The sequence below is a fragment of the Romboutsia lituseburensis DSM 797 genome (assembly GCF_900103615.1).
In the GTDB taxonomy this organism is placed as follows: domain Bacteria; phylum Bacillota; class Clostridia; order Peptostreptococcales; family Peptostreptococcaceae; genus Romboutsia_F; species Romboutsia_F lituseburensis.
In genome coordinates, this window is record NZ_FNGW01000004.1 from 230,686 (window position 1) to 346,028 (window position 115,343).

Below are 115,343 nucleotides of genomic sequence, written 5' to 3' on the forward strand. Positions count from 1 at the left end.
TAAATGCTTATATATATGACTCGGTGGCAGTTGATGAACTAACTGATGTTGCTAGATTATCAGGAATTAAAGGTATGGATAGAACAAGTTTAAGCCATGCTCTTAACTCTAGAGCAATGGCAATAAAGTTTGCTAAAAATAATAATAAAAAATATAGCGATTTAAATTTAATAGTAGCGCACCTAGGTGGAGGTATAACTGTAAGTGTTCATGAAAAAGGAAGAATGGTAGATATAGTTTCAGATGATGAAGGTTCATTTTCACCAGAAAGAGCAGGAAGAGTTCCTTGTAAAAAATTAATAGATAATTGTTTTTCAGGTAAGTATACTCACAAAGAAATGTTAAAAATGATAAGAGGCAAAGGTGGGATAGTTTCTTATTTAAATACAGTTGATTTAAGAGAAGTAGAGTCTATGATAAATGATGGCAATGAAGATGCTAAATTAGTACATGAGGCTATGGCTTATCAAGTTTCAAAATCAATAGGAGAATTAGCAACTGTTGTTGAAGGAAAAGTAGATGCAATTGTTATAACAGGAGGAATAGCACATTCTAAAGTTATGACTAATAATATTAAGAAAAGAGTAGAATTCATATCTCATGTTGAAATAATGCCAGGAGAAAATGAACTAGAATCATTATCATTTGGAGCTTTAAGGGTATTAACAGGAGAAGAAAACGCAAGAGAATATAGTGAAGAAGTACTAGCTAATGCCTAAATATTAGCAAAAATATTATAATGTTTTAGATGAACTAAAAATAATGAGTTGTATATTAAGATAAATACAACTCATTATTTTTATTATTAAGCAATATTTAAAACTTATAAACTAAATTAGTCGTTACATATAAATGTTTCACAAGTAGCGTTTTGTGCATTTATTTTAACGCTAGGAGCTTTACAGCATTCATTTTCATTGTAATTACATTTATAAGCTTGACAAGATATACCACTTGTTTTAGTGCAAGTACATCCTTCACTACCACAGTTTGTCATTCCAGAAGAAGCTCTATCTTGGAATGATGCACAATTAGTAGCAGATGTAGATGTAGCACTAGCTCCAGTAACACTTATACCACCAGCATAACACATACTAGAATTATTATGAACACAATTAGTTGCAGAACAACTTAAATTACCATTTGACATATTAATATACCTCCTAATGATGTTTTCTAATTTAGTATGTGAAAATAGAATAATTTTATGTAGTAAATTAGAAATGCTATTATTTAGAAATACATTTTTCGCAAGCTACAATAACATCATCAAGATTTTCTCTGCCTAGATTTTTATTACCATGAATAACTTCTAGGTTTTCTTTAGATCCACAAATAGAGCAAGTATAGTTATTATTTTTTAATGCTTGTTCTTTAAAGATTTTCCAGTGAGTAGATTTTAAGTAAGTATCAAATTTCACTCTAACGCAAGCTTCTAAAAATTCTAAGTATAATCTATTTAAATCATCATCTGTTAAATCACAGTACTCTGGCTCAAAAAAACTACAGCGTTGATTTGTTGTAGGTAATGCATCTAACATAACGCATTTTATATTATACTCAAAATCATCTGTAGGCCCATCTAATGAAAGATGAGTGCAAAAAGAGCAACATTCTTTAGGTAAATTTTCTATAAGTTCTTCAATATTATTATTCATAAGTAACCTCCCAAAATTATATCAAAATTTAATTGGATTGACTTTTGTATAAAACTAAAAATCAAAGATAAAATTAGTCTTTTATAATAGATATTAAAAAAAGTAGACAAGTATTCTATAAATAAAGGATTTTAACAAAAAATAAAGTATTTATTTATAGATAAGATGAAAAAAGTTAGGATGAGATTATGCAAACTTATAATTTTTCTAAAATAAAAAATGATGTTGAAGAAGAATTAAAAATTAGGAAGATAGAAAATGAAAAAAAATATTTTAAGCATATTGAGATATACAAAAATAAATTTCTTATAAAAACGGAAAATATAAATGGAAAAAGTACGTTAGATTATAATGATATGTACCACATTGAAGATGGAAGTAAGATACCAATAAAAAAAATAAATAGTAAAAGCATTGGAGAATTCAAAGACGAGTATAATATTAAAATTTTAAAGCTAAGAAACATAGAATTTAAATATAATATGTTTAGTAATTGTAAATTTAAAAATATAGAATTTTATAATTGTGTATTTTATGGTAATACATTTTCAACATGTAAATTTAATGATGTTAAATTTATTGATTGTAATTTTTATAATACCAAAGAATGTATATCGGTATTTGATAGAAAAAGTATATTAGTTAATTGCGAGTTTAAAAAATGCAATGTAGAAAAAGGCATATTTGAATCAATAACTTTAAAAAATGTTAAATTTGAGCGTACATCTTTAAAAGAATGTATATTTAATAATGTATATTTCAATAAAATAATTATTAATGATTGTGATATGAGATCATGCAAGATAATAAATCCTGATATAAAAGAACTTGAATTTGAAGATAATTATTTATCAAAGTTTGATGAGTATACTTTTATTGATAAAATAATAATAGATAAGAAATATAAAAAAAATTATAATTATGCATTTAAAGTGTATAAAAATATTGCATCTAAATTTGAGTCGAACGGATTATTAAATATAGCAGGAGAGTATTATTATATATCGAAGTGTATGGAACATAAGTCGCTAAGTGGATTAAGTAAAGCTAAGTCATCTATATTTTGGCTACTTTGTGGCTATGGAGAAAGACCTACCTTTGCTCTTATAACATCTTTAGAAATAGTGTTATTTTTTGCAGTAGTATATATGATAACGGGATTAAGTGTTGGAGAATATGTTATAAATTATAAAGAATTAATTTTTCAAGGATTACCATTAGAAAATTTAAACACTGATTTTATGCAGTCATTATATTTTAGCATAGTAACATTTACAACTGTAGGGTATGGTGATATAACCCCTATTGATTTAAGTATATTATTATCCGGAATAGAAATGCTTTTAGGTGTTACTATGGTAGGTGTATGGACAGCTACATTGGCTAGAAAAATTACGAGATAAAATGAAATTAAATTTTATTTATAGAAAATAATAGATGATAATTACTATTAATTATCATCTATTATTGAAAATATAATAATTTAATCTTGATCTATGAAAAATCTTTTATACCATACTAAAAATACATAAATTGTATATATTTTTCTTGCATTATTTTCTTTATTATTATAGTGATTATCTAATAAATTGATTAGCGATTGTGTATTAAAGAACTCAGATGCATATTTACTAATAAATGATTCCTTGACGATATTATAATATTTTTCTTCTTTTAACCAGAATCTTATTGGAACAGGGAATCCTTTCTTTTCACGTTTAGCCCATTCCTCAGGAAGAGTATTGATAGCGGCCTCTCTCAATGCCAGCTTTGTAGTTTTATTATTTATCTTATGTATAGTAGGAATTGATTCTCCAACTTTCATAACTTCTTTATCTAAAAATGGAACTCTTAACTCTAATGAGTGAGCCATACTCATTTTATCCGCTTTTAATAATATGTCTCCTTGAAGCCATAATTTTAAGTCTAGATATTGCTTTTTAGTTATATCATCTTGATTTTTAACTTTAGCATATATAGGTCCTGTTATTTCTTTTACCGATTTAGAATTTTGATATTTGATATTAAGTATATTACAAGCCTCATCTTCTTCAAATATTAGAGCTTGTCCGATAAAATAATCCTCTACTGCGCTACCGCCTTTTATAAGAGTAGTTCTTCCCTTAAATTGTGGAAGTTTCTTTGATATATTAGCGATTGATTTTCTGAATATGAAAGGTAACTTTTTATATTTTTTTAGAATTTTATCATCAGTATACCACTCATACCCACCAAATATCTCATCAGCTCCTTCGCCAGATAATACGACAGTTACATGTTCTCTTGCAAGTTCAGATAAAAAATATAGAGGTAAGGATGATGGATTAGACTGAGGTTCATCCATATAATACTGTATGTCTGAGATATTCTCAAAGCATTCATCAGCAGTTATTATTTTTTGTATATTTTCTATATTTAAAGAGTTTGATAATTCTTTGGCAAGATTTGACTCATTAAATCTATCTTGTTTAAATCCTACTGAAAATGACTTTTCAGGCAATAGATTCGCTGTTATATAACTAGAATCTACTCCTCCTGATAAAAATGAACCTACAGGAACTTCGCTCTCCTTATGAAGTTTAATAGACTCATGCATAATATTTTCTATAGAGTCAATGCTTTGACTTAATGACATATCTTGTTGGTTAAAATTTATATCCCAATATTGAGTAGTAGATAAATTTCCATTTTTAAACGTAAGGAAATGACCTGGTTGTAATTTAAATACACCCTTGAAAAATGTTTCTTCTAATACAGAATATTGAAATGTCAAATAAGGCTTCAAAGCATTTTCATTAAGTTCTTTCTTAAAATTAGGGTGTTTTAAAAAACTTTTTATCTCTGAACCAAATATTAATCCATTATCATCACTTAAATAGTAATAAAATGGTTTAATACCAAAATGATCTCTTGCTGCAAAAATATTTTTATTTGAAATATCATATATTACGAAAGCGAACATCCCTCTTAGCTTATGAACCATATTTTCTTTGTATTCTTCATAGCAGTGAATTAATACTTCACTATCTGTATTTGTTTTAAAAATATGGCCTTTATTTGTCAATTCTTCTCTTAATTCTTTATAGTTATATATTTCACCGTTAAATACTAGGGCTAAGCTATTATCTTCATTGAATAGTGGCTGAAGCCCATTATTTACACCTATTATACTTAATCTTCTAAACCCTAGAGCTATATTATCATTTATAAATTCGCCAACTTGGTCAGGTCCTCTATGAATTATAGTATCAAGCATCTCATTAAGTATTTCTTTTTTATTTGAAGTATTATCTAAAAATCCTGTAAATCCACACATTGTTATTTTGCTCCTTTTTTAATACACTCTATAAGGTATTAAAATTCTATTTATTATTTAAATTTTATTTATAGAATTAGTATAATAGTAAGTTGTTTTAAAATTTTATTAAACTTGTAAAATTTTTGTAAAATAAGTAAGTTTTTGTAGAAAAAAAGCATCTTTATATAATTTTTAATTATATAAAGATGCTTTTTTATGCATATATACAAACCAAGATTATATTATATGCTAGATAATACTATTTATTTAATATAAATTTATCTATAACGTGAGCAACACCATGCTCATTGTTAGTTTTAGTTATATAGTTTGCGATATCCTTTATACTATCACGAGCATTCCCCATAGCAACTCCAAGTCCTGCTAATTTTATCATATGTTGATCATTTTCTTCATCACCAACAGCTATAGTTTGTTCTATTGGTAAGTCGATACTTTCACATAAAGCTTTTAAAGCAGTTCCTTTATTGGCTTTTTTGTTTAAAAATTCTAAGAAGAAAGGTGCTGATCTAACAACAGTATATTTATCGAAAAGTTCTTTAGGAAGAACATTTAAAATTTCTTCTAATCTTTCAGGTTCATCGATAATCATTATTTTACAGAATGTTATATCATCATTTATTTCATTTTCAGGCATATAAACGATTGGTATTTGATTTAACTCAGATTCTAATACAGTGTATTTACTTGGTTCTTCAAATGGAGTTATTACATTTGTTGGTGTATTTATATGAACTTTAGTATTAAGATCTTTAACAACTTTAAATATTGTTTTAAAATCATCATAACTCATTTCTATATTAGAAATAACTTTTTCACTTTTTACTTCTTGAACTACTGCTCCATTAAAGCAAATAACATAATCACCATCATCAGTAAGATTTAATTCTTTTAAAAGAGGTGTTACCCCAGGTAAAGGTCTACCTGTTGATAGTACAACTTTTGCACCATTTTTTTTAGCCTCTTGAATAGAGTTAAATACATTTGATGTTATTTTTTTATCAGTGTTTAACAAAGTTCCATCGATATCTAAAGCGATTAATTTATACATATTACCCTCCCAATAATTAAAATATAAGACAGATATAATTATATCAATATCTATAAAATTAATAAACTAAAATAAAATTTGTTAAAATAATATAAAATATATTATATTATTTTGAAAATTAATAAAAACTTAACAATATGTAATATATGGTATAATATTTATATCGATTTAAATCTAATAATTTAAAATCTAATTAGATTTATTTGATGTAATAATAAATTAAGATAAGGAGATATGTTCATGAAATTTTCAGAATTTAAATATGAAAGACCAAACTATGAAGAAAATAAAATACAGATAAATAAATTAATAGAGAAAATAAATAATGCATCTACATATAAGGAGCAAAGAGAATACATAGATAACCTTAATAAAATTAGAAATGATATAGAAACAATGTCAACTATATGCTCAATAAGAACTAGCATTAATACACAAGATGTATTTTATGAAAAAGAAACTGAATATTGGGATGAATATTCTCCTTTATATGAAGACATAAATTCGTACTTTTATAAAGCAATTATAAATTCAAAGTTTAAAAAAGAAATAGAAAATGACTTTGGAATACAATTTGTTAAAATAGCTGAGTTTTCTATAAAATCTTTTTCAAAAGATATAATAAAAGAATTACAAGATGAAAATAAACTTTGCTCAGAATATACTAAGTTGTTAGCTTCTGCAAAAATAAACTTTGAAGGAAAAGAAAGAAATCTATCAGGACTTGGGAAGTTTATGCTATCAAAGGATAGAGAAATGAGAACAAGAGCTTCTAAAGCTTATTATGGATTCTTTAAAGAGAATGAAGACAAATTTGATGATATATTTGAAAAATTAATAAATATAAGACACACTATAGCAAAGAAATTAGGCTTTAATAACTTTGTAGAACTAGGTTATATAAGAATGATGAGAACTGATTATAATGCTGAAATGGTTAAAAACTTTAGAGAGCAAGTATTAAAATATATAGTACCAGTTGCAAGTGACTTATATAAAAGGCAAGCTGAAAGGTTAGGTCTGGAAAAACTAACTTATGTAGATGAAAACTTTGAGTTTTTAAGTGGAAATGCAACACCAAAAGGTAACCCAGAATATATAATGGAAAATGGAAAAAAAATGTACTCTGAATTATCTAAAGAAACTAAAGAATTTTTTGACTTTATGTTAGAAAATGAGCTTATGGATTTAGTTACTAAAAAAGGAAAAGCAGCAGGTGGATATTGTACATATATACCAAATTATAAATCACCTTTTATATTTTCTAATTTTAATCAAACATCAGATGATATAGATGTTTTAACTCATGAAGCAGGTCATGCTTTCCAATTATATATGTCTACATGGATTAATATGCCAGAGATAAATTTCCCCACATATGAAAGTTGTGAAATACATTCAATGAGTATGGAATTTATAACATGGCCTTGGATGGATTTATTCTTTAAGGAAGATACTGAAAAATATAAATTTACACATTTATCAGCAGCTATTAAATTTATTCCTTATGGAATAGTAGTAGATGAATTCCAACATCGAATATATGAAAATCCAAATATGAGCAAAGAAGAGCGAAAAAATGTTTGGAGAGAACTTGAAAATAAATATCTACCTCATAAGGACTATGAAGATTGTGATTTCCTAGAAAGAGGAGGATGGTGGTTTAAGCAAGGCCATATATTTAAAAATCCTTTTTATTATATAGATTATACTTTAGCTCAAATATGTTCTTTACAATTCTGGAAAAAGATGCAAAAGAATAAAGTTGATGGATGGGATGACTATTTAAATATATGTAAAGTTGGAGGAACTAAATCTTTCTTAGAAATAGTTGAAATAGGAAACTTAAAATCACCATTTAAAGATGGATGCGTAGAAAGTGTAATAGATATAATAAAATCTTGGTTAGAAGAAGTTGATGATAAAGCTCTTTAAAATAAAAAATCACATCTATAAAGCCATTGCATAGATAGCTTTATCAGATACCAAAATATTAAGGATTGTACAAAAATTATTTTATTTTAATTTGAGTACAATCCTTTTTAATGATATTATTTTTTACATTAGAGATCAATATTATAGGGGGAATAAAATGAAAAATGTAATGATAGTTGAAGATGATACAATTCTTAATAATGGTATATGTTTTAACTTACAAGTAGAGGGAATTAATGTTATACCAGCATACAGTTTAAAAGAAGCTGAAAAAAATTTAAAACAAGAAAAAATAGATTTGATAATATTAGATGTAAATCTTCCAGATGGGAATGGATTTGATTTTTGCAAATATATAAGGCTAGAATCTAAAATAGCAATATTATTTTTGACTGCATGTGACATGGAAGAGGATGTAGTAAATGGATTTAAAATAGGTGCAGATGACTATATAACAAAACCGTTTAGTATAAATATATTAATACAGAGAGTTAAAGCATTACTTAGAAGATGTAGTTTAGAAAATGATGACAACATATTAACTGAAGGGGAATTCAAAATAGACTTAGATAAAATGATAATATCAAAAAATGATAAACATCTAATATTATCACCTATAGAATATAAAATACTAAAAAAACTAATACAATGTAAAGGTGAAATAGTAACAAGACAAGCTTTGATAGATGAAATATGGGATAAAGAAAGTGAATATATAGAAGAGCATGCATTAACAGTAAATATAAACAGACTAAGAGGTAAAGTTGATGAAAAATATTCTAAACATAAATACATAAAAACTGTATATGGAATGGGGTATATGTGGCTTGGTGATAAAAATGAAAAATGCTAAAGATATAAAACACAATTATTATATTACTTTTTCTGTTATATATTTTCTATTATCAATTTCATGTTTGCTACTTATAAATCATCAAACAAATAATATAGTAAACAAATATCCAGGTGCTACTAATGATATAATGAAGATTAAATTTTTAAGTTTAATTTTTATTAGTTTTATTTTTTTTATATCATTATATTTTGTATATAAAGTAAGAAAAGACATTGTTAATTTTAGTGAAAATATTATTTATAATATAGATCAGTTTATATCAGGAAATAAAAATATGAAATTTGATTTAAATAAAGATGATTTACTATCTAAGGTACAAAATAAATTAAAGTATATGATAGAAGTTATGGAAGATAAAAATGAAAAATACTTACAAGAAAAAGAAAGTATAAAAACTTTAATCTCAGATATATCACATCAAATTAAAACTCCCATAGCTAATATATCAATGTACAACGAAACACTAATATGTAGAGAAATTGATAAAGAAAATCAAATTTTATTTTTAAAAAATATGCAATTACAAGTTAATAAACTAGAATGGTTAGTTAAATCTTTGATAAAAATGTCTAGACTAGAAAATGGAATTATTAATTTAAATATGATTAAGTCAAGGATTACAGATACAATTTTAAATGCATTAAGCAGCATACATTTAAAAGCTGAAGAAAAAAATATTTCTATAGAACTAGATATAGACGAAAAGTTAGAGCTATATCATGATAAAAAATGGACTACAGAAGCATTTTTTAATATTATTGAAAATGCAGTTAAGTATACAGATAAAGGTGGCCATATAAATATAAGTATGGTTAAAATGGATTTTTTTACTAGGGTTACTATAAGTGACAATGGAATTGGAATAAATGAAAATGAAATAAATCATATATTTAAAAGATTTTATAGAAGTCCAGAAGTTAATGCTATAGAGGGGATAGGTATAGGTCTATATCTAGTAAGGGAGATTATAAATAAACAAGGTGGTTATATAAAAGTAGAATCTCAAATGGATATTGGTACTAAATTTAACATATATTTAAAAAATTAAATTATGAAATAAATATGAATAGTGTAGATATTGTTATGCTTAATAATTTTATCTACACTATTTTATTTAAATATCTCAAAACTGTGATAATTTTTAGGTGAAATATAACAGGACTGTGAGATTTAAAATAACTTTTCTATGATATTATTTAATTATTCGATAGATAAAATTAAAATATATTCACGTTTAAGTGAAAATGTTAATTACTAAAATATACTAAGGGGTTATAAATAATGAAAATATTAGAAACTAAAAATTTAAAAAAATATTATGGAAAAGATGAAAATTTAGTAAAAGCATTAGATGGAATAAATATAAGGGTAGATAAAGGAGAATTTGTTGCTATAGTAGGTACATCAGGGAGTGGAAAAAGTACATTGCTTCATATGTTAGGGGGACTTGATAGAGCAAGTGAAGGTAAAGTAATAGTAGAAAATAATGATATATTTAATATGAATGATGAAGAACTTACTATTTTTAGAAGACGTAATGTTGGGTTTATATTTCAAAATTATAATTTAGTACCAATATTAAATGTATATGAAAATATAGTATTACCAATAGAACTTGATGGATGTAAAATAGATACGCAATATGTAAATGAAATAATAGATATATTAGGGTTAAATAAAAAAGTAGATGCCCTACCAAATAATTTATCAGGAGGGCAACAGCAAAGAGTTGCAATAGCAAGAGCTTTAGCTACAAAACCATCTATAATTTTAGCTGATGAGCCAACGGGTAATCTAGACAGCAAGACAGAACAAGATGTTTTAGGTTTATTAAAAGTTACGAGTAGTAAGTTTAATCAAACAATAATTATGATAACTCATAATGAACAATTAGCTCAGATGGCAGATAGAATTATAAGAATTGAAGATGGAAAAGTGGTAGATAGAGGTGAAAGCCATGCTACGAAATAATAATCAAGAAATTATAAAAAAATTAAGTACTAGAAATTTTAAAGTAAACAAGATTAGAAACTTAGTATCTATAATTGCAATAGTACTAACAACAGTTTTATTCACTTCATTATTTACAGTAGGATATAGTATGTTAGATGCATTTAATAATTATAAAATGATGCAATATGGAATGAGTACACATGTACAAATACAAGATGTAAATGATGAACAAATTAAAAAAATAAAAAATAATGAGTTAGTAGACTCAAAAAGCATAGGTATAGTAAAGAATATATATAGTGCAATAAATCCAGAATTTTCAACTCAGACAGTTAATGTTACTGTGTATGATAAGCAAAGCATAGAAAATACTGGAACAGTAGAAATGATAGAAGGTTCTTTGCCAAAGTCTAAAGACGAAATAGTAATGCCTACAAAGGTTCTTGATATGTTAAAGTTACCATATAAAGTTGGAACAGAAGTAAATATTACAATACCAGAGTTAAAAGATAAAAAGTTAACGGGTAAATCAGAAAGCTATAAGTTTAGATTAAGTGGATACTATAAATATAAAACTACAACATCATTGCCTCTTCATGATATATATGTAAGTGAAGCATTTTATGATGAATATAAGCAAAATAAAGAAGTAGATGCTATGTGTGTAACTTTTAATTTTATAAAAAGCAAAGATTTAGAAGGTCAACTTTCACAAGTCCTAAGTGATATTCAACCTTATTCAGGTAAAGCAACTATAAATCCAGTATTTTTAGATTCGCAAGCAAACAACATTAGTGAAATGATAAATAACGTACTCCCAATATTGCTAATGGCAGCATTAATACTTTTAAGTGGGTATTTATTAATATACAATATTTTTTATATATCAGTAGTTAAAGATATAAATCATTATGGACTATTAAAGACTATAGGAACATCTCCTAAACAGATTAAGAAGCTAATAATAAAGCAAGCAAACAAAATATGTTTAATAGCTATACCAATAGGCTTGGCTTTAGGATATACTTTAGGAAAAATATTTATACCTATGGTTGGCTCAATGATGGACGGATTGAAGATAACTTCTTTTAAAACATTTAGTCCAGTAATATTTGTGTTTGCAACAGTATTTTCTTATATAACTGTAAGAATATCATGCAATAAACCTGCAAAAATAGCTAGCAATGTATCTCCAGTCGATGCGGTTAGATATAATGATAGAAGTACAAATGTTAAACGAAAACTTAAAAAGGGTAAATCAGGATCTAAACTCTATAAAATGGCATTTACAAATATATTTATAAATAAACGAAAAGCATATTTGGTTTTAATATCAATGTCTTTAAGTTGTATAATATTTTTAGCTGTTTCAACTATAATAACTAGCTCTAATCCAGAAAGAGCAGCTGATGGTATATTGATAGGAGATGTAGAAATAGAGCATGGATTAGCTCAATATGCAAAATACGAAGAAAAGAAAGTCTTACCTATAGACAATCAATTAATAAAAGATATTCAAAATATAAAAGAAGTTAAAAGTGTAGAAAAAATATATAAAGATTCAGGGCGTGTAATATATGAAGGGGATTTAAAAGAAGAAATATTAACACAAAAAATAGAAGAAAAACATAAAAAAGATTTTTTTGATGGTAAAGATCCAAGAGAAGTAGCGAAAGAGCAAAACTCTATAAGTTTAGATTTAACAGGAGTATCTTCTGGTAGTACAATGAAAAATATGATAGATAATAGTGAATTGGAGTTTTGGGGTAAAGCTAATGTAATACAAGGTAATTTAGATATAGATAAATTTAACAAAGGTGGATATATAATACTTGTTGGACACAAATATAGTAAAATCAAAGTCGGAGATAAAATTGATTTTAAGTATTTAAATAAATTCTTTGAAAAAGATGGTTATACTGAAAATCAATTTGAAGTAATGGCAATAATTGATGGAGCTGAAAACTTTAATTTATCTATGTATGTAAATGAAAATGATTTTAAAAAAGTAGTTGAAAAACCATATATCCAAAAATTGATTGTAGATACAACTGATAAAAACAAAGTTGCAAAAGAAGTAAAAAATCTAAATGGAAAGTATAATAATCCTTACACTCAAGTAAATTCAAAACAAATGTATATAAATGAGGCAAGAAAGTTTCAGTCTAGTTTAAACATTATAGGAATGAGTGCAGTATTTATAATAGGATTAATAGGTGTATTAAACTTTGTAAATACTATGATAACTAGTATAATATCTAGGAAAACAGAATTTGCAATGATGGAAGCTATAGGAATGACTAAAAAGCAACTTAAAAAGATGCTATTATTAGAAGGATTATACTATGGTGTTATTATAACCTTTGTAAATATTACAATTGGTAGCTTATCTACATTATTAGGATATAATATTATGCAACTTAGATTCTCTACATATACATATCCAGTAGGGGCATTAATAACTTGTACAATAGCACTATTTTCAGTATGTTTAATCGTTCCTTTAGCTGTATATAGTAGTGTTAATAAAGATAGCATTATTGACAGAATTAGAGTAACTGAATAAAAATTTAAAATAAATATGACTATAAAAAACATCCTTAGAAATAGGATGTTTTTTATTTTACAAAATTTGTAATATTAATTTATTGTATTATAATAAAAAATGTTGAAAAATATAAAACCTTTTTTTAATAGAGTTCGTTATATAAGTGAAAGGGGGAATAAATTTGGCACAAAGTGATGAAAGTCTAATCAATGAAATACTAAAGGGAAATGAAAGTGCAATGGAAATACTAGTGAAAAGATATTATGATCTTGTACATAGTTTCATTTATAGAAATACATCAGATTATAATCTAGCATATGATTTGACCCAAGAGGTATTTATAAAAGTTATAAAAAACATAAATAAATTTAGTAATGACAAAGGTAATTTTAAAAATTGGGTCTTAAAAATTGCTGTAAATACAAATAAAGACTATTTCAAAAGTCCTATATATAAACATAGAAAAGAAATGCAAGATATAGATAATCATGAAATAAAAGATGATAAAAATGTTATAGATATTATATCTAAAAAAGAAGATGCTAATAAAATAAAAGAAGCTATTCATAAATTACCTAATCTTCAAAGAGAAGCAATACTTTTAAAATATTATGAAGACTTAAAAGTTAGAGAAATAAGTAGTGTAACAGGAGAAAATGAAAATACCATAAAATCAAGATTATTTAATGGTGTTAAAAATTTAAAAAAAATGCTTGGAGGTGATTCAAATGAAGAAATTTCAGGGAGAAGACTACACTCTAAACTATGATGATTTAAATGATATTGAATTTGATAATTTGATAGATGAAGATTTAAAAGAAATAGAATTATTTTTAGATAGCTACATGGTTAAAAAAGTAGATGATGAGAAAATCGAAAATACTATTGATGTACTCAGAGAATATATACCAAAACAAGCTGAAGAAGGCATTGCAATAAAATTAAAGCAAAGTTTAATAGGGAACATAAAATCAATAATTAACTTAGTCCAATTTAATATAAGTTTAGTGAGCAAAAGTTATTGGATATTATCACTAGTACTAATACTTTTAGGTGTAATAGCAACAAAGAAATTTAATTTTAATATATATTCTAGTGCCATAATAATGTCTCCAATACCAATTTTACTTGGAATTTTTGAGTTAATTAAAGGGAAAGAAGAAAATGTATGGGAGTTAGAATTGAGTTATAAGTATTCATTGAAAGAGACACTTTTATGCAAGATAGTAATTATATTGATTTTTTCTATATTAATAAGTTTGATAATGACTGTAACTTTATACAATACCAATTGTGAAATAAGTTTATTAAAAATGATTAAGTTATCATTAATACCTATGTTTGTAACATCAGCTATTTCATTAGTTATAGTTTCTTTATATAGAAATAGTAATAGCATTGGCGTATGTGTAGCGATATGGATGATTCAAGCTGCGACGATAGATGAAAAAACTATTGAAAATATATTAACTATAGATAATTTAACAATAATATTTACGTTAATTGTTTCAATAATTTTAACTATTTATGCATCAAAGCTATTTTATAAAATGTCTGTAAATTATACAGATTATAAAAATTGTGATTTTTAGGAGGGGGATATAAATGGAATTAAGTATAAATGGGGTAAGTAAAAAATTTAAAGATAAGTTGGCTGTAAATGATTTTACTGTAACATTAAACAATGGAATATATGGTCTTTTAGGACTTAATGGAGCAGGGAAGACTACTCTTATGAGAATATTAGCAGATGTTTCAAATCCAAGTTCGGGACAAATATTAGTTAATGGTAAAAATAAAAATGAGTTAGGTTCAGATTATAGAGACTTAATAGGGTATTTACCTCAAGATATAGGTTTTTATAAAAATTTTAGTGCAGAGAAATTTTTACTATATATAAGTGCATTAAAAGGAATAGAAAAAGAAGAAGCTAAAATAAAGATTGATGACATACTAAAGTTTGTTAATTTAGACGAACATAGAAAAAAGAAAATTGGTAAGTTTTCAGGAGGTATGAAGCAAAGGCTCGGTATAGCACAGGCTCTTTTAAATGATCCGAAAATACTTATATTAGATGAACCAACGGCAGGACTAGACCCTAATGAAAGAATAAGATTTAAAAATTTAATAGCTAATATATCAAAAAATAAAATAGTAATCTTATCAACTCATATAATTTCAGATGTTGAATTTATTGCAAATGAAGTACTAGTTATGAAAGCAGGAGTCCTAGTAGAAAAACTAACTCCAAATCAGATGGTAGATAAAATAAAAGGCAAAGTACATAGTATAAAGATTAAAGAACATAAGCTACCTGAAATACAAAATAAATTTAAAATATCTAATATATCAAGAGAAAAAGAAAATATTATAGTCAGGGTAGTAGGGGATGAAAAATTTGAAGATTTAGGATTTGAATATAAAGAAGAACATCCGAATTTAGAAGATGTATTTTTATATTACTTTGATGAAAATAAAATTTTTTAAGGGGATGAATAAACATGATAGAATTAATTAAATTTGAAATAGGAAAAATTTTTTCAAAAAAAGTAGTGTGGGTATTACTTTTAGCAGTATTATGGTCTATGGGTTCTTCAATTTATAGAGATGCAAGGGTATTGAAATTTAATAATATAAAAAATAAAGAACAGGTTCAACAAATTGTGGCTCCTTATGAAGGAGAAGTTTTAACAAAGGAACGAATAAAGATAAGAGAAGATTATGAAAAAAAACTTAGAAAAAAAGATAATCTTTCACCTGAAGAATTTGTACTTAGCAGTATATTAAATTTTGATTACACTTTAGATATTGATCCAGATTATGTAATTGGAGATAAAGAATATAAAAAAAGTGAACTTAAAAAAGATCTAGATAAATTGAAGCAAGAAGGTAAAACTGATACATTTACATATAAAAATATGGAATACATATATAACCTAATAGATAAAAAAGAAGCTCAAACATATCATTATAAGATGGAATGGAATTATGGTGCTGATTTCCAAAGAATGGCTCCATTTTTATCAATATTAGTTATAGTAGGAATTGCAACTATATTTAGTAGTGATTATCAAAATAATACTGCGTCATTAGTATTAAGCTCGAAGTTTGGAAAAAATAAACTTATAATTTCTAAGATATTATCATCATTAGTTTTTAGCACAATAATATTTGCTTTTGTGAATTGCGTATTTTTAAGCTATATTGCACTTGATAAATTTAAAGGTTGGAATCAAGCTTTAAATAGCTTAAAATATCTTGAAGCAACCCCATATAATATTACAGTAATACAATATTATATTAGAGGATTAATGTTTAGTTTTATAGGAATTATTTTATTTACACTACTAGTAATGCTTATATCTTTATTAGTAAAAAACAATATACTATCAATGCTAATATCTTTAGGAATATACTCTGCTCCAGTTTTTATATCTTCATTTATGCCAACGAAACAACTTGCAATAATATTTAGACAATTAAATTTAGAGGAGCTTATAAGTGTAGAAGCATTATTCCGCAATACAGACACCTATAATATTTTTGGAACTCCAGTGCTATATGCTAATTTACTTGTAACTATATCTGTAATACTTATACCAATAGTCGCTTATACGATTATACATTTTGGAAAAAAACAGGCAATATAATTTAAATATGTTAATAAAATAAAAAGTAGCTTCATACGAAGTTACTTTTTTTTACGTAACTAGATTACATAGGTATGTCAATACATTTGTGAAAGTAAAAAATGACATTTTGAGCAACAGACGAAGCCGTGGGCAACAGAAAGTGTAGCGCCCACGCAGTAGCTTAAGCGAAGCGACTTTTTTATTTATAAAAAAATCTAAATCATAATATAAAAGGTAATAAAACTAAATTAATGTTAAAAAATAAACAAATACTAAAATAAATTTATAATTTTGCTTAAAAAATGAAAAATTGGCTCGAAAAAAAGAAGAAAGTTTTTTTAAAAAGTTGTTGAAAGTATTATAGAAAGTTTATATACTTATCTTATAAAAGATAGAAAATATAAATAAAAATTAAATATCCGAGTGAAGGATATGGGAGACTACTTTTATAAGTGACCGAAGGGACAAGTTTAATTAAGTACCCAACTTAATTAAATGAAATTCTCAGGTACAAACACCATATCTAGACGGACCTCTGAAAAAAATATTAACAGGGAGCACAAATTGGGAATTTGTTTTCTCTGTTTTTTTATGCAAAAAATATACAATTGTGAAAGTGAGAGAATGTCATGATAATTGTTACTAATAACCCAATTGTTAAATCACAAATTACAGATAAAGAAATAGTGCATAAAGATATAACATACATAGAAGTATTAAAAGAGTGCAGAGATCTAGTTCATAAGGGGTATGAAATTTTATCTCATCCTCTTTACGGAAGCGTAAAGCCAAATGAAACACCATATCGAAGTATAATAATGAAAAAGGGAACTAATCTAGATACAAATTCATTAAATTTAATAGAAGAAGCAATAGTTACATCAAGTAAATTCCAAAATAATAAAAAAACTCCAAATTGGCCAAACAAAGTTATAGAAGATTTTAGAGTCATTGATTTAGATATTTTACAAAATACCTTGCAAAGAATTCAATACTTATAAAATTATAATTAAATTTAAATAAATGTTAGATTTAATTACAATTGAATATATTTACATTTTATTTGAATTAATACAGCATTAAGTTTATACATATTTATATAACAAAATTTTTATATAATGAAAAAATTATATTATATAAATATCAATAATATATTGTAGTGTATATTAATTTAAATATAAAAGGGGGAAAATGAATGGAAAATATATATGATTTAATTGTAATAGGTTCAGGACCAGCAGGACTTTCTTCAGGTCTTTATGGAGCTAGAGCTAAGCTTAAGACTCTTATAATAGAAAAAGGGAAAACAGGAGGTCAAATAGTTACAACGCATGATGTAGCAAACTATCCAGGATCTATACAAGATGCAAGTGGACCTAAGCTAATAGCAAGAATGGTTGAACAATGCAAAGGCTTTGGAGCTGAAATGGTAAAAGACAATATAGTAGATGCTGATTTAGATTCTGACATAAAAGTATTAAAGGGAGAAAAGGGAGAATATAGAGGAAAAGCAGTAGTTATAGCGACAGGATGTACTCCTAGAAAGCTTGGAGCGCCAGGGGAAAAAGAGTTAACAGGAAAAGGTGTATCTTATTGTGCTACTTGTGATGGAGATTTCTTCACTGACTTAGAAGTATTTGCAGTGGGTGGAGGAAATAGTGCAGTTGAAGAAGGAATGTTCTTAACTAAATTTGCAAGAAAAGTAACTATTGTTCAAATGGAAGATAAATTAACTTGCGCAAGATCTATAGAAGAAAAAGCTAAAGAAAATCCTAAGATGAACTTCATGTTCAATACAACTATAAAAGAAATAATAGGGGATGGAATAGTAGAGAAAGTTGTATTTGAAAACAGATTAACTGGGGAGATTACTGAATATGAAGCAGATGAAGAAGATGGAACAATGGGTGTATTTGTATTCATAGGATTAATACCTCAAACAGAAATATTTAAAGATAAAATAGATACAGATAGAATTGGATACATAATAACTGATGAAGACATGAAAACAAATATAGAAGGTGTTTTTGCAGCTGGAGATTGCAGAGTTAAAACTCTAAGACAAGTAGTAACAGCAACTAGTGATGGAGCTGTAGCTACTATAAATGCAGAAAAATATTTAGAAAGTAAAGATTGGAATTTAGTTGATTCAACTATTTAAAGAAATCTAAATTTAATATAGTTATTAAAATTAAATTAAGATAATAGATATGTATAAACACTATAATTATAAATTCAATAATTTAGTGGATATACTAAATATTTATAGAATTAAGGGGGATTTAAGTATGATAGCTTTAGACAAGAATACTTTTGAAGAAGAAGTTTTAAAACATGAAGGTGTAGTAGTTGTAGATTTCTGGAGTGAAGGATGCGAACCTTGTAAAGCATTACTTCCAGAAGTAGAAGAATTAGCAACTCAATATGCTGATAATTTTAAATTCTGCAAGCTAGATACAACTAAAGCAAGAAGATTAGCTATAAAAGAAAAGGTATTAGGACTTCCAACTATAGCTATATATAAAGATGGGGCTAAAATAGATGAAGTTACTAAAGATGATGCAACAAAAACTAATATAGAAGAAATGATAAAAAAATATATATAGTTAATGATTAATTTGCTATAAATTTGAGTATATCTCAAATTTCTATAGATGATTTACAACTAGCTTGCATTTAAAGAAGCTAGTTGTAAAGAATGATTTGTTAAAAAATTAATAAATAGAAATTAGGGGGTGCACGTATGCGTCTTGAGTTAGGGAAAATCTTTATAAATGACGTTCAATTTGGTGAAGTAACAGAAGTTAAAGATGGCGTTTTATACGTTAATAAAGAAGAGATGCTTAAAGAAATTGGTGGAGATGAGCACATAAAATCTATAGATATAGATTTAGTTCATCCAGGGGAAAGTGTAAGAATAACACCTGTAAAAGATGTTATAGAGCCAAGGGTTAAAGTTGAAGGTAATGGTGGTATATTCCCTGGTATAATATCTAAAGTTGAAACTGTAGGTAGCGGAAAAACTCATGCTCTTTCTGGTTGTGCAGTTGTGACTACAGGTAAGATAGTTGGTTTCCAAGAAGGTATAATAGATATGATGGGTCCTGGTGCTGATTATTGCCCTTTCTCAAAACTACACAACATAGTAGTTATAGCAGAACCAGTGGATGGATTAAAACAACATGATCATGAAAAAGCTGTTAGAATGATAGGATTTAAAGCGGCTACGTATTTAGGAGAAGCAGGTAGAAATGTAGAACCTAATGAAGTTAAAGTTTATGAAACTAAACCATTATTAGAATCAATAGCAGAGTATCCAGAACTTCCTAAAGTAGGATATGTATATATGCTTCAAACTCAAGGATTACTTCATGATACATATGTGTATGGAGTTGATGCAAAGCAAATAGTTCCAACATTACTTTACCCAACTGAGCTTATGGATGGAGCAATAGTTAGTGGAAACTGTGTTTCTGCATGTGACAAAAACCCTTCATATGTTCATATAAATAACTCTGTAGTAGAAGATTTATACGAGCAACATGGAAAAGAGATAAACTTTGTGGGTGTAATTGCAACTAATGAAAACGTATACCTTGCAGATAAAGAAAGATCTTCTAACTGGACTGCAAAATTATGTAAATACTTAGGATTAGATGCAGTTATAATATCACAAGAAGGTTTCGGAAATCCAGATACAGATCTTATAATGAACTGTAAAAAAATAGAAATGGAAGATATAAAAACAGTTATAGTAACTGATGAATATGCAGGACGTGATGGAGGTTCTCAATCTCTTGCAGATGCTGATGTTAGAGCTAATGCAGTTGTTACAGGTGGAAATGCAAATGAAGTAGTAGTTTTACCTAAGATGGATAAAATAATAGGTCATATAGAAGTTGTAGATGTTATAGCAGGTGGATTTGCTGGAAGTTTAAGAGAAGATGGAAGTATAGAAGCAGAAATACAAGTTATAACTGGTGCTACAAATGAAACAGGATTTGGAAAATTATCTACAGTTACTTATTAGTATCTATATGAATTAAAAATATATTAAAATATTTAAAATACAAAAATTTAAAGGGGGATAATTATGAGCATACTTGCTAATAAAAAGGTCCTTATAATAGGTGACCGTGATGGTATACCAGGACCTGCCATAGAAGAATGTGTAAAAACCGTAGAAGGAGCAGAAGTAATATTTTCTTCAACAGAATGTTTTGTCTGAACGGCTGCTGGGGCTATGGACTTAGAAAACCAAAAAAGAGTTAAAGAAGCTTGCGAAAAGCATGGCGCTGAAAACTTAGTGGTTTTATTAGGTGCATCTGAAGCCGAAGCTGCAGGTCTTGCAGCAGAGACAGTAACAGCAGGAGATCCAACATTTGCAGGTCCACTTGCTGGAGTTGAATTAGGTCTTAGAGTTTATCATGTTGTAGAAGAAGAAATGAAAGCAGAGTTTGACGATGCTGTTTATGATGAACAAATAAGTATGATGGAAATGGTACTTGAAGTAGATGAAATAGTAGAAGAAATGACTAGCATGAGAGATCAATTCTGTAAGTTTAATGCTTAATTAAACAAAAGGGGTGAAATGTATGGGAAAACTAAGAGTAGTTCATTATATAAATCAATTCTTTGCTGGAATTGGTGGAGAAGAAAAAGCTGACACTAAACCACATATAGCAGAGAAATTACCGCCAATAAGTTTACAACTTAATAAGTTGCTAGGTGAAGATATGGAGGTAGTTGGGACAGTTGTATGTGGAGATACATACTTCAATGAAAACTTAGAAACTGCAAGTAAAGAAGTATTAGATATGATAAAAGGATTTGATCCAGAGTTTTTCATAGCAGGTCCTGCATTTAATGCTGGTAGATATGGAGTAGCAGCTGGAGCTATAACTAAAGTAGTTAAAGAAAACTTAGATATACCATGCTTTACAGGGATGTATATAGAAAATCCAGGTGCAGATATGTTTAAAAAGGATGTTTATATAATGGAAACATCTGACTCTGCTGCAGGGATGAGAAAAGCACTTCCTAAAATGGCTAAGTTTGCACAGAAACTAGCTAATGGTGAAAAATTAGGTTCTCCTAAAGAAGAAGGATATATTGAGCAAGGATTAAGAGTTAACTTCTTCCATAAAGATAGAGGATCAAAAAGAGCTGTTGATATGCTTATAAAGAAAATAAAAGGAGAAGAATTTGTTACTGAGTACCCAATGCCAGTATTTGATAGAGTAAATCCAGCTAAAGCATTAAAAGATTTATCAAATGCTAAAATTGCACTTGTAACTTCAGGTGGTATAGTACCAAAAGGAAATCCTGATAGAATAGAATCTTCTTCAGCATCTAAGTATGGTGAATATTCATTATCGGGGTTTGATAATTTAACTGAAGATTCACATGAAACAGCACATGGTGGATATGATCCAGTATATGCTAATTTAGATGCAGATAGAGTTTTACCAGTTGATGTACTTAGAGATATGGTAAAAGAAGGTTTAATAGGAGAATTACATGAATTATATTATGCAACTGTTGGTAATGGTACAGCTGTTGCAAATGCAAAGAAATATGCAAATGAAATAGGTAATAAATTAAAAGATGCAGGTGTAGAAGCTGTTATCTTAACTTCTACATGAGGCACTTGTACTCGTTGCGGTGCAACGATGGTAAAAGAAATAGAAAGAGTTATGGAAGTTCCTGTAGTTCATATGTGTACAGTAGTTCCTATATCTTTAACAGTTGGAGCAAATAGAATAGTTCCTACAATAGCAATACCACATCCACTTGGAAACCCTGCTCTTGATGAAAGAGAAGAAAAAGCATTAAGAAGAGGATTAGTAGAAAAAGCGTTAGTTGCTTTAACTACAGAAGTAGATGATCAAACTGTATTTGAAAACCCAGATACATCTTCATTAAAACCTAGAGCAATGGCATAAAAAGTCGCTTAGCTTAAGCCACTGCGTGGGCGCTACACTTTCTGTGGCCAACGATTTCGTCCGTTGCTTAAAATTAAATATTTAAATAAATATATATAGCAAATAGATGGACTTAATTGTCCATCTATTTGTGAAAATATATGATAATCACCAGCACCTCTTAATTTCGGTGCTGAATACGTATGTAAAATTTATTGGGGGTGCGCTTATGTCTTATCCAGTTTTAAAAGGTGCAAGTTACGTACTTATTCATACTCCAGATATGATAGTACAAAATGGTAGTACATGTAATGTTGAAAGAGCTACAAATCCAGATTCTGAATTTCTAAAAGAGATAAATAATAATATAAGAAACTACGAAGATGTAGTAAACTATATGCCAAATCAAGTATACATAGGCAATAATAGACCTGAAGAATTAAAAAATATGTCAATGCCTTGGTGCAATGAAAAAGTAGAAGGAAATAGATTTGGAAAATTAGGGGAAATAATGCCTCAAGATGAATTTATAGCTTTAATGCAAATATGCGATGCATTTGATTTAGTAAAATTATGCCAAGAATTTATAAATGAAGTAAAACCTAAATTAGAAAATAACTACCCTGAGTTAGCTCAATTTATAGCTAAATTAAAGGGTGATAATATAGAAGAAGGCTTAGAATTAGTAAACAACCATATAGCAGAAGGTCTGTATCATGAAGGTAAGATGGTCGGATATGTTAAAAGAGCTCATGATGTAGATGTTAATTTAAATGCCCATACAATGTTTGAAAATTTAGTAGTTAAAGCATCGGGAGTTTTATCAGCAATACATCTATTAAGAAGTAGTAAAATAAATCCATTAGATATTGACTATGTTATAGAGTGTTCAGAAGAGGCGTGCGGAGATATAAATCAAAGAGGTGGAGGAAACTTTGCCAAATCTATAGCTGAAATTGCCGGTTATAATAATGCTACAGGGTCAGACACAAGAGGATTCTGTGCAGCTCCTACACATGCGCTAATTCAAGCAGCAGCTCTTGTTAAATCAGGTATTTATAAAAATGTAGTAGTTGTAGCGGGTGGAGCTAGTGCAAAACTAGGAATGAATGCTAAAGACCATATTAAAAAAGGTCTTCCAGTTTTAGAAGATGTGGTAGGAGGATTTGCAGTATTAGTATCTGAAAATGATGGTATAAATCCAATAATTAGAACTGATCTAGTTGGAAAACATAATGTTGGAACTGGTTCATCTCCTCAGGCTGTTATGACTGCACTTATAACAAGTGGATTAGATAGAGCTAATCTAAAAATAACAGACGTAGATGTATTCTCTGTTGAAATGCAAAATCCTGATATAACAAAACCAGCTGGTGCAGGAGATGTTCCTGAAGCTAACTACAAAATGATAGGTGCTCTTGCTGTTAAGCGTGGAGATTTAGAAAAGAAAGAATTAAAAGAATTTGTAGCTAATAAAGGACTTCCAGGATGGGCACCGACTCAAGGTCATATACCATCAGGTGTTCCATATGTAGGTTTCTGTATAGATGATTTAACTACAGGAGATAAAAATAGAGCTATGATAGTAGGTAAAGGTAGCTTATTCTTAGGAAGAATGACTAATTTATTTGATGGGGTATCATTTATAGTTGAAAGAAATAATGGAGTAGAAGAAGAATCTAGTGGAGTATCTAAGGAAGAGGTTAAAAAGATTATAGCAGAGGCTCTTAGAAAACTAGCATTAGATATGATAGAAGAATAGGGGGGAAGTACTATGTCTAAGAAAATAATAGGGCAAACTCTCCTAGAGGTAGCTAATGCAATAGAAAGTGGAGAATTTGGTAAAAAAATAAAAATAGGATTAACTACTTTAGGAAGTGAACATGGAGTAGATAATTTAGTAAATGGAGCTAATTTAGCAAAATCTAATTTGTTTGATATAGTTTTGATAGGACCTAAAGTTGATACTGAGCTTGAAATAATAGAAGTTAATTGTGAAAAAGATATGCATAATAAAATGGAAGAGTTATTAGATAGTGGATATATAGATGCTTGTGTTACTATGCATTATAATTTTCCAATAGGAGTATCTACAGTAGGTAGAGTAGTAACACCTGGAAAAGGAAAAGAAATGATACTAGCTACGACTACAGGAACAAGCGCTACAAATAGGATAGAGTCAATGGTTAGAAATGCTATATATGGAGTAGCAACAGCAAAAAGTATAGGTATAAAAAAACCTAAGGTTGGAATTCTTAATGTAGATGGAGCGAGACAAGTTGAGAAATGTTTAAAAGAATTAAAAGAAAATGGATATGATTTAGAATTTGCGGAGTCAATAAGAGCAGATGGTGGAAGTGTGATGAGAGGTAATGACTTATTAGCAGGAGCACCAGATGTTATGGTTACGGATACATTAAGCGGAAATATATTTATGAAGGTATTTTCTTCATTTACAACAGGTGGAGATTATGAATCTAGTGGGTATGGATATGGACCTGGTGTAGGAGAAGATTATAATAGAAAAATACTTATATTATCAAGAGCATCTGGAACACCAGTTGTAGCAAATGCTTTAAAATATGCTTATGATGTAGCTAAAGGAAATGTAAGTGAAATAGCTAAAAATGAGTTTAAGGTTGCTAAAAAAGCTAAATTTGATGAAATTATATCAAGTACAACAAAAAAAGAAGCAAAGACTAGTGAAGAAGTTAAATGTCCTGAAAAAGAAGTAGTTACGACTCAAATATCAGGAATAGATATAATGGATTTAGAGGAGGCAGTTAAAGATCTATGGAAAAATAATGTATATGCTGAAAGTGGTATGGGATGTACAGGACCTATAGTATTAGTAAATGAATCTAAAGGTGAAATTGCTGTTAATATTTTATTAAAAGCTGGATATACAGCTAAGTAATAAAAAAGTCGCTTCGCTCCTGTCGCCAACGACTTTGTCCGTTGCTCAAAATGACTAGATATGAATTTATCTAGTCATTTTTTACGCAATAGACGAAATGATGGCACTATAAAGGAGTAGCTCTCATAGAACTGATTAAATTAATCTGATTTTTTAGAGACAATAAATAAGAAAATTAAAAGAATCAATCAATAGAATTAGCTAAATATCATATATATAAATAAAGACTTTTATTAGGTGATTAAAATGAATAAAAAATTACATGTTACAATATGGTCAACTATAATTATTTTTTTAGTGTCTTTAAATATATATGTATACAATAATAGTTTAAAAGTTTCAAAATATGTGGATGAAAGTAATTCACATACTGAAAGTATAGTCCTTATTGATAAATTTAGGACAGACATTAATGTTATGGCTCAAGTTAATAAATTATATCTTTTAACTGGAAAAAACGAGTATAAGATTGAGTATGATGAAACTTTAAAAAGAGTATATAAAACAATAAATGATTTAGAAGCATCTGGCAGTATAAGTAATGATGATAAAAGTGACTTAATTAAAGCATTAGAAGAATATTCTCATATAAATATGGAGACTATGAGCTCTAATATAATAAATAAGATAGATGCAAATGTTGAAAATGAAATACTAAAATCAAATGAAGCGCAGTTAAGTGTATTTAAGGAACTTGATAAATCTGTGGAACAAACTAATAAAACTGTAAGAGAAAAGAATAATGTAATTGAATCTATATTAAAAAATCAAAAAGGGAATGTACAATTTGCAAGCACTATAATAACCGCTATAGCATCAGGTATATTTTATTACATTAAAAAAAATCCAGCAAAGGTAGGTAAACAGGTAGGAGAAATTATTGACTGTATAACTAATATAGAAGGTGAAAAAAAAGTTGATTTAAATAAGACTGAAGAAAAACAAGAAAGTATTTATTTAAAAAATTCAACAAAAGATGAATTATATGAAGAGATAAAAGAAATCGAAAAGAAATATGATGATGTTAAAGAATGTATAAATAATATAATAAAATATGAAAAAGTTATTAGTTATTGTGATTTAATGTATAGCCAAACTATTAAAATGGAAGAAAAAATAGATAAGAGTAATGAAATAATGAATGAAATTTATATTTATTTAAATCAATTAAAGATAAATCTAAGAGAATGCAAAGATTGTAAAGATGAGATAAAACTAGATTTGCTAAGAGAAATTCAAGAAAAGTTTGTAGAGTTAAAAATAGTTTTTGAATCAATACCTATATACAATGATGTTATAAAAGAAGCTATGCAAGAAGTGATAAATTATAAAATTTAAAAAAATAAGCCATCTTATAAAATAAGGTGGCTTGTTATATTATACATATTGAATATTTAAAAATATACTACACATCATAATTATATATTAAAAGTATAAAGGAGTAATACTATGAAAAAAATTCTAACAAAGGCTATTACACTTGCTATAGCTGTAGTATGTATGTCAGGATGTTTTATATTAAAAGCTAATGCACTTCCTTATTATGATTTAAAATTTGAAGAAAATTCAAGAAATATTGTAACTGGAGAATTTGAGAAAATAGGCGATGATTTAAGTTTACAAAAGGAAAGCAAGATGACTATGAACATTAAAAAATCGTATAAGCCTAAAACTAGTGTAGAATTAAATAAAGACGAATTAGATGCAATAAGTCAAGTATTAGGATCTAAATGGCAAGATGTTGTTTTAATCGATAAAAAAGAAGATGTAAAAATAAAGAAAAAAAAGAATACATATTTATATATAAGACCTGTCTATAAGGAAGTCAAAGGAATTTTAGTACAAGACTACCAATCATGGAGTCAGAAAAAAGAGATTACTATTTTAATACCTATAGATATAGAATATAAAGTAACAACAAATTAATATTTTTATATAAATTACATTAAAATATCAATATATATAAAGTATTTATTGAATAAAATAAAAGTATAATATATAATTAGAAGAAATAATTAATATATTTACCTGTATATTTTTGAAAATAAGGTTCAAATGTTTCTACCAGGCTACCGTAAATGGCTTGACTACAGGAGTTTAAAAATAGTATCAATAGATAAATACTATCTTAATGCTATACTTTTATTTTGACTTATAAACTCCTGTCTTATTATAGACAGGAGTTTTTTTAGACTCCTATTTTGATTCAAAACAATATAAAGGATTAATAATATAAATACTAAAACTTTGGAGGAGATTTAAGATGAAATTATTACAAGAAAAAATATTAAATGATGGTCGTGTATCCGGAAATGATATATTAAAAGTAGATAACTTTTTAAATCATCAATTAGATATAGCATTTTTAAATGAGATAGGTAAAGAGTTCAAAAATAGATTTGCAAATGAAAAAATAGATAAAATACTAACAATAGAAGCTTCTGGTATAGCTATAGCATCTATAGCATCTCAACATTTTGGAAATGTTCCTGTTGTATTTGCTAAAAAAGTTGAATCTAAAAATTTAGATAAAGAAGTTTATGAGACAAAGGTATATTCATTTACAAAAGGAAAAGAATATAGTGTAAAAGTATCTAAAAGATACTTACATGAAGGAGAAAACATACTAATACTAGATGATTTCTTAGCAAATGGTAGAGCGGCACTAGGTCTTAAAGATTTAGTAGATCAAGCTAATGCAAATGTTGCAGGTATAGGTATAGTTATAGAAAAAGGATTCCAAGAAGGTAGATCACTTTTAGAAAAAGAAGGTGTAAAGCTAGAATCATTAGCTATACTTAAGTCGATCGAAAATGGAGTAATAACTTTTAAATAATTTTATTAAATAAAATATAAAACAGATGGAGAGTGACTAATTTTTCACAATTCATCTGTTTTTATATTTAAAAAACTTATAATAAGAAATTATTGAAAGTATAATAGGGACAAAAGTTATATCAATGGGTTTATAATAATAAATAGATATATTTATAAAAATATAAGGTAATATATAAAATAAATATAAGTTAAATTTTATTTTGTATATTAGTTAGATAAAAAACTAACAAGAAAAAAATTCCATAATATGATATAGTTATTTGTGTAGAAAATGTAAGTATTAAACACATTTTTAGAATATTTAATAAACATAGGTTAATACTAATAATTGTTAAATATTAATGAATATTATATAGTACATATAAATTTAAACTAGGAGGGTTTATAAAATGAGATTTTTTATAGACACAGCAAACATAGAAGAAATAAAAGAAGCTAACGATTTAGGTGTTATTTGTGGAGTTACTACAAACCCATCATTAATAGCTAAAGAAGGAAGAGACTTTATAGAAGTAGTTAAAGAAATAACTGATATAGTTGATGGACCAATAAGTGCTGAAGTAATAAGTTTAAATGCTGAAGGTATGGTAGCTGAAGCTGAAAAGTTAGTTAAAATACATAAAAACATAGTTATAAAATTACCTATGACAGAAGAAGGATTAAAAGCTACTAAAATATTATCACAAAGAGGAATAAAAACTAATGTTACATTAATATTTAGTTCAGTTCAAGCTCTTTTAGCAGCTAGAGCAGGAGCAACTTATGTAAGTCCTTTTGTTGGAAGATTAGATGATATAGGACAAAATGGAATGGATTTAATAGCAGAAGTAGTTGAAATATTTAATGCTAATAACATAGAAACTCAAATAATAGTTGCAAGTGTTAGAAATCCAATACACGTATCTCAAGCTGCTACAATAGGTGCAGATATAGCAACTGTACCTTTAAAAGTTATAAAGCAAATGACTAAACATCCTTTAACTGATAAAGGTATAGAAAACTTTATAAAAGACTGGGAAGGCGCTTCATTAAAATTATAATAAATCTACCAATTATGTTATGATACTCACAAGCTATTTTAAATTTTATTTAAAATAGCTTGTTTTTTTATGGTTAAAGTTAACATATTAGATAATTATAAGATTAACTGATATAATATCTAATGATTATGTATAATTGGAGGGGTTATATTGGAAAAGATTATTATAATAGAGGATGATGAAAAAATAAGATCAGAGTTAAAAAATTTTTTAGTTAATTATAATTATGAAGTTGTAGTGATGACAGAGTTTGAAAATATAGTGACAGATACATTGAATGAAAAACCGCATATAGTACTTTTAGATATTAACTTACCTATATATGATGGATATTATATATGCAGAGAAATTAGAAAAAAATCTGAAGTTCCGATAATAGTAGTTACTAGCAGGGATACAGATATGGATGAGCTTATGAGTATGAATTTAGGCGCTGATGATTTTATAACAAAACCTTACAATACTCAAATACTTCTTGCACATATAAGTTCAATATTAAAACGAACGTATAAAAAAAGTGTATCAGAAGTTATTAACTATAAAAAATTAGAATTAGATCTATCTAAAAATAGTATATGTTTTGATAATAAGGAATTAGAGTTAACTAAAAATGAATTTAAAATACTTAATTGTTTAATGAAAAAGCAAGGTAGGATAGTATCTCGTGGAGATCTGATGGATTATTTATGGGACTTAGATGTATTTATAGATGACAATACATTAACTGTTAATATAAATAGACTTAGAAAAAAATTAGAAACTGTAAATTGCAAAGATTATATACAAACAAGAAGGGGGATAGGCTATATAATGCCATAAATATGAATATAAAAGATTATTTTAAAGATATACAAATATCTATAATTTTAAGATTATTATTTATAATGTTTTTGATTTATATATTGAATCTACTACAAGTAGATAAAATAACTATATATTTTATATTGATTTTATGGATTATATTAAACAGCATTGAATTTATATATGATTATATCAAAAGAGCTAACTATTATAGAGAGGTTTTAAATATTTTAGAAGGATTAGATAAAAAATACTTATTACCTGTTTTAATACAGAGACCAAAGTTTATTGATGGTAAAATGCTTTATGATGTTTTAAGTATAACGGATAAATCTATGAATGAAGAAGTGAATAAATATGTATTTTCTCAAGAAGAATATAAAGAATATATAGAAATGTGGGTTCATGAAATAAAGACGCCTATATCATCAAGTAAATTAGTAATAGAGAATAATAAAAATGAACAGACATTAAGTATCTTAGAAGAAATAGAAAAAATAGAAAATTTCATTGAACAAGTTTTATATTATTCAAAAAGTAATGAACTTGAAAAAGACTATATAATAAGAAAAACAAGCTTAAGAAAATGCATAAACAATGTAATAAAAAGAAATAAGAAGATAATAAGGGAAAACAAGATTTCAATAGAAATAGATGATTTTGAAAGTCTTATTTATTGTGATAGTAAGTGGCTAGAGTTTATATTAAATCAAATAATAATCAATTCCATTAAATATATAGGTAATTATAAAACGAATAGAAAACTTGAAAAAATAGGTGGGAAAATAAAGATATATATTAAGGAAAATATTAATAATATAGAGCTATACATAAATGACAATGGGGTTGGTATAGATGAAAAAGACTTACACAAGGTATTTGAGAAAGGTTTTACAGGAACGAATGGAAGAAAATTTAAAAAATCTACAGGAATGGGGTTATATATTTCTAAAAAGTTATGTAGCAAAATGTATTTAGGTATTGATATAAATTCTAAAATAAATGAATACACAACTGTCAAAATAACATTCCCACAAAATAATATGACTGAAGTATAGTAAAACTTACATTTATGTAAGTTTGGTGTAAGTTTAAGTTATTAAAAGAAACCTCTAATTTATATACACTATAAGTATAAAGTAATCAGGGAGGTAAAATATGAACACAGTATTACAAGTAAAAAATATAGAAAAATATTATGGTAATAAAAAAAATCTTACCAAAGCAATAAATAATATCTCTTTTGAAGTAGATAAGGGTGAGTTTGTTGGTATTATGGGTCCTAGTGGGAGTGGTAAGACAACTTTATTGAATTGTATATCTACAATAGATAATGTAACAACAGGGAGTATAAAAATAGATGAAAAAGACATTACTAAATTAAAAAGAAAAAGTATAGAAAAGTTTAGACGTGAAAATTTAGGGTTTATATTTCAAGATTTTAATTTATTAGATACGTTAACGGTATATGAAAATATATCATTAGCATTATCTGTTATAGGAGTAAAAGGTTCAGATATAGATAAAAAGGTTAAAGAAGTTTCAAATAAATTAAACATATCTGATATATTAAATAAATTTCCTTATGAAATATCTGGAGGCCAAAAACAGAGGGTAGCATCAGCTAGGGCGATAATAACTAATCCGTCGCTTATACTTGCAGATGAACCAACAGGAGCATTAGATTCTAAGTCTGCAAGAATCCTTCTTGAAAGCTTAGAGGATTTAAATGAAAGTTTAAAATCAACCATAATTATGGTAACACATGATGCATTTACTGCAAGCTATTGTAAAAGGATTTTGTTTATAAAAGATGGTAAAATTTTTAATGAACTTATAAGAGGAAATGATGATAGAAAAGAATTCTTTAAAAGAATAATAGAAGTAGTTACACTTCTTGGAGGTGACACTGAAAATGTTATTTAAGTTATCTTCTAGAAATGTAAGAAGGAGTATGAAAGACTATAGCATATATTTTTTAACTTTAGTAATAGGGGTCTGTATATTTTACATATTTAATTCACTAGAATCTCAAACAGCAATGATAGAACTAACACAAAGCAAAAGAGCACAAGCTAAGTTACTCACTGAGATTATGTCTTATGTATCAATATTTGTATCATTTATCTTAGGGTTTTTAATTATGTACGCAAACAACTTTATTATAAAGCGAAGAAGTAAAGAATTTGGAATTTATATGACATTAGGAATTAGCAGAAATAAAATATCATATATGTTATTTTTTGAAACTTTGCTAATAGGAATTGTATCATTAGTAGTGGGGTTATTTGTAGGTGTATTATTATCACAAGGATTGGCTAGTGTAACAGCTAAGATGTTTGAATCTGATATGAGTAAGTATAAATTTATATTTTCTAAAGATGCTTGTTTAAAAACAGCTTTATATTTTAGTATAATGTTTATTGTTGTAATTTTATTAAATTTTGCAATAGTATCTAGATATAAATTAATAAATCTAATAAATAATGAAAAACGTAGTGAGAAATTAAAAGGAAGCAATTTAACTATATCGGCAGTATTATTTGTTTTATCAATAATATGCTTATTTACTGCTTATAAGTCAACTTTGGGGGAACAATTAATATACTCTGATGGAGGAATAAATTGCACTTATATAGCCTTAGGCATCTTAGGAACACTTCTATTTTTCAGAGCATTAGCAGGATTTTTAATAATAGTTATTCAAAATAGTAAAAATTATTATCTTAGAAATTTAAATACATTCACACTAAGACAACTAAATAGCAAAATAAATACTCACTATGTATCTATGAGTGTAATATGTATAATGCTATTTATAGCAGTAGGAATGACATCAGCAGGATTAGGAACAAAGAAATCTTTAAAAGAATCCATACAATTTAAAACTCCTTTCGATGTATCTTTTGAAGCTAGAAAAGGAGTAAATGGAAATTTAAGCGAACTGTTAAAACAAAATGGTTTTGATTTAAACCAATATAGCAAAGAGTTGGTTGATTATAACTTATATATAGGAGATATAACATTTGGAGAAATGTTTAAAAATAGCTTGGGTGAAATTTCGAAACAACAATTTGATTTTATAAAAGATAGAAATGTAGAAGTATTAAAACTATCAGATTATAACAAGCTAAATAAAATAAAAGGCAAAGATACTATTGTTTTAAAAGACAATGAAGTTTTATTATTAAGTGATGTAGGGCCGATGAAAGAAGCAATAAAAGAATATCTATCTAAATATAAAACTTTAAATCTTAATAATAAAGAATTTAATTTAAAAAAATACAGTGAATATGAAGCTATATATACTTCACCTCAGAGTATGAATATGTTGACATTAATAGTTAATGATAAACATACTGAAGGATTAAAAGTATCTAAAAATTATTTAAGTTTGAATTTAACAGGGGATGAAGCTGTAGCTGAAGAAAAAATATTACAGCAATTTGATGACCTACAAAGTGACTCTGAGACAATTCAAGGTCTTGATATATATACATATGGAAAAATAGATTCTTATGATAGTAGTATAGGAACTGCAAATATGTTTTTATATATTGGTATTTATGTAGGCATGGTATTTTTAATAGCTGGTGCAGCGGTACTTGCACTTAGTCAATTATCAGGAGCTAATGAAAGTTTAAGTAGATATAAAATTTTAAGAAAACTCGGTGTAAGCTCTAATATGATAAATAAATCAATATTTATTCAAGTACTAATGTATTTTTGCTTACCTATAATATTAGCATTAGTGCATAGTATATTTGGAATAAAAGTAGCTAATGATTTTGTTAAAATATTTGGTGATATTAATCCAGTAAAAAATAATATTCTTACAATTGGTTCTATTCTAGTGATATATGGAATTTACTTTGTAATAACATATAATAGCTATAAGAGAATTGTTAATAGTCAGTCATAAATTAAAAGTTATAAATAGAAAAAAGTATTATTAATTCTTATTGAATAATAATACTTTTTTCTATTTAAGCTCCTATTTCACTATTTTGAGTAAACTCTCTATAATACATAGATTTATCTAATTCACCTTCTTTATTACTTACTACTAAAGTACAAGCACAGTCACCCATAACATTAACTGTAGTTCTTGCCATATCTAGTAGTCTATCAACACCCATTATAAGTCCGATACCTTCTAGTGGTAGTCCAACAGAAGTTAAGACCATAGATAAAGTAATCATACCTACACCAGGAACACCAGCAGTACCAACAGAAGCTAAAGTAGCAGTTAAAATTATTGTAAGGAATGAATTTATACCTAGATCAATTCCGTAAAGTTGAGCTATAAATATACAAGCTACACCTTGCATTATAGCAGTACCATCCATATTAATTGTAGCACCTAATGGAAGTGTAAAAGAAGCTACTGAATTATCAACTCCTAGTTCCTCCATGCTTTCGATAGTTAAAGGCAGAGCTGCATTACTTGAAGCTGTAGAGAAAGTCACAGCTGCTACACCCGCAAATTTTTTGAAAAATGGCTTTAATTTAAGTCCAGTAAATATCTTAACCATACCAGAGTACACAATAACTACTTGTAAAACCAATGCTAAAGAAACAGCAAACATATATTTAAGTAATGAGAAAATAGCATCAAATCCTGTAGTAGCAAAAGTATTAGCTATTAAAGCAAACACTCCATATGGAGCTACTAACATTATTATACTTACCATTTTCATACAAACTTCATTAGCAGACTCAAAAAGCTTTCTCAATGGATCAGCTTTTTTACCAACTACACTCATAGATACACCAAGCAGTAAAGAGAACATTATAATTTGTAACATTTCCCCACTTGCTAATGATTGAATAGGGTTTGTAGGAATTATACTTAAAATAACCTCAACTAAAGGTTTACTTTCACCTATAGTAGGCGCTTGAGTTATTAAATTTGACATATCAAGACCAACGCCAGGATTTATTAGTTTACCAACACCTAATGCTAAAGAGATAGCAATAGCAGTAGTAGCTAAGTAAAAACAGAAAGTTCGAATTCCTATTCTACCAAGTTTTTTTACATCCCCCATAGAAGATGATCCACATACCAACGATATAAATACCAGTGGAACAACTAGCATCTTTATAGAATTTATAAAGCCGCTACCCATTACTTTTAAAACTCCATCTAAAAGTATGGTATTTTTGATAGTTCCATCAGGTACACCTTTAAGAATTAAACCTAAAACGGCTCCTAAGAGTATACCTATAAAAATTTTACTAGTAAGTCCTAATTTTTTTTTCATCAAATCACCCCATAATTAAATTTTTGTCTAATAATATAAAAAATATATGTTTTATAATAACAGGGAGATTATTTAAATGCAAGTTAAAAAAAATTAACTTCAAAAATTGAAAAAATAAAACAAATCAATATTATGCAATTAAAGTATGTCTAGCTTAAATAAACAACGTATAAATAAGTTAAATACTTATAATATGAACTATTAAATGGTTATTTGTAATTATAAAATAAAGCGATGATTTATACGTTTGGATGTCTGAAAAATGAATAAAAAAAAATGAAAAAGTCATAAATTAATAAATAGAAGTAAAAAATATACAAAAGGTTACACGGCTGTAACTTAGTTAACGAATTTGTAATCTAAAGTAACAGCCGTGTAACTGTTATATGTAAATTAATTATGATAATATTAAATCATAGAAAAGAGACAAACCAAATTCAATAAACTAAAAACAAAATAGTGATTGAAGAAACAAGTTAGTTGAATTTTTACATATAATCATAATAGTAGAGGATGGGATGAAAATGAAAAGAGCAATAACAGCATTATCAATATTATGTGGAGGATTATTATTTGTAAATCCAGTGGCAAATATATTTGCACAAGGTACTAATACTAATCAAGTTATAGAACAAGCTCAAACTACTGAAAACAGCACTAATAAAGAAATAACTAACCAACCGATAGTAAAAGCAAATGAAACAGTAGCAAAAGAACAAAAAGAAGAAGTTAAGTCTAAAAATATAGAAACAAACAATAATGTTGTAAATAAAGTAAACAAAATAGAAACAACTCAAAAACAAGAAAATGTAAAAGATGAAGTTAAAATAGATAAAGTAGAAAAAGAAGAACCTAAAGAAGAAAACAAAGATGTTGTAAAAGAAGAAAACAATACTCAAGTTAAAGATGAACAACAAGATGTAGAAAAAGAACAAGTTACTACAGAAGAACCTAAAAAAGAAGAACCTAAAGATGAAAGCAATGTAGAAGTTATAAATGTATTAAACAAAGAACAAGCTCAAGAAGTATTAAAAATGTATAAAAAAGATGTACAATTTACATATGAAGGTGATGAAAACAACTTCCAAGCATTAAGCCAAAGAGGATTAAGCGGATACGTATTCTTCCCAGACTATGATACTGATCTAGGATTCTTTGTTGACAAAAATACAGCTAGCATATACTACTTCCACCCAAGTGGATATCTTGAATTAGCTTTATAAAATAAGTTTTTTAAAACCTATCTCATATTTGAGGTAGGTTTTTTTACGTGCAACAGATGAAGTCGTTGATTATATGAAGTGTAGTGATTACGCAGTTACTTAAGTGAAGCGGATTTTTTTATTGAGAAAATAGTATTTTTAATATATAAAGCATCAGTGTATGTATCCGTATAAATAAAGAGACAAACTATTTGAGGTGATAAAAAATGATTGATAAGTTACAATTATTAGAAATGACATCTAAATTATCATTTGGAGGATCAAATAATTGTAGTTGTAATAACTCTTCTAACAACAATGCATTTGATATGATAATGATAAGTTTATTAAAAGCTATAGCGCAAACGAATGAGGGCACAAATATAAGTTATGCCAATACAAATATACAAAATAATAATTCGAGTAATAATAATTCGAATTTAACATTAGAAACACCAAATAGTATTCAAAATACAAATAAAGTACAGTCAACAAATAAAAACCAAGACGTAAATCAAAGGATAGATAATGCAGTAGGTATAGCATCTAAAAAATATGGAGTAGATGAAAACTTGATAAGAGCAATTATAAAAGTTGAATCTAATTTTAATCCTAATTGTGTATCTAGGGCAGGTGCAAAAGGGTTAATGCAACTTATGCCAGAAAACTGTAGGGATTTAGGTGTGAAAGACCCATTAAATATAGAAGAAAATATAGATGGTGGGACTAGGCATATAAAAGAATACTTAGATAAATATAATGGAGATGTGGAAATGGCATTAATGGCCTATAATGGTGGTCCAACTAGAATGGCTAGAAGAGGTGTAAAATCTATAAATGATATTTACAAAATGCCAAAAGAAACTCAAAATTATGTTCCAAAAGTAATGAAGTATTATAAGGGTATATAAATATAAAAATTAGCTTTATTAAAGCTAATTTTTATATTATTTTTAGCATAACTAATAACTTGTCTTTTAATGTTTTAAATCTTTTTTCTGAAACTGGAATAATTTTTGAATTTATAATGACAGAACTTCTTGTTAGTTTATTTATTCTTTTTATATTTATTATAAAATTATCATGGCATCTAAAAAATGTTGATGGGCATAGTTTTCTTTCTAGCTGATCAATAGTGTATCCTGTTTCTACACATTTATTAGATGTATAAATTAAACAGTGATTTCCACGAGATTCTATAAATGAAATAGAGCGAGTGGAGACTCCTGATAAAACTACTAATGGTTTATCTACATTTTCAGAATTCTTAAATTGAAAAATATTATTTAAAGACTTATTATTTTTTGATTTAGAGTTTTTTAAATCATTAAGACAGCTAGAAACTTCATCTTCAAAAGATTCATATTTTAAAGGCATTAAAATATATCTAAAATCTTTCAAACAAAATCCATTCAACATAAAGTCCATTATTTCAGGGATAAATATTATTTGCGAATTTTTATAAATTGACTTAAATTTATTGTGTATAGAGTGAACAGATTGTTCACTATTTAAATTAATCTTTAAAAATAATATATCTAAATTTTTAGGTGGAGAATATACTAGGTGATCAAAAGAACTATATTTAGATAATTTGTACTTTAAGTGATTAGATGATGAAAAATCCTTCAAAAAACTACTTAATATATCTGCTTGTTTTGAATCATTGCAACAAATGCTTATATTAATCATAAAAATTCTCCTTAAAATAAAAAATTCTCTTTGCTTAAGACACTACGTGGGTTCTAAATTTAATCTGGCCAACGAATTCGTCCGTTGTTTAAATATTAAATATTAAAATAGTTAACTAAGTAACAATTCTTCAATAGATTAAAATATCCTCTCTAAAGAATATTCCATACTAAGAGTATTGATTCAATAAAAATTTTATATTCAGATTTAAAACTAAAATACTAATAAAATGTAACTTTTAAATAGCTCAAAAGGCTAAAGAAATTAAAATAGTATACGTACAATTTTAGTAATGAATTATAAAATCCTAAAAGTGAAATATAAATACATTTATTTAGATATACGTGTATTTAGAAAGTACGGGGAGAATGAGCGATGCAAGAAGGTAAAATGAAATTAAACCAAAGAATTAACCCTTATAGTAGGTGGGATATGCCTGGTGCAATTGAAAAGGTTAAAATGTACTTGAATAAACGAGATAAATTTACAGGTCTTTATAATAGAAATTATTTTTTCTATTGTTTAGGTCAAAAGAAAAATGGAACGTTTATAAAAATTAAATTTATGGGGATTAATTTTATAAACTTAAATTCAGGTATAAAAACTGGTGATGAAATTATACAACATATATCAAAAACATTAAAAAATATAAGGGCGAATTGTATAGCATCTAGGTTGTCTGGAACTAAATTTGGGTTGTACACTGAAGAAACAGAAATAAATTATATAAGACAAATAATAGAAGAGATTATTACTATTACTAATAGTATTAGTAATAATAGTGACAATATAAAAGTATCGGCTAGTATTGGAGCTGTTATTTACAATAATAACGACTTTAGCATAAAAGATGCATCTAACAAACTAGAAATATCACTTTCGAATTGCATTAGAAAAGGAAATAACAAATATGAAATATACAATGAAAAATATGAACCACATATAAATATTGAAAGTATAGAAAAATCAATAGAAAGTGGAGAAATAACATTGTACTATCAACCGAAAGTAGATGTTAAAAGTAAAAAAATAAAAGGGGTAGAAGCTTTAATTAGATGGTTTGATGAGGAATATGGATACATAACACCTAACAAGTTGATAGGATTTGCTGAAAATACTGGATACATAAGCTCTTTAGGTAGATGGATAATAAGAAAAGCATGTGAAGAAATAAAAGAATTAAATGATACATTAGATCAAAGGATAGACTTGTCTGTAAACATATCACCTTATCAATTAGAAGATGAAAAATTTTTAAATGATATAAAAGATATAGTTAAAGAAATTGGATTTGATCAGGAATTACTAAAACTTGAAATTACTGAAAATGAAAATATGGAATCTATAGATAAAATTCACCAAATATTTAGAGAAATAAAAAGTACAGGAATCAAAGTATCTATAGATGATTTTGGAAAAGGATACAACTCAATTGACTATATAAAAAATTATAACGTGGACGAAATTAAAATTGATAAATCGCTTGTAGAATACCTAGAAAATAATCCGTTATTTATAAAGAGTTTAATAAATATGATTCATACAACAAATGCATATGTAGTTGCAGAAGGAGTAGAGAGAAAAGTAGAATATGATTTTTTAGAAAGAATGGGATGTGATTTTATACAAGGATACTATTGCTATAAACCTATGTCATTTAACAGCCTGTTAGAGATAATTAAAAAAGATACAATATAATGTAGCTAATAAAGAATCATTTAAAAAAACTTAAGTAAGAAAAGAAATAACCGTATGATATAATAGAGGATAAAACAATATATCAACATTATAGAGGTTTAATATGAAAGTAGGAAATGTAGGACTTAATACAGGTTTGAATATAGAAAGTAAAGGCAACAAGAATAGATCGGATTTTAGTGAAAGTTTTAATCAAGCAAACAAAGCCAAAACAAAAGAAGAACTAGAATCATACATGAAAGAGATTAAGTCAATAGGTGAAAGATTAGTAGCAACTCAAAACTATACAGATGTTATAAAATACAAACAAGTAATTAAAGGATATTTAAAATCTGTTGTAGATTATGTGTATAGCTTAAATCAAAATACTAGCTTTTGGGATGGTAATTATTTTACAACTGTAAAAACAGTAAATGAAAAGTTAGATGAAATGACAAGAGAATTAATGTATGAACAAAAAGAAAATATAGATATGGCATCTAAAATAGATGAAATTAACGGACTTTTATTAGATATATATATGTAAGGAGGCAGATTATGAACGACAATAATATAATAACAACTGACAGTGTGATATATGAAGCTCAATTTGAACAATTAGTTGAGGGAGAAAAAGTACCTTTAAATGCTTTAAATGACATAATGGAAGCACAAATGGATATAGAGGTACTAATGGGAGAAACTAAGGAAAAAATAGGAAAAATAGTTAATTATAAAGTGGGAGATATAATTAAGTTAGATAAACACCTAGAAGAAACTTTAGATATAAGTGTAAATGGAAAAGTAATTGCTAGTGGAGAAAGTATAATAATTGACAATAGACTAGGAATTAGACTATCTAAAATTAAAAAAGAAGAGGATGGGATGTAATACTCAAATTTTTAAGGAGGGATAATATGAATATAAATAAAGTTAATTTTGCAAATGTGAATAATGTATATAAAATAAATAAACAAGAAAATAAACAAGAAACTACTCAACAATCTGTATCAAAAAGCACAAAGGATACAGTAGAAATATCAGACTTAGGCAAATACTTAAATAAAGTAAATACTAGTAAAGAAGAGATAAACATGGATAAAGTTAATGATATAAAAGCAAGAATAGAGAATGGGACATATAAAGTAGATTCAAAAGATTTAGCAAAAAAAATAATACAACATATGAAGGGGGATATATAATTGAGCCCAGAGTTAAAAGTGGTAATATTTGAAGAAAGAAAATTATTAAAAAATTTATTAACTATGTTAGATGAACAATATGATTTGATTATAAATAAAGAAGTCATGAAGTTAGATAAAATCGCAAAAGACTTAGATGAAATCGCAAAGGATTTAGCTAGAATAGAAATCAAGAGAAGAAACATAATGGGTAGTGATACTAGCATGCAAGAAACTATAAAAGTTTGCGATGATGAAAATATAAAACAAGCCTATGAAGAGATAAAATCTACTTTAAAAATGGTAGAAATGCAAAAAGAAGCTAATGCAACCCTTATAAAACAAAGGTTGTTTTTTACTACAAAAATGATAAATGCAATAAAACCAAATAAAGGTGCAGGTACATATAATGCTTATGGACAAGTAGGAAAATAAATATAGGAGGAATATTATGGCGGGATTATTAGGAACATTACATTCAGCAGGTTCAGGAATGAGAGTAAGTCAAACCTCAATCCAAACTGCTTCTCATAATATAAATAATATGAATACTCCTGGGTATTCAAGACAAAGAGTAGAGCAAAAAGCAAGTAGCGCATATAGTTATCCAGGATACAACAGCAAGTTAGGGGCTGGACAGTTAGGAACAGGTGTTGAAGCTACGGATGTTATAAGAATGAGAAATACTTTTTACGATTTTCAATTTAGAAGTGAATCTCATAACTATGGTGAGATAGGTGTTAAATATGAACACTACACAAATATGGAAAAAATATTTAATGAACCATCAGACACATCTATATCTGCATCAATTGCAAACTTCTTTAGTAGTTGGCAAGAACTTTCTAAAAATCCTACGGATGTAGCGTCTAAAGATATAGTTGTTCAAAATAGTAAATACTTAGCGGATAAGATAAGTAATATAAAAGAAAAATTAGATAGTTTATCATCTCAAGCAGACAAAAAACTTAATGATGATGTTAAAGAAATAAATGATATGCTTAATCAATTAAAAGAATTAGATAAGCAAATTAAAATTGTTCAAGGTAGTGGTAAGTCTCCTAATGACTTAATGGATGAAAGAGATAAAATACTTGATGATTTAAGCTTTAAAATGAATTTAGGAAATGATGATATAAAAGAAGCTTTTGAGGGTGGTCTATCAAAAGTTGAAATAACTGAAACTGGTGGAAAAAAACAATTAACTCTAACATATGGAGATCCTGCTAAAACTAAAGATATACCAGCTGATAAAATATCAGGAGAAATAAAAGGTTCTTTAGAGATGATAGACAAGGTTAAAGAATATTCAAATAGTTTAACTGAGCTAGCAAAAGGAGTAGCAAAAGGAGTTAATAATGTTTTAAATGGAAGAGATATAAATGATACTACAGATTTACCTGATGATAAAAAATTATTTATAGTAGATGATAAAAATAATCCTATAATAAAAGTTAATCAAGACCTATTAGATAACCCTAGAGATTTAAATATAACAACTGAAATAGCTAATCAAATGTATCATTTAAAAGATAAAAAAATAAAAATAGGGAATCCAGAAGAAGAAACAACTATAGATAAATTCTATAATAACGTAATACAAAAATTAGGTAATGAGACACAAGAAGTAATAAGGAATGAAAAAAATCAAAGTAAAATACTTAAAGAAATAGATAATTTAAGACTAAATGTATCAGGAGTATCGTTAGATGAAGAAATGGTAAGCTTGATACAATTCCAACATGCATATAATGCAAGTGCAAAAGTAATATCTACAATAGATTCTTTATTAGATGTAGTAATAAATGGTCTAAAAAGATAATTAGGAGGAAAATATGAGAATAACTAATACTTCAATGACAAGAAATCACATGTACGATACACAACAAAATTTAACAAGAATGAACAAAATAAGTGAACAATTAGATTCGGGAAAAGTTATAAATAGAGTATCTGATGATCCACATAAAGCTATAAGGATAATGAATTTAAATAATGAAATACGTTACACTGAAAAATATAACTATAATGTAGATGAAGTAGTAGGATGGATGGAAACCACAGACGGATCTTTAGATCATTTTGGAAATATACTTAACGATATAAAAAAGAATATACTAGAAGTTGGTAATGGCGTATACAACGATGAAGAACTTAAAGCTATTCAATCTGAAATGAATGAAAAAATAAAAGATCTTGGTAATGTACTTAATACAACCTATGCAGGTAAGTATATGTATGGAGGTACTAATGTAGATGAACCGCCAATAAATGTTTTAGTAGATGATGAAACTGGAGTGGTAACATTACAATTAAATCCTAATTCTAATACAGATAATTTAAAAGCTGATATATCTGATGGAATAAATATAGACTATAATTTATCAGCAGGTGAAATCTTTACGCAAGAACATCTAGATGCAATAAATAGCTTATCGGCTACAATGAATGCTATGATAACTGGTGAAAAAGTACAAGTAAAATCGGATGGGACATTAGAAAAAAATCCAGATGGTACAACTAAAAAGGCAACTGTGGATAAAGTAAAAGAAAGAGAATTGTTAAACTCAAATATAAAAGGTAAAATTGATAATTTATCTAACCATGCACTAGATGAAAGAACTTCACTTGGAGTTAGAGCTAGTACAGCTGAAAAAGTTAGAGAACTTAATGACGAGAATATACTAAATATGAAAGGTGTATTATCGTTAGATCAGGATGTTGATCATGTTGAAAAATTTATAGAGTTAAAATCAGCAGAATTAGTATATCAAGCATCTATACAAGTAGGAGCTAAATTAATACAACCTACAATATTAGATTATATGAGATAGCCAGGAGGTAATTATGGAAATAATATTTGAAAAAGGAATTCCTGGTTTTGAGGAATACAAATACTTTAGGCTAAGCAATATAGAAGGTAATGAAAATTTTAAGACGATTACTTCTAAAGAGAACTTAAATGTTGGATTTGTATCTATATCACCATTTGAAGTGAAAAAAGATTATGAAATAAACTTAAGTGATGAAATAATAAATGAACTAAATATAGAAAAGCCAGAAGATGTATTGGTGTTAAATATAATAACGCTAGGAAAAACTTTAGAAACTAGTACAGTTAATTTAAAAGCTCCATTAATAATAAATATAAAAAATAATAAAGGTAAACAATTAATATTGCAAGATGATAAATACAAAATAAAAGAACCTTTAAAATAGGAGTGAAAAAATGTTAGTAATTACTAGAAAAAAAGGAGAATCTCTATTAATAGGGGATGATATAGAAATAAAAATAGTAAAAGTAGATGATGGAAGTGTCAAAATCGCAATAGATGCTCCGAAAGAAAAAACTATACTTAGAAAAGAAGTATATGAAAAAGTAAAATATGAAAATTCAAATGCTATAACAAAAGCAGATGATATTTTAAAGTTATTTAAGTAAGTAAAAGTGAGGGAGAAAGTTATGTATACGGCAAACCCATACAATGCATATAAACAAAATTCAGTAAACATGGCATCTAAGGAACAATTATTATTAATGCTATTAGACGGAGCTGTTAAATATACAAAAGTAGCTAGAATTGCTATAGTAGAAAAAAATATGGCTAGAGCACATGAGGAATTAATTAGAGTTCAAGATATATTTTTAGAACTTATGATAACTATGGATAAAAGTTCAGGGAACCATATGGAAGACTTGTATAATGTATATGAATTTATAAAAAACGAACTAATTAAAGCCAATATAAAAAAAGATGTGAAAATTATAGACAACATACTTCCTGTAATAGAAGATGTAAGAGATATGTGGCATGAAGTAGATAAAAAAATAAAAACTGGAAAATAGGGGGAATATTATGTCAAGTGTAAGCGGTATAAGATTACCAGGCCTAGCAACTGGTATGGATACAGATTCTACGATAAAAGAAATGCTTAAGGGTGAGCAAAATAAAATCGATAAGGTAAAACAAAAAGAACAAACTATAAAATGGCAACAAGAAATATATAGAGAAGTTATAAAAGATATACAAACACTTAATGATAAGTACTTTTCGTTAACATCTAAAGATTCTATAGTAAGCTCTGGATCATGGAATACTTTAACTGTTTCAAGTTCTAATTCAAATATAATAACAGCGACTGGAAGTGCTGGTGCAAATCCTGTAAATTATAAATTTGAAGTAAATAAGCTTGCAAGTGCAGGCAAAGGCAGTTCATCGACTGCTACTAATGGAAAAACAATAAAAAAAGAGAGTAGTTTAGAAGACTTAGGTTTAGCTGGAGAAACTATATTTAAAATTAAATATGGAGATGGAGAAGGCGAAATATCGAAATCCATAACTATTAGAACTGAGCCTGTCATGGAAAAAGTGCTAGTTGATAAAGTAGATGTAGATGGGAATCCAGTAAAAGATGCAGATGGAAATATAATCAAAGAGGAAAAAGAAGTTGTAAAAGAAGCTGCAGATACAATAGACAGTTTGATGAAAAAAATAAATGATGCAACTAATGGTGAAGTTAAAGCATCATATAGCGAAATGACAGGCACATTTACTCTAGAAGGTAAAAAGACTGGCTCTAGTAATGGTTTTATGATTGTTGGAGATGATGGTAAAACAACTAGTAGTTCATTAGATTTTTTAAATTTAAGTGGTAAAGATTTAAATGGAAAATTTACAGGAACGGATTCTGATATTAAAATCTATGGAAGTGACGGAAATGAAATTAAAGATGCTCCAATTGATAAAAACTCAAATTCATTTACGATAGATGGTATAACTTATAATTTACATTCTGCTAAGCCTGGTGAAGTAGTAGAATTAACTTCAAAACAAGATGTACAACCTGTAATAGATAATATGAAGGCTTTTGTTGAAGATTATAACAAATTGATGGATAAGATGTATAATCTTGTAACTCAAAAAACTAATAAAGATTATTCTCCATTAACTGAAGCTCAAAAAGAAGACATGAGTGAAGCAGAAATTGAAAGATGGGAAAAGAAAGCTAAAGAAGGGTTACTTAGAAATGACCAAGAAATGAGAAAATTCATTGATGACATGACAAATTCAATATTTGGAGACAATATGCAAGCATTGAATGAAATGGGACTTACATCTCATGAAGATTACAACAAAAAAGGTCAAATATCATTAAATGAAGATAAGTTTAGAAAATCTTTAGAAACTAATGCAGATAAAGTATATGATATGTTTGCAAAAGGTAGCTCTAGTGTGATGGAAAAAATGAAAAGCACCATAAAAGGTTATGTAGGAAATTCATCTTCTATCTTTGCGAAAAAAGCAGGAATAGAAAAAACTGCATCTGTAGCTAATAATTTTTATTCTGAACAATTAAAAAGACAAGCGGAAACTTTAAAAACACTTCAAAGAAAAATGGGTGATAAAGAAAATGCTTTATATAAAAAATTTAGTGCGTTAGAAGCTAGCATGAATAAGTTAAATTCTCAAATGAGCTACTTTATGCAAGGTTAATTTAGGTGGATATTAAAAATATGAATAATGTAAAAATATATAAAAATATATCACTAGAAATAATAAAGCTGTTTGAAGATGATAAATTAGAAGAATTAGAAAAGTTACTAAATAAAAGAGATAAAATTTTAAAAGAAGAAATTAATAATAGAGAATTCAAAAAAATGTTAATAGATGATGGTATATTGGATATAGATTTAACTATTAAAAAGCTTATAAGTGAGAATATAATAGAAGTTAAACAAGAAATAAGAGAACACAATTTATCCAAAAAAGCTAGTGGTTCATACATGTACACTACAAAACAAAAAATAAATATTTTTAATGTAAAAGTATAAAGTACTGAAACATATAACCGTAAAATAATATTATAAGTTACACTTATAATATTATTTTTTTATTATTTTAAAATAATAAAAAAATAATAAAAAAATAATAAAAAAACATAAAGTATTGTAAAGTATAACCGTAAAATAATATTGTAAGTGATACTTGGCCAAGTATTTCTAAATAAATAATGAAAAATTAGACAAGGATGTCGAAAAAAACTAAGGAGAGTATAAAAATGAGAATAAACACTAATATCAATGCTATGATAGCAACTAACCAAATGTCAAAAAACACTGCATTAGCAGGAAACTCTATGGAAAAATTATCTTCAGGATTAAGAATAACTAAAGCTGGAGATGATGCAGCAGGATTAGCTATATCTGAAAAGATGAGATCTCAAATAAGAGGTATGGAACAAGCTGATAGAAACGTACAAGATGGTATATCTATGGTACAAACTGCAGAAGGTGCTTTAGAAGAAGCAGGAAATATAGTTCAAAGAATGAGAGAATTAGGACTACAAGCAGGAAATACAACATTAGAAACTGCTGATAGAGATAAAATAAAAGTAGAATTAGATCAATTAACAAAAGAAATAGGTAAGATAGCTTCAGATACTAAGTTTAACAATACTACAGTATTTAGTGCTAATACAGTAACAATACAAGCAGGAGCTAATAGTGAGACAAGAACATTCTCAGTAGGAGCTTTAGCTACTACAGTAACTTCAGATGTATCTGATGCTGCTAAAGCAGCTGCAGTAGTTACAGCAGCAACTACTGACTTAGCAACTATAAATGAATCAAGAGCTAAATTAGGGGCAGTACAAAATAGATTAGAGTACACTTCTTCAAATTTAACTACATCAACTGAAAACTTATCTGCAGCAGAATCAAGAATAAGAGACGTAGATGTTGCTAAGGAAATGGTTAAGTTATCTAAATTAAATATATTAAATCAAGCATCACAAGCAATGGTTGCTCAAGCTAAGCAACAACCAGAGTCTGTAGCTCAATTATTAAGATAATTTTATTAAAGTTTTAAAACTAAGGAGTAAAGCATATGCTTTACTCTTTAATTTTAACTTTAATAATAGTGAAAGGGAAAAAATATGTTGCTAAGCATTGTATTAATGATAAAAAATGAAGAAAAATTTTTAGGAAAAACACTAAAAGCATTAGATAAGATAAGAACTAAAATTAATACTGAATTAATAATATTAGATACTGGATCTACAGATAAAAGTGTAGAAATAGCTAAGTTGTATACAGAAAAAATTTATTTTGAAAAATGGAATGATAATTTTGCTGAAATGAGAAATAAATCGATAAGTTATGCCAAAGGCGATTGGATACTTATCTTAGATGCAGATGAAGAACTACTAGAATGCGAAAGAATGATTGATTTTTTTAAATCACAATTATATAAAGAATATAATTGTGCATCAGTAGAATTAAAAAATATAAATTCAGAAGATGGTAATTCTTATAGTAAATCTTTAAATTTAAGATTATTTAAAAATAAAGACTTTAGATATGAGGGTGCTATACATGAGCAACCTATGTACAAAGATCCTGTATATAAAAATATAGCTGTATTTAATCATTATGGATACTTGTATGTAGATGAAGACTTTAAGTATAAAAAACTTAAAAGAAATGAAAAAATTCTATTAAAAGAAATGAAAAAAAACTCTAATAATTCATATATAAATTTTCAGTTAGGTAAAAACTTCATGGCTATGAATAAAAAAGAAGAAGCATTATATTACATGGAAAAAGCTATGAAATTATATCGCAAATGTGAATGTATACCAGAGTATGCTTACTCAAATTTGGCAAGGTTTTATATTGATCTGAAGCAGTTTGATGAATGCGAAAAGGTATGCATAGAATATTTACAAAAAAAAGATGATAAAAATATAGATATATATTATTTTTTAGCGGTTAGTCAAGGTTTCCTATATAAACATGAAGAAAGTATAGATAATTACAAAAAATACATATATTTAGTAGAAAACTATCAGATATCTACACAAGCCAATAGTATATATGCTGATGGAATTACTATAGGATTAAAAAAATATGCTGAAATTAGTATAATTAAAAATTATTATTATATGAAAAAATATCAAGATGTAGTTGAAGCATCTAAAAAAATAGATTTTAAAGAGTTAAAAGATATATATGATGTTTTATTTAAGAGTTTATATAAAACAAATAAAATAAAAGAAATATCGAGAATATACAATGAAAATTTAACATCTATAGTAGATACAAAATACATAGAGTCTAGTTTGGAATGTATGTTATTAACAATAACAGAAACAGACAAAATAAAACTCTATAAAGAATTATCATCTATAGATAATAATTATGGCTTATTAAATAGAATAAGATTGGAAGAGAAGTTTACAAAGAAATTGTTAAAAGAAGTGTTATTAGAAGGAAAGCAATCATATTATGGTGACATTATTTATTATGCTATTAATAATAACATAGACATATTAGAGTTATTGGAAAATATAAATTATTCGCATATGCAAGAGTATTTTAATTATATAGTTCAGTATAAACCAGATTGTATATTAAAATTATATGATTATTTATTAAAAGCACCTAACACATTGAAATTATATAAATTAAATATACTTAGCTGCTTATCTAAAGTTTTATTTATGAATGGTAATTTTCATGGAGAACAATATGAAAATTTATTTTATATGTATACAACATATAGATATAGTTTTATAAGACAAATATATAATTACAATTTATCAAATGAGAATATTATGTATTTATTAAAAGATAAAGATGATGAGTTTGTAGTTAGAGTTAATGTAGTTCAAAGACTAAAAGATAAAGACCCATTAAATTATATAAAAGAAATAAAAAAATTAATTTTAGACAATAAAGAATATAAAAAAGCTATAGAAATATTAATTGATAAGTTTGGTAAAGTCATTAATGAAAATGGAGAAATTAGAAAACTTAAACAACAGTATAAGTCTCTTATAGAAAAAAATATAAACAGAGGGAATATGAATGAAGCATTAATAATGATAAATCAATATGAAGAAATTTATGATGAAGACCCTGAAATATTAAATATGAAATCTATTTTATATCTATTAGATAATAATTATGTAGAGGCGGAAATGATATTAAAAAAATCATTTTTATTAGATTGTGTAAATATTAATACAATTTTTAATCTTGCATATATAAAAGAAATTTTAGATGATAAAGATGAAACAATTAAATTTTTGACTTATATAAAAAATATTTGTGACGAAGAAGATATATTAAGAGATGTAGACGATAAATTGAAATCACTAAATATCCATTAGTAAGTATAGGTTGTATAAAATTAATAAAATATATTATTATATATAAGTATAAATTTGTAGAATATTGATATTTATATTTTAGTGAAGTTTATAAGTATATAAATAAAATAAAAAAGAAAGGATTGTGTCAAAACTGAAAAATATAAAAATGTGATGGAATATATGCTGATTAAATAAAGATTGTAGTAATAAATTTAAAAGTAATTACTATCTAAATTTATTTAAAAAGTATATCTGAAATTAAACTTAAAATATTGTATATTGTTTTGATGGCAAAGGAATAGCTATGAGTGAATATAAATTTGTATTTGATTTAGACTCAACATTAACGAAACAAGAAATTTTACCTGAAATATCAAAATACATTGGAGCTCATGAAAGTATTAGTAAAATAACTGAAGAAACTATGTTAGGAAATCTATCATTTGAAGAGAGTTTCTCAAAAAGAGTTGAAATATTAAAAGATGTACCTATAAGTAAGGTTCGAGAAATAATAGATAATATTGAATTAAATAATGAACTGATTAAATTTATATCTCAAAATATAAATAGGTGTATTATCATAACTGGAAATTTAGATATTTGGATTAATGAACTTATGAAAAAACTAAATATGAGTGATAAATATTATTCATCAATAGCAAATTATGATGGTGAACAAGTGAAATTTATTGAAAAAATAATAAAAAAAGAAGATGTATTAAATGAAATACAGTCACCTGTAGTTGCAATTGGAGATGGAAGTAATGATACCAAGATGATAGAGTATGCAGATATTGGTATTGGATTTGGTGGAGTTAGACCTATAGCACCAAGCGTGCTAGAAGTTTGTGATTATGCATTTTATGAGGAGGAAAAGTTATGTCAGTTTCTAAAACGATTGTTATAAATTGTGCAGGCAGGGGAACTAGATTGGGATTGAATAGAAATAAAGCGTTAATTGACATTGACGGAAAGCCTTTGATTATAAGACAACTTGAATGTATGGATAAGTTTGATGATATACGTGTTGTTGTAGGATATCAAGCTCAAGATGTTATTAATACTGTTTGTTCATATCGAAAGGATGTAGTTTTTGTATTTAATCATGCCTATAAGGAAACAAGAACAGCAGCAAGCCTTTCTCTAGGCAAAAAATATCCTAATGAGATGGTAATATCTGTAGATGGTGATGTGGTATTAAATCCTGAAACATTTGAAAAATTCGTTTTAAATGATGAGGAAGCTATAGGGGTTTGTTTACCTTATACAAAAGAACCTGTTTATGTAAAAACGGAGTTTTTTAATAATGAAGAATATGCTGTTAAATTTTCTAGAGAAGAAGGAAAGTATGAGTGGACAGGATTATTAAAGATATTATCAAGTAGAATGAATAGTGGTAATGACCATGTGTACAAATTAATTACACCAAATTTACCTTTGAAAGTAATAAATGTTAATCTTAAAGAAATTGATAATATGGAAGAATATGAAAATGCCGTAAAGTGGTATAAAAATAATTATAAATAAAGTATAAATTATTTAAGTGAAAATTATTATTTATATTAACTTAATGATATAAGGAGATTAACTATGGAAATAAAAAAGACTAGAATATATGGAGATATTGTAGAAATAAATAAAAAAGAAGTAAAATCATTTTGGAACAAAAGAGCTCAAAAATATACAGATGATAATCCTTACAATGCAGTAAAATGCAATGATAATAATCCTGAATATGTACATACTCTAGAAGAATATGAAAGAAACTATATAATTCCGCAGATTAAAATAGATAGTAATTCTAAAGTATTAGATATTGGATGTGGAATTGGTAGGTTAGCAGATGTTATAGTACCACAAAGCAAATACTATCTAGGAACAGATTTTGCAGAAGAATTACTGAAAATAGCAAAAAATAGGATAAACCCAAGCTATAATTTTGATTTTGAAGTATGTGATTTCATTAATATTAGCAAAAATGAGTGTGTTCAAAAAAACAAATTATTTAATAAAGTGATTTTAGCTGGAGTCACTATGTATATTAATGATCAAGAATTGAAAACTTGTTTAGAAAATTTACTAGAAATTATAGATAAAAATGCAACTATATATATATCAAGTCCTATTGCAATAGACGAAAGATTAACTTTAGAAGGATTTTATTCGGAAAATCTAAACAGTGAATATAATGTTATATATAGAACTGTTAATGAATATTTAAACACTTTTAAAGTACTTATTGAACATGGATTTAAGGTTACTAAAAATGAACACTTTTTAAATGATATGAAGCAGTATCCTGAAACTGAGAGACATTATTTTATTTTAGAAAGATGAGAGTTTTTAAAATTAATATAAAGAAAATGGTGGAGTTATATGGAAATGAATAAAAATCAGCAAGTTATAGAAATACTAGAAACTTTACTAGAAGCCATATTATATATAAAGAATAATAAAAATTCAGAATATGAATTTATGAGTGAAATATCATTACAAGGAATTTGTTCAGTTATAGAAGAATTGGAAAAGTCTAAAAAATGTATTGAAAGTATTAAAAACGTAGCTAGAGATATACATAACAATATTTTAAATATACATCTAAATAAAAATTTAAATATTGAATCGATATGTGATACCATTATGTATGATTTGAGAAAAGTAATAGAATATATAAAAGTTAGATTAAATCATAAAAAACAAATTGTATTTATGCCTTATAATGCATTTATGTGGAATAGCCTGGAGAGTGTATGGAAAGCTGCAGTAGAGGATGATTCGTGTGAATGTTATGTTGTTCCTATACCCTATTATAAATTAATTTCAAAGGATAATAATACTTTTGATAGTATATTTAATTACGAAGGAGATTTATTACCTGACTATGTACCTATAATCGACTATAGAGTATTTAATTTAGAAGATATTAGACCTGATATTATATATATTCATAATCAGTATGATGAATGTAATAATGCAACTAGAGTTATGGAACAATATTATTCCTATAATTTAAAAAAATATACTAATATGTTAATTTATATACCATATGGCATTTCAGGAACTTATCCTATTTCATTTTATCTAAAGTTTTACTCATTTATAGCTACAAGAAATTTTGATAAAGTTATAGTTCAATCTCCTGCATTTGAGATAATTGGGGAACAAAGTGGGATACCAAAAGAAAGACTTCTTGCAATGGGGTCTCCTAAATTTGATGCTTTAATTAATTCCCTTAAAGAAATCGATGATGAAGATTTATATGATAATAAATTTAAGGATAAAATAACTTTATTATGGACAACAAATTTAATGAAAATAATAAATGGTAGGCATAAGGTTTTAGATGAAATAGAAGAAGTATTTAAACTTATAAAAAATAATACTAAATATGGATTAATTTACAGACCTCATCCATTGGAATTAGAGTATGTAAAATCTCAAGCTCCGGAATGCATAGATAGATATATTTCTATTCTTAATTCGGTAAAGGATGAAAGTAATATTATTATTGATAAAACACCTAACTATTACAATGCATTTAAGGTATCTGATGCATTAATAACGGATAGGTCTTCAGTACTAATAGAATATATGGCAACAGAAAAGCCTGTTTTAATATATGACATAGGATTGGAGGAAGAATTATATAATTCAAAAGTATTTGATATATTTTCAAATTATATAGTAGGAAAAGAAGATATGTCATTAGAAAAGTTTATGTCTATGCTAGAAAATGGTCATGATGATAAAAAATATAAAAGGTTAGAATCTTTAAAATATACATTAAGTAATAGAGATGGAAGTTGTGGAAATAAAATACACAATTCTATAAAAAAAGAATTAATATCTACTTATATCTAGAATTATGAATTATAATTTTAAAATTTTAATTATAAAAAAGTATATATAATTGATTTTTGCAAGATATAATAAGAATGAACTCTATCAGGCAACTACTGAATAAGAAATTTAGGGTTGCCTTAAATTTTATATTAATTTAGTAAAATTACAAATTATGGGGGGGGGGCAATATCATAAATATACGATATAAATTATAAATTAAATTATTAGGAGGATAAATATGAATATAGATAAAAATAAAATTTATCAAGTGACCCTATATGCAAACATAAGTCCTAAATTATTACAACCAAATAATCAGCCTATCAAAGATAAAACATTAAAAAAAGATCAAAAAATATCTAACAATACAAATGACAGAATAAAGATGAAATCAAAAGTAATAAATAGTGATCAAAGACGATTACAGGATAAAATGACACTAATTCAATCCCAAGAAGTGCATGTAGAAGAATTAGAGAAAACTTTAAACTATGCAAAATCGAAATATCATCAAGAAAACAATAATTTAAATAAAGAATCTAGAAATATAAAAATTAAAATAAAGCAGTTAACTAAAAAAGCAAAAGAATTAGAAAATAAATCTGAGATTAATGAAAATCAAAAAGAGCAGTATATAGAAGATAAAGAAAAAATCATATCATTAATAAATGATACACTTAATAAGATAAAAAAAGTAAAGCAAAATCTTTCTCATCAAAAAACAAAACTTATATCATTAGAAGAATTTCTCAAAAAAAGTGAATCAAAATTAGAAAATACTAAAGAGCAAATAGATTATATAAAAGAAGAAATAATATTAAACCCTTTAGATTTTATATTTATAGAGGGTGATATGGAAACTGGTTTAATTGTAAATATATTGATTTAAAGTATTTAAATAAAAACTAACTTTATTTTATAAAGTTAATTATAGTATATAAATTAAAAAACATACCATAAATTTAGACAAAAATATTTTTAGATACAGTATAAGAAAAAATACATGAAAATATAAGAAAATCAGCAGAAAACCTTGATAAAAGTCGAAATATATTATACTATAGTAGTAGGAAAAAAATTACACTATAGTGTAAACAAATAAGTGTAAATAATATGATTAAAATAAAAATTTAATAGGCAAACCTAGAGAAATCTAGTGACGCAAAACTATAGGGGCTAAGGTTAAAAAACTATGCCAGCCAGCTGCCGAAGGGTTAATAAACTTTTTGTTATCATTGTTGATAAAAAATTTACTCTCTTTGTAAGGGTATTTTTTTATGCAAAAATATAAAAATAAAATTATAAAATCAAAAATCTTTATAAAATTTTACTTTTGATAAAAACGTTCATGAAAAAAATTAAAATACGTCGAAAAAAATGTCGAAAAAAAACGAACGAAAAATGTCAGAAATATCGTAAAATGTAGAATACACTTTTAAAAAAGTGTATAATGTTGTATATAGTAAAAAAATGTAAATGAACGGTGTTACTAAATTTTATAGACATATAACAGTAAAGATTAGGATTGGATTTTATAACTTTGTTTAATTTGTATTTAGATTTAGCAATGTTAAAAATTACTAAGTAATTCAAACTACTCTTTTGGGTAGTTTTTTTAATTAGATTTAATAAAAAAGGAGGTTGATTATGAACATATATGGGTTAATGAAAATGGGCTTAGATGCAACTGAGCTAAGAAGTAAAACTATTGCAAATAATATTGCAAATATAAATACACCAGGATACAAAAGAAAGTATGTTACTTTTGAAGATACTTTAAAAGGCAAAATTGACGAGGCTAAGATAGAAGTTAAAACAGATGAAGGATCTATAATGAGAGAAGATAAGAATAATGTTGATTTAGAAAATGAAAAAGTTAATCAAGCTGCTACAACTCTCCAATATAATGCCTTAGTTAGTTTAACTAATACAAAAATAGCAATGACAAAGAGTGTAATATCAGGGAGGTAATTAAATGAGTGTTTTTAGCGGTATGAGAATTAGCGCAAGCGGTTTATCAGCTGAAAGAATGAGAATGGATGTTATATCATCCAATGTAGCTAATGCAAAAACCACGAGAACAGAAGAAGGTGGAGCATATAAACGTAAAGTAGCTAGTTTTGAGGAAAATTATGATGAAAAGTTAGGCATGCTAGGGGTTAAAACAGTATCTATAGAAGATGATAAATCTCCTCTTAGAAGACTATATGAACCTAACCATCCAGATGCAGATGAACAAGGTTACGTAGAGTACCCTAACGTAGATTTGTTAGTTGAGATGTCAGAGTTAATATCTGCATCTAGAGCTTATGAATCTAATATAGACACATTAAATGCTCAGAAAAGTATGATATCTAAAGCTTTAGAAATAGGAAGATAATTTTAAAGAGGTGATTATATGCAAGCTATAAATAGCATTGGGATGAATTCAGATATATTTGCAAATAGCATAAAGAATAATCCTATAACTACTGAAAAAACAGTAGATGAAAAAAGTTCTAAATTAAAATTCGATGATGTTATAAAAGATGCTGTAAATAAAGTGAATGATAGTCAAGTCAATGCAAATAACAGTATAGAAAGCCTTATAAAAGGCGAGGACATAACGATGCATGATGTTATGTTATCTGTACAAGAATCCCAAATGTCAATGCAACTTATGCTAGAAGTTAGAAATAAATTATTTGAGGCTTATCAAGAGCTTAATAGAGTACAATTGTAATCTATTAACAAGGAGTAAATAGATGAATGTAAAAGAAATTACACAAAATACAAAAGATTTTATAACAACTAAAGCAGGTCAATTTAAAGAACTTAAAAAAACTAAAAAAATCGCAATAATAATTGGTGTTATAGCTGTTATCTTAGCAGGTGGATTTGGAATAAAATATGCTAATGATAGCAAATATAAGGTACTTTTCTCAGGATTAGATACAAATGATGCAGCAGCTATTACAAAAGAACTTGAAAGTAAAAAAGTTGAAACAAAAATAGAAGGGAATAGCATTTATGTTCCTAAAGATCAAGTTGATAAGTTAAGACTTGAATTATCTAATAATATTAAAAATGGATCATCTGGTTTTGAAATAATGGATGAAGGTTCATCTTTTGGACTTACAGATGAAGAATTCCAAATAAAAAAACAAAGAATGATTCAAGGTGAAATTGAAAAAACAATAAAAACTTTCCCGCAAGTGGAAGATGCAAGAGTACATATAAATAAGGGTGAAGAATCTGTATTTGCTAAAGAAAATGTTCCTGGATCAGCTGCAGTATCTATAAGTTTAAAACCAGGAGCGTCTTTAGAACCAAATCAAATAAGATCTATAATGTCATTGGTTTCAGCAAGCAATATGAATATACCTAAGCAAAATGTTGAAGTCATAGATCAAAATATGAACTTATTATCAGAAGGACTATTTGATGAAGATGGGAAAATAAATTCTTCAAAATCAAATGGTATAGAGACTGCAAGAAAAGCAGAAAGAGAACTAAATAAAGATTTAGAACGATCTATAGTTGGTTTACTTGAACCTATATTTGGAGAAGGAAAAGTTAAAGCAACTGTAAATTCTGATTTGAATTTTGATAGTAATGAAAAAACAGAAATAAAAATAGATCCGGAAAAAGTAATCGTAAAAGAATCAAAAAGTGAAAATAAATCTACTGAACAAGGAAATACTGGTGGAGCTGTAGATAATAATATGAACAATGCAGGTAACAACCAAAAGGGAACGGTAGAAAGTAAAGAACAAAACACTGAGTATGAAGTTGGTAAAACAGAAACAAAAACAATAAAAGCTCAAGGTGAAGTAAATAGAATAACAGCATCTGTTGCTATAGATGGTAAATTGGATGCAGGAGCTACTAAAAATGTAAAAGACATGGTTTCTAATACTATAGGTATGGATAAAGGTAGAGGGGACGATGTTGCAGTTGTAGCTATGGACTTTGGTGAATTTAATGGTGCAAATGATGCCAAGGTTGAAGATGAAGGAGTTGTTAAAGTGTTAAAAACAACAGGCTACATAGTAGGCATATTATTATTACTAATAGTTATTGCACTAATAGCGATGTATGTAATTAAGAAGAGAGATGCGGCTAATTTAGATGAAGACTTCGATGAAGATGCTGAAATTGATCTAATTAATAAGAAGTTAGAAGAAATGGAAAAAAATAGAATTTCTGAAGGCGATGAAGAAGATGAAAATATAACTCTTGAAGAAGAAGTTAAAATTTACGCTTCAGAAAATCCAGAACAAGTAACAGAGTTAATTAATAAGTGGTTAAATGATTAGAAGGTGGTAGTTTATTTTGGAAAAAGAAATTGCAAAAGCAGGAAATGCCTTTGATTTAGGAGATATTCCTAAAGTTAGAAAAGTTACTGGTGCAAGAAAAGCTGCTGTACTTTTAATGACATTAGGAACTGATGTGGCAGCAGGTATAGTTAAAAACTTACCTGATAAAAAATACAAAAAATAGGTGTGGAGATAGCTAATATCCACACCGTAAATGCAAGAGAGAGAAGAGAAATTCTTCAAGAATTTATAGAATTAAACAAAGGAAAAGATTTTGTATTAGAAGGTGGATTAGACTTTGCTCAAACTTTACTTAATGGAGCTTTAGGTAATCAAAGAGCAAATAAACTTCTTGAAGGTATAAAATATGATACATGTACTAAAATGTTTATGGCAGCTAGAAAAGCTGAGCCAGAACAAATATTATCTTGTATCCAAGGAGAAAGTTCACAGACTATAGCTATAATACTTTCTCATATTCAGCCAGATAAAGCAGCTCAAATTTTAAGTGAGTTGCCAGATAAAATAAAAAATGAAGTTTCTTTAAAAATAGGTGGGACCTCTTCTGTGTCACCAAATATCATAAAAGCTATAGATGAAGCTGTAACAACTAAACTTTCTAAGTTAGGTCAAAGAGAACTTGAAAGTTCAGGCGGTATAGAAAGCTTAATTGATATATTAAGTAATGTGGATAGAAAAACAGAAAAGAGCATTATTAAGTTTATTGAAGAAAATAATGAAGATTTAGCTGAGGAAATCAAAGCTAATATGTTCATATTTGATGATATTGTTAGGCTTGAAAATGCAGCTATACAAAGAATTCTTAAAGAAGTTAATGTTAAAGATATTGCATATGCTCTTAAGGGAGCGTCTAAAGAAGTTGCAAATACTATATTTAAAAATCAATCTCAAAGAGCAGCGCAAGCACTTAGAGAAGAAATTGAGTTATTAGGTAAGACTAAGATATCTCAAGTTGAAGAAGCTCAACAAAATATAGTAAATGTTATAAGAAGACTTGAAGATGCTGGAGAAATAACATTATCTAGAGGATCAGACGATGAATTCATTGTGTAGTAACATTATAAAATCTGAAAATATTCAGATAAAAGGAAAAAAGCTCATAAGACATAGTACTATAAATAATCCACAAGCAGAAGAAGAAATCATAAAGCAAGAGCAGATTGAGGCTCAAATGCAAATGCAAGCTCAATTAGAAGAGGAGCTTGCAAGAAAAAGAGAAGAGATGCAACTTAAATTAGAAGAAGCTCAGACTAAATATGATGAAATTTTAACAAAAGCTAAAGAAGAAAGTGAAATAATTTTACAAAATGCACAAGAAGAAGCTTTAAATATAGAAAAGAAAGCATATGAAGAAGGACATAGCCAAGGCTTAAAAAATGGTTATGAAGATGGATACAAAGAAGCGTACGAAGAAAATATTGAAAAAGCAAAATTTGAAGCAGCTCAAATAATAGACAATGCTAATAAGGTGTTATTTGAAGTTAACAACACAGTTTCAGATTATATGAAAGAAAACAAGAAAAATATATTAGGTCTAAGTGTAAGTATAGCAGAGCAAGTTTTAAGAGAAAAGTTTGAAGATGTAAACTCTATGGATAGTTTAATAACAAGTGTTATAGAAGAGTATGAACTTAAAGAAAACTTTGTAGTTAAAGCAAATCCATTATATAAAGAAAGTTTAGATGAACAAATTTTAACTCTTAAAGAAAGCTATAAAGTAAGCGGCGATGTATTTGTTTTAGCTGATGAATCTGTAGAACAAGGAAATGCAGTTATTGATAATGTAAATGGAAGATTAATCGTTGGAATTGATCATGTAATAGAAAAGATAAAAGAGGAGTTACTATGATTAACTTAGATTTTGAAAAAATAACTAAAAGAGTTAAAGATATACCTTCTGTAATGTGTGAAGGTAAAGTAACTAAAATTATAGGTCTAACAGTAGAGGTTGAAGGTATAAAAGCATTTGTAGGGGAGTTATGTACAGTGTATAACAATCTTAATAATCCTATAAATTGTGAAGTCGTTGGATTTAGAGATGATGCAGTTATATTAATGCCTTTAGGAGAACTTGCAGGTATAGGCCCTGGATGTAGAGTTGTTGCTCAAGGTATACCTCTAAGTGTTAGATGTAGTGATGAACTTTTAGGTAAAATATTAGATGGTCTAGGCAATCCAATAGATGAAAGTAGCATATTATCAGGAGAAAGATACAGTTTGTTTAACGAACCACCAGATCCTATGAGAAGACCTAGAATAACTAACATAATGCCTACAGGAATAAGAGCTATTGATGGATTTTTAACTTGTGGCGAAGGTCAAAGGATAGGTATATTTGCAGGGAGTGGTGTTGGTAAAAGTACAACACTTGGTATGATGGCAAGAACAGCTGAAGCAGATGTCAATGTAATAGCCCTTATAGGAGAACGTGGAAGAGAAGTTCTTGATTTTATAGAAAGAGACTTAGGTGAAGAAGGTATGAGAAAGTCAGTTGTAGTTTGTGCTACTTCTGATAAATCACCTTTAGTTAGATTAAAAGGAGCATTAACAGCTACATCTATTGCTGAGTACTTTAGAGATCAAGGTAAAAAAGTATTACTTATGATGGACTCTGTAACAAGATTTGCTATGGCTCAAAGAGAAGTTGGACTAGCTATAGGTGAGCCGCCAGCTCAAAAAGGTTATACTCCATCAGTATTTGCAATGTTACCTAAACTAATGGAAAGAACAGGAATGTCAGATAAAGGTTCTATAACAGCTTTCTATACAGTGCTTGTTGATGGTGATGATTTCAATGAACCAATAGCAGATACGGTAAGAGGTATACTTGATGGACATATAGTATTGTCAAGACAACTAGCTCATAAAAATCACTACCCAGCTATTGATATATTAAATAGTGTAAGTAGACTTATGAAAGAAATCGGTGAAGAAGAACATAACAAAGCAGCATCTTATGCTAGAGATATACTTGCAACATTTAAAGAAGCAGAAGACCTAATAAATATTGGAGCATATGAAAGTGGCTCTAATAAAAATATAGATAATGCTATTAAGTATATAGATACTGTAAATGGATACTTAAAGCAGGGAGTGAATGAAAGTACTCCATTTGATGTTAGTAAAGAACTATTAATAAATATGTTTGACTAAAGGAGATTGACGTAAGTGAGTAGATTTAAGTTTAAACTACAAAAGTTATTAGATATAAAGATAAAAGATGAAGAGGAAAGTAAATTAAGATATACTCAGGCTCAAAATCAAAAAAAAATTATAGAAAACAATTTAAGAAATTTAGAAATGAATTATAAAAAATACTCAGATATAAGTAAGGCTCAGGATGTAGTTACTCAAAAGATAACAATTAATTATTTATCATCACTTACGCAATCTATAAAAGTGACTAACGAGCAACTTGAAAAAGAAGAAGTAAAAGTAGCTAAGGCTAAAGAAGATTTTATAGAAAAACAAATAAAGAGGAAATCATTAGAGACTCTTAAGGAAAATGAAATGCTTAGACTAAAAAAAGAAGAAGAAAGAATAGAACAAATAACAAATGATGAATTTGCATTATATGCATATATCAGAAATAATGCAAGTGCATAATAAAAGGATGAAATAAGATGGATATGAATTTGAATATTTCAATGCAAATTATGAATAATTTTCAGGGAAGTGCAAATGGCAGTACATCTTCATCAAGTAAAGATCAATTTGAAGGACTTTTAAATGCTTTAAAAACCAATGTTGAAGATTCTGAATTAACACTAAACACTAATGATAATACAGAAGATGTGGATTACACTTTAATTCAGCAGTTGATGAATTTACTTCAACAAATAGGTCAAATAGATGAGTCGGGCAAACTTAATTTACTTGATAAAGATACGGATGTAAAATTAGATAATTTAGTTGATTTTGTTAAAAATCAAAATATCAATCAATTACAAAGTAATGATATAGATAATCTGCTTGAATCATTAGTTAAATCTGGGGAAATGAAATTAACTAGCCCTGAAAATTTAAATGAAGAAGTTTTAAATAAGATTAAAGAGATATTAAATAGTAAAAGTTCAAATAAAGGGACTTTAGATAATGTAAAGTCTAATAATAATGTCTTGGACTCTTTAAATGAAGAAAATAAAGTTCAAGACACTAACAAAAGCTTAGATATTGATTTTACACAAATTAATAAAAAACAAGAACAGAATTCTTATGAACAATTAGACATTATGACTTTAAATACTAAATCAAACATAATAAAAACAACTGAATCAGATAAAGACTTAAATACATTAGAAGATATATTAGGAGAAAAAAATAATAATCAGTTTATGCTTTCTCCTGGAGTACAGACAACATCTACAACTAATGAAAATACAGAAGTAATAACTAATCCTCCTGTTAAAGAAATAAGACAAGAATTTATAGGTGATGATGTTGTAAAAACTGTTAGATACCTTAAAGCAAATGGCCTAGAGGAAATTAACATAAAAATAAGCCCTAGAGAATTAGGTGAAATGACTATAAAACTTATAAAGCATGCAGAAGAAACTAAAGTTGCGATAACTATAAGTAAAGATGATGTGTTTGATTTAGTTAATAAAAATGTAGGGGATATAGTTAAACATTTAAATGACTTAAATATAAAAGTTAAAGAAGTATCTGTAGATATAAAAAATGACAATCAAAAGTTTTTCTCAGATAACTTAAATCAAGAGTTTGAAAGAAAAAATCATCAAAATCAAAAAAGAAGAAATAAAAATATAAATAATATAATTGAAGATATAGAAGATTCTATTGAAAGTAGATTAGATGAAGATAATCTAAATATTTTAATTTAAAGAGAGGCTAATGATAATATGTCAAGTATAAATACTAGGACAAATTTAAATACACAAACTTCAACACAAGAAGTAAAACAACCTAAAAGCGCTAGCAAAACAGAAAATGGGACTCCGATTATTGAGCAAGGAAAAGAAAATGATAAAGATTTATTTCTAAAGCTACTTGTTGCCCAGATGCAAAATCAAGACCCATTTAGTCCTCAAGACCCAACTCAATATGTCACTCAGCTTGCACAGTTCAATAGCCTAGAGCAAATGATGTCAATGAATGATAGTTTAGAGGAGCTTATGGGAGCAGCAGATGCAATTTTTATAAATTCTGCTATGGGATCAGCAACAGCATTAATAGGAAAAAATATAGAAGCATATGCACCAGTTGAAGAGGGGATGGAAAACTCTGAAGAAGAACCTAAAAAAATGACTGGTAAGGTTGAAAGCACTCATATAAAAAATGGTGTTATTTATATTAATGTCAGAGATGATAAAACTGGTGAATTAGTAGAAGTATCATATGGAGCGTTATTAAAAGTAAGTAATGAAAAAATAGAGCCAGAACCAGAACCAAAACCAGAGCCAGAAACAGATGAAAATACAAAAAATAAGGGAGAGTAATAGTTTATGTTAAGATCGATGTATTCAGGAATAAGTGGTATGAAGGCAAATCAAACAAAAATGGACGTTGTAGGTAACAATGTTGCTAACGTAGGTACAACAGCATATAAAAAGACAGCAGCAAGATTTTCAGATGCATTATATCAAAATGCAATATATGCAAGTCAACCAGGTGGTGGAATAGGTGGGGTTAACCCAGGTCAAGTTGGTATAGGGACTAAAGTAAGTGGTATATTTAAGAATATGGTGCAAGGAGCTATACAACCAACAGGTAGACCAACAGACTTAGCTATAGATGGAGATGGTTTCTTCAAAGTTAAGCTTTCAGAAAATAATTATGCATATACAAGAGACGGATCATTTAGTTTAGATGCGGATGGAAAGTTAGTTACATCAGATGGGTATTATGTTGTTGGGGTTGATGATAAACCTATAGAAATACCTAAAGCTGTAGATAAAGATGGAAATCCAGTTGCTCCTGGAACAAAAGATTCTAAAAGAGTATTACAATTTAACATATCTAAAGAAGGAAAAATATCTTATCTTTTAGAAGATGGAACTAAAATGCCAGTTTTAAATGATGATGGAACAATAAAAGTGGGAACTCAGCAAATATTAAACGTAGCAGTATTTAAAAATCCAGAAGGATTAGAAGCTCTAGGAGGAAACCTTTATAAAGTTTCTGCGAACTCTGGAGACCCAATAAAGACAGAAGTAATGGGTAAAATTAACCAAGGTGCTATAGAAATGTCAAATGTTGACTTATCAGAAGAATTTACAGAAATGATAGTAACAACAAGAGCATTCCAAGCTGCAAGTAAGGTTATAACAACAAGTGATGAGTTGTTACAGGAAATAGTAAACCTTAAGAGATAGTAGAGGAGGAGTAAAATGAAAAAGCAAGATATTTTAACTCCGATAGGATTAATATTAGTATTCGGAGTAGTTTTATATGGTATTTCACAAGGAAAAACAGGCATTAGACCATTTGTTGATCCGGCCTCATTAGCAATAACAATAGGTGGATCTTTTGCTGCAGTACTTATAACATTTTCACTTGATGATATAAAACAAGTACCAAAAGCAGTAAAAATAAGCATAACATCTAATAATGTATATAAGATGGACTTAGTAGATCAATTTAAGGAAATATCAAGAATAGTAAGAAAAGATGGCGTTTTAGCAATAGAGCAAGATGTTTCAGAGATGGAAGACCCATTTTTAAAAAAAGGTTTAGAATTAGTTATAGATGGAATAGAACCAGAAAATGTAAAGGAAATATTAGAGACGGAGTTAGCATCAAAAGAATCTATGTATGAACAAGGATCTAAGTTCTTTAAAATATGGGGCTCTTATGCCCCAGCATTTGGTATGATAGGGACTTTAATAGGATTAATACAGATGCTTGTAGACATGGGATCTCCTGATGATATAGCATCAGGTATGTCAGTTGCCCTTATAACTACATTTTATGGAGCATTATTTGCAAATGGGATATTTAATCCAATAGGATATAACATACAAGGTAAAGGTGAAAAAGAAGTAGAAGCTTTAGAAATGATGATATCAGGAATTATGAGTATTCAAAATGGTGATAGTACAAGAACAATAGAAGAAAAATTAGTAACTTTCTTAAATGCAAAAGAAAGAAAAGCGTATTATACAAGAGATGGAAATGAGGATAGTGTAAATGCCGCGTAGGAAGAAAAAAGGTGATGATGTAAATACTAATGGTTGGATGGACACCTATGCTGACACTATAACACTACTTCTTACATTTTTCATATTATTGTATTCCATATCTGCTGTAGATAGTGAAAAATTAAAACAACTAAATCATGCCCTAAAGTCATCATTAAAAGGAACTACTGAAGTAAGTGAAGTTAAAGATATAAAGGATTTAGAAGTTAAAACAAAAGACCCTAAATCTGGAAATACAGAATATGAAGATTTAGCAAAAAAATTAAATAATACAATAGAAAAAAATGGATTGACTAAGGTTATCAAGCTAAGAAAAGAAGATAGAGGAATTGTTCTTCAGCTTGATGAGACAATACTTTTCGAACCAGGGAAAGCAGATTTAAAAGAAAATAATAAAGAAGTACTCGAAACAATAACTACTATAATAAATGAACATGACAATGATGTACTTATAGAAGGTCATACAGATAATGTGCCTATGAATAATAAAGAATTTGCATCTAACTGGGAATTATCAGCAGCAAGAGCTCTTAGTGCTGTAACATATTTTGTTCATGATAAACAGATTGATCCTATGAGATTTTCTGTTAAAGGATACGGAGAGTATAAACCTTTAGTACCTAATGATACACCAGAAAATAGAGCTATAAATAGAAGAATTGATATATTAATGGTGGAACAAAAAGTTAAAGGTGATAAAGGCAATAAAGATACACAAGCGAATCAAAAACAAAGTAATCAAACAAAGATTGAAAGATAGTAAAAGTAGGAGATGCCATGGATAATGTATTGCAATATATAATAAACTTAATAGTATTTGTGCCTATTATTATTGTTTTGATAGTGGCTTCAATTAAATTAAGTAAGGCAAATTTTTCTAATATAGGAAATAATAAATACACAAAAGTTCTAGAAAGAACTAATTTAAGTAAAGATACTGATGTGTTTGTTTTAAAAATAGGTGATGAAGGCTGTGTTTTAGTATCATCACCTTCAAAGGTAGAAAAAATTAAAGAATTAAGCAAAGAAGAGATTGAGAATATACAGGATTTAAAACAAGAATCTAAAGTAGATATAGCTAATTTAAATTTAAGCAAATCTAGATTAAAAAAATCTAACACAAATACCATTAATACAGATAACTTAAATTTAAATGAGTTTAAATTAAATAAATTAAATTTAAAGGGGAAGAGATATGGAAGACTTCGCTAAATTTATGGCAAATAATCAACAAGAATTTACTCCTTTAATAAAGTTATTTATAGTTTTAACGTTTTTAATGTTGTTACCTACTGTTATTTTTATGATGACAAGTTTTGTAAGAATAATTATTACGTTTTCGTTTATAAAGTCAGCCTTGGGTGCTCAACAATCTATTCCAAATCAAATATTGATAGGAGTAGCTATAGCACTAACAATTTTTATAATGGCGCCGACCGTAAATGATATTAATAATAATGCGATAAAGCCTTATATAGAAGAAGAAATTGGATTTGAACAGATGATAGAAAAAGCTCAAGTACCTGTTAGGAAATTTTTATTAAATCAAACTAGAGATGAAGATATAAAGCTATTTGCAGAAAGCTCAAGGCTAGATAAAGATGAATTAACTAGAGAAAATATACCACTTTATGTATTAGCACCAGCATTTGCTATAAGTGAACTTAAGACAGCTTTCCAAATAGGATTTTTAATATATCTACCATTTTTATTAATAGACATAGTAGTATCAAGTACTTTAATGTCCATGGGTATGTTTATGCTTCCTCCAGCTATGATTTCTTTACCATTTAAATTATTACTATTTATAATGGTTGATGGATGGAATCTATTAATTAAATCTTTACTTTTAAGCTTTACGTAGCAAGGAGATAAAATTATGACTGAAAATATGGTAATGAGCATAGTAAAAGAAGCATTATATACAAGTTTATTAGTAGGAGGACCAATACTTATTTTATCTTTAGTAGTTGGATTACTGGTAAGTATATTTCAAGCAACAACTCAAATACAAGAGCAGACATTAACATTTGTTCCAAAACTAATAGTAATAGCTATAACTTTAGTTGTAGGTGGAAACTGGATGTTACAAGAAATTGTAAAATTTACAAATAAAATTATGACTATGATAGCTTTTATAAAGGGGTAATGTAAGTGATAGTACTTGTATTTATTAGATTAATAACATTTTTCGCTTCTATAAATGTTATATTCCCAAATGGGACTCCAAAAATGTTTAAAGTATGCTTTACTTTGTTTATGTCTTTAATAATATCATACGGTATAGATATAGACATAAATATTGCTACAGTACCAGATTTAATTAATTGCGCAGCAATGGAAACTATCACTGGATTAGTTTTGGGATATATAACCAGCATATGTTTTACTAGCTTGCAAATAGCAGGTAGTTTAATAGATCAGCAATTAGGATTAGCTATGGCAAATATATATGATCCTAATACTAAAGAACAATCTACTTTAATGAAAAATGTTATGTACTGGATGGGAATAATAATATTTTTTAATATGAATGGCCATCACATGCTGATTAAAGGCATACAACATAGCTTTGAATTAGTTGGAATAGGAGAGTCTATCCTTACAAATAACTTTAGCTATGTAATAAATGTATTTATACAATACTTTGTAATAGGATTTAAAATAGCAGTTCCTATAATGTTATCTCTTATTATTACTGACTTAATAATGGGACTTATTTCAAGAAGTGTACCTCAATTAAATGTAATGATTGTAGGAATGCCATTAAAACTTTTAGTAGGAATTGTATTTTTTATAATAGCATTGCCGTTTATGATAACAGAAATGCATAACTTATTTAACAAAATACCATCAATTTTAGATGGAACATTACTTAGCATGAACAATGACATGCTGACCACCACATTAGGGCCTGTAGGTATAATATTATCTGCAGGAGGTGACAAGACAGAAGAACCTACTGCTAAGAAGAAAAAAGATGCAAGAAAGCAAGGTAATGTTGCACAAAGTAAGGAAGTAACAACGGCAATAACTCTTATAGCAATATTATTTATCGTTTATACGATGTCTGATTTTATAATAGTAGAATTAAAAAACTTCATTGTAAATATGTTTAGTTTAGATTTAGGAACGAATATAAATTATAATACGCTAAATGTTTTAATTATGAAGACTATGACCTCTTTTATGATAATATTTTTACCTATGGGATTAATTATAATGATATTTGGAGTTATAGGAAACTTAATACAAACAGGGTTAATGTTTAGTGGAGAAGGATTAAAACCTAAGTTATCAAAATTAAATCCGATAAATGGATTTAAAAATATGTTTTCTATGAAAGCAATAGGCAACTTAGTTAAAAGTATTGCTATTATATCAGTACTTTTATATATAGGTTATTCGTTTATGAATAAAAATTTTGAAGGAATTATGAAAAGTGGGGATATTTATCTCCCATACCTTATGGAAACTGTAATAGATTTAATAAAAAGTTTATTATCGAGTATAGTATTGGCTGTAGTAGTTATATCAGTTTTTGACTATGCATACCAAAAATATACACACAAAAAAGAGTTAAAAATGACTAAACAAGAGGTCAAAGAAGAGTTTAAACAAATGGAGGGTGACCCTCATATTAAAGGGAAAATAAAACAAAAGCAAAGACAGATGGCTACTCAAAGGATGATGCAAGCAGTACCTTCAGCAACAGTAATTGTAACTAACCCAACTCATATATCTATAGCGATTAAATATGAGCAAGGAAAAGATGCAACACCAGTCGTAGTTGCTAAAGGGGCGGATTTAGTTGCTTTTAAAATAAGAGAGATAGCTAAAGAACATGATATACCAATTATAGAAAATAAACCGCTAGCAAGGCTTATATACAAAGAGGTTGAGATAGATCAAGAAATACCGGAGCAAATGTATCAAGCAGTAGCTGAAGTATTAGTGGCTGTTTATAAAATTAAAAATAAATACAAATAGTTATAAAAAGAGGTTATAGATGGAAAAGTTAAGTTTCAAGAAAAGATTTGATATATTCGTTGGGTTTGGTATCTTAGGAATCGTATTAATGATTATAATACCACTTCCACCATTTTTACTAGATGTTATGTTAGCAATAAATATAGCATTTTCAGTATTAATATTATTACTTACTCTTTTTTCAACTAATATACTACAACTATCAATATTTCCTACTATATTGCTTGTTACAACCTTATTTAGACTAGGTCTAAATATATCATCAACAAGACTTATACTAGGTCAAGGATATGCGGGTAACGTAATAGAATCCTTTGGTAGTTTCGTTGTTGGTGGAAATTACGTGGTCGGGGTAATAATATTCTTAATTATAATAATTGTTCAGTTTGTAGTTATAACAAACGGTTCAAGTAGAGTATCTGAAGTATCAGCTAGATTTACATTAGATGCTATGCCAGGTAAACAAATGAGTATAGATGCTGATTTAAATGCTGGTATGATGGATGAGAAAACAGCAAGAAAGAAAAGAAGAGAATTACAACAAGAAGCAGACTTTTACGGAGCGATGGATGGTGCATCTAAATTCGTAAAAGGGGATGCTATAGCAGGTATAATAGTTACAACTATAAATGTACTTGGAGGTATAGTAATAGGTGTAGTAATGCTAGATATGAGTTTTTCTGAATCAGTTCAAACTTATATAAGACTTACAATAGGGGATGGACTAGTAAGTCAGATACCAGCCTTATTAATATCTACTTCAGCAGGTATATTAGTAACTAGAGCTGATAGTGACGAAAACTTTGGTAGTTTATTAGGAAAACAGTTAATATCTGTGCCAACTGCAATAGCAATGACAGGTGTAGTTTTAATTGTTTTAGGACTTTTACCAGGTCTTCCTAAATTATCATTTTTCACTTTAGGGATAGCAGCAATAGCGATATCATTCTTATTAAATAAAGAAGAGAAAGAAAAAGCCCTTGAAGAAATAGAAAGTGCTCAATATCAAGAAGAGGATGTTGAACCTAGTATAGATACTGCTGAGGACGTCTCATCTCTTATAAATGTTGAACCTATAGAAGTTGAAATTGGATATGGATTAATACCTCTTGCAGATGAATCTAATGGTGGAGATTTACTTCAAAGAATTGTATCTGTAAGAAGACAGTGTGCAATTGATATGGGTATTTTAGTTCAACCGATAAGAATTAGAGATAATTTACAATTAAATCCTAATCAGTATAGTATAAAAATAAAAGGTAATGTGGTCGCTATATATGACCTTATGCCTACTATGTTATTATGCATGAATCCTATGGGAATGAGTATAGACATAGAAGGTATACAAACTAAAGAACCTACTTTCGGACTTGATGCTTTATGGATAAATAAAGATAAAGCTGAAGAAGCTGAATTATATGGACTAACAGTAGTAGATCCTACAACTATATTAGTAACACACTTATTAGAAATAATTAAATCAAAGTCTCATGAACTTATAGGTAGACAAGAAGTTAAAGCTATAATTGATGCAACTAAAGAAAGATATAGTGCAGTAGTAGAAGAACTAATACCAGATTTAATGACTTTAGGTGAAGTTCAAAAAGTATTCCAAAATCTTTTAAGAGAAAAAATTGCTATAAAAGATAGAGTTACAATACTTGAAACACTAGCTGATCATTCAAGAAATACTAAAGATATAGAACTTTTAACTGAGTATGTAAGAATGGCCATGAGCAGAAGTATTTGTTCTGAGCTAGTTGATGAAAGTAATTCAATAACAGTAGCAACTTTATCTATGGAAGTTGAAAATCTAATAGGTAACAATCTACAAAAATCTGTCAATGGAACATATCCTGCAGTAGATCCAGATACAACTAATAAAATATTTACAAATATACAAAGTATGACTGAAAATATAAACTTTAACAATAATAGGCCGATATTATTAGTATCTCCAAAAATAAGGGCACCATTCAGAAAATTAGTTGAGATGGTATTCCCTCATGTAACGATACTGTCACTTAATGAAGTACCAAGTGATATTCAAATAAAAGCTCAAGGTGTAATCAATATATAACAAGGGGGTTGAAGATATTGACGGTATATGAACAAGAAGAACTTATAATGAGCAATATGCCTCTTGTTAAGCATATTGCATCTAAATACCACACTAATAAGATAGGTATGGAGTATGAGGATTTGGTAAGCTATGGTGTAATGGGTCTTATAGATGCAAGCAATAAATTTGATGAAAATAGAGGTGTTAAATTCTCTACATATGCATCTATAAGAATTTCATCTTATATAATAGATGAAATAAGAAAGCATTCACCTGTTTCTAGAACTTATGTAAGTAGAATAAAAGAATATAATAAATCTGTTGAAAGTCTACAAAATAAGTTTTTTAGAGAACCTAGCTTAGATGAAGTATCAAAGCATATGGGAATATCGAAAAAAGAAGTAAATGATATAAAATCGAAATTGCTAAATTTAAACAATGCATCTTTAGATAATGTGATTTTTGATGATGAAAATGAAGTGAAGCTTATAGATACAATTAAAGAAAGTGAAGCTCTTTCTCCAAGTACTATAATAGAAAATGAAGAACTTCAAGAGATTATGGCAAAAGCTATAGAGACATTAAAAGAAAAAGATAGGCTAGTATTATCACTTTATTACTATGAGGAACTTACATTAAAAGAAATAGGTGCAGTGCTTGGCGTTTCAGAATCAAGGGTGTCTCAATTAAATAGCAGAGCAATTGCTAACCTAAGATTAGCAATGAAGAAGTTAAAATACATAGATTAAGGGAGGATAGGTTATGTTAAGAGGTTTATATTCGTCTGTATCTTCAATGTTAACATTACAAGCTAGACAAGGTGTTATAACAAATAACTTGGCAAATGTAAATACATCAGGTTATAAGCAAGAAACTCTAACATCAAAAAGTTTTGATGAAGTTATGTTATACAATAAGGATAAATATATAAATGGAGTTGGGCATCAACAATATTTAGGAGATTTAAGTTTTGGTGTAAGAATAGATGAAACTGTAACAAGTCATCAACAAGGCGTACATAAAGAAACTGGCAATAATACAGATTTTGCATTAGAAGGCAAGGGATTTTTCCAAGTTATGGATGGAAATAATAATCCTTTTTACACTAGAGATGGATCATTCAAGGTAAATACTCAAGGTTATTTAGTTACAAATGCAGGACATTATGTCACAGGTATAAATAATGCAACAGGAGCTACAGAGCCTATATATGTTGGAACTGATAAAGTTACTGTTACACCAGATAATAAAATAAATATCAATGGTGTAGATAAGTATACTTTTAATGTAGTTGATTTTGAAAACTATGATAAGCTTATAAAAAGAGGAGATAACTTATACTCTGGAGAAGCTGGATTTAAATCTAATAATTATAGAGTAAAACAAGGATATCTAGAAACATCTAATGTTGATTATATAAATGAAACAGCATTACTAATGGAAACTGTTAAGGAGTTTGAAGCTAATCAAAAAGTTATACAAACTATAGACTCGACTCTTAGCAAAATAGCAAATGAAATAGGCACAGTAAGATAAGGGGAGAAAAAATAATGTATAATATAATGCATACTAGCAAAACTGGGATGAGTGCTAATCAAAATAAAATAGATATAATATCTAATAATATAGTAAACTCTCAAACAACAGGCTATAAAAAATTAGACATAGAATTTTTAGATTTATATACAGAAACCTTAGATAGACCATCATATCCAAATAACTCTAAAGACTCTGTAATGGGAACTGGAGTAAAAACATCTCAAGCTACTAGAAATTTTATGCAAGGATCATTAAAAAATACAGGCATAGATACTAATTTAGCTATTGATGGAGAAGGATTTTTTAAAGTAATGACACCAGATGGTACTCAGAAATATACTAGAAATGGTGAATTTGTTTTAGATGGAAATGGACGTTTAGTGGATGACTATGGTAATATCCTAGAGGTTAAATATGATAATGGAATGCCTCCTCAAGGTGCAGATCTATCTAATGGTGAATTAAGTATTAATAAAGCAGGAGAAGTATTTTTAGATAAACAAAAAGTAGGTAAAATAGATTTATATATGCCACAAGGAGATAATGACTTAATACCTGTAGGAGATAGCTTATTTGTTTTAAAAGAACAAGCAGGAACTTATATAGTACAAGACAAAAAGCTTTTACAAGGTCATGTTGAAATGTCTAATGTAAATATGCAAAGCGAGATGACAGATTTAATAATGACACAAAGAGCCTTTCAATTTAACAGTAGAGGTATTAAGGCTGTAGATGAAATGTGGAGTATGATAAACAATCTTCAAGGTCGATAAAATTAAGAAAGGAGATAGTGCATTAAAATAAACCTAAGGTGAGTATTTTAAGTACAAAAAAATATGAATAAAGATGTAAAAATATATGACTTTAAAAAACCTCAGAGGTACTCAAGTGATAATATGAGATTTTTATCTGTAGTATCAGAAGAGTTTTGTAAAAATATAAATCTATTTTTAGCTTATGAGCTAAAAAAGCACCAAATCTATTGTAAAGTAGAAAAGATAGAGCAAACAAACTATGATGAATTTATGAAATTAATAAATACAGAGTCTGTAATAGTAGAGCACGCTATACAGCCTTTAGTACAAGATCTTATATTCCAAATAGATAAGCCGATTGCACTTACTCTTATAGACTTAATGTTAGGTGGAGATGGAGTATTTGATAATTATAAAAGAGAACTTACAGAAATAGATAAACAATTAATATTCCAAACAAGCTCTCAGTTTTTATCTAGAATGTATGTTGTTGAAAGTTGTACTCACAGAGATGTTTTAAGGGTACATACAAATGCAGGTGCTAGTAAAAAGTATCCAATAAGTGAATCAGTTCTAATAGCACATATGAAGATGATGTATGGTGATAAAGAAATTGGAAAAATGAGATTTTGTGAGCCATACAGCTGTATGGAACCAATACTTGAGTATTTAGAAACTAAAAAATTATTTAGAAGTAAAAATTTAGAGTATGATTTTGAATTTACTAATACAATTTATAATAATGTATGCGGAGCAAAAACTGATTTACTTGCAAGGCTTGGAAAAACTAGTATAAGTGTTGAGGAATTACTTAACCTAAAAGTAGGAGATGCTATAAAGCTAGATAGCAAAGTTAATGGTGATATAGAACTAGATGTAGCAGGGGCTAGAGTGTTTACATGTAAGCCTGGACTTATAAAGAAAAGAAATGGTGTTATAGTTACAGATAGCATAAAGAAAGGAGTATAGACAATGAGTGAAAAATTTGATAGAGTATTAGATATTGAACTTAATGTAAGTGTTGTACTTGGTAGGACTCAGATGACTTTAAAAGATATATTTGATTTAGGTAAAGGTTCATTAATAGAATTAGATACATTTGAAAATCAAGAAGTTGAAATATATGTAAATGGTAGAAAAATCGGCTATGGAGAAGTAGTTATAGTAGATCAAAATTTCGGAGTAAGAATAACAAGTATATTAGGTGAGGAAGAACTAGTTAAAACTATAAGCTAAGCCTATATAGCAAAGGATGGATAGTAAATGGCGAAAGTATTAAAGAGTAAATACAACAGTACGGGAGAACGATGTGTAGATGCTTGCTTAAATTACGGAGAGCTAAGATATATAAATGAAGATGGATCACCTATTAGTGTTGAAATACCTTGTGATAAATACGATGAAGCGATAAGTGACTTTGAGGATAGAATTAAAGAGGGTTTGACACAAACGGATATCGATCCAAAGGAAGTCTTAAAAAGAGGTAGTGTAACTTATAATCAAGCTAAAACTATAGCTTGTGATGGAAGATTAAGAGGTTTGAATTTTTATGATATAGATGGGAGCATAGAGTGCGACCATATACTAGGGATATCAGGAAGTATGGAATATGCGCTTGCTATGTGGAATGGTGACAATAGAGAAGATGCATTAATAAAATCTATAGTTAGAGCAATAAAAGTATATGGAGAAGAGTTTATAAATGGATTATCTTTAGATAATACAGTGGATGAATCTTCTTATTTAAGATTTGCTAAACGCTTAAAAGAAGTAGATAATATGATAAATGTAGAATTATATCAAGTTAGAAATTATGAAATAGATAATGAACTTTATGTAGAAGATTTAGATTCAAAGCAAAAGCTAATAAGAAATATTGATCTACCATTAGGGTTTATAGGGGCATTTATAGGATTTATAGTAGTTCAAGCTGTTACTAATTTTGGGAAATTGATAGATGATACTGAAATTTATTTAATTATAAACTTAGTCACAATGATTATTTTTGCACTTATAGTAATGAAATTCACTAAAGTTGTTAGTTCAAAATATATAAAAAATAGTAATTTTTCAATAATGGAAATGTTTAATGAAGAATTAGAAAAAGTAATATATGAAAATTTACTTACTGAAAAAGAAGTAAAAATAATATTGAAAAATATAACTAAAGGTGAAGTATCTAAGTTACTTATGGATATGAAAGGTAGTGTAAATAAAAAAGTATCTAGTAATACTATAGTTACAAAAGAAACTAAATTTATAATGGATGCTAGAAGAATTGTTATATTACCTAGTGAATATGAAGTTAAACAAATGTTAGCAAAACTTGTAAGTACATATCAAGACAAGTTATCAACTGATTATAATGTTAAAAACATATAAAATAAAGGTGTAAAAAGATTATATAATTTATAATCTTTATACACCTTTATTTTTTAATAATGAACGAAGTCGTTGGCGCTATGAGTGAACTGAATCTTTTATTACAGCTCTCATCATAAAAAAAACAGGGGGAGTTGAAATTAAAGGTGAAATTATTGGTGCTAAAACTTTACTTACATCAAATACATTAACCAGTAAAATTATAATCCCCATATTTAAAATATACTCTATTATATAAACTAATGCAGATAATGAAAATTTTTTAGGACAGTATTTTTTTTCTTTAAATGTAAATTTAGAATTAAGAAAGTATGATGCGCACACACTAAAAATACTTACTAATGTATAAGCTAAAATGTAATATATTTTTAAATGCAAAAATAAATATAAATAAATTAGCTGAGAAATAAAAAAGTTACTTATGCCTATTACATTAAATTTAATATATTCAATTATTTTATTCTTTAAAGACTTAAACTTAAAAGTCATGTTATTATCTCCTTTGATGATTAAAAAGTCCTAATATTAGTATTATAACAAATCCGATATATTATGAAATAAAAAAATTGTATTTATTAGTAAAATATAATATAATTTAATTAACATAAATAATATTTTTTCAGCTTTGCTGAGGGAGTAGTTTGCACGGATAGTGTGATTAGATCAACATAATGACTTCATAGTCTGGTCTAATCTTAAAAAACGAGACTCATGCATGCTTATTTTAGCATGCATAAGTCTCGTTTTTTGTTTTAAACTATTTTATAAGAACGGTAAGTGTTTATGTAATTATATTAGTAGAATTTAGGAGGAAATTATGAGTTTAATAGCAATTTTATTTACAGCACTGGCTCTTTCTATGGATGCATTTGCAGTATCTGTTACAAAAGGTATGACAATTAAGAATTTAAGTAAAAAATTAGGGATAAAAATAGCATTAGCTTTTGGGCTATTTCAAGGTGGAATGCCACTTATAGGATGGATGTTAGGTATAAGTTTTGAAAAATACATAAAATCTGTTGACCATTGGATTGCACTGATATTACTTAGTTTTTTAGGATATAAAATGATTAGCGAATATATAAAATCTAACAAAGAAGAAAAAGAAATGAAAAATAATAAAGCTCAGTGTGAATTTAGTGCAGATATTTGTGAAGAGAAGTTATCAAATAAAGAACTTATTATGTTATCTATTGCAACTAGTATAGATGCATTAGCAGTAGGAATAAGTTTTGCATTTTTAAGTGTAGATATAGTATTCGCTTCTTTGAGTATAGCTGTAGTTACATTTTTAATGTGCTTGATAGGTGTTTTTGTAGGCAATAAGATAGGTGATGTATTTAAAGGAAAAGCAGAATTAATAGGTGGAATTATTCTTATTCTTATAGGTATAAATATATTCAATGAACATACACAATTTATAACTAATATATTTAAATAAAAATACTTGAGGTTCTCTGCGATTAAAAGAGGATCTCAAGTATTTTTTTATTTAATAATAAACTATTAAGCGTAAACAGAAAAATATTTTGAAAATTAAACTAATCATAAATGAATATAAATAAGTTGAATTTAAAGAAATAAATCTTCAAAAATAAAATAATAATATTCATAAAATATAAAAATAAATTAAATTTTAAATTAAATTTTTGGATTATTAAATTAAATTTATTTTTTTATAGTTAAATATAAAAAAATTGAATTTTAAAATATAAAGCATATTAAAAATTGTCCGTATATAAACAATGCAGCTAATATTTACATTAATTTTGTATAAAATTGTAAAAAAATAATTTTAACTTAAAATAAAATTATTGCTTTGTAAAATATTAAAATGCAATATTATGTTAAAAAATGTCGTAAAATGAACTAAATAGGTTTATAAAAATGGCTAGAATTTATTAAATTTAAATACGGGGAGGTAGTTACATGAAAAATTTAAAGATAGGAAGAAAGTTAGGATTGTCTTTTATTGTCTTACTAATGCTTTCAGCATTTGGAAACTTTTATGCTTTATCAAATTTAAAACAAGCAGGTCATTTAAGTCAAGAGTTATATGAAGGCCCATATGTACTAACAACAGAAACAATGGGAATTCGTAGAGATTTAGTTTCTATAGGTAGAAATCTTGGAAATTCAATATTTAGAGAAGACTATCAAGGTTTTTACTCAACATTACAAAGTGATTTTGATAGTATAAATAAAAGAATTGATATTATATCTAAAAACTTTGAAGGTGATCAAAATCTAATTAAAGAATTTGAAAATTCTATGCAAAGCTTAAGAGGTCAATGTGATAATGTTTATAATCTTATAGCAAAAGGAGATCGTAAAACAGCACAAGAAATAACTGAAAAAGGTGGCCAATATTGGGCTGCATATGATAAAGCCGTTCAAGATTCAGTTGCTTTATATGAAGATGCAGAAAAAACTGGAGTTCAATTCAATGATGGTGTTAAGAAAACTGTATCTACATCTAGCTTAATAGCTACTGCAGTAAGTTTAACTACTATAGGTTTAGGTGCTGTAATATGCATATTTGTTACAAAAAGTTTAAAAGCTCCTATTGAAGAATTAGAATTAGCGGCAAATAAAATGGCAGATGGAGATTTTGATATAGATATTGATTATGAGTCTAAAGATGAGTTAGGTGTTCTTTCAGATAGTATACGTAAAGTAAGTAATAAAACAAAAGAAGTTATAGAGGATACAGTTCGTGTATTAGAAGAAGTTGCATCAGGAAACTTTGATATTGAAACAGAAGCAGAGTATATAGGTGTATTCAAAAACATTGAAAATTCTGTAGAAAAAATAACTGTTGATTTAAGTGAGACAATGTCACAGATAAATGTAGCATCAGAAGAAGTAGGAGCGGCATCAGATCAAGTAGCAAGTGGATCGCAAATGCTATCTCAAGGAGCAACAGAACAAGCAAGTTCAATACAAGAGTTATCAGCTACTATAACAGAAATATCAGAAAAAATTAAAGATACAGCAGGGAATGCTCAGCAAGCTAATGTTTTAACATTAAGCGCAGGTAGAGATGTAGAAGATGGAAATGAACAAATGAAACAAATGATAAAAGCTATGGAAGAAATATCATTTACATCAAATGAAATAGGAAGAATAATAAAAACAATAGACGATATAGCATTCCAAACAAATATATTAGCACTTAATGCAGCAGTAGAAGCAGCAAGAGCAGGAAATGCAGGTAAAGGATTTGCAGTAGTAGCAGATGAAGTAAGAAATCTAGCCGCAAAATCAGCAGAAGCAGCTAAGAATACATCTACACTTATAGAAAACTCTATAAAAGCTGTTGATAATGGAACTAGTATAGTAGATCATACTGCAGAATCTTTACAAAAAATAATAAATACAACAAATCAAACAATTCAAATAGTTGATGATATAGCTAAAGCATCTGAAGAACAAGCAAGTGCTATAGCACAAGTTACATTAGGGGTAGAACAAATATCTGCAGTAGTACAAACTAACTCAGCAACATCTGAAGAAAGTGCAGCAGCAAGTGAAGAACTAAGTGGACAAGCTCAAATGTTAAAATCGCTTATAGAAAACTTCAAATTAAAAGATTATAAAAATGGTAATCAGTCTATAACTTTTGAATCGGATTCAAATGATTATTTCGCTAAAAATTAAATATAAAAAGGTATAGAGCACTAAAAGTAGGTTTAAATCCTTTTTACATAAAAAAATAATTCCCAAGTTCGAAAGAGCTTGGGAGTTTATATAGTAACCATATAAAAAAAATTAACGATATATGAAAATATGTTATAGAAAATATAAAGTTATTACATGTTTATCCGTATAAAAAAAATAATAAAATGTTTAACTATAAAACAATTATTAAACAACTAATTATATAAAATTAGAGAATTAAAATAGTTTGAAAGACTATAAAACATATTATAGTAAAAGTAGTTTTAATATTTATATTATAAAATTTAAGCGAAAATAAAAGGAATTCTAATAAATCTATAAACTTTAGAAGTGATGTATAATATTACGTTGCTATAAGCGAGTTTGAATAAAATAATAAAAGTTATTGTAATGTATAGATTTAAAGAATGGAAGCTTTTATGCTTCCATTTTTAGAAATTAAATATAAAGTAAAATATATTGTTATAAATTGTAAAGGAGATAAAACATGAGTGGAATGGACCCAATGGTTGAGTTTTATGTGCATGAAAATATGCAATTATTAGAACAACTAGAAGAAATTTTACTTGGTGGTCAATCAGATGATGGTGGATTAGAAAGTGAACAGATAGAAGAAATTTTCCGTGTAATGCATACAATAAAAGGTGCATCAGCTATGATGGGGTACGATAGTTTAATGCATATTACTCATAGTATAGAAGATGTCTTTGATGAAATTCGTAAAGGCTTAGAACTTTCTTATGATAAATGGGAAGAAGTTATAGATGTTACTTTAGCGATTGTAGATTTCTTAAAGGAAGAAATAAATAATGTTCAAGATGGTTTATTCCCTGAAGCTAGTATAGATGAACTTCATGAAAGAGTTATACAAATACTAAAAGAAGAAGAACCTGAAGAGCCAGTTTTAGAAATAAATTTTCCTGAAGAATCTAAAGAAGAAAATATTGTTAAATTGGAAAAAGTAGATGGACAAACTCAGTACCATGCAAAAGTTCTATTTGAAAATGGATGTGGTATGGAATCTATTAGAGCACTTGGCTTAGTTGTGTCTATAGAGGGGTTATGCTCAAAATTAAAAACTATTCCGGAAGATTTAAATACTGATTGTGATCAAGAAATAGTAGATAATGGTTTTGATCTATATATAAGTACAGAAAAAGAAAGATCAGAAATAGAAAAGTGTATTGAAGAAACTATGTTCTTGCAAAGCTATGATCTTGTAGAGATTAAGGATGAAGAACAATCTAAAGTTAATATTAAGGCAGAACAAAAAGTTGAAGAGTTAGTGATGGAAGGTGCTTTAGCAGAAGCTGCAATTACTAGTGAAGATGTACATGAACAAGCTACAGAGAAAGTCGAAGATGTAAAAGAAAATAGAGAAGTTACAAATGATGAAATAGATAAAATAAATGAAGCTTTAAAGAAAGAAAAAGTAAATGAGATAGTAGAAGAAGCTAAACCTACAGAGCCTGCTAAAAAGGAAGCTAAACCTCAAAATAACCAATCACATTCTAATAAAAACAGTTATTTAACTGTTAATATAAATAAAGTTGATATGTTAATGAACTTAGTTGGAGAAATTGTTACAACAGAGTCTATGGTAGAAAAACAATCTCAGTTAGAAAACTTTGACAGAGATATGTTTGAAAAACAAGCTAGAAGATTACATCAATTAACAACAGAGCTACAAGACGTTGTAATGTCTATACGTATGGTACCTATTTCTTCAACATTTACAAAAATGCAAAGAGTTGTAAGAGATATGTGCAAAAAAACAGGTAAGCATGTTGATTTAGTATTAGTTGGGGAACAAACAGAAGTAGATAAAACTATACTAGAAAATATATCAGATCCACTAATGCATATGATAAGAAACAGTATGGACCATGGTATAGAAATGCCAGAAGATCGTATAGCAAAGTCTAAGCCAGAAAAAGGAACTATTACATTAGAAGCTAAAAATACTGGCGGAGATGTAGTAATAGTAATAAAAGATGATGGTAAAGGATTAAACAAAGAAGTATTAGCTAAAAAAGCTATAGAAAAAGGAATAACAAATAAGAGTTTAGATGAAATAAGTGATAAAGAAGCATACAATTTCATATTAGCTCCAGGTTTTTCTACAAAAGAAGCTGTAACAGAGTTCTCTGGACGTGGGGTAGGTATGGACGTTGTTCATACAAATATACGTAAGTTAAGAGGTTCTATAAATATAGATAGTGAAGAAGGCAAAGGTACGATGATAATAATCCGTATACCTTTAACACTTGCTATAGTAGATGGTATGAAAGTTCAAATAGGTGATGAGATATATATAATACCATCACTTAATATAAAAGAAGTATTTAGACAAGGATCATATGAAATAGTTCAAAATCCAAATGGAGAAGAACATAGTATCATAAGAGGAAATTGTTATGAAATAAGAAGATTATCAAACATACTAGGCATAGAAAGTGAAAACTCTGACGAGGGTATTATGATTTTAGTTGAGTCTGAAATGGGTAATGTATGTATAATAGTAGACCGTATAATAGGTCAACAGCATGTGGTAATAAAACCAATACCTACACTGTTAACGCAGTTTGAAAATGTTCAATCTCATATGTCGGGTTGTTCAATACTAGAAGATGGTTCTATTAGTTTAATATTTGATGTAAATGCCATTATAAGTAGATAAATATAAAAAATAAAATTAAAGAGAAAGAGGATGAATATGGATACTATAAGTGTATTTTGTGAACTTAGTAATATAGGATCGGGGAACGCATCGACTTCATTAGCAAAGATGGTAAATGAGGTAATTGATATAGGGGTTCCAAAAAGTGAAATAAACAAACTTTCAGATATTGTTGCAACTCATGGAGCTTCAAATGAACCTGTTTTAGCAACAGTTCTTCAGCTTTCAGAAGATATGGAAGGTATTGTAATGATTGTTATAAAGGCTGATAGTGCATATAAATTATTGTCGAAACTTTTAAGAAGAAATGTATCAAGAACAGTAAATAATCTTGCAACTATAAATGAAGAATTAAGTTCTGTTAGAGATGTATGTAATACATTATGTGGAGCATACTTAAGTGCAATATCAGAAATGACAAACTTAAATATAGTGACATCACCACCATACTTTAGTGTAGATAATATAACAACTGCAATGAATTTACCAGCATCTTTATATGGACCTGGTACAGATTCAATATCATGTATAGAAACAGAATTCTTTACATTAGATAAAGAAGTTGAAGGAAAGTTTTACTTTATACCTAAAATAGATTCATGTCAAAAGCTACTAGCAGCATTAGGACTTGCTTAATAAGTCTATTGACAAGATAAGCTGGAGGGGATACTATGAGTGAAACTACTGAAGTTTTAGAAATTGATAATACTGAAGATAACAAAGTTGATGATTTGTACATGGTATTTATAATAGATAATAAAAAATATGCATTATCATCTAAGTATGTTATAGAAATTATTGAAATGCTACCTATAACTAAGGTTCCATTTATACCTGATTACATAAAAGGAATAATAAACTTAAGAAGTACTATTATTCCTGTCATGGATACTAGAATGAGATTTAAAATGGAAGAAATTGAATACAATGAAAGAACTTGTATAGTTATTATTGAGAATAATGACAATAAAATAGGACTTATTGTAGATGCAGTAAATGAAGTTATAAATATTTCAGATAGTCAAATTATGAAAACTACATCTAACAGAAAAGAATATGATCAAAACTTTATAAAAGGTGTAAGTGAAATAAATAAAGAAGTTCAATTTATACTTGACTGTGAGGAATTAATATCTATTGAAGGTGGAATAAATAAAGAAATTGTTATGTAAACTTGAATTAATAAAATATATTTAGAATTTATTTAGAAATGGAGAACGTAAAATGAAAAAAGTATTAATAGTTGATGATGCAGCATTTATGCGTATGTCAATAAAAAATATGATTTCAAAGCATGGATTTGAAATAGTTGGAGAAGCTGAAAATGGAGTAGTAGCAATAGAAAAATACAAAGAGTTACAACCAGATATAGTAACAATGGATATAACAATGCCAGAAATGGATGGATTAGAAGCTTTAAGAGAGATAAAGAAAGTAAATCCAGCTGCAGCAGTAGTAATGATATCTGCATTAGGTCAAGAAGCGAGAATGAAAGAAGCTATTATTTATGGAGCAAAAGGATTTATTGTAAAGCCATTTAAAGAAGAAATGCTAATATCAGCATTATCTAAATTATAAAATAATATTTTAAGTAAATTACTTATTTATTAGCATATAAATTATAGCGCTAAAATAGTGATTAAAGTAAAATGTTTTTTACTTTAAATTTAAGCTGTGAGATTAAATTATATTTAATTTCACAGCTTTTAATTTGGCAAAAATTAATTAAATTTAATTTTTTACTAAAATTTTAATAAAAAAATATAAAAAAAAATTAAAAATAACCGAATAATTTAAATAGAATTATTTAAATATTGAAATGATTTTAAGTTTAAAAAATTTAAAGGTATAAGAATATTAGGAGGATATGAATGAAAAATTTGAAAATAGGTAAAAAGTTAGCACTATCATTTGCAATAATTTTGATAGTATCAGCGTTGGGAAGTATATTTACTTTTGGAAGTTTGAACAAAGCAGGTAAACTTAATGAAGAATTATATAAAGGGCCATATGATGGAACAACACAAACTATGGGTATACGTAGAGATTTAGTTTCTATAGGAAGAAATTTAACAAATGCAATATTTAGACCAAATTATGCAGAATATAACAACACAATTTTAAATGATTTTGCTAGCATAGAAGAAAGGATGCAAAAGATAATAGACTCAGGTATAGAAGATACAAGTACTATTGATGAATTTAAAAATGATATGAGTTCTTTGAGAAGTCAGTATGAAAAGGTTTACTCGTTGGTGGAACAAGGAAAACCAGATGAAGCGGCTCAAATAACAGTTAAAGGAAGTGAATGGTGGGCAGTATATGATAAATGTGCACAAGATTCAATATCAATGTATGATGAGATAGAAGCTAAAGGAACTAATTTTTATAATAGCATTCAAGGTACTTTAAATAAGTCTAAAATTACTACAGGTATAGTGAACATATTAAATATATTATTAGGTATTGTAATATGCTTATATGTAACAAAAAACTTAAAAAAGCCAATAGAGGAACTAGAAGTAGTAGCAAATAAAATGGCAGAAGGTGATTTTGATATAGAAGTCCAATATGAGTCAGAAGATGAATTAGGTACATTAGCAAATAGCATGCGTAAAGTATGTTATAAAACAAAAGAAGTAATAGACGACACAGCATGTGTATTAGGTGAAGTATCTACTGGAAACTTTAATATATCAACGAATGTAGAATATATAGGAGTATTTAAAGAGATAGAAGATTCTATTTTAAAAATAACTACAGATTTAAGTCAGACGATGTCACAAATAAATACTGCGGCAGAAGAAGTAGGAGCTGCATCAGATCAAGTAGCAAGTGGATCACAAATGTTATCACAAGGGGCAACAGAACAAGCAAGTTCGATACAAGAATTATCAGCTACAATAAATGAGATATCACAAAAAGTTAAAAATACTGCAAGTAATGCTTTACAAGCCAATGAACTGACAGTAAGTGCAGGACATGAAGTAGAAGAAGGAAATGAACAAATGAAACAAATGGTAAAAGCTATGGAAGAGATATCATTTACATCAAATGAAATAGGAAGAATAATAAAAACAATAGATGATATAGCATTCCAAACAAATATATTAGCATTAAATGCAGCAGTAGAAGCAGCCAGAGCAGGAAGTGCAGGTAAAGGATTTGCGGTAGTAGCAGATGAAGTAAGAAATCTAGCAGCAAAGTCTGCAGAAGCAGCAAAAGATACATCAGCACTTATTGAAAATTCTATTAATGCAGTAGAAAATGGAACTAGTATAGTGGATCATACAGCATTATCTTTACAAAAGATAATAGAAACTACAAACCAAACTATAGTTATTGTTGATGAAATAGCTAAAGCATCAGAAGAACAAGCTAGCGCAATTGCCCAAGTAACATTAGGGGTAGATCAAATATCAGCAGTTGTTCAAACAAATTCAGCAACATCAGAAGAAAGTGCAGCAGCAAGTGAAGAGTTAAGTGGACAAGCTCAAATGCTTAGATCACTTATAGGAAACTTTAGGCTAAAAAATGATAATAAAGTAGAAGAATATATTAATTTTTAGATAAAAATAAATTTGAATAATATAAATTAAAAACTGTTTCTTTTAGAAACAGTTTTTTTGTTTAAGTAATTTAAGATATATTAAAAAAGGGAGATAATTAATGTATGTAGTTAATAAAAAATTTAAGTAAGTTATAAAAATTTAAATTTTAAAATATAAAAAAGCTAAAGGTAAATATAAATTTTCCGTATATAGAATACATGGTACAAAATATTAAAACATATAAAAAAACGATTGCCTAGAAATGATAACTTTTTTAATTAATAACCTAAAATAGCTTATAAAATTGGAAGCTGGAAGCTTCCGTTTTTAAACATGAATTTTAATTAGATTTATTAATATCAAAAAAACAATTAAAATTTAGGAGGTGTACGATTAAAGTTTAAATAAGAGAAAGTAGTTACAAAATCAAAGGAATAAATTTGAGGGGAGAGTTTATATGAAAAATTTAAAAATAGGAAAAAAATTAACGATATCATTTGCTATTTTAATAATAATGGCAGCATGTGCAAGTGTTTATGCAATTTTTAACTTAAAAGATGTAAAAAATGCAAATCAAAATTTATTTGAAGGTCCTTTTTTATCTACAACTGAAGCTATGGGAGTTCGTAGAGATTTAGTATCTATAGTAAGACATGTAAATGACGGATTTATTTCACAAGATCATACAAAAGCAAGAACATCAATAATTCAAGAGTTTGATAGTATAAATAAGAGAATGGAAATTCTTTATAAGGCTTTACCACCTGAAGATAGAAATATGATAGACGAACTTAAAGGTACAATGGATCAATTAAGACAAGAATATGATAAAATGTATGCAATAACACAAAGTGCAGGATTTACAGGTAAAGAATCTGAAGTTGATGCAAAAACTTTTGTAGGATTAATAAATAAATGTACACAAGAAGCTATGGATCTTAATACACATGCAGAAAAAACTGCCAATGAGTATTATAATGAAGTACAAAAAACTATAGTAACTATTATAATTACATTCTCAATTATAAGTATATTAAGTATATTAATAGGTATATTTGTATCTATGTACATGACTAGAAGTTTAAAAAATCCAATTGAAGAATTAGAAATGGCTGCTGATAAAATGGCAGAAGGTGATTTTGACATAGCAATTGATTATGAATCAAAAGATGAACTAGGATCTTTATCAGATAGTATGAGAAAGATGAGTAACAGAACAAAAGAAATTATAGATGATGCTGTTCGTGTGTTAGAAGAATTTGCAATAGGAAATCTTGACGTTAGACCTAATGTTGAGTACATTGGGGTATTTGAAAGAATAGAAAATTCAATAATTAGAATTAGCAAAGATATGAGTGAAACAATGGCACAAATAAATGTAGCTGCAGAAGAAGTGGGTGCAGCATCAGATCAAGTAGCAAGCGGATCACAAATGTTATCACAAGGAGCAACAGAACAAGCAAGTTCAATACAAGAATTATCAGCAACTATAATGGATATATCTGATAAAATCAAAAATACTGCTAATAATGCAGGCGAAGCTAACAAATTAACATTAATGGCAGGTAAAGAAGTAGAAGAAGGAAATACTCAAATGAAGCAGATGGTAAATGCTATGGAGGAAATTTCATTTACTTCAAATGAGATAGGAAGAATAATAAAAACAATAGATGATATAGCATTCCAAACAAATATATTAGCACTTAATGCAGCAGTAGAAGCAGCAAGAGCAGGAAATGCAGGTAAAGGATTTGCAGTAGTTGCAGACGAAGTAAGAAATCTAGCGGCGAAATCAGCAGAAGCAGCAAAAAATACTGCTACACTTATAGAAAATTCTATAACTGCAGTAGATAATGGAACTGAAATTGTGAATCATACAGCTCAGTCTCTGAAGAAGATAATAGAAACAACTAATCAAACTAAAGTATTAGTAGATGAAATAGCAAGTGCATCGGAAGAGCAAGCAACAGCAATAGCAGAGGTAACATTAGGAGTAGAACAAATTTCTTCAGTGGTACAAACAAATTCAGCAACATCAGAAGAAAGTGCAGCAGCAAGTGAAGAATTAAGTGGACAAGCTCAAATGTTAAAATCACTTATTGAAAAATTTAAATTAAATTCTGAATACAGGGACTCTAAAAACCTTGAATTTACAAAGGAAAGTTATTATTCAACAAATGAATAAGATTAGTATATAAAAAAGTAGAAGCTTTAAAGCTTCTACTTTTTTACGTATAAGGAAATTATGATTAAATTATAACTGTTGATAAATAGCTATAATTTAGACATATAAATAAATGAATTAAAGTATACAAAAAACTTAACATAAAATAAACAAATAAATATTTTTATAAAACTAAAGTCCAAAAAAAATCATCCGTATATAGGAAAATAACAGATATTTTAATGGGATTAAAAATTTGGAGAATACTTAAAGTGGATATATTATGTAATAGCTAAAATATTTCATGAATTGACAAATAATTCATGAAAATGTGGTTAAAATTTTAACTATATCATAATATAAAAAACATTAATGAGGGGGGCTCACAATATGAAAAATATGAAAATTGGAAAAAAATTGGGTGTATGTTTTTTTGTATTATTACTTGTAACAGTAATTGCAAGTGGCAATGCACTATATAACTTAAAAAAGGCTGGCTCATTAAGCCATGAATTATTTAAAGGACCGTACCAATTGACTAATCAATCTATGGGAATACGTAGAGACTTGGCATCTATGGATCAAAATCTTGCGTATGCACTTCTTGCAGAAGACCCGACAGAGGCGAGTTATGAAAGTACAATCGTAGATAATTTTAAAAGTATAGATGAAAGAGTAAAGATAATTCGTCAAGATCCGTCTGCAGATCAACAATTAGTAAATGAGCTTGAAAGTTCTGTAGTACAGCTAAGACAAGAATATGAAAAAGCAAATGCGTTTATAAAAGCAGGTGACTTTAAATCAGCTAAAGATTTAGTAATAAATGAAGGGCTTGCTTACTACCAAACATATGATAAATGTGTGAAAAATGCAATGACTTTATATGAAAATGCAGAAAATAAAGGTGTGGAATTTGATGGAGGTGTCAAATCTACAGTTGCAAAATCATGGATTGCTTCTTTAGCTATGAGTATATTTAGTATAGCTTTAGGCGTAGGAATATGTATATTCATAACAAGAAGTCTAAAGAAACCTATTGAAGAAATAGAAATCGCTGCAAATAAAATGGCAGAAGGTGATTTTGATATAGAAATTGATTATGAATCAAAAGATGAATTAGGAAACTTATCAAATAGTATGCGTCAAATGAGTGATAAAATTAATGAAGTTATACATGATACAGTAGATGTTTTAGGTGAAGTAGCATCTGGAAACTTTGATGTAGAAACTAGCGTTGAGTATATAGGTGTATTTAAAAGTATTGAAAAATCAGTGAATAGAATAACAAATGATCTAAGTGGAACAATGTCTCAAATAAATGTAGCTGCAGAAGAAGTGGGAGCTGCATCAGATCAAGTAGCAAGTGGATCACAAATGTTATCACAAGGAGCAACAGAACAAGCAAGTTCAATACAAGAATTATCTGCAACAATAATGGATATATCTGAAAAGATTAAAAATACTGCTAAAAATGCAGGAGAAGCTAATAGATTAACATTAAGTGCAGGGCATGAAGTAGAAGAAGGAAATGCTCAAATGAAGCAAATGATAAATGCAATGGAAGAAATATCATTTACATCAAATGAAATAGGAAGAATAATAAAAACAATAGATGATATAGCGTTCCAAACAAATATATTAGCACTTAATGCAGCAGTAGAAGCAGCAAGAGCAGGAAGCGCTGGTAAAGGATTTGCAGTAGTTGCAGACGAAGTAAGAAATCTAGCAGCAAAATCAGCAGAAGCAGCTAAAAACACATCTACACTTATAGAGAACTCTATAAAGGCAGTAGAAAATGGAACTAATATAGTAGATCATACGGCTGAATCTTTACAAAAAATAATAGATACAACAAATCAAACAATTACAATTGTTGATGAAATAGCTAGAGAATCTGAAGAACAAGCTGGTGCTATATCTCAAGTAACATTAGGAGTAGAACAAATATCAGCAGTAGTACAAACAAACTCAGCAACATCAGAAGAAAGTGCAGCAGCAAGTGAAGAATTAAGTGGACAAGCTCAAATGTTAAAATCACTTATAGAAAACTTCAAATTAAAAGATGATAGAAATAATTGTAAATCTATAAACTTTGAGTCAGATTCAAGTGGATATTTTTCTACAAATGAAATGTAAATAGTTTATAAAATTAATTTTAAAAAAGAGAAGCATGATGCTTCTCTTTTTTATATACTAAGAGATTGTAAATTATATGGTTTATGGATAAGTTATAATGCCAATCGCTAAACATGAGCAACCATACATGATAATTAGTTGAAAAAGAGCCTTTTAAGCAACGCAAGTGTATTTGACAGCAAAAGAAAATATATTACATAAAATATAAAGTAATTACATATTTATCCGTATAAAAAAAGTAATAAAATATTTAGTAAAAAATGATTAGGATAGTTTAACATATATGCTTGAAAGAATAGTGGAGGGATTCTAAAAGTATATAAATAAAATCATATTTTAAGCAAAGTGTAGGGGAGGCATTTATATGAAAAATATTAAGATAGGTAGGAAAATTGCTATATGCTTTATTGTACTGCTTATGTTTACAGCTTTAGCAAATGGTAATGCGGTATATAATTTAAAAAAATCAGGAGCATTAAGCCATGAGTTATTTGAGGGACCGTATCAATTAACAGATCAAGCTATGTCGATTCGCAATAATATAGTAGGAATATCAAGATATATTAATGGTTCATTTGCAGATAATGATCATGAGTCACATAGATCAAAGATTTTAGGAGAGTTTGATAATATAGCGAAAAGTTTGGAGACGCTTCGTAGCAATCCTGAAAGTGATAAGGTCGCAGATAATATAAACAATATTGAAAATTTAACTAGTCAATTAAAACAAGAATATGAAAAAATATATCAACAAACTAAACAAGAAGGATTTAGCGGTTTATTAACTGATATAGATATAAGTACATACGCTAATATATTTGGAGAAATTAGTAAAAATTCAGATGACTTATATGATAAAGCACAAACTATTGGTAGTGAATTTGATAAAGAAGTAGCATCAAGTGTTGCAAAATCAAGATTTATATCTACAACACTTAATGCTTTAAGCATAATATTTGGTTTATTTGTATGTATATATCTTACAAAACATCTAAAAACACCAATTGAACAAATAGAGGATGCTGCAAATAAAATGGCAGAAGGTAACTTTGATATAGACATTGACTATGAAGCTAAAGATGAGCTAGGTAACTTATCAAATAGTATGCGTCAAATGAGTGAAAAAATAAAAGATATAGTTAATGATACTGTAGATGTTTTAGGAGAAGTTTCTTCAGGTAATTTTGATGTAGAAACTAAAGTTGAATATATAGGAGTATTTAAAGAAATAGAAAAATCAGTAGATAAGATAACAAATGATTTAAGTGAAACAATGTCACAAATAAATGTAGCATCAGAAGAAGTAGGAGCTGCATCAGATCAAGTAGCGAGTGGATCACAAATGTTATCACAAGGAGCAACAGAACAAGCAAGTTCAATACAAGAATTATCAGCTACAATAATGGATATATCTCAAAAAATTAAAAATACTGCTAAAAATGCAGGAGAAGCTAATAGATTAACACTAAGTGCAGGGCATGAGGTAGAAGAAGGAAATGCTCAAATGAAACAAATGATAAATGCAATGGAAGAAATATCATTTACATCAAATGAAATAGGAAGAATAATAAAAACAATAGATGATATAGCATTCCAAACAAATATATTAGCACTTAATGCAGCGGTAGAAGCAGCAAGAGCTGGAAGTGCAGGTAAAGGATTTGCAGTAGTAGCAGATGAGGTTAGAAATCTAGCTGCAAAATCAGCAGAAGCAGCTCAAAATACATCTACACTTATAGAAAACTCTATAAAGGCAGTAGAAAACGGAACTAATATAGTAGATAACACAGCAAATTCTCTTAACAGAATAATTGACACAACAAATAAAACTATTGAAATAGTTGATGAGATAGCTAAAGAATCAGAAGAACAAGCAAGTGCAATAGCACAAGTAACATTAGGGGTAGAACAAATATCAGCAGTAGTACAAACAAATTCAGCAACATCAGAAGAAAGTGCTGCAGCTAGTGAAGAGTTAAGTGGACAGGCCCAAATGCTTAAATCGCTTATTGAAAACTTTAGATTAAAAAATCAAAGAATATCTAATAAGTCTATAAATTTTAGCAATAATGAAAATAATTATTTTGCTATGAATGAATTTGAGTAAAAAAATGGAAGCTTTTATGCTTCCATTTTTAGAAATTAAATATAAATTAAAATATATTGTTATAAATTATAAAGGAGAAAAAATATGAGCGGTGTAGATTCTATGGTTGAATTTTATGTGTATGAAAATATGCAATTACTAGAACAATTAGAAGAAATTTTACTTGGCGGTCAATCAGATGATGGTGGATTAGAAAGTGAACAAATAGAAGAAATTTTCCGTGTAATGCATACCATAAAAGGTGCATCAGCTATGATGGGATATGAAAGTTTAATGCATATTACTCATAGCATAGAAGATGTTTTCGATGAAATACGTAAAGGTAGAGAACTTTCTTATGATAAATGGGAAGAGGTTATAGACGTTACTTTAGCAATTACAGATTTCTTAAAAGAAGAAATAAATAATGTTCAAGAAGGTTTGTTTCCTGAGGCTAGCATAGATGAACTTCATGAAAGAGTTATAAAGCTATTAAAGGAAGAAGAAGCTACAGAACAAAACTTAGAGATAAATTTCCCAGGAGAAAAAGCTGCAGAAATTAATACTGTAAAATTAGAAAAAATAGATGGTCATACTCAGTACCATGCAAAGGCATTATTTGAAGAAGGATGTGGAATGGAGTCAATTAGAGCACTTGGACTAATGGTATCTATAGAAGGATTATGCTCTAGTCTAAAAACTATTCCAGAAGACTTAAACAGTGATTGTGATAAAGAAATTATTGAAAATGGTTTTGATTTATATCTATCTACAGAAAAAGAAAGATCAGAAATAGAAAAGTGCATTGAAGAAACTATGTTTTTACAAAGCTATGATCTTGTAGAAATTAAAGATGAAGAACAACCACAAGCTAGTAGCAATACAGAAAATGTTATAGCGGAAGTTGCAATTACTAGCGAAGATGTGCATGAAGAAATATTAGAAAAAAATCAAGAAGTTGTAAATGATGAAGTAAACAAAATAAATGAAGCACTAAATAAAGAAAAATCAAGTGAATTAAAAGAGACTACTAAAAAAACAGATTCATCTAAAAAAGAAGCTAAATCTCAAAATAATCAAGCTCACTCTAATAAAAATAGTTATTTAACAGTTAACATAAGTAAAGTTGATATGTTAATGAATTTAGTTGGAGAAATTGTTACAACTGAGTCTATGGTAGAAAAACAATCTCAGTTAGAAAACTTTGATAGAGATATGTTTGAAAAACAAGCTAGAAGATTACATCAATTAACAACAGAACTACAAGACGTTGTAATGTCTATACGTATGGTGCCGATATCTTCAACATTTACAAAAATGCAAAGAGTTGTAAGAGACATGTGTAAAAAAACAGGTAAGCATGTTGATTTAGTATTAGTTGGAGAACAAACAGAAGTAGATAAAACTATACTAGAAAATATATCAGATCCACTAATGCATATGATAAGAAACAGTATGGACCATGGTATAGAAATGCCAGAAGATCGTATAGCAAAATCTAAGCCGGAAAAAGGAACAATTACATTAGAAGCTAAAAACACAGGTGGAGATGTAGTAATAGTTATAAAAGATGATGGTAAAGGATTAAACAAAGAAGTTTTAGCTAAAAAAGCTATAGAAAAAGGAATAACAAACAAGAGTTTAGATGAAATAAGTGATAAGGAAGCATACAATTTCATATTAGCTCCAGGTTTTTCTACAAAAGAAGCTGTAACAGAGTTCTCTGGACGTGGTGTGGGTATGGATGTTGTTCATACAAATATACGTAAGTTGAGAGGTTCTATAAATATAGACAGTGAAGAAGGCAAAGGGACTATGATAATAATCCGTATACCTTTAACACTTGCTATAGTAGATGGTATGAAAGTTCAAATAGGTGATGAGATATACATAATACCATCACTTAATATAAAAGAAGTATTTAGACAAGGATCATATGAGATAGTTCAAAATCCAAATGGAGAAGAACATAGTATCATAAGAGGGAATTGTTATGAAATAAAAAGATTATCAAATCTATTAGGTATAGAAAGTGAAAAATCTGACGAGGGTATTATGATTTTAGTTGAATCTGAAATGGGTAATGTGTGTATAATCGTAGACCGTATAATAGGTCAACAACATGTTGTAATAAAACCAATACCTACACTGTTAACACAGTTTGAAAATGTACAATCTCATATGTCAGGTTGTTCAATACTAGAAGATGGTTCTATTAGTTTAATATTTGATGTAAATGCCATCATAAGTAGGTAAAAATTATTAACATATTAACACGATTACTATAGACCAAGCTATCTAAATTTTTAAGATGAAGCTAGACATAAATGAATTAAGACACTAAGGGTATTTAAAAGGAGATATAGTCTATGGAAAAAAATAAAAAAATAAAAGTATTAGTAATTGATGATTCTAGCATATTTAGACGTGTTATATCAAAGTATCTTCAAGAGGATCCAGAATTAGAGGTTGTAGATACTGCCAAAGATTCATATGAAGCTAGAGATAAGATATTACAGTTAAGGCCAGATGTATTAACGTTAGATATAGAAATGCCAGGAATAAATGGAATAGAGTTTTTAAAGATATTGATGGAGCAATGTCCTATTCCTACAATAGTTATAAGTGGAGCGGACGGAAGATGCTTTGAAGCTATAAGTGCAGGTGCAGTTGGATTTGTTGACAAGCCAACTGCAACTACAATGGATGAGTTTTCAAAAGACCTTGCAGCTAAGATAAAGGAAGCATCGGTTGCAAAATTAGAAAAAAAGAAAAGTATTAAATCTACTCAATCTCAGTCGGTTTCACCATCTAATACAAGACCTACAACAAGTAGTTCAGTTATAAGAAAAGGTACTAATAGTAAAGAAATAATAGCTATAGGTGCATCTATGGGAGGAGTAGAAGCTATAAGTAAGTTATTGAAACAATTACCAGCAGGGTTGCCACCGATAGTTATTACTCAACATATGCCTCCAATATTTACAAAAAGATATGCAGAGAGGCTAAACAGAGAATGTGTCATTAACATATGTGAAGGTGTAAATGGACAAGAATTATTAAGTGGACATGCATACATAGCTCCAGGTGGACTGCAAATGGGAATTTTAAAAAAAAGTAGTAAATATATATTAGAAATTAAACCAGGTGATAAAATTAGTGGTCATTGTCCTTCAGTAGATTATTTATTTGATTCTGTAGCTCAAGTAGCTAAAGATAATGCAATAGGTGTAATTTTAACTGGAATGGGTCATGATGGCGCTAAAGGCCTTTTAGGAATAAAAAAAGCAGGTGGTTATACTCTTGGACAGAACAAACACTCATGTGTAGTTTATGGAATGCCAATGGCAGCAATGAATATGGGTGCTGTTTGCAAAGAAACGTCTTTAGATATGATGCCAAATGCAATTTTAAATCAATTAAAGAGAATGCAAACAAAAGTATAATCTAATGAATAGATAGAAAGAGGTTATATATGGAATTTGGATGTGATAAATTGAATGTATTTCGAGAGATAAGCAATATAGGATCTGGAAATGCATCTACTTCATTATCTATGATGGTGGATGAAATAGTAAATATTGGTCTACCAAATGGTGAAATGGTTAAATTTTCAGACATAACAAATAGTTATAATTCAGCAGAAGAATTAGTTGTAGGAGCAGTACTAGAGCTTTCAGAAGATATAGATGGATTTGTTATGTTTATTATGAAAGTTGACTCAGCTTTTAATCTATTATCAAAAATAACTAAACAAGAAATTAAATGTGATAGAAATGATTATGAAGATGTTTGTAAAAAGTTAAGTTCAATAGGAGAAATATGCAACATACTTTGTGGAGCTTATTTAACATCAATATCAGAGATGACAAACTTAAGTATAACACCATCAGTACCATATTTTTCTGTAGATATGGTTGGAGCAATAATGAATTTACCAGCTTCAATATACGGACAAGTTTTTGACTCGATACTATGTATAGAAACAGACTTCTTTACAGTAGACAATCAAGTAGAAGGCAAATATTACTTTATACCTAAAGTTGATTCATGTGAAAAGTTATTATCAGCATTAGGATTTGGTATTTAGGAGTGTAATTAATGGAAAATGTTATAGTAGGTATAGCAGATTTTAAAATTGTAAAAGCACCTAATCAAATAATGACAGTAGGCCTAGGTTCTTGCTGCGGTGTTGTGCTTTATGATGAAACAAGTAAGATTGCTGGATTAGTTCATGTTTTACTTTCAGATTCAAAATTTGAAAAAAACGTAGTAAATAAAGCAAAGTATGCGGATTCAGGGATCAACTTATTATATCAAGAAATGATAAGAGCAGGTGCAAACACTAGATTTATAAGAGCTAAATTAGCAGGTGGTGCACATATGTTTAACTTTAAAAATACAGGAAATAGTATATTTACTATAGGAGAAAGAAATGTAAAAGCATGTAAAGAAACATTAGCTAAATTAAAAATTTCTATTGTTTCTGAAGATGTTTTAGGAACTTGTGGAAGAACTATTGTATTTGATACCACAACGAGTAAATTACGCATTAAAAGTGTTGGAAAAAGTGACAAATATATCTAGAAGGAGGATGTATTTTAGTGAAAGAAATTGAAGAAATAGAAGAGAGCAATATAGATAATTTATACATGGTATTTATCATAGATAATAAAAAATATGCATTATCATCAAAGTACATTATAGAAATTATAGAAATGCTACCATTAACAAAAGTTCCGTTTATTCCTAAATATATTAAGGGGATTATCAACTTAAGAAGTACAATAATTCCAGTAATGGATGCTAGGATGAGATTTGATTTGGAGCCTATTGAGTATAATGAGAGAACTTGTGTAATTATAATTGAACATAAAGGAAATACAATAGGATTAATAGTTGATGCAGTAAATGAAGTTATAAATATATCAGAAAGTCAAATAATGAAGACAACATCAAGTAAAGATGGTATAGCGCAAAACTTTATAAGTGGCATAAGTGAAATAAACAATGAAGTCCAGTTAATATTAGACTGTAATTCATTAGTAGAAATTGTAGGGGATATGAATTATGAAATTAACGAATAATGATTTTATGCGTTTAAAAAATTTTATGTACAATAACTATGGTATAAATCTAGAAAATAAAAGAACATTAATTGAAACTAGATTACTACTTGTTGTAAAACGTTTAGGATTTACGGATTTTAAAAGTTATATAGATGCTCTAATACAAGATAGAACGGGAGAACAAGCTTCAATTTTAGTAGAAAGACTTACTACTAATTTTACATATTTTATGCGTGAAGAAATGCACTATGAATTTTTAAAAGAAGAAGTATTTGCAAAGGCTTTAAAAAAACCACCAATAGGAGGTTTAAAAATATGGTCAGCAGCTTCATCTACAGGTGAAGAAGCCTACTGTGTAGCTATGTTGGCATCAAGTGTATTTGGTATAAATACAAGATCAAGGGTATCTATAACAGCATCTGATATATCTAATAATGTACTAAAACAAGCAAAATTAGGTGCATATTCACCAGATAAAATAGCAAAATTACCACCAACATGGGTTAAAAATTACTTTAAAAAAGCAAATGAGAAAACTTATGTAATTAATGATAATATAAAAAGCTTAGTTGAGTTTAAATATTTTAATTTAAATAAAGACATAGGATGGGAAAGACGTAAATATGATGTTATTTTCTGTAGAAATGTCATGATTTACTTTGACAATCCTACAAAAGAGAAACTATGTAGAAGACTTTATGAAGCTCTTAAGCCAGGTGGATATTTAATAATTGGATTATCAGAAAATTTATCGAATTTACAAAATGATTTTGAGCGTATAAAACCATCAGTATATGTAAAAAAATAGTAAAAATATGAATAAAGATTTTGTAAGAATTTAAATTTTTAGGTATAATAATTAGTGGATAAATTTAAAAATAAGAATACTAATTTTGATATATCTAGTGCTAGTATAAAGCTATATAAGCATTATTTTAAACTAGGTAAAAGACTAAAATTAATAACATGGAGGAATACGATGAAAAAAGTATTAATAGTTGACGATGCAGCATTTATGCGTATGTCTATTCGTAACATGATTTCAAAGCATGGATTTGAAATAGTTGGAGAAGCTGAAAATGGAGTAGTAGCAATAGAAAAGTACAAAGAGCTACAACCAGACATAGTAACAATGGATATAACAATGCCAGAAATGGATGGATTAGAAGCTTTAAGAGAGATAAAGAAAGTAAATCCAGCTGCAGCAGTAGTAATGATATCAGCTTTAGGACAAGAAGCAAGAATGAAAGAAGCTATAATATACGGAGCAAAAGGATTTATAGTAAAACCTTTCAAAGAAGAAATGTTAATATCTGCTTTATCTAAGTTATAATACTAACTGCTAGTCTTTGGCAACGGACGAAGTCGTTGGCCACAGGAAGTGTAGCGGTCATGTAGTGGCTTAAGCGAAGCGACTTTTTAATAATATACATAGACATTAATTAAATTAGAAATTAGCAAAAAGGAAGCATATGCTTCCTTTTTATTGCGCGTAACATTATATATTAGACAAATATTTTAGCATAATCAGTATTCATAATTAACCGAAATTAGTCTGATAAACAAACTATTTAAATAAATTTAAAAATTTGTAAGAAAATCTTAAGAATTTAGTTAAGAAAATCTTAAGATTTATATTGTATTATAAAAATATAACTTAACAGACAGTTAACATTGAGAAATGTATAATTAACATAGTAAATCAAATTTTTACCAATTGATAGATTTATTAAAAAATAAACGAATTATATTGTATAATAGTAATTGTGGGAAAAAGTACATAAATCTAACAAATAACATAATTGTAATAAGTTAAATAAAGTATAAAAGTACTAAAATAAAAATGGTTAATGGTGGTGTTAAAGATTGGATACAAAGTTGAAAAATTTTAGTGGGAAGATTATAAAAGAAAAAAGTTTGATTTTTAATTTGATTTTGATTTTATCAATATTTATGGTATCACAGGTTATAGGTGTTGTGATATGTTTTAAATTTTTTAGTCATAATTTACTTTTAACTTTAGTTAGTTTATTTGTTATAAACTTTATAATGTATAAAGTAATGAGAAAGCTTTTAATTTTATAAACTTTAAATTATATGTAAAAAGGTATTATAAATTAAATAATGATATTACTTAACAATAAAGTTCTTTTTGTACAAAAATAAGAATTACTTGTCTAAATTTGATATAATTGAAATTAACATCACAATTTGGGGAGGTTACGAAATGATTAAATTTATAGCAACTGACATGGACGGAACTTTATTAAATAGAAATAATGAAATTCATGATGAATTCTTTGACGTATTTGAAAAGTTAGAACAAAATAATATAATATTTGCAGCTGCAAGTGGAAGGCAATATTATAACTTAGCTAAGCGTTTTGAATCTATAAAAGATAGAATGATGTTTATCGCAGAAAATGGAACTTTTGTAGTATATAAAGATGAGGAATTATTTATAAATGCATTAGATAAATGTGTAGCAAGAGAACTTATACAAATCGGAAGAACAATAGATAATTCGTATGTAATCTTATGTGGTAAAAAAGCTGCATATGTAGAAAGTGATAATGAAGAATTTATAAAAGAAGTATCGAAATATTATGAAAGATATGAAATTGTTGAAGACGTAAATCAAATAGATGATGATATATTAAAAGTAACTATTTGTGACTTCTCAGGATCTGAAAATAATAGTAATAAATACTTTAATGATTATAGAGAGAACCTTCAAGTAACAATATCAGGTGAGATTTGGTTAGATATTACTGCAAAAGGAGCTAATAAAGGCGTTGCCATTAAAGCACTTCAAGAAAAGTTAGGTATAAATTTTGAAGAAACAATGGTATTTGGAGATTATCTAAACGACTTAGAAATGATGGGTGCAGCTTATCATAGTTATGCTATGGAAAATGCACATGATGACTTAAAAAAGGTTGCTAGATTTAGAGCTAAAAGTAACGATGAAAATGGAGTAGTAGAAGCTATTAAAAACAATATAGCTATATAACAAATTTAGATTTAATTAATATAAATTCAAAAAGATGTAGATTACTCTACATCTTTTTTTAATGTATCTTTATAAGATAGTACACTGCTTAAAAATACAGTCAAGCATATTACACTAGTAACAGAGATAATAATTGCAACTATTTTAGCGGGTATTGTAGTAGGTGGAGGATGTAAGTCTAGCGTCAGGTTATTTTTGATTTTCATAATAAAAAGATGTTATATGATTAAATCAGTAGTAAATAATAATAAGGAGTTAAATTAATGAAATTAGATAGTAATAATCATTCAGTATTCTTATTACACTACAATTTGGTTATGTGCATAAAATATAGAAGATCAGTTATAGATGGTGCCATATCGCTTAGGCTAAAAGAAATATTTGAAGATATTTCGCCTAACTATGGTGTAGAGTTGATAGAATGGAATCATGATAAGGACCACCATTAGAAGTTGTTAAACAATATATAGAAAATCAAGGAAAGTAGGTGATAAAATTGCTTAGAGCATATAAATATAGAATATATCCAAATGAAGAACAAAAGATATTTTTAGCAAAAACATTTGGATGCAGTAGATTTATATATAATATGATGTTAGCAGACAGAATTAAATCTTATGAAGAAAATAAAGATTTAGATATAAAAAAAATTAAATACCCTACGCCAGCCCAGTATAAAAAAGATTACGAGTGGTTAAAAGAAGTTGATAGTTTAGCATTAGCAAATGAACAATTAAATTTAGATAAAGCATATAAGAACTTTTTTAGAGATAAATCAGTAGGATTTCCTAAGTTCAAATCAAAGAAAACTAATTATCATAGTTACACAACTAATAATCAAGGATCAACTGTAAATATTGAAAATGGGTATATAAAAATACCTAAATTGAAAACTAGGATTAAAATAAAGCAGCATAGGATTTTTGAAGGAATAATAAAAAGTTGTACTATATCAAAAACACCGAGCAACAGGTATTATATATCTGTATTAGTTGAAACTGAAATAGAAAAATTGGCTAATATAGATAAAAAAATAGGTATCGATGTAGGATTAAAGCAGTTTGCTGTATGCTCTGATGGTATGATAGTTGAAAATCCTAAACACCTTAGAAGTTCTGAAAAAAGATTAGCTAAATTACAAAAAGATTTATCAAGAAAAGTAAAAGGAAGTAAAAATAGAAATAAAGCAAGATTAAAAGTAGCGAAACTACATCAAAAGATAGCAGACCAAAGGGCAGATTTTCTTAATAAGTTATCGACTAAACTAATATGTGAAAACCAAACAATAGTTATTGAAGACTTAAAGATAAAAAATATGCAGAAAAATCATAAGTTAGCTAAAGCTATAAGTGAAGCAAGTTGGTATGGATTTAGAAGAATGTTAGAATATAAGGCAAGTTGGTATGGGCGAGAAATAATTGTAGCTCCTTGTAACTATGCAAGCAGTCAAATGTGTTCTAATTGTGGATATAAGAATGAAGATGTAAAAAATTTAGCACTTAGAGAATGGACTTGCCCAGATTGTAAAATTCATCATAACAGGGATTTAAATGCTAGTATGAACCTACTGAAATTAGCTATATAATTTTGGTATATAGTTGGGATAGGAACTATCCTATAAGCTTGGAGATACTTAGTACAATGGTACTATTGACCAAGAAGCTGCCACTTCAAACGTTACCGTAGGTAGTTAAGTGGTGAGTAGTTCACTACTTCTAGACAATAATAGTATAAGTACTATAAATGATGTTGAATAAATTAAAATACTGCCCATTTTTACCTCTCAAAATAATAAATTATAACTATAATTATAATGGGTAAATAAAGATAATAAAATACAAACGTAAAAATTCGATTTGCTTAAGCCACTTATTTATAGTTAGAATGTAATTATAATTTATTTGAACGTAAAAAATGGCAAAATTAATATAAATTATGGTAATATATAAAGCAAAGAGTACTTAGGAGGGCGTATGAGAAAATTACTAGCATCTGATGTAGATGGAACATTATATGTAAATGATGGTATACATGAAAAAAGTATAGAGTATATCAAGAAGTTTAGAGAAAATGGACATGCTTTTTTATTATGCACAGGAAGAAATTTTGGTGGTGTTAAACATTTAGTAAAGGACTATAATATTGAAGCAGATGGATATATATTATGTAATGGAGCTGTAGTACTAGATAAAAATCTTGAAGTTATTTATAGTAAAGATATTGAAGATGAAATTATAAAAAAGGTATTTGAAGACTCAAAAGATAAAGAAAGTTTTAATTTTTATTTCGCAGACAGTGAAAATTTATATATAGTTGATGGATATTTTAATAATCCTGTATTAGAAATAGATGGTATGGAAGAACAATGGAATGTAACTAGGATAACAGAAGATGAGTTTTATTCTAATAAATATAGTGCAAATATTATAGGACTTGAAATAAGAGATAAAGATATAGAAAAAACACAAGAAAAAATATCAGATATAGAAAATAAACTAGGAGATAGTTTAAGTATATATAGAAACAAATATTTTATAGATATAGTGCCTAAGGATATATCTAAAGCAGAGGGTATTTCAAGAGTATTAGAAAACTATGGAGTTCATGAAGATGATGTATTTGTAATAGGAGACTCTTGGAATGATTTAAGCATGTTTGAAAGGTTTAATAAAAACTCATATACTTTTAGTTATGCAGAAGAAGAATTAAAACAACATGCAAGTAACGTAATAGATGAGTTTCATAATTGCTTAGAATTTATAATAAAATAGTTTTAAGATAGCTAGATAGTTTTGAAGATATAATAAGATCAGATTCAATAAAAAAGAGTTTAATTAGTTTATCAAGGTCCCCTTTAGGGGACTTTTTTTGTACCTTTAATAAAAGAGATACATTTATTATAATATTTTTAATTGAATATAGGTAAGCTAAAATGATAGTTTGAATAAACAATATAAAAATAGAAAAAATAAATGATAAATTGAAAGAATTGAAAGAATTTATACGAATCAATAGGTAGATCGGAATTTATTGAAAAACAAAAGTTTTGGAGGAACGGAAATGAAAATTACAGAGGAGAATTTTATATCCAGATTAAAGCATAAAGATGAAAAAGCTTTAGAATATGTAATTGATAATTACGCATGGATTATAAAAACAGTAATAAAAAAACATCTATTCACACTTGAAAGCCATCAAGAGGAATGTATGAATGATATAATATTTGCAATTTGGAATAATATTGATAGATTTGATGAGAGTAAAAGCTCCTTTAAAAACTGGGTTGCAAGTATTTCAAAATATAAATCTATAGACTACCTAAGGAAATATAAAGAAAAGGTAACTCATGATAGTATAGATGATTTAGATATAGCCTCAAATTATGATGTACATGAGGAAATTACAAAAGAACACATAAGCGAAGAGTTAGAAGATATGTTAAATCAATTAAAGCCTCAAGATAAAGAGTTATTTATAAAATTGTATATAGAACAAAAAGATTTAGAAGAAGTAGCTTTAGATATGGGGACAAATAAAAATACATTATATATTAGGGCCTCAAGGGGAAAGAAAAAATTAAGAGATATGTTTAAGTTAAAGGAGAGATAAGTATTATGACTAATGAAAATAAAAATATTTATGATTTATTATGTGAAATAGAAGTAGATTTAGATGAATATGAAAAAGAAGAGCTTACAGATATAGAAAAGATGAAATTAAAAAAACAATTTAGAAAATCTAATAAAAATAGAAATTATAAAAAATATATATCAGCAGCATCAATAGTTATTATATCGCTAGGCATAATATCTCAAACTAAAATAGGTGCATATGCATATAGTACGATAGAAGATATTGCAGAGGTTGTAAAGATAGCTCTAGGAGTAGATAATAAAATTGATGAATATTCCTCTTATATAAATCAATCAGTTACAAGAAGAGGTTTAACATTAAAAATAGAAAATGTTATATTAGATGGAAATGAATTAATAATTCATATGAATAGAAAGTATGACAAAGAACTAAAGGAAAATGAGTATTTAGATATGGTTTCAGATCATTTATATGTAAATGGAGAAAAAATATATGGATCAGCAAGAGGATATTATGGAAAAGTAAATGAATCTAAACAAAACTTTATAATTGGATACGAATTGCCAAAAGAGTACAAAGGTGATGTAAATGTTAAATTCAGAATAATGGATTTTGCTATAGGTAAAGATGATGATTTAAACTACTTTAAAAGAATAATAGGTCCATGGACATTTAAGTTTAAGGTTAATGGAGATAAACTTTACAAAGATACTAAAAATATTGAATTAAAAGAAAAGATAAATTTAGATACAGGAGCTACTATGAAGTTAGAAAGTTATAGAGGGAATATAATAAGTCAAAAAATAAAATTAACTATGACAGGGCATAAAAATATTGAAAATGAAAAAAATGCTATAGAGATAATTTTAAAAGGTAGAGATGACCTTGGAAATAAGGTAGAGTTTACTTCAATACAAGGAGTACTTGATTCTAAGAGTCAAAAATATATTTATGAATATGATGACACATTAAGAATGTTTGATGAAAATGCAAAAAAACTAAATCTTACTCCATATTTATTGATATTAGACGATAGTACAGGAGATTATAAAAAAGTATACAAAAAAATAGGTGATGAATTTACTATAGATTTAAGTAAATAGATATAAAAAGATAGAGCTATATAAAATTAGTTTCTATCTTTTTTTATGCTTAGGGACATATATGATACTTAATTTTATGTAGATAATTTATGAAAGCAAGTTATATAAATAAATTGGTTTTGAGCATAAAAATATTTTGAGCAACAGACGAAGTCGTTGGCGACAGGAGCGAAGCGACTTTTTTATTTTTTTTGAAATAGTGAAAGATAATGAAATTTTAATTCGTATAAATATATGTAAGACAAAGAAAGTAAATAAAATTATTTAATTTATATATAGCGGAGGATAATTATGACTAAAAAATTTATATTAGACAAAAAGAAAAAAATAATAGTAGGACTTATATCTGTAACAATGTTGGGTGGATGCGTATTTGCTTATAGATATTATAGTATTCAAGCTCAATACGAAAAACAAGAACAAAGCTTGATAGATATATATAATGTGGCTGGGAAAGAAAAAATATTTATGAGTGGTAAAATAGTTCCCAAACAATCACAAGAATTATTTGTTTCAGCAGAACAAGGTGAATTATCTACTATAAAAGTTAGCGATGGTCAACATGTTCAAAAAGGGGACTTGTTATTTTTATGCAAAAATTCAGCTCAAGTAAAAGAAATATCTGATTTAAACGTACAAATAGGAGTTAAGAAAAAGGAAAAACAAAGTGCTATAGATGAAGAAAGTAAAAATGCTATAGATATGGAGATAAAGCAATTAAATAGCCAAGTAGCTATACTAAATAAAACTGCATATCAATCAGTTTATGCACCATTTAGTGGAAAAATATACTTAAATGATTTATCAAAAGCAAAAGAAGCTGGAGGATCTGTGATGACTTTAGAAAGTACAGAATTATATGTAAGTGCACAGGTAAATGAAAGAGATTCATACAAAATAAATAAAGGTCAATCAGTAGAGTTGATGTCAATAGCAACAAAAGAAAAGTATTATGGATTTATAGATAAGATAAGTGATAGACCAGTTGACAATTCTAGTGAAAATCAAGATATATATGGAAATTCAGGAATGACTAACTATAGAGTTGAGATAAGTTTAAAAAATCAAGATAATTTAAAAAATGGATTAAATATGCAAATAGTAGCACTGCATGGAAGTGATGATAAAAAAGTTCCTAACACAGCAATAATCAATGAAGGTTTAAAAAGCTATGTTTACAAAGTAAGGGATGGAAAAGCGCTAAAAACAGAAATAGTAAAAGGCGAAGTTCAAAAAGAATTTACATTAGTAAAATCAGGGGTTAGAGAAAATGATGCAATTATAAAAGATGTACAAGGTAGAGATATAAAAGATGGAGATGAAGTTTATTCAAATAGAAGTGAATTAGAAAATTAGAATAAAAAATAGGAAGTGAGGTGCTTAGATTGAGCAACAATATAATAGAATTAAGAAATATGCAAAAATATTATCCAGTTGGAAAAGATAAATTACATGTTTTAAAGTCTATAAATTTAGAAATAAAAAAAGGTGACTTTGTAATGATAATGGGTAAGTCAGGTAGTGGAAAAACTACACTACTAAATATATTAGGATTTTTAGATAGATTTAGTGAAGGTCAGTATATATTTAAAGGAAATGATGTTACAAATTTAAGTGAAAAAGAGAGATCAAAATTTAGAAATACAAATATAGGATTTGTGTTTCAGCAATTTAACCTTATTCAAAATTTAAATATATATAAAAATGTTGAGTTACCAATGATATACAATAATAAATACTCAAAAGAAGAAAAAGATAAAAAAATTAAGCATAATTTAGACCTAGTAGATTTATCAGATAAAATAAATCAAAAACCATTAGAATTATCTGGAGGTCAGCAACAACGTATTACAATAGCTCGTGCTCTAGTAAATGAACCAGATATAATATTTGCAGATGAACCAACAGGAGCACTAGATACTGAAACAAGTAAGGACATAATGGATTTATTAAAAAAATTAAATAACGATGGAAAAACAATAATTATGGTTACACATGACCCAGAACTTTTAAACTACGCAACAAAGGTTGTTAGATTAAAAGATGGTGTAGTAGTAGAAAGTGAGGAATAGTTATGGTAATTATAAAAAATGCAATAGAAAATATAAAGACTAATAAGTTACGTGTAATAGTTGCTATGGTGTGGATAGTTTTAGGTATAACTTCGGTAGTTGTAGTATCTAGTATCGGAAATGGAATAGAAGAAGTGGGAGATAAAAATTTAGATGATCCTAAATACAGAGAAATATCAATACGATTTGATCAAAACTATGAAAGTTCTATTGACCCAAGTTTAATAAATCCATTTACATCAGAGGATTTAGATAAAATTTCATTAGTAAGTGGAGTTGAAAGAGTAGTTGCTAAATATGGTAGTGCTGAAAGTTTAAGTTATGGAACTCAAATTAACGGTAAAGATGAAAGTATATTTAGTGAAATTATAGAGTACAAAGATAAGCTAAAATTAGATGTTGAATGTGGTAGGTTATTTTCGCTAGAGGATCTAGATAGAAATGTAATAGTACTAGACCGTTTAATTGCTTCTAAATTATTTGGAGAAGATACTAAATCAGCAATAGGGCAACCCGTAGATATTAATGGAGAAACATTTGAGGTTATAGGAGTTTTAAAAGAATCTAAAGAAAATAAGTCAGAAATGGATGATTTATTTGAACAAGCAAAATCATATTTGTCTCCCAAAATATTAAATGAATTAAACAATATGCAGAGTTTTGGAAGTGTTATAAGTGGAGTTAATATCTTAGTTAGTAAAGGCTATGATGTAATGGAAATAGGCGATAATGTTGTTAATATGCTTCAAACTAATACAGCAGAAGATGGTGAGTATGCATTAACTGGCGGAAATAATCAAACACATGAATTGGGATATATGCAACAGACTATAAATAGATTTACATCTGTTATATCAAATGTATCTCTTTTCATAGGTGGGATAGGAATAATGAATATAATGTATATGTCTGTAACTGAAAGACAAAGAGAAATAGGAATTAGAAGGGCAATTGGTGCAGAGCCAAAAGATATACTTATACAATTTTTAATAGAAACAATAGTGATAACTTTAATAGGTGGAATCGTAGGAATGATTGTAGGTACATTTGCAGCTAATTATGCATCTGGGTATTTAGGAATAAAAGCTATACCAACAATAGAAATATATTTTAATGCAGTTTTTATATCTGTATTAATAGGAGCTATATTTGGATCAATACCTGCATATAAAGCATCAAACTTAGATCCAATAAAAGCTATACAAGGATAAAATTTTAATGAAAAAGTGAAAGATTAAGTAAATTCAATTCGAATATATAAGTGAAAGATCAAATAAATTAAAAATTTAAGGAGATATTAAAATGAAAATAAATTTAAAAAATAAAAAAGTAAGAGCAGCAATAGTTGCAACAGTAGTAATATTAGTACCATTAGGAGGAGTTTTTGTTTGGGGTTATGGTCAAGCTAACTTTATTGAGAATGATTATGTTGATATAGAATCAGATGTAAGAGTTATAAAGGATACAGCAATTGAAAGAAATGATATTATATTAAAGTCTCAAGCTGATATATTAAAGTATATCAATGATAAAAAAACATTAGAAAATATAGATACTAAGACAAAAGAGTTAATAGAACTATCAGAGTTTTCAGAAAGTACTAGTGATACAAATAAAAGAATAGATATGATCAATGAAGTAAATAAAGATGTTAACAAAGTATTAGTAGAACTATATAAAAATGAAAAGGTTAAACAAGATGAAAAACTTTCAAAATCTATAGAATCTATAGAAGAATTAGATTATAGTATAGATGGTATAATAAAAGAACTTGCTGTTGGGAGTCTTAAGGAGTACAATGAAAGATTAAACAAGTTTCCAGTGAAATCTTATGCCGAAAAGCGTAATATGGAAAAAATAAATATAATAAAAAATTAATCTAGATAATGAAATACCCATACCTAATAGTTAGGTATGGGTATTTGTATTTTATAAAGTTTTTATAAATTGTTTGTATATTAACAATATTATATATTTAAAAATGATAATCTTAGGGTAATTTTATTATATAATATAAATTGACAGTAATAATAAAATATCAATATTATGGAGGATTAAATTTGAGTATACTTAGCCTTGAAAATGTAAAATATTCTTTTGAAAATACCAACATTTTAAATGGTATAGATTTGAAGATATCAAAAGGAGATTGCGTATCAATTATAGGTACTTCTGGATCTGGTAAAAGTACTTTATTAAAACTTTGTTCTGATCTTATAAGTCCAACAAGTGGAAGCATTTCATTTTATGAAAAAGATTATAATTCATATGAACCTATAAACTTAAGAAAACAAATAAGTTATTGTGTTCAAATACCTTATCTATTTGGAGATACAGTTTATCAAAATCTATCTTATCCCTTTAAAATTAGAAAACAAGAAGTTAATAAAGATAAGATAATTAAATTTATGAAAAAGTTAAATTTAGATGAAAGCTATCTAGAAAAAGGAATAAACTCTTTATCTGGTGGAGAAAAGCAAAGAGTAGCTCTTATAAGAAATTTATTGTATAAGCCAGAAATATTGCTTTTAGATGAAGTTACATCTGGATTAGATTCTCAAAATGCTAAAATAGTTCAGGATTTAATAAAAGATTTGAATGAAGATGGTGTAACTGTTATGTGGATAACTCATAGTTTAGAGCAGAGTGAGTCTATATTTAATAAACGAATTCAAATAGAACAAGGAAAGATAGTAAAAGAGGAGATATTAAAATAATGGATACATTATCATTAATAATAGCGTCAGTTTTAATCATTATACCAATATTCATATCTTATAAAGAAAAGCTTGGGCTAGAAAAAGAAATTATTATAAGTATGATTAGAGCAATTATTCAATTAGTTATAGTAGGATATATATTAGAATTTATATTTGGTCAAAAAAGTCCTGTGTTCACAATTTGTTTAGTGTTAATCATGATAATAAATGCAGCACTTAATACTAAAAAAAGAGGAGAAGGAATTAAAAACTGTGAGTTTATTTCCTTTATATCTATAATAGTAGGAACAGCTATTACACTTTCAGTTCTTATAGTATCAAAAGCTATAGCATTTGTACCAAATGAAATAATACCAGTAGGAGGAATGATAATAAGTAACTCTATGGTAGCTATAGGATTAGCATATAGAAATTTAAACATGAGTTTTAAAAATAGAAGAAGTGAAGTAGAAGTAAAATTATCTCTAGGAAGTGATATAGGTGATGCATCTAAAACAATAATTAGAGATAGTATTAAAATGGCAATAATACCTACAATTGATTCAGCTAAAACTCTAGGAATAGTATCTCTTCCCGGAATGATGACAGGTCTTATATTAGGTGGAGCATCACCTCTTATAGCAATAAAGTTTCAGATTATGGTTACATTTATGATATTATCATCAGTTTCTATATCAGTAATATTAGCTACATATATGGCTTATAAAGACTTCTTTAATGAAAGAAAACAACTTAAAATATAATTTCATTACATTTAAAAAAACGTAGAATTTAATTTATAAAATTCTGCGTTTTTTTGTGTATTAAATAATCTAAGATAGATTTTATGCTAAAATTAACTTAAGTGATATTAACATAACATTAAGGGGGAATGGTTATGGGGATTTATTTAGATAATGCAGCAACATCATATCCAAAGCCAGAAATAGTAGCAAAAGCCATGTATGATTTTATGATAAATAATGGGACAAGCTCAGGAAGAGGCTCTTATCAAAAAGCTATGCAATCAGATTTTTTAGTATATGAAACTAGAAAGTTAGTAGGAGATTTATTTAAGTTTAAGGATTATAAAAAAGTAATATTTACATCTAATGTGACAGAGTCTTTAAATTTAGCATTAAGAGGAATTCTAGAAGAAAATGATCATGTGATAACAAGTAGCTTAGAACATAATGCTGTATGGCGATGTTTAAAAACTTTAGAAAAAGAAATAAACATAACTATAACAAAAGTTAAAGCTAGTAAAGAAGGATACACAAATCCACTTGATGTAGAAAAGGAAATAAAGAATAATACAAAGTTAATAGTATTTAATCATGCATCAAATGTATTGGGTACTATTCAGCCAATAGATGAAATAGGGAAAATAGCTAAGGAGAATAATATATTATTTTTAGTAGATGCAGCTCAGACAGCAGGAGTAATAGATATAGATGTAAATAAAAGTAATATAGATTTGTTAGCTTTTACAGGTCATAAAAGTTTGTTAGGGCCAATGGGAACTGGTGGACTTATAGTAAATTGTGATTATGATATAAAACCTTTAAAAGCAGGTGGGACTGGAGGCGATTCAGCATATGAATATCAGCCAGATTATTATCCAAATAAATTAGAAACAGGTACTTTAAATGTAAGTGGGCTAGCAGGACTAAAAGAAGCGATCAAATTTATAAATAAAGAAACTATACAAAAAATTCATACAAAAGAAACTGAAGTAGTAGATTATGCAATTGATAAATTAAGTAATGTGAAAAATATTGAAATATATGGACCGAAAAAAAGTGATGATATTGTAGGGGTAATATCATTTAATTTAAAAAATAAAAGAGCTGAAGATGTAGTTAATGAACTGGATTTAAAACATAATATAATGCTTAGAGCAGGACTTCATTGTGCACCAAATGCTCATGAATTAATAGGTACAAAAGATATAGGAAGCATAAGAATAGGAATAGGATACTTTAATGAAAAACATGAAGTTGATACTTTAGTTTATGCATTAAATGAAATACAAGACTAAATGGGGGAATATAAAAATGTATTTAGAAAGTATTAATTTAAGTTTTATCCAACCATGTACAACAGATTCAAAAAGAATAAGAATAAAGGCTAATGTACCAAGAAACATAAGTGATATATTTCCTTATTTAAATACATATTTAAAAACAGGAATTTATAACAAAAAAGCTAATACATTTGTATTTAACAAGGAACATAAGATTATAACTATGTTTGAAGATAATATAAATGTAGCGAAATTAATAAATGAAACAGAAGCATTTGAAGTATTAGATTATATAAAAGATATTATTAATGAAGTAGATGAAAAAAGAGAAGAAATAACTCCATGTGATGAACTTAGAAAATTACCAAGTCCAATAGAAGCTTATGCATATTTACCTAAGTTAAATTGTAAAAAATGTGGTCAAGAAACTTGTTTAGCATTTGCAACTAAATTAATAAAGGGTGAGTGTAAATTAAAGAGATGCTTGCATTTGTATGAAAATGGAAATGAAAGTAATGTGGAAAAATTAGAAGATATGATTTTATTACTTGGATATGAACTATAAATACAAATAAAGTTATTTAGTTAAAAATTTTAAAAAGAGTGACTTATGAATCTTAAAATTTAAAGTCACTCTTTTGATTTAAAAATTTGATTATCCTAATTGTTCTTCAGCTTTATCTACATAAGTAAATGGTAATGTATCTATATGAGCATCTTTTGGTTTTAATCTTCCTTCAATATTCCAAGTAAACCATACTCTTCTTACTTGACCTGTGTTTGCTAAGAATTTAAGTCCTTTTAGGTGAAGCTCTTTACTTTCGTTAGGTTCTAAAACAACAGTAGCTAGAACATCTTCTATTTGAGCTTTATCTGGATACTTATAATAGTTATAATCAACACTTAATTTTTTATTTGAATGATTAGTTATAGTTATTACTGGATATCCTAATTTTTCAGTAAGTGAAGTATTGTTTTCTACGGAGATTTCTCTACTATAAGCAAATGAAATACTAGAAAACAAGAATACAAAAGATAAAGTTAAAATTAATTTTTTCATAAAAACACCTCCTTGTCATAGTTTTAGATTTTTTATAAAAAATATTCTAAACATCAAGATAAATCCTATGGTTGTACAATGATTAAAAATTTTTAACCAAAATTTAACTAAAAAGATTACACAATTTAATGTAAAATGTAATACAATTCAATGTAAATATAAATTAAGGAGTGAAAACATATGTACATCATAATAGCTGGATGTGGAAGAATTGGCTCAAACTTAGCTAAAGACTTATTAGATGATGGGCATGATCTTGTAATAGTTGACAGAGACAAACAAAGGTTGGATTTGTTAGGTACGGGACTAAATGCAACGAGGATACTTGGAATAGAGTATGACTTAGATATTTTAAGAGAGGCAGGAATAGAAAATGCAGATGTATTTTTAGCATTAACGCAAAATGACAGTATAAATATAACTGCATGTCAGGTAGCAAAAGATATATTTAATGTAAACACTGTTGTAGCAAAAGTAGCAGATGTAAGCAAAGAGCATATTTATAAATCATTAAATATACAATATATCAATCCTATAAAACTAGGTATTGAAGCTTTAAAAAGTAGAATATAAAAAAGTAGCTTTGCGACTGTAGCCAACGACTTAGTACGTTGCTCAAAATAACTAATATCTTAGGAAATTATAAAATTTATAAAAAGAGGTAGTAAAAATGAAAGTTATAGTAATTGGTGGAGGTAAAGTTGGATTTTATCTTATAAACACACTAAAAAATAAAAAGCATGATGTTACTTTAATAGAAAAAGATAAGAACTTATGCGAAAAAATATCTGAACAAGTTGATATAGATATAATAAATGGAGATGGAACAGATATAGATGTATTAAAAGACGCAGATATAGACGTAGCAGATGTTGTAGCGGCAGTTACAGGTAAAGATGAGGAGAACTTAGTTATTTGCCAGGTTGTTAAAAATAATTTCAATATACAACATACTATAGCTAGGGTTAATAACCCTAAAAATCAACAGTTATTTAAGACTTTAGGAGTAGACAGTACGGTTTGTAGTACTCAAGTAATAACTAACTTAATTGATTGGGAATGTGAAAGTGAAAAAATAAGGATATTACAAATATTTGAAAGAGGAGAAACAATATTAGCTGAAGTGGATATAGACAAAAAGGCATCATGGTGCGATAAGCTAGTTAAAAACTTAGATATACCAGCTAACTGTGTATTAGTATCTGTATTTAGGGACGGAGAAGTAATATATCCTAAGGGAGATACTATGATAAAAGAACATGATAAAATTGTTTTAGTAACAGATAGCAACAATATGACAAATGAAGATGGTAAAAATTATTCGAAGTTAGAAAAAGCATTATTTAGACATTAGAGTATTACCATTTAAAAAATGGTGATTTAAACATAAATTACCTAGTATAAAAATATATTTAATATTAGAGGTGTGTAAGATGTTAAAAATTAAAGAGATAGTTATTGGTATGGTAAAGGAACTATCATATATGTCAATATTAGTAGCTGTTTTATTAATTATGACAAATTTAATATAAGAAGGTAAATTTTATGAAAGCGGCGGAAAGAAATATAAATGATGTTAAGGTTATAAGCTACTATACAGGATATATAGTTATAGGAACAGCTCTTCTTATGCTAATACCTATATTAACTTCAATAATTTTAAAAGAATATGAACCATTGATTGATTTTATTATAAGTATAAATATATCACTTAT

At 27.5% G+C, this 115,343-nt stretch carries 112 protein-coding genes, 2 pseudogenes and 3 riboswitches (2 of these 117 only partly in view); of the genes and pseudogenes, 106 read left to right on the forward strand and 8 right to left on the reverse strand.

What is annotated here, in order from left to right; translation table 11 throughout:
* Nucleotides 1-719, forward strand: the 3' portion of a protein-coding gene (buk, locus tag BLP75_RS09405) for a butyrate kinase (RefSeq protein ID WP_092725558.1). It extends 367 nt beyond the left edge of the window; only the last 719 of its 1,086 coding nucleotides appear in the window; the start codon falls outside the window, past its left edge; the stop codon is at nucleotides 717-719.
* A 116-nt stretch (nucleotides 720-835) separates the two neighbouring features.
* On the opposite strand, the gene BLP75_RS09410 is transcribed toward buk, so the two are convergent.
* Together BLP75_RS09410 and BLP75_RS09415 are read right to left on the reverse strand one after the other, a co-directional pair.
* Nucleotides 836-1,150 (reverse strand): DUF1540 domain-containing protein, encoded by a 315-nt coding sequence (locus BLP75_RS09410; RefSeq protein WP_092725559.1) that lies wholly within the window; start codon nucleotides 1,148-1,150, stop codon nucleotides 836-838.
* A 79-nt stretch (nucleotides 1,151-1,229) separates the two neighbouring features.
* A complete protein-coding gene (locus BLP75_RS09415; RefSeq protein WP_092725560.1) occupies nucleotides 1,230-1,658 on the reverse strand; it encodes a hypothetical protein in 429 nt (142 codons plus the stop codon).
* Between the two features lie 188 nt (nucleotides 1,659-1,846).
* On the opposite strand from BLP75_RS09415, the gene BLP75_RS09420 reads away from it, so the two are divergent.
* On the forward strand, nucleotides 1,847-3,061 hold the full coding sequence (locus BLP75_RS09420) for an ion channel (protein ID WP_092725561.1): 1,215 nt from the start codon (nucleotides 1,847-1,849) through the stop codon (nucleotides 3,059-3,061).
* Between the two features lie 80 nt (nucleotides 3,062-3,141).
* On the opposite strand, the gene asnB is transcribed toward BLP75_RS09420, so the two are convergent.
* Both asnB and yidA read right to left on the reverse strand, forming a co-directional pair.
* Nucleotides 3,142-4,974: an asparagine synthase (glutamine-hydrolyzing) gene (gene asnB / locus BLP75_RS09425; protein WP_092725563.1), complete on the reverse strand. Its 1,833-nt coding sequence runs from the start codon at nucleotides 4,972-4,974 to the stop codon at nucleotides 3,142-3,144.
* A gap of 241 nt (nucleotides 4,975-5,215) precedes the next feature.
* Nucleotides 5,216-6,028, reverse strand: coding sequence for a sugar-phosphatase (yidA, locus tag BLP75_RS09430; protein WP_092725564.1), 813 nt, complete (start codon nucleotides 6,026-6,028; stop codon nucleotides 5,216-5,218).
* Between the two features lie 240 nt (nucleotides 6,029-6,268).
* Between yidA and BLP75_RS09435 the strand changes: the two genes are divergently transcribed.
* From BLP75_RS09435 to BLP75_RS09555, 25 genes are all read left to right on the forward strand, one after another.
* A complete protein-coding gene (locus BLP75_RS09435; RefSeq protein WP_092725565.1) occupies nucleotides 6,269-7,963 on the forward strand; it encodes a M3 family oligoendopeptidase in 1,695 nt (564 codons plus the stop codon).
* 157 nt (nucleotides 7,964-8,120) lie between these two features.
* Nucleotides 8,121-8,816, forward strand: coding sequence for a response regulator transcription factor (locus BLP75_RS09440; RefSeq protein WP_092725567.1), 696 nt, complete (start codon nucleotides 8,121-8,123; stop codon nucleotides 8,814-8,816).
* Nucleotides 8,803-9,867, forward strand: a complete 1,065-nt coding sequence (locus tag BLP75_RS09445) for a sensor histidine kinase (RefSeq protein ID WP_092725569.1) — start codon at nucleotides 8,803-8,805, stop codon at nucleotides 9,865-9,867. Before BLP75_RS09440 ends, BLP75_RS09445 begins: the two co-directional genes overlap by 14 nt.
* A gap of 233 nt (nucleotides 9,868-10,100) precedes the next feature.
* A complete protein-coding gene (locus tag BLP75_RS09450) occupies nucleotides 10,101-10,790 on the forward strand; it encodes an ABC transporter ATP-binding protein (RefSeq protein WP_092725570.1) in 690 nt (229 codons plus the stop codon).
* Nucleotides 10,777-13,338: an ABC transporter permease gene (locus BLP75_RS09455; protein ID WP_092725572.1), complete on the forward strand. Its 2,562-nt coding sequence runs from the start codon at nucleotides 10,777-10,779 to the stop codon at nucleotides 13,336-13,338. The genes BLP75_RS09450 and BLP75_RS09455 overlap by 14 nt, the downstream gene beginning before the upstream one ends.
* 163 nt (nucleotides 13,339-13,501) lie before the next feature.
* Nucleotides 13,502-14,089, forward strand: coding sequence for an RNA polymerase sigma factor (locus BLP75_RS09460; protein ID WP_092725573.1), 588 nt, complete (start codon nucleotides 13,502-13,504; stop codon nucleotides 14,087-14,089).
* Nucleotides 14,049-14,912 (forward strand): hypothetical protein, encoded by an 864-nt coding sequence (locus tag BLP75_RS09465; protein ID WP_092725576.1) that lies wholly within the window; start codon nucleotides 14,049-14,051, stop codon nucleotides 14,910-14,912. Before BLP75_RS09460 ends, BLP75_RS09465 begins: the two co-directional genes overlap by 41 nt.
* 13 nt (nucleotides 14,913-14,925) lie before the next feature.
* The gene (locus BLP75_RS09470) at nucleotides 14,926-15,807 is read left to right on the forward strand and encodes an ABC transporter ATP-binding protein (RefSeq protein ID WP_092725578.1); all 882 of its coding nucleotides are present in this window, start codon (nucleotides 14,926-14,928) and stop codon (nucleotides 15,805-15,807) included.
* 14 nt (nucleotides 15,808-15,821) lie between these two features.
* Entirely contained in the window at nucleotides 15,822-16,970 is a 1,149-nt protein-coding gene (locus BLP75_RS09475) for an ABC transporter permease subunit (protein WP_092725580.1), read from the forward strand.
* 405 nt (nucleotides 16,971-17,375) lie between these two features.
* Nucleotides 17,376-17,482, forward strand: a riboswitch (glycine riboswitch).
* Between the two features lie 99 nt (nucleotides 17,483-17,581).
* On the forward strand, nucleotides 17,582-17,953 hold the full coding sequence (locus BLP75_RS09480) for a GrdX family protein (RefSeq protein WP_092725582.1): 372 nt from the start codon (nucleotides 17,582-17,584) through the stop codon (nucleotides 17,951-17,953).
* A gap of 194 nt (nucleotides 17,954-18,147) precedes the next feature.
* Entirely contained in the window at nucleotides 18,148-19,113 is a 966-nt protein-coding gene (gene trxB, locus BLP75_RS09485) for a thioredoxin-disulfide reductase (RefSeq protein ID WP_092725583.1), read from the forward strand.
* Nucleotides 19,114-19,240: 127 nt separating this feature from the next.
* A complete protein-coding gene (gene trxA / locus BLP75_RS09490) occupies nucleotides 19,241-19,558 on the forward strand; it encodes a thioredoxin TrxA (protein ID WP_092725585.1) in 318 nt (105 codons plus the stop codon).
* A 137-nt stretch (nucleotides 19,559-19,695) separates the two neighbouring features.
* Nucleotides 19,696-20,982: a glycine/sarcosine/betaine reductase component B subunit gene (locus BLP75_RS09495; protein ID WP_092725587.1), complete on the forward strand. Its 1,287-nt coding sequence runs from the start codon at nucleotides 19,696-19,698 to the stop codon at nucleotides 20,980-20,982.
* A gap of 63 nt (nucleotides 20,983-21,045) precedes the next feature.
* Nucleotides 21,046-21,525, forward strand: coding sequence for a glycine/sarcosine/betaine reductase complex selenoprotein A (gene grdA / locus BLP75_RS09500; protein WP_092725589.1), 480 nt, complete (start codon nucleotides 21,046-21,048; stop codon nucleotides 21,523-21,525).
* Nucleotides 21,526-21,547: 22 nt separating this feature from the next.
* Complete coding sequence (gene grdB / locus BLP75_RS09505; protein ID WP_092725591.1) at nucleotides 21,548-22,897, forward strand: glycine reductase complex selenoprotein B; 1,350 nt, start codon at nucleotides 21,548-21,550, stop codon at nucleotides 22,895-22,897.
* A 208-nt stretch (nucleotides 22,898-23,105) separates the two neighbouring features.
* The gene (gene grdC, locus BLP75_RS09510) at nucleotides 23,106-24,638 is read left to right on the forward strand and encodes a glycine/sarcosine/betaine reductase complex component C subunit beta (RefSeq protein WP_092725592.1); all 1,533 of its coding nucleotides are present in this window, start codon (nucleotides 23,106-23,108) and stop codon (nucleotides 24,636-24,638) included.
* Nucleotides 24,639-24,650: 12 nt separating this feature from the next.
* Nucleotides 24,651-25,793, forward strand: a complete 1,143-nt coding sequence (gene grdD, locus BLP75_RS09515; RefSeq protein ID WP_092725594.1) for a glycine/sarcosine/betaine reductase complex component C subunit alpha — start codon at nucleotides 24,651-24,653, stop codon at nucleotides 25,791-25,793.
* Nucleotides 25,794-26,039: 246 nt separating this feature from the next.
* Nucleotides 26,040-27,131, forward strand: a complete 1,092-nt coding sequence (locus tag BLP75_RS09520; RefSeq protein WP_092725596.1) for a CHASE3 domain-containing protein — start codon at nucleotides 26,040-26,042, stop codon at nucleotides 27,129-27,131.
* Between the two features lie 111 nt (nucleotides 27,132-27,242).
* Nucleotides 27,243-27,719: a hypothetical protein gene (locus BLP75_RS09525; protein WP_092725598.1), complete on the forward strand. Its 477-nt coding sequence runs from the start codon at nucleotides 27,243-27,245 to the stop codon at nucleotides 27,717-27,719.
* 82 nt (nucleotides 27,720-27,801) lie between these two features.
* Nucleotides 27,802-27,903: riboswitch (purine riboswitch) on the forward strand.
* A gap of 153 nt (nucleotides 27,904-28,056) precedes the next feature.
* Nucleotides 28,057-28,629, forward strand: coding sequence for a xanthine phosphoribosyltransferase (locus BLP75_RS09530; RefSeq protein ID WP_092725600.1), 573 nt, complete (start codon nucleotides 28,057-28,059; stop codon nucleotides 28,627-28,629).
* 391 nt (nucleotides 28,630-29,020) lie between these two features.
* The gene (gene fsa / locus BLP75_RS09535; protein ID WP_092725601.1) at nucleotides 29,021-29,671 is read left to right on the forward strand and encodes a fructose-6-phosphate aldolase; all 651 of its coding nucleotides are present in this window, start codon (nucleotides 29,021-29,023) and stop codon (nucleotides 29,669-29,671) included.
* Nucleotides 29,672-29,821: 150 nt separating this feature from the next.
* Nucleotides 29,822-30,490, forward strand: a complete 669-nt coding sequence (locus tag BLP75_RS09540) for a response regulator transcription factor (protein WP_092725604.1) — start codon at nucleotides 29,822-29,824, stop codon at nucleotides 30,488-30,490.
* 2 nt (nucleotides 30,491-30,492) lie between these two features.
* On the forward strand, nucleotides 30,493-31,530 hold the full coding sequence (locus tag BLP75_RS09545; protein WP_092725607.1) for a sensor histidine kinase: 1,038 nt from the start codon (nucleotides 30,493-30,495) through the stop codon (nucleotides 31,528-31,530).
* Between the two features lie 100 nt (nucleotides 31,531-31,630).
* A complete protein-coding gene (locus BLP75_RS09550; RefSeq protein ID WP_092725608.1) occupies nucleotides 31,631-32,398 on the forward strand; it encodes an ABC transporter ATP-binding protein in 768 nt (255 codons plus the stop codon).
* Nucleotides 32,388-34,394: an ABC transporter permease gene (locus BLP75_RS09555; RefSeq protein ID WP_092725610.1), complete on the forward strand. Its 2,007-nt coding sequence runs from the start codon at nucleotides 32,388-32,390 to the stop codon at nucleotides 34,392-34,394. The genes BLP75_RS09550 and BLP75_RS09555 overlap by 11 nt, the downstream gene beginning before the upstream one ends.
* A 64-nt stretch (nucleotides 34,395-34,458) precedes the next feature.
* Here BLP75_RS09555 and BLP75_RS09560 read toward each other — a convergent pair whose 3' ends face one another.
* Entirely contained in the window at nucleotides 34,459-35,736 is a 1,278-nt protein-coding gene (locus BLP75_RS09560) for a dicarboxylate/amino acid:cation symporter (protein ID WP_092725611.1), read from the reverse strand.
* A gap of 518 nt (nucleotides 35,737-36,254) precedes the next feature.
* On the opposite strand from BLP75_RS09560, the gene BLP75_RS18000 reads away from it, so the two are divergent.
* On the forward strand, nucleotides 36,255-36,959 hold the full coding sequence (locus tag BLP75_RS18000) for a hypothetical protein (protein ID WP_139149834.1): 705 nt from the start codon (nucleotides 36,255-36,257) through the stop codon (nucleotides 36,957-36,959).
* A 206-nt stretch (nucleotides 36,960-37,165) separates the two neighbouring features.
* Nucleotides 37,166-37,849: a lytic transglycosylase domain-containing protein gene (locus BLP75_RS09570; protein WP_092725613.1), complete on the forward strand. Its 684-nt coding sequence runs from the start codon at nucleotides 37,166-37,168 to the stop codon at nucleotides 37,847-37,849.
* Nucleotides 37,850-37,880: 31 nt separating this feature from the next.
* On the opposite strand, the gene BLP75_RS09575 is transcribed toward BLP75_RS09570, so the two are convergent.
* Entirely contained in the window at nucleotides 37,881-38,630 is a 750-nt protein-coding gene (locus tag BLP75_RS09575; protein WP_092725615.1) for a LytR/AlgR family response regulator transcription factor, read from the reverse strand.
* A 375-nt stretch (nucleotides 38,631-39,005) separates the two neighbouring features.
* On the opposite strand from BLP75_RS09575, the gene BLP75_RS09580 reads away from it, so the two are divergent.
* From BLP75_RS09580 to BLP75_RS09790, 43 genes and pseudogenes are all read left to right on the forward strand, one after another.
* Nucleotides 39,006-40,328 (forward strand): bifunctional diguanylate cyclase/phosphodiesterase, encoded by a 1,323-nt coding sequence (locus BLP75_RS09580; protein ID WP_092725617.1) that lies wholly within the window; start codon nucleotides 39,006-39,008, stop codon nucleotides 40,326-40,328.
* A gap of 103 nt (nucleotides 40,329-40,431) precedes the next feature.
* Nucleotides 40,432-40,854, forward strand: a complete 423-nt coding sequence (locus tag BLP75_RS09585) for a YaaR family protein (protein WP_092725619.1) — start codon at nucleotides 40,432-40,434, stop codon at nucleotides 40,852-40,854.
* An 11-nt stretch (nucleotides 40,855-40,865) separates the two neighbouring features.
* Nucleotides 40,866-41,198 carry a FliM/FliN family flagellar motor switch protein gene (locus BLP75_RS09590; protein ID WP_092725620.1) on the forward strand — a complete coding sequence of 111 codons (333 nt, stop codon included), beginning with the start codon at nucleotides 40,866-40,868 and terminating at the stop codon, nucleotides 41,196-41,198.
* A gap of 26 nt (nucleotides 41,199-41,224) precedes the next feature.
* Complete coding sequence (gene flgM, locus BLP75_RS09595) at nucleotides 41,225-41,509, forward strand: flagellar biosynthesis anti-sigma factor FlgM (RefSeq protein WP_092725622.1); 285 nt, start codon at nucleotides 41,225-41,227, stop codon at nucleotides 41,507-41,509.
* Nucleotides 41,510-41,923, forward strand: a complete 414-nt coding sequence (locus BLP75_RS09600) for a flagellar protein FlgN (protein WP_092725623.1) — start codon at nucleotides 41,510-41,512, stop codon at nucleotides 41,921-41,923.
* 16 nt (nucleotides 41,924-41,939) lie between these two features.
* On the forward strand, nucleotides 41,940-43,310 hold the full coding sequence (gene flgK / locus BLP75_RS09605; RefSeq protein ID WP_092725625.1) for a flagellar hook-associated protein FlgK: 1,371 nt from the start codon (nucleotides 41,940-41,942) through the stop codon (nucleotides 43,308-43,310).
* Between the two features lie 13 nt (nucleotides 43,311-43,323).
* Nucleotides 43,324-44,322: a flagellin N-terminal helical domain-containing protein gene (locus BLP75_RS09610; RefSeq protein WP_092725626.1), complete on the forward strand. Its 999-nt coding sequence runs from the start codon at nucleotides 43,324-43,326 to the stop codon at nucleotides 44,320-44,322.
* Nucleotides 44,323-44,335: 13 nt separating this feature from the next.
* Nucleotides 44,336-44,707 (forward strand): flagellar assembly protein FliW, encoded by a 372-nt coding sequence (gene fliW, locus BLP75_RS09615; protein WP_092725627.1) that lies wholly within the window; start codon nucleotides 44,336-44,338, stop codon nucleotides 44,705-44,707.
* A 10-nt stretch (nucleotides 44,708-44,717) separates the two neighbouring features.
* On the forward strand, nucleotides 44,718-44,930 hold the full coding sequence (gene csrA, locus BLP75_RS09620; RefSeq protein WP_092725628.1) for a carbon storage regulator CsrA: 213 nt from the start codon (nucleotides 44,718-44,720) through the stop codon (nucleotides 44,928-44,930).
* Between the two features lie 21 nt (nucleotides 44,931-44,951).
* Nucleotides 44,952-45,335, forward strand: coding sequence for a flagellar export chaperone FliS (fliS, locus tag BLP75_RS09625; protein ID WP_092725630.1), 384 nt, complete (start codon nucleotides 44,952-44,954; stop codon nucleotides 45,333-45,335).
* A 10-nt stretch (nucleotides 45,336-45,345) separates the two neighbouring features.
* Entirely contained in the window at nucleotides 45,346-46,983 is a 1,638-nt protein-coding gene (fliD, locus tag BLP75_RS09630) for a flagellar filament capping protein FliD (protein WP_092725632.1), read from the forward strand.
* A gap of 20 nt (nucleotides 46,984-47,003) precedes the next feature.
* Nucleotides 47,004-47,321 carry a hypothetical protein gene (locus BLP75_RS09635; RefSeq protein ID WP_092725634.1) on the forward strand — a complete coding sequence of 106 codons (318 nt, stop codon included), beginning with the start codon at nucleotides 47,004-47,006 and terminating at the stop codon, nucleotides 47,319-47,321.
* A 227-nt stretch (nucleotides 47,322-47,548) separates the two neighbouring features.
* Entirely contained in the window at nucleotides 47,549-48,340 is a 792-nt protein-coding gene (locus BLP75_RS09640) for a flagellin N-terminal helical domain-containing protein (RefSeq protein WP_092725635.1), read from the forward strand.
* An 84-nt stretch (nucleotides 48,341-48,424) separates the two neighbouring features.
* Complete coding sequence (locus tag BLP75_RS09645) at nucleotides 48,425-50,662, forward strand: glycosyltransferase (protein ID WP_092725637.1); 2,238 nt, start codon at nucleotides 48,425-48,427, stop codon at nucleotides 50,660-50,662.
* A 253-nt stretch (nucleotides 50,663-50,915) separates the two neighbouring features.
* Entirely contained in the window at nucleotides 50,916-51,551 is a 636-nt protein-coding gene (locus tag BLP75_RS09650) for an HAD-IB family phosphatase (protein WP_482211626.1), read from the forward strand.
* Nucleotides 51,524-52,171, forward strand: coding sequence for an NTP transferase domain-containing protein (locus tag BLP75_RS09655; RefSeq protein WP_092725639.1), 648 nt, complete (start codon nucleotides 51,524-51,526; stop codon nucleotides 52,169-52,171). The genes BLP75_RS09650 and BLP75_RS09655 overlap by 28 nt, the downstream gene beginning before the upstream one ends.
* A 63-nt stretch (nucleotides 52,172-52,234) precedes the next feature.
* Nucleotides 52,235-52,981, forward strand: a complete 747-nt coding sequence (locus BLP75_RS09660) for a methyltransferase domain-containing protein (RefSeq protein ID WP_092725640.1) — start codon at nucleotides 52,235-52,237, stop codon at nucleotides 52,979-52,981.
* Between the two features lie 39 nt (nucleotides 52,982-53,020).
* The gene (locus tag BLP75_RS09665; RefSeq protein WP_092725642.1) at nucleotides 53,021-54,505 is read left to right on the forward strand and encodes a CDP-glycerol glycerophosphotransferase family protein; all 1,485 of its coding nucleotides are present in this window, start codon (nucleotides 53,021-53,023) and stop codon (nucleotides 54,503-54,505) included.
* A gap of 220 nt (nucleotides 54,506-54,725) precedes the next feature.
* Entirely contained in the window at nucleotides 54,726-55,376 is a 651-nt protein-coding gene (locus tag BLP75_RS09670; RefSeq protein ID WP_092725644.1) for a hypothetical protein, read from the forward strand.
* A gap of 237 nt (nucleotides 55,377-55,613) precedes the next feature.
* Nucleotides 55,614-55,698, forward strand: a riboswitch (cyclic di-GMP riboswitch).
* A 436-nt stretch (nucleotides 55,699-56,134) separates the two neighbouring features.
* On the forward strand, nucleotides 56,135-56,458 hold the full coding sequence (locus BLP75_RS09675; protein WP_092725646.1) for a flagellar basal body protein: 324 nt from the start codon (nucleotides 56,135-56,137) through the stop codon (nucleotides 56,456-56,458).
* A 4-nt stretch (nucleotides 56,459-56,462) separates the two neighbouring features.
* Nucleotides 56,463-56,867, forward strand: a complete 405-nt coding sequence (gene flgC / locus BLP75_RS09680) for a flagellar basal body rod protein FlgC (protein WP_092725648.1) — start codon at nucleotides 56,463-56,465, stop codon at nucleotides 56,865-56,867.
* Nucleotides 56,868-56,885: 18 nt separating this feature from the next.
* Nucleotides 56,886-57,209, forward strand: coding sequence for a flagellar hook-basal body complex protein FliE (gene fliE, locus BLP75_RS09685; protein ID WP_092725650.1), 324 nt, complete (start codon nucleotides 56,886-56,888; stop codon nucleotides 57,207-57,209).
* Between the two features lie 22 nt (nucleotides 57,210-57,231).
* The gene (fliF, locus tag BLP75_RS09690) at nucleotides 57,232-58,785 is read left to right on the forward strand and encodes a flagellar basal-body MS-ring/collar protein FliF (RefSeq protein WP_092725651.1); all 1,554 of its coding nucleotides are present in this window, start codon (nucleotides 57,232-57,234) and stop codon (nucleotides 58,783-58,785) included.
* Nucleotides 58,786-58,900: 115 nt separating this feature from the next.
* Nucleotides 58,901-59,859, forward strand: a pseudogene (fliG, locus tag BLP75_RS09695) (flagellar motor switch protein FliG).
* Nucleotides 59,843-60,655 carry a FliH/SctL family protein gene (locus BLP75_RS09700; RefSeq protein WP_092725653.1) on the forward strand — a complete coding sequence of 271 codons (813 nt, stop codon included), beginning with the start codon at nucleotides 59,843-59,845 and terminating at the stop codon, nucleotides 60,653-60,655. The pseudogene fliG and the gene BLP75_RS09700 overlap by 17 nt, the downstream one beginning before the upstream one ends.
* The gene (fliI, locus tag BLP75_RS09705; RefSeq protein ID WP_092725655.1) at nucleotides 60,652-61,959 is read left to right on the forward strand and encodes a flagellar protein export ATPase FliI; all 1,308 of its coding nucleotides are present in this window, start codon (nucleotides 60,652-60,654) and stop codon (nucleotides 61,957-61,959) included. The genes BLP75_RS09700 and fliI overlap by 4 nt, the downstream gene beginning before the upstream one ends.
* 15 nt (nucleotides 61,960-61,974) lie before the next feature.
* Nucleotides 61,975-62,412, forward strand: coding sequence for a flagellar export protein FliJ (fliJ, locus tag BLP75_RS09710; RefSeq protein WP_092725657.1), 438 nt, complete (start codon nucleotides 61,975-61,977; stop codon nucleotides 62,410-62,412).
* Between the two features lie 17 nt (nucleotides 62,413-62,429).
* Nucleotides 62,430-63,650: a flagellar hook-length control protein FliK gene (locus BLP75_RS09715; RefSeq protein ID WP_092725658.1), complete on the forward strand. Its 1,221-nt coding sequence runs from the start codon at nucleotides 62,430-62,432 to the stop codon at nucleotides 63,648-63,650.
* Between the two features lie 18 nt (nucleotides 63,651-63,668).
* Nucleotides 63,669-64,265: a flagellar hook assembly protein FlgD gene (locus BLP75_RS09720; RefSeq protein WP_092725659.1), complete on the forward strand. Its 597-nt coding sequence runs from the start codon at nucleotides 63,669-63,671 to the stop codon at nucleotides 64,263-64,265.
* A gap of 6 nt (nucleotides 64,266-64,271) precedes the next feature.
* Nucleotides 64,272-65,141, forward strand: a complete 870-nt coding sequence (locus BLP75_RS09725) for a flagellar hook-basal body protein (protein WP_092725661.1) — start codon at nucleotides 64,272-64,274, stop codon at nucleotides 65,139-65,141.
* 15 nt (nucleotides 65,142-65,156) lie between these two features.
* Nucleotides 65,157-65,966 (forward strand): motility protein A, encoded by an 810-nt coding sequence (locus BLP75_RS09730; protein WP_092725662.1) that lies wholly within the window; start codon nucleotides 65,157-65,159, stop codon nucleotides 65,964-65,966.
* Nucleotides 65,956-66,726, forward strand: a complete 771-nt coding sequence (locus BLP75_RS09735) for an OmpA/MotB family protein (protein WP_092725663.1) — start codon at nucleotides 65,956-65,958, stop codon at nucleotides 66,724-66,726. The genes BLP75_RS09730 and BLP75_RS09735 overlap by 11 nt, the downstream gene beginning before the upstream one ends.
* A 17-nt stretch (nucleotides 66,727-66,743) precedes the next feature.
* The gene (locus BLP75_RS09740; RefSeq protein WP_092725665.1) at nucleotides 66,744-67,178 is read left to right on the forward strand and encodes a flagellar biosynthetic protein FliO; all 435 of its coding nucleotides are present in this window, start codon (nucleotides 66,744-66,746) and stop codon (nucleotides 67,176-67,178) included.
* Nucleotides 67,162-67,830: a flagellar type III secretion system pore protein FliP gene (gene fliP, locus BLP75_RS09745; protein WP_092725667.1), complete on the forward strand. Its 669-nt coding sequence runs from the start codon at nucleotides 67,162-67,164 to the stop codon at nucleotides 67,828-67,830. Before BLP75_RS09740 ends, fliP begins: the two co-directional genes overlap by 17 nt.
* Nucleotides 67,831-67,845: 15 nt before the next feature.
* Entirely contained in the window at nucleotides 67,846-68,115 is a 270-nt protein-coding gene (fliQ, locus tag BLP75_RS09750; protein ID WP_092725669.1) for a flagellar biosynthesis protein FliQ, read from the forward strand.
* A gap of 5 nt (nucleotides 68,116-68,120) precedes the next feature.
* Nucleotides 68,121-69,956 (forward strand): fused FliR family export protein/FlhB family type III secretion system protein, encoded by a 1,836-nt coding sequence (locus BLP75_RS09755; RefSeq protein ID WP_242872416.1) that lies wholly within the window; start codon nucleotides 68,121-68,123, stop codon nucleotides 69,954-69,956.
* A 19-nt stretch (nucleotides 69,957-69,975) separates the two neighbouring features.
* Entirely contained in the window at nucleotides 69,976-72,036 is a 2,061-nt protein-coding gene (gene flhA, locus BLP75_RS09760) for a flagellar biosynthesis protein FlhA (protein ID WP_092725671.1), read from the forward strand.
* Nucleotides 72,037-72,053: 17 nt separating this feature from the next.
* Nucleotides 72,054-72,767, forward strand: a complete 714-nt coding sequence (locus BLP75_RS09765) for a sigma-70 family RNA polymerase sigma factor (RefSeq protein WP_092725672.1) — start codon at nucleotides 72,054-72,056, stop codon at nucleotides 72,765-72,767.
* A gap of 13 nt (nucleotides 72,768-72,780) precedes the next feature.
* Nucleotides 72,781-73,554, forward strand: coding sequence for a flagellar hook-basal body complex protein (locus tag BLP75_RS09770; RefSeq protein ID WP_092725673.1), 774 nt, complete (start codon nucleotides 72,781-72,783; stop codon nucleotides 73,552-73,554).
* Between the two features lie 14 nt (nucleotides 73,555-73,568).
* The gene (locus BLP75_RS09775) at nucleotides 73,569-74,330 is read left to right on the forward strand and encodes a flagellar hook-basal body complex protein (protein WP_092725675.1); all 762 of its coding nucleotides are present in this window, start codon (nucleotides 73,569-73,571) and stop codon (nucleotides 74,328-74,330) included.
* Nucleotides 74,331-74,393: 63 nt separating this feature from the next.
* Nucleotides 74,394-75,281: a flagellar motor switch protein FliM gene (locus BLP75_RS09780; RefSeq protein WP_092725677.1), complete on the forward strand. Its 888-nt coding sequence runs from the start codon at nucleotides 74,394-74,396 to the stop codon at nucleotides 75,279-75,281.
* Between the two features lie 3 nt (nucleotides 75,282-75,284).
* The gene (gene fliN, locus BLP75_RS09785; RefSeq protein ID WP_092725679.1) at nucleotides 75,285-75,548 is read left to right on the forward strand and encodes a flagellar motor switch protein FliN; all 264 of its coding nucleotides are present in this window, start codon (nucleotides 75,285-75,287) and stop codon (nucleotides 75,546-75,548) included.
* A gap of 27 nt (nucleotides 75,549-75,575) precedes the next feature.
* Nucleotides 75,576-76,694, forward strand: a complete 1,119-nt coding sequence (locus BLP75_RS09790) for a hypothetical protein (protein ID WP_092725680.1) — start codon at nucleotides 75,576-75,578, stop codon at nucleotides 76,692-76,694.
* Between the two features lie 78 nt (nucleotides 76,695-76,772).
* On the opposite strand, the gene BLP75_RS09795 is transcribed toward BLP75_RS09790, so the two are convergent.
* A complete protein-coding gene (locus BLP75_RS09795; protein WP_092725682.1) occupies nucleotides 76,773-77,183 on the reverse strand; it encodes a GtrA family protein in 411 nt (136 codons plus the stop codon).
* A 328-nt stretch (nucleotides 77,184-77,511) separates the two neighbouring features.
* Between BLP75_RS09795 and BLP75_RS09800 the strand changes: the two genes are divergently transcribed.
* The 31 genes and pseudogenes from BLP75_RS09800 (at nucleotide 77,512) to BLP75_RS09955 (ending at nucleotide 113,133) form a co-directional block, all read left to right on the forward strand.
* Nucleotides 77,512-78,135 carry a manganese efflux pump MntP gene (locus BLP75_RS09800; RefSeq protein ID WP_092725683.1) on the forward strand — a complete coding sequence of 208 codons (624 nt, stop codon included), beginning with the start codon at nucleotides 77,512-77,514 and terminating at the stop codon, nucleotides 78,133-78,135.
* A gap of 488 nt (nucleotides 78,136-78,623) precedes the next feature.
* Nucleotides 78,624-80,354 carry a methyl-accepting chemotaxis protein gene (locus BLP75_RS09805; RefSeq protein WP_092725685.1) on the forward strand — a complete coding sequence of 577 codons (1,731 nt, stop codon included), beginning with the start codon at nucleotides 78,624-78,626 and terminating at the stop codon, nucleotides 80,352-80,354.
* Between the two features lie 508 nt (nucleotides 80,355-80,862).
* The gene (locus BLP75_RS09810; RefSeq protein ID WP_092725687.1) at nucleotides 80,863-83,055 is read left to right on the forward strand and encodes a chemotaxis protein CheA; all 2,193 of its coding nucleotides are present in this window, start codon (nucleotides 80,863-80,865) and stop codon (nucleotides 83,053-83,055) included.
* 36 nt (nucleotides 83,056-83,091) lie between these two features.
* On the forward strand, nucleotides 83,092-83,691 hold the full coding sequence (locus BLP75_RS09815) for a chemotaxis protein CheC (protein ID WP_170139060.1): 600 nt from the start codon (nucleotides 83,092-83,094) through the stop codon (nucleotides 83,689-83,691).
* Between the two features lie 35 nt (nucleotides 83,692-83,726).
* A complete protein-coding gene (locus BLP75_RS09820; protein ID WP_092725690.1) occupies nucleotides 83,727-84,227 on the forward strand; it encodes a chemotaxis protein CheW in 501 nt (166 codons plus the stop codon).
* 52 nt (nucleotides 84,228-84,279) lie between these two features.
* A complete protein-coding gene (locus BLP75_RS09825) occupies nucleotides 84,280-84,633 on the forward strand; it encodes a response regulator (RefSeq protein WP_092725691.1) in 354 nt (117 codons plus the stop codon).
* 293 nt (nucleotides 84,634-84,926) lie between these two features.
* Entirely contained in the window at nucleotides 84,927-86,624 is a 1,698-nt protein-coding gene (locus BLP75_RS09830) for a methyl-accepting chemotaxis protein (protein WP_092725693.1), read from the forward strand.
* A gap of 439 nt (nucleotides 86,625-87,063) precedes the next feature.
* Complete coding sequence (locus tag BLP75_RS09835) at nucleotides 87,064-88,791, forward strand: methyl-accepting chemotaxis protein (protein WP_092725695.1); 1,728 nt, start codon at nucleotides 87,064-87,066, stop codon at nucleotides 88,789-88,791.
* Between the two features lie 369 nt (nucleotides 88,792-89,160).
* Nucleotides 89,161-90,906, forward strand: a complete 1,746-nt coding sequence (locus BLP75_RS09840) for a methyl-accepting chemotaxis protein (protein WP_242872417.1) — start codon at nucleotides 89,161-89,163, stop codon at nucleotides 90,904-90,906.
* Nucleotides 90,907-91,270: 364 nt separating this feature from the next.
* Nucleotides 91,271-93,013: a methyl-accepting chemotaxis protein gene (locus tag BLP75_RS09845; protein WP_092725698.1), complete on the forward strand. Its 1,743-nt coding sequence runs from the start codon at nucleotides 91,271-91,273 to the stop codon at nucleotides 93,011-93,013.
* 84 nt (nucleotides 93,014-93,097) lie between these two features.
* Nucleotides 93,098-95,248 (forward strand): chemotaxis protein CheA, encoded by a 2,151-nt coding sequence (locus BLP75_RS09850; RefSeq protein ID WP_092725699.1) that lies wholly within the window; start codon nucleotides 93,098-93,100, stop codon nucleotides 95,246-95,248.
* Between the two features lie 113 nt (nucleotides 95,249-95,361).
* Nucleotides 95,362-96,438, forward strand: a complete 1,077-nt coding sequence (locus tag BLP75_RS09855; protein ID WP_092725700.1) for a protein-glutamate methylesterase/protein-glutamine glutaminase — start codon at nucleotides 95,362-95,364, stop codon at nucleotides 96,436-96,438.
* A 29-nt stretch (nucleotides 96,439-96,467) separates the two neighbouring features.
* Entirely contained in the window at nucleotides 96,468-97,082 is a 615-nt protein-coding gene (locus BLP75_RS09860) for a chemotaxis protein CheC (protein WP_092725702.1), read from the forward strand.
* An 11-nt stretch (nucleotides 97,083-97,093) separates the two neighbouring features.
* Nucleotides 97,094-97,579 (forward strand): chemotaxis protein CheD, encoded by a 486-nt coding sequence (locus BLP75_RS09865; RefSeq protein WP_092725704.1) that lies wholly within the window; start codon nucleotides 97,094-97,096, stop codon nucleotides 97,577-97,579.
* A 17-nt stretch (nucleotides 97,580-97,596) separates the two neighbouring features.
* Nucleotides 97,597-98,079, forward strand: coding sequence for a chemotaxis protein CheW (locus BLP75_RS09870; RefSeq protein ID WP_242872418.1), 483 nt, complete (start codon nucleotides 97,597-97,599; stop codon nucleotides 98,077-98,079).
* The gene (locus BLP75_RS09875) at nucleotides 98,063-98,869 is read left to right on the forward strand and encodes a CheR family methyltransferase (protein WP_092725706.1); all 807 of its coding nucleotides are present in this window, start codon (nucleotides 98,063-98,065) and stop codon (nucleotides 98,867-98,869) included. Before BLP75_RS09870 ends, BLP75_RS09875 begins: the two co-directional genes overlap by 17 nt.
* A 171-nt stretch (nucleotides 98,870-99,040) precedes the next feature.
* Nucleotides 99,041-99,394: a response regulator gene (locus tag BLP75_RS09880; protein ID WP_092725707.1), complete on the forward strand. Its 354-nt coding sequence runs from the start codon at nucleotides 99,041-99,043 to the stop codon at nucleotides 99,392-99,394.
* A gap of 894 nt (nucleotides 99,395-100,288) precedes the next feature.
* Nucleotides 100,289-101,074, forward strand: coding sequence for an HAD family hydrolase (locus BLP75_RS09890; protein ID WP_092725711.1), 786 nt, complete (start codon nucleotides 100,289-100,291; stop codon nucleotides 101,072-101,074).
* 263 nt (nucleotides 101,075-101,337) lie between these two features.
* A pseudogene (gene tnpA / locus BLP75_RS09895) lies at nucleotides 101,338-101,517 on the forward strand (IS200/IS605 family transposase); the annotation flags it as partial.
* Nucleotides 101,518-101,561: 44 nt separating this feature from the next.
* The gene (gene tnpB, locus BLP75_RS09900; protein ID WP_330385800.1) at nucleotides 101,562-102,659 is read left to right on the forward strand and encodes an IS200/IS605 family element RNA-guided endonuclease TnpB; all 1,098 of its coding nucleotides are present in this window, start codon (nucleotides 101,562-101,564) and stop codon (nucleotides 102,657-102,659) included.
* 388 nt (nucleotides 102,660-103,047) lie between these two features.
* The gene (locus tag BLP75_RS09905) at nucleotides 103,048-103,845 is read left to right on the forward strand and encodes a Cof-type HAD-IIB family hydrolase (protein WP_092725715.1); all 798 of its coding nucleotides are present in this window, start codon (nucleotides 103,048-103,050) and stop codon (nucleotides 103,843-103,845) included.
* Nucleotides 103,846-104,134: 289 nt separating this feature from the next.
* Nucleotides 104,135-104,683: a sigma-70 family RNA polymerase sigma factor gene (locus BLP75_RS09910; protein ID WP_092725717.1), complete on the forward strand. Its 549-nt coding sequence runs from the start codon at nucleotides 104,135-104,137 to the stop codon at nucleotides 104,681-104,683.
* A gap of 5 nt (nucleotides 104,684-104,688) precedes the next feature.
* Nucleotides 104,689-105,771: a DUF4179 domain-containing protein gene (locus BLP75_RS09915; protein WP_092725718.1), complete on the forward strand. Its 1,083-nt coding sequence runs from the start codon at nucleotides 104,689-104,691 to the stop codon at nucleotides 105,769-105,771.
* Nucleotides 105,772-106,062: 291 nt separating this feature from the next.
* Nucleotides 106,063-107,127 (forward strand): efflux RND transporter periplasmic adaptor subunit, encoded by a 1,065-nt coding sequence (locus tag BLP75_RS09920; RefSeq protein WP_092725720.1) that lies wholly within the window; start codon nucleotides 106,063-106,065, stop codon nucleotides 107,125-107,127.
* 29 nt (nucleotides 107,128-107,156) lie between these two features.
* A complete protein-coding gene (locus BLP75_RS09925) occupies nucleotides 107,157-107,843 on the forward strand; it encodes an ABC transporter ATP-binding protein (RefSeq protein WP_330385801.1) in 687 nt (228 codons plus the stop codon).
* A gap of 2 nt (nucleotides 107,844-107,845) precedes the next feature.
* Nucleotides 107,846-109,054: an ABC transporter permease gene (locus BLP75_RS09930; RefSeq protein WP_092725722.1), complete on the forward strand. Its 1,209-nt coding sequence runs from the start codon at nucleotides 107,846-107,848 to the stop codon at nucleotides 109,052-109,054.
* 91 nt (nucleotides 109,055-109,145) lie between these two features.
* The gene (locus BLP75_RS09935; protein WP_092725724.1) at nucleotides 109,146-109,721 is read left to right on the forward strand and encodes a hypothetical protein; all 576 of its coding nucleotides are present in this window, start codon (nucleotides 109,146-109,148) and stop codon (nucleotides 109,719-109,721) included.
* A gap of 182 nt (nucleotides 109,722-109,903) precedes the next feature.
* Nucleotides 109,904-110,560 (forward strand): ABC transporter ATP-binding protein, encoded by a 657-nt coding sequence (locus BLP75_RS09940; protein WP_092725725.1) that lies wholly within the window; start codon nucleotides 109,904-109,906, stop codon nucleotides 110,558-110,560.
* On the forward strand, nucleotides 110,560-111,306 hold the full coding sequence (locus BLP75_RS09945) for an ABC transporter permease (RefSeq protein ID WP_092725727.1): 747 nt from the start codon (nucleotides 110,560-110,562) through the stop codon (nucleotides 111,304-111,306). Before BLP75_RS09940 ends, BLP75_RS09945 begins: the two co-directional genes overlap by 1 nt.
* Nucleotides 111,307-111,440: 134 nt before the next feature.
* Entirely contained in the window at nucleotides 111,441-112,583 is a 1,143-nt protein-coding gene (locus BLP75_RS09950; protein ID WP_092725728.1) for an aminotransferase class V-fold PLP-dependent enzyme, read from the forward strand.
* Nucleotides 112,584-112,599: 16 nt separating this feature from the next.
* Entirely contained in the window at nucleotides 112,600-113,133 is a 534-nt protein-coding gene (locus tag BLP75_RS09955; RefSeq protein ID WP_092725730.1) for a (Fe-S)-binding protein, read from the forward strand.
* Nucleotides 113,134-113,223: 90 nt separating this feature from the next.
* Here BLP75_RS09955 and BLP75_RS09960 read toward each other — a convergent pair whose 3' ends face one another.
* The gene (locus tag BLP75_RS09960) at nucleotides 113,224-113,628 is read right to left on the reverse strand and encodes a hypothetical protein (RefSeq protein ID WP_092725732.1); all 405 of its coding nucleotides are present in this window, start codon (nucleotides 113,626-113,628) and stop codon (nucleotides 113,224-113,226) included.
* 180 nt (nucleotides 113,629-113,808) lie between these two features.
* Here BLP75_RS09960 and BLP75_RS09965 point away from each other — a divergent pair, with 180 nt between their 5' ends.
* From BLP75_RS09965 to BLP75_RS09975, 3 genes are all read left to right on the forward strand, one after another.
* Nucleotides 113,809-114,201 carry a potassium channel family protein gene (locus BLP75_RS09965; RefSeq protein WP_092725734.1) on the forward strand — a complete coding sequence of 131 codons (393 nt, stop codon included), beginning with the start codon at nucleotides 113,809-113,811 and terminating at the stop codon, nucleotides 114,199-114,201.
* Between the two features lie 97 nt (nucleotides 114,202-114,298).
* Nucleotides 114,299-114,982 carry a potassium channel family protein gene (locus tag BLP75_RS09970; RefSeq protein WP_092725735.1) on the forward strand — a complete coding sequence of 228 codons (684 nt, stop codon included), beginning with the start codon at nucleotides 114,299-114,301 and terminating at the stop codon, nucleotides 114,980-114,982.
* Nucleotides 114,983-115,173: 191 nt separating this feature from the next.
* Nucleotides 115,174-115,343 carry the start of a TrkH family potassium uptake protein gene (locus BLP75_RS09975; RefSeq protein WP_092725737.1) on the forward strand. The gene runs 1,357 nt beyond the window's last position, so 170 of the gene's 1,527 nt are visible here — the first part of the coding sequence; it begins with the start codon at nucleotides 115,174-115,176; the stop codon falls past the right edge of the window.

Bases quoted from the DNA above. Each gene is read 5' to 3' on its own strand.
- BLP75_RS09850 (WP_092725699.1), top strand. From the start codon at position 93,098: ATGAGCGGTGTAGATTCTATGGTTGAATTTTATGTGTATGAAAATATG.
- BLP75_RS09440 (WP_092725567.1), top strand. From the start codon at position 8,121: ATGAAAAATGTAATGATAGTTGAAGATGATACAATTCTTAATAATGGT.
- fliF (WP_092725651.1), top strand. From the start codon at position 57,232: ATGAATGTAAAAGAAATTACACAAAATACAAAAGATTTTATAACAACT.
- BLP75_RS09815 (WP_170139060.1), top strand. From the start codon at position 83,092: ATGGATACTATAAGTGTATTTTGTGAACTTAGTAATATAGGATCGGGG.
- BLP75_RS09700 (WP_092725653.1), top strand. From the start codon at position 59,843: ATGAATTCATTGTGTAGTAACATTATAAAATCTGAAAATATTCAGATA.
- BLP75_RS09525 (WP_092725598.1), top strand. From the start codon at position 27,243: ATGAAAAAAATTCTAACAAAGGCTATTACACTTGCTATAGCTGTAGTA.
- fliN (WP_092725679.1), top strand. From the start codon at position 75,285: ATGAGTGAAAAATTTGATAGAGTATTAGATATTGAACTTAATGTAAGT.
- BLP75_RS09910 (WP_092725717.1), top strand. From the start codon at position 104,135: ATGAAAATTACAGAGGAGAATTTTATATCCAGATTAAAGCATAAAGAT.
- flgC (WP_092725648.1), top strand. From the start codon at position 56,463: ATGAGTGTTTTTAGCGGTATGAGAATTAGCGCAAGCGGTTTATCAGCT.
- BLP75_RS09495 (WP_092725587.1), top strand. From the start codon at position 19,696: ATGCGTCTTGAGTTAGGGAAAATCTTTATAAATGACGTTCAATTTGGT.
- BLP75_RS09725 (WP_092725661.1), top strand. From the start codon at position 64,272: ATGTTAAGATCGATGTATTCAGGAATAAGTGGTATGAAGGCAAATCAA.
- grdC (WP_092725592.1), top strand. From the start codon at position 23,106: ATGTCTTATCCAGTTTTAAAAGGTGCAAGTTACGTACTTATTCATACT.
- BLP75_RS09660 (WP_092725640.1), top strand. From the start codon at position 52,235: ATGGAAATAAAAAAGACTAGAATATATGGAGATATTGTAGAAATAAAT.
- BLP75_RS09945 (WP_092725727.1), top strand. From the start codon at position 110,560: ATGGATACATTATCATTAATAATAGCGTCAGTTTTAATCATTATACCA.
- BLP75_RS09865 (WP_092725704.1), top strand. From the start codon at position 97,094: ATGGAAAATGTTATAGTAGGTATAGCAGATTTTAAAATTGTAAAAGCA.
- BLP75_RS09655 (WP_092725639.1), top strand. From the start codon at position 51,524: ATGTCAGTTTCTAAAACGATTGTTATAAATTGTGCAGGCAGGGGAACT.
- BLP75_RS09920 (WP_092725720.1), top strand. From the start codon at position 106,063: ATGACTAAAAAATTTATATTAGACAAAAAGAAAAAAATAATAGTAGGA.
- BLP75_RS09905 (WP_092725715.1), top strand. From the start codon at position 103,048: ATGAGAAAATTACTAGCATCTGATGTAGATGGAACATTATATGTAAAT.
- BLP75_RS09810 (WP_092725687.1), top strand. From the start codon at position 80,863: ATGAGTGGAATGGACCCAATGGTTGAGTTTTATGTGCATGAAAATATG.
- trxB (WP_092725583.1), top strand. From the start codon at position 18,148: ATGGAAAATATATATGATTTAATTGTAATAGGTTCAGGACCAGCAGGA.
- BLP75_RS09415 (WP_092725560.1), bottom strand. From the start codon at position 1,658: ATGAATAATAATATTGAAGAACTTATAGAAAATTTACCTAAAGAATGT.
- BLP75_RS09775 (WP_092725675.1), top strand. From the start codon at position 73,569: ATGTATAATATAATGCATACTAGCAAAACTGGGATGAGTGCTAATCAA.
- BLP75_RS09735 (WP_092725663.1), top strand. From the start codon at position 65,956: ATGCCGCGTAGGAAGAAAAAAGGTGATGATGTAAATACTAATGGTTGG.
- flgM (WP_092725622.1), top strand. From the start codon at position 41,225: ATGAATATAAATAAAGTTAATTTTGCAAATGTGAATAATGTATATAAA.
- BLP75_RS09720 (WP_092725659.1), top strand. From the start codon at position 63,669: ATGTCAAGTATAAATACTAGGACAAATTTAAATACACAAACTTCAACA.
- BLP75_RS09465 (WP_092725576.1), top strand. From the start codon at position 14,049: ATGAAGAAATTTCAGGGAGAAGACTACACTCTAAACTATGATGATTTA.
- BLP75_RS18000 (WP_139149834.1), top strand. From the start codon at position 36,255: ATGAAAATGAAAAGAGCAATAACAGCATTATCAATATTATGTGGAGGA.
- BLP75_RS09740 (WP_092725665.1), top strand. From the start codon at position 66,744: ATGGATAATGTATTGCAATATATAATAAACTTAATAGTATTTGTGCCT.
- BLP75_RS09575 (WP_092725615.1), bottom strand. From the start codon at position 38,630: ATGATTAATATAAGCATTTGTTGCAATGATTCAAAACAAGCAGATATA.
- BLP75_RS09830 (WP_092725693.1), top strand. From the start codon at position 84,927: ATGAAAAATTTGAAAATAGGTAAAAAGTTAGCACTATCATTTGCAATA.
- trxA (WP_092725585.1), top strand. From the start codon at position 19,241: ATGATAGCTTTAGACAAGAATACTTTTGAAGAAGAAGTTTTAAAACAT.
- BLP75_RS09860 (WP_092725702.1), top strand. From the start codon at position 96,468: ATGGAATTTGGATGTGATAAATTGAATGTATTTCGAGAGATAAGCAAT.
- BLP75_RS09580 (WP_092725617.1), top strand. From the start codon at position 39,006: ATGCAAGAAGGTAAAATGAAATTAAACCAAAGAATTAACCCTTATAGT.
- BLP75_RS09715 (WP_092725658.1), top strand. From the start codon at position 62,430: ATGGATATGAATTTGAATATTTCAATGCAAATTATGAATAATTTTCAG.
- BLP75_RS09480 (WP_092725582.1), top strand. From the start codon at position 17,582: ATGATAATTGTTACTAATAACCCAATTGTTAAATCACAAATTACAGAT.
- BLP75_RS09570 (WP_092725613.1), top strand. From the start codon at position 37,166: ATGATTGATAAGTTACAATTATTAGAAATGACATCTAAATTATCATTT.
- fliI (WP_092725655.1), top strand. From the start codon at position 60,652: ATGATTAACTTAGATTTTGAAAAAATAACTAAAAGAGTTAAAGATATA.
- BLP75_RS09880 (WP_092725707.1), top strand. From the start codon at position 99,041: ATGAAAAAAGTATTAATAGTTGACGATGCAGCATTTATGCGTATGTCT.
- BLP75_RS09590 (WP_092725620.1), top strand. From the start codon at position 40,866: ATGAACGACAATAATATAATAACAACTGACAGTGTGATATATGAAGCT.
- BLP75_RS09585 (WP_092725619.1), top strand. From the start codon at position 40,432: ATGAAAGTAGGAAATGTAGGACTTAATACAGGTTTGAATATAGAAAGT.
- BLP75_RS09670 (WP_092725644.1), top strand. From the start codon at position 54,726: ATGAATATAGATAAAAATAAAATTTATCAAGTGACCCTATATGCAAAC.
- BLP75_RS09805 (WP_092725685.1), top strand. From the start codon at position 78,624: ATGAAAAATTTAAAGATAGGAAGAAAGTTAGGATTGTCTTTTATTGTC.
- BLP75_RS09835 (WP_092725695.1), top strand. From the start codon at position 87,064: ATGAAAAATTTAAAAATAGGAAAAAAATTAACGATATCATTTGCTATT.
- BLP75_RS09420 (WP_092725561.1), top strand. From the start codon at position 1,847: ATGCAAACTTATAATTTTTCTAAAATAAAAAATGATGTTGAAGAAGAA.
- BLP75_RS09780 (WP_092725677.1), top strand. From the start codon at position 74,394: ATGAATAAAGATGTAAAAATATATGACTTTAAAAAACCTCAGAGGTAC.
- fliE (WP_092725650.1), top strand. From the start codon at position 56,886: ATGCAAGCTATAAATAGCATTGGGATGAATTCAGATATATTTGCAAAT.
- BLP75_RS09960 (WP_092725732.1), bottom strand. From the start codon at position 113,628: ATGAAAAAATTAATTTTAACTTTATCTTTTGTATTCTTGTTTTCTAGT.
- BLP75_RS09635 (WP_092725634.1), top strand. From the start codon at position 47,004: ATGAATAATGTAAAAATATATAAAAATATATCACTAGAAATAATAAAG.
- BLP75_RS09855 (WP_092725700.1), top strand. From the start codon at position 95,362: ATGGAAAAAAATAAAAAAATAAAAGTATTAGTAATTGATGATTCTAGC.
- BLP75_RS09795 (WP_092725682.1), bottom strand. From the start codon at position 77,183: ATGACTTTTAAGTTTAAGTCTTTAAAGAATAAAATAATTGAATATATT.
- flhA (WP_092725671.1), top strand. From the start codon at position 69,976: ATGGAAAAGTTAAGTTTCAAGAAAAGATTTGATATATTCGTTGGGTTT.
- BLP75_RS09560 (WP_092725611.1), bottom strand. From the start codon at position 35,736: ATGAAAAAAAAATTAGGACTTACTAGTAAAATTTTTATAGGTATACTC.
- flgK (WP_092725625.1), top strand. From the start codon at position 41,940: ATGGCGGGATTATTAGGAACATTACATTCAGCAGGTTCAGGAATGAGA.
- asnB (WP_092725563.1), bottom strand. From the start codon at position 4,974: ATGTGTGGATTTACAGGATTTTTAGATAATACTTCAAATAAAAAAGAA.
- BLP75_RS09915 (WP_092725718.1), top strand. From the start codon at position 104,689: ATGACTAATGAAAATAAAAATATTTATGATTTATTATGTGAAATAGAA.
- fsa (WP_092725601.1), top strand. From the start codon at position 29,021: ATGAGATTTTTTATAGACACAGCAAACATAGAAGAAATAAAAGAAGCT.
- BLP75_RS09950 (WP_092725728.1), top strand. From the start codon at position 111,441: ATGGGGATTTATTTAGATAATGCAGCAACATCATATCCAAAGCCAGAA.
- BLP75_RS09675 (WP_092725646.1), top strand. From the start codon at position 56,135: ATGAACATATATGGGTTAATGAAAATGGGCTTAGATGCAACTGAGCTA.
- fliD (WP_092725632.1), top strand. From the start codon at position 45,346: ATGTCAAGTGTAAGCGGTATAAGATTACCAGGCCTAGCAACTGGTATG.
- BLP75_RS09450 (WP_092725570.1), top strand. From the start codon at position 10,101: ATGAAAATATTAGAAACTAAAAATTTAAAAAAATATTATGGAAAAGAT.
- BLP75_RS09965 (WP_092725734.1), top strand. From the start codon at position 113,809: ATGTACATCATAATAGCTGGATGTGGAAGAATTGGCTCAAACTTAGCT.
- BLP75_RS09410 (WP_092725559.1), bottom strand. From the start codon at position 1,150: ATGTCAAATGGTAATTTAAGTTGTTCTGCAACTAATTGTGTTCATAAT.
- fliQ (WP_092725669.1), top strand. From the start codon at position 67,846: ATGACTGAAAATATGGTAATGAGCATAGTAAAAGAAGCATTATATACA.
- BLP75_RS09665 (WP_092725642.1), top strand. From the start codon at position 53,021: ATGGAAATGAATAAAAATCAGCAAGTTATAGAAATACTAGAAACTTTA.
- BLP75_RS09790 (WP_092725680.1), top strand. From the start codon at position 75,576: ATGGCGAAAGTATTAAAGAGTAAATACAACAGTACGGGAGAACGATGT.
- BLP75_RS09820 (WP_092725690.1), top strand. From the start codon at position 83,727: ATGAGTGAAACTACTGAAGTTTTAGAAATTGATAATACTGAAGATAAC.
- BLP75_RS09530 (WP_092725600.1), top strand. From the start codon at position 28,057: ATGAAATTATTACAAGAAAAAATATTAAATGATGGTCGTGTATCCGGA.
- BLP75_RS09455 (WP_092725572.1), top strand. From the start codon at position 10,777: ATGCTACGAAATAATAATCAAGAAATTATAAAAAAATTAAGTACTAGA.
- BLP75_RS09610 (WP_092725626.1), top strand. From the start codon at position 43,324: ATGAGAATAACTAATACTTCAATGACAAGAAATCACATGTACGATACA.
- BLP75_RS09840 (WP_242872417.1), top strand. From the start codon at position 89,161: ATGAAAAATATGAAAATTGGAAAAAAATTGGGTGTATGTTTTTTTGTA.
- BLP75_RS09800 (WP_092725683.1), top strand. From the start codon at position 77,512: ATGAGTTTAATAGCAATTTTATTTACAGCACTGGCTCTTTCTATGGAT.
- fliP (WP_092725667.1), top strand. From the start codon at position 67,162: ATGGAAGACTTCGCTAAATTTATGGCAAATAATCAACAAGAATTTACT.
- BLP75_RS09470 (WP_092725578.1), top strand. From the start codon at position 14,926: ATGGAATTAAGTATAAATGGGGTAAGTAAAAAATTTAAAGATAAGTTG.
- BLP75_RS09825 (WP_092725691.1), top strand. From the start codon at position 84,280: ATGAAAAAAGTATTAATAGTTGATGATGCAGCATTTATGCGTATGTCA.
- BLP75_RS09445 (WP_092725569.1), top strand. From the start codon at position 8,803: ATGAAAAATGCTAAAGATATAAAACACAATTATTATATTACTTTTTCT.
- BLP75_RS09875 (WP_092725706.1), top strand. From the start codon at position 98,063: ATGAAATTAACGAATAATGATTTTATGCGTTTAAAAAATTTTATGTAC.
- BLP75_RS09930 (WP_092725722.1), top strand. From the start codon at position 107,846: ATGGTAATTATAAAAAATGCAATAGAAAATATAAAGACTAATAAGTTA.
- BLP75_RS09640 (WP_092725635.1), top strand. From the start codon at position 47,549: ATGAGAATAAACACTAATATCAATGCTATGATAGCAACTAACCAAATG.
- BLP75_RS09970 (WP_092725735.1), top strand. From the start codon at position 114,299: ATGAAAGTTATAGTAATTGGTGGAGGTAAAGTTGGATTTTATCTTATA.
- BLP75_RS09545 (WP_092725607.1), top strand. From the start codon at position 30,493: ATGAATATAAAAGATTATTTTAAAGATATACAAATATCTATAATTTTA.
- yidA (WP_092725564.1), bottom strand. From the start codon at position 6,028: ATGTATAAATTAATCGCTTTAGATATCGATGGAACTTTGTTAAACACT.
- BLP75_RS09645 (WP_092725637.1), top strand. From the start codon at position 48,425: ATGTTGCTAAGCATTGTATTAATGATAAAAAATGAAGAAAAATTTTTA.
- BLP75_RS09770 (WP_092725673.1), top strand. From the start codon at position 72,781: ATGTTAAGAGGTTTATATTCGTCTGTATCTTCAATGTTAACATTACAA.
- grdD (WP_092725594.1), top strand. From the start codon at position 24,651: ATGTCTAAGAAAATAATAGGGCAAACTCTCCTAGAGGTAGCTAATGCA.
- BLP75_RS09550 (WP_092725608.1), top strand. From the start codon at position 31,631: ATGAACACAGTATTACAAGTAAAAAATATAGAAAAATATTATGGTAAT.
- BLP75_RS09935 (WP_092725724.1), top strand. From the start codon at position 109,146: ATGAAAATAAATTTAAAAAATAAAAAAGTAAGAGCAGCAATAGTTGCA.
- csrA (WP_092725628.1), top strand. From the start codon at position 44,718: ATGTTAGTAATTACTAGAAAAAAAGGAGAATCTCTATTAATAGGGGAT.
- fliW (WP_092725627.1), top strand. From the start codon at position 44,336: ATGGAAATAATATTTGAAAAAGGAATTCCTGGTTTTGAGGAATACAAA.
- BLP75_RS09475 (WP_092725580.1), top strand. From the start codon at position 15,822: ATGATAGAATTAATTAAATTTGAAATAGGAAAAATTTTTTCAAAAAAA.
- BLP75_RS09520 (WP_092725596.1), top strand. From the start codon at position 26,040: ATGAATAAAAAATTACATGTTACAATATGGTCAACTATAATTATTTTT.
- BLP75_RS09730 (WP_092725662.1), top strand. From the start codon at position 65,157: ATGAAAAAGCAAGATATTTTAACTCCGATAGGATTAATATTAGTATTC.
- BLP75_RS09555 (WP_092725610.1), top strand. From the start codon at position 32,388: ATGTTATTTAAGTTATCTTCTAGAAATGTAAGAAGGAGTATGAAAGAC.
- BLP75_RS09435 (WP_092725565.1), top strand. From the start codon at position 6,269: ATGAAATTTTCAGAATTTAAATATGAAAGACCAAACTATGAAGAAAAT.
- BLP75_RS09845 (WP_092725698.1), top strand. From the start codon at position 91,271: ATGAAAAATATTAAGATAGGTAGGAAAATTGCTATATGCTTTATTGTA.
- BLP75_RS09890 (WP_092725711.1), top strand. From the start codon at position 100,289: ATGATTAAATTTATAGCAACTGACATGGACGGAACTTTATTAAATAGA.
- fliS (WP_092725630.1), top strand. From the start codon at position 44,952: ATGTATACGGCAAACCCATACAATGCATATAAACAAAATTCAGTAAAC.
- BLP75_RS09955 (WP_092725730.1), top strand. From the start codon at position 112,600: ATGTATTTAGAAAGTATTAATTTAAGTTTTATCCAACCATGTACAACA.